This is a genomic window from Sphingomonas ginsenosidivorax (genome assembly GCF_007995065.1).
Classification (GTDB): Bacteria; Pseudomonadota; Alphaproteobacteria; order Sphingomonadales; family Sphingomonadaceae; genus Sphingomonas; species Sphingomonas ginsenosidivorax.
The window spans coordinates 2,061,154-2,176,496 of sequence record NZ_VOQR01000001.1 but is presented as its reverse complement, the minus strand read 5'-3'; the positions used below and the strand labels follow the sequence as shown (position 1 = coordinate 2,176,496).

The window sequence follows — 115,343 nt, the reverse complement described above, 5'->3', positions numbered from 1 at the left end:
CAGTGCCGTCGGTCGAATAGCGCGTCTTCAGTGTATCGGCCCCGCGCACCGGCCCCGAGAAGCTCATCGGCGTCAGCGGCGTGATGCGACGGTTGAAGCTCGACGTCGGCGCATAGCTCCAGTCGGTCGCGCGGTTGACCTCGACCACCGACACGCCGTGGCACTCCATTTCCTTCAAGGCTTCGGCCTCGGGCCGGACGCCCGCGACCGTGGTCGGGCCGTTCGGGTGGAGATAGGCCTGCGTGATGTTCTCGTGGTTGAGCACGAGCAGCCCACGGGTGTTGCCGTTCGCATCGGGCGCGCCGGCGGCGGACAGGCCGAAATAGCTCATGCCGTCATGGTGATCGCCCGCACGGCGCGCGAAGTTCGTGTCGGTGCCATTGTTGGCATAGGCCGAGACGCCGCTCGCGATCGGATCGCCCAGCCGGTACAGCACGGTGACATTATAGCCGGCCGGCACCGCCACCACGTCGGCGAGGCTCTTGGGCACGGCGGTGAAGCCGAGCGAGGCGCCGCCGATCGTGACCGTCGTCTCTGCGGTGGTTGTGCCGCTCGCCGCGGTCGCGGTGAAGCGGAACACCAGGGCGGTGCCGTTCGCGACGCCGGGCGCGATGAAGCTCGCGGTCGCGGTATTGGCGTTGGTCAGCGCGACGGTCGGGCCGCTCACCTGGGTCCAGGCGACGCTGTCGACCTGGCCGATCGCGTTGCCGGTCAGCGTGACCGGGCGACCGGCGGCCGCATTGGCGCTCGACCCTGCGGTCACGGTGACCGGGCTCGACCCGTTGCCACCGTCGTCGTCGCAACCGGCGAGCAGCATGCCGCCGAACACCGCGGCGGTCGCGGCGCTGAGGCCGCCCATCAGCGTCTGGCGGCGCGAATAGCGGACCTCGATCAGGTCGTTCAGATGCGGGTTGGCGCTGCGATTGGTATCGATGTTGCCGTCGGTATAGTCGGTCATGATGGGTCCCCCCGGGGCGTGGTCAAAAGAATGTCGGTGAAGGGTGTCGCGCGTCAGAACTTCGCGCCGAGTTCGACGCCGTAGAAGCGCGGCTCGCCGGCGATGTAGGTCGGGATGCCGAAGCCGCCGCCGGTATTGCCGGCGTCGATCAGATACTTCTTGTTGGTCAGGTTCCGCGCGAACCCGCCGATGCTGTAGCGACCCTGCGCCAGCTCGATCCCTGCACGCAGATTGACGAGCGTGTAGCCGGGCGTGCTGATCGCCGGGTTGTTCGGCAGCTCGAAGAACACTTTGGTGCGATAGGTGACGCTCGGCGTGGCGTAGAGCGTGGCGCCGCCGACCGGCAGGCGGAGGATCGCGCCGCCCGATGCCGTGGTCTTGGGCTGCAGGCGGAACTGGTCGCCCGCGAACACGCCGTTCGAGGCTTCGTCGCCGATCCCGCCGTCGATGTACGCGAACGCGCCGAACAGCGAGAGATAGGGCGCGAGGCGGAGGTTGCCCTCGAGCTCGACGCCCAGATTGTTCGCCGACCCTGCGCTGCGCGTCGTCGTGACGCCGTTCTCGGTGACCGAGACCTGGAAGCCGTCATAGGTCTGGTAGAACACCGATGCGGCGCCGCTCAGCGGCCCGACTTGACCCTTGATGCCGCCCTCGTAGTTCCAGACCTTCTCCTGCGGCACGATCGCCAGGTTCGGACCGACGCCGAACGCGGTGGCGCGGGCGGCGAGCTGGACGACCGGCGAGCGGCGGCCCTTGCTGATCGTCGCGTACAGGTTGATCTGGTCGTTCAGCTTCAGCAACGCGTTGAAGCGCGGCAGCAGCGCATAGAAGCTCTTCTCCGCGACGAACTTGTTGCCGTTGGTGTTGGCGGTGCCGAGCAGGCTGGTGCGCACGCCGAGTGCGGCGAGCAGCTGCGAATTGGGCTGCACCGACGAATAGCCCGACTGGCGATCCTCGATCAGGACGCGCGCGCCGGCGGTCAGTTCGAGCGCGGGGGTCGGGATCCAGGTCGCGTCGGCGAACATCGAATAGGTGTCGTTGTTGCCGTAGTTGGTGAACTCGGAACGATACGGCACTGCGGTCAGGCGACCGCCGCTCAGCACCGCGGTGGCGCGCGTCGCGGGGATCGTGCCGTTGGCGGCGACGCAGTTCGTGCCGGTCGGGATGCCCGCGGCATTCAGTCCGGCGCGGACCTGCGCATAGGCGGCGGCGACCGAACAGGCGATATAGGTGCCTTCCTCCGTCGCGAACGGCACGCGCTGGAAACCGTTCTCGAAGAACGCGTTCCAGCCGACCGAGGCGCGGTATTTCGGTCCCTCGAACGCGAAGCGGCTTTCATGGCTCCACTGGTCGCCCTTGGCGTCCTCGGCGAATTCCAGATAGGCCGCGGGTCCGCCGTCCGCGTCGAAGATCTCGAGCGCGTCGAACCGGCGATAGCCGTTGACGGTGGTGAACGTGATCCCCGGCGACAGGTCGACCGCGACGGTCAGGTTGGCGTCGTAGACGTTGCGGTCGAGGCCCAGCTTGCGCGCACCGAGTGCGCCCAGGCTGTCAGGCGATCCCGACAGCTCGGCATAGCCATAATCGCCGGTCTGGCCGCCGGTCGGCGCATGCGCGCGGCTCTTGAACGCGGTGCCGGGGTTGCGCTGGCCGTCATAGGTGAGGACGAGGTCGGCGGTGACGCTGTCGCTCGGGCGGAACCGCAGCGACCCGCGCAGCCCGCGCTGGTCCTGGCCGTTCAGATCGTCCTGGTCGACGCCGCCTTGGTTCTGGTTGGGGACGTTGGCGTCGCCCGCGATGTTGCGGACATAGCCGTCGCGGTATTTGTACGCGAAGGCGAGACGCCCGGCGATGACGTCGTTGCCGGCATTCAGGAAGCCCGACACCTGGGTGCGGTCGTAATTGCCGTACGACCCGTTGATCGCGCCCGAGACGCCCGCTTCGGGGCGGGCCGAGATCACGCTGATCGCGCCGACCGCAGCCGCCGTGCCGAACAGCGTCGCCTGCGGGCCCTTCACGACCTCGATCCGCTCGAGGTCGTACAGGTCCTGGTACGCACCGCGCGAACGGCTGATGTCGATGCCGTTGTAGTAAAGCGTGACGCGCGCGCCCTGCTGCGCCGAGCCGTTGTCCGAGGTGATGCCGCGGATCACGAAACCCGGGTTGTTCGCGCTCTGCTCCTGGATCTGCAGCCCGGGAATGAACTGCGCGACTTCGGTCAGCGAGTTGACGCCGATCGCCGCCATCCGCTGACCGGTCAGCGCGGTGACGGTGACCGGCACGTCCGCGATCCGCTGCTCGCGCTTCTGCGCGGTGACGACGATCTCCTCGCCGGTCTCCTGGATCGCCTGTTCGGACGTGTCCGGTGCGACGCTGGCCTGCGCCAGTGCGCTCGTCGAGCTAGTGGCTGCGAGCGTCGCCAGTGCGAGCCGCGTGATCGATCGTGTCATGAAATCCCCCGTTCCGTTGCGGGGTCCCTAGGCACCACGCGTGACGATACGGTGTCGAAACGATGAACGATGAATGACGCGTATGTGACTCGCATGTCACATCGCTGCCACGCGGCTGTAGCGATTGCGGATTAGCGGACGGGTTCATTCCAAGGGGCCCTTCATGACCATCAATCGCCGCGACGCGCTCACCCTCATCGGGTCGGGGGCGGCCATTACCCTGCCGGCACTGCCGCTCGCGGCCGCGACGACCGCGGTCCGGTTCGACCACGGCGTTGCCAGTGGCGATCCAGCCGCCGACGGCGCGATCCTGTGGACCCGCGCGACTCCTGCGACCGGCACCGCGGACGTCGCGCTCGACTGGCACGTGGCGGAGACCGCGGACGGCAAGCCCGTCCGATCGGGCCGCGTGAAGGCGCGCGCCGCGCGCGACTTCACCGCGAAGGTCGAGGCGACCGGGCTGCAACCGGGACGCGACTATCATTACTGGTTCACCAGCGGCACCGACCGCTCGCCCACCGGTCGGTTCCGCACGCTGCCAAAGGGCGGGGTCGCCGACGTCGTGATGGCGGTGGTGTCGTGCCAGCTCTACGGCGGCGGCTTCTTCAACGCTTACGACTCGATCGCCAGGCTCGACCGCCTCGACGCCGTCCTCCACCTCGGAGACTATATCTACGAATACGGCCCCGACGGTTTCGGCGCCGACGTCGCCAGGAAGATCGGGCGCATCGTCGAGCCCGCGCACGAGATCCTGACGCTCGCCGACTATCGCGCGCGCCACGCGCAGGTGAAGCGCGACGCCGACATGCAGGCGGCACACGCGCGCGCCGCGTTCATCTGCGTCTGGGACGATCACGAGGTCGCCAATGACGACTGGATGGGCGGCGCCGAGAACCACGATCCCAGGACCGAGGGCGACTGGAAGGCGCGCAAGGCGGCGTCGATGCAGGCCTATTTCGAATGGATGCCGATCCGCGATCCGAAACCCGGCCAGCCCTGGGAGGCGATCAACCGCAGCTTCGACTTTGGCGATCTGGCGACGATCGTGATGGTCGAGACGCGGCTGCTCGCGCGCAGCAAGCAGGTCGCGAGCAAGGGCGAGGGCATCGCGCCTGCCGATTATGCGCCGATGATGGCGGAGCGCGCGCAGCCCGAGCGCGAACTGCTCGGGCCCGCGCAGCTCGGCTGGGTCGAACGCACGCTTGCAGCCTCGGTCGCGGCGGGCAAGCCGTGGCAGGTGCTCGGCAACCAGGTCGTGATGGCCAGGGTCGCCGGTCCCGATCTCGAAAAACAGATGGGGGCGGAAAAGTTCGGTGCGATGATGGCGAAGCTGCCGGCGATGTGGCGCGACCGGCTCGCCGCCGGAATCGCCTCGTACCGGGCGGGCCTGCCGTTCAACTTCGATAGCTGGGACGGGTATCCGCCCGCCCGCGAGCGGCTCTACGCCGCGTTCCGGCGTGCGAAATCGCGGCCGATCGTGCTGTCGGGCGACAGCCATGCGGCGTGGGCGAACGACCTCCACGACGCCGCGGGCACGCTGGTCGCCGCGGAGTTCGGCGCGACCGCGGTGACCAGTCCGTCCTACGGATCGCTGCTTCCCGGCATCGGCGCGCACATCGCCGACGCCAATCCGGAAGTCCGGTTCTGCGACCAGGACCACAAGGGCTATCTGCTGCTGACGCTGACCCCCGACCATGCGACCGGCGAGTTCCGCACTGTGTCGACGGTGCTTGCCAAGCCGTTCCAGACGGCCACCGCCCGGCGCTTCCGCGCGATCGCGGCGCGGCCCGACCAGCCGCTGGAGGATCTCGGCTGATCGATCGGCTTTCGATGTGACCCGCACGCGAGGGGCGATAGTCGTTGACGCGGACGTGGCGATCCGTTCCAACCGCCGCCAAGCCTGCGCGTGACGGGTCACAGGGAGAGCAAGATGCGGATAACCATTTCGGTCGCGACGGTGTTGGCGATGCTGGGCACGCTCGCCAGCGCACAGGACGCGCCGCTCTCGCCGGTCGCGCATCCCGAACTCTGGCCCAAGGTCCAGAGCCGCCCCGCGCTCGACCCCGGCGTCGAGGCCAAGGTGACCGCAATGCTGCGCGCGATGTCGATCGAGGACAAGGTCGGCCAGATCATCCAGGCCGACATCGCGACCGTGAAGCCCGCCGACCTGCTGACCTACAAGCTCGGCTCGGTGCTGAACGGCGGCAATTCCGCCCCCAATAGCGACGAGCTCGCGCCGCCCGCCGAATGGCTGAAACTCGCCGATGCGTTCTACGATGCGTCGATGACGCGCAGCGACGGGCGGCCGAAGATCCCGGTGATCTGGGGTACGGACGCGGTCCACGGCAACAACAACATCGTCGGTGCCACGCTGTTTCCGCACAATATCGGGCTCGGCGCCGCGCGCGATCCGGCGCTGATGGAATCGATCGGCCGGATCACCGCGAAGGAGACCGCGGCGGCCGGCCTCGACTGGAGCTTCGCACCGACGCTCGCGGTGGTGCAGGACGATCGCTGGGGCCGCACCTACGAAAGCTATTCGGAAGATCCCGCTCTGGTCGCGAGCTATGCCGGCCCGGTGGTCAGCGGTATCCAGGGCAAGGTCGGCACCGCCGACTTCCTGGGGCCGGCGCATGTCATCGCGACGACCAAGCATTTCCTCGGCGACGGCGGTACCGGCGGGCGCGACCAGGGCGACACGAAAGTGCCCGAGACGGTGCTCCGCGACGTCCACGGCGCCGGCTATCCGCCCGCGATCGCGGCGGGGACGCTCAGCGTGATGGCCAGCTTCTCGAGCTGGAACGGCGCCAAGATGCACGGCAATGCCAGCCTGCTGACCGATGTGCTCAAGGGGCGGATGGGGTTCAACGGCTTCGTCGTCGGCGACTGGAATGCCCACGGCCAGATCCCCGGCTGCACCAACGAGAGCTGCGCTGCGGCGATCAACGCCGGGCTCGACATGTTCATGATGTCGGGCGACTGGAAGAAACTCTACGCCAACACGCTGGCGCAGGCGAAGTCGGGCGAAATCAAGCCGGCGCGCCTCGACGACGCGGTCCGCCGCATCCTCCGCGCGAAGATGCTCGCGCACAGCTTCGACATGGGGCGCCCGTCGACGCGTCCGTTCGCCGGCAAGTTCGACCTGATCGGATCGGCCGAAGGGCACGCCGTCGGGCGCCAGGCGGTGCGTGAATCGCTCGTCCTGCTCAAGAACGACGGCAATGTGCTTCCGCTGAAACCCGCCGCCAACATCCTCGTCGTCGGCAAGGCGGCGGACACGATCGCGCAGCAGGCCGGCGGTTGGTCGATCACCTGGCAGGGCACCGACGTACCGAACTCGGGCTTCCCCAACGCGACCTCGATCTGGAAGGGTATCGACCAGGCGGTCCGCGCGGCCGGCGGCACGGCGACCTACGCCGCCGACGGCGCCTATGCGACCAAGCCCGATGCCGCGATCATGGTGTTCGGCGAGACGCCCTATGCCGAGTTCATGGGCGACCGCCCGACGCTCGAATACTCGCCCGGCGACAAGAGCGATCTCGCGCTGCTCCGCAAACTGAAGGCGGTGGGAATCCCCGTGGTCGCGGTGTTCCTGTCGGGCCGGCCGATGTGGGTGAATGCCGAACTCAACGCCGCCGACGCGTTCGTCGCCGCGTTCCTGCCGGGCAGCGAGGGCGCCGGCGTCGCAGACCTGCTGTTCGCCGACAAGGCGGGCAAGCCGGCCCACGACTTCCGCGGCAAGCTGTCCTTCTCCTGGCCCAGGCGCCCCGACCAATATGTCCTCAACCGCCGCGATGCCGGCTACGACCCGCTGTTCCCGTTCGGCTATGGCCTGACCTATGCCGACCATGTCGTGCTGCCGCGGTTCGACGAGACGCGTCCGGCGGGGATGGCGGTCGATTCTGGCGGCGTGTTCTTTGCCAAGGGCCGCGTGCCCGACGCCTGGAGCCTGTCGCTCGCCGAGGGGAGCGGATCGACCCGGATCGTCGGCAACACCGGTCGCAGCCCGGCGGGTGCGCTGACCGTCGCCGGTGTCGACCGCAACGCGCAGGAGGATGCACGTCGGTTCACTTGGTCCGGCGCACGCGAGGCCGATCTGCACATCGACCCCAACGCCCCGCTGGACCTGTCGCGCGAGGCGAATGGCGAACTGAGCCTCGTCGTCCAGTACCGCGTGGATGCTGCGCCAACGGCGGCGGTTGCGGTAACGATGGCTGGCGGGAAGGGTGCAACGGACACACCGGCAGCGGTGGCGGTCGGCGGCGTGCTTCGCGCAGCACCGGTCGGGCAGTGGCAGACTTTGGCGATTCCCCTCAAATGTTTCGTGACCGCAGGCCTCGACCCCGCGCGCGTGACGCAGCCTTTCGCCATGACGACGAGCGGCAGGCTGACGGTTTCGATTGCCGATGTTCGCGTGACGCGCGCCGATGTGCCGATGGACAAGTGCGGGGTGCGCTGAGGTACTGGCATCCGCATAACGGATACAGTAACTGCCGAAACGGCTACTCTGCTGCCTGACGCATTATACTAATCTAGATCTATCTATGTAGAATATCCGACCGACTCGATCATGGCCGTTTGACAAGCCTACAGTTTATGTTAGCCCTACCATCGCACAGTTCATCAGGGTGTGCGTAATCGTACAGACGGGCCGGAGAGCCTGTTTGCGAGGAGGGGTGTTATGAAGGGGTTCACGGGGACGCTCGCGCGTTCGGTCTCGGCCATCGCCATCGTCACGTGTCTGTCCGCGCCAGCGATGGCAGCGGCGCAGGCCGGGCAGGGTGCCGACGCAACACAAGTTCAGCCGACCGCGACGCCGGCATCGGGGACGACGAACGTCGCCGCCGTGCAGGCGACCGCCGCGCAGCCCGGCAGTCAGGATCCGCAGGCCGCGACGCCGGGCGACGGGGACGAGATCGTCGTTACCGGCATCCGCGCCAGCCTTGATCGCGCGATCGACATCAAGCGCAACTCGGCCGGCGTCGTCGACGCGATCTCCGCCGAGGATATCGGCAAGTTCCCCGACACTAACCTCGCTGAATCGCTGCAGCGGATCACCGGCGTGTCGATCAGCCGCGCCAACGGCGAAGGGTCGCAGGTCGCAGTCCGCGGTTTCAGCGGCGGCTTCAACCTCGTCACGCTCAACGGCCGCCAGCTGGCCTCGACCAGCATCGACACCAGCACCGGCAACGCCTTCGCGACCGGCACGGGCCGCTCGTTCGACTTCCAGAACCTGGCGTCCGAAGGCGTCGCCACGCTCGAAGTCTACAAGACCGGCCGCGCCAACATCCCGTCGGGCGGCATCGGTGCGGCGATCAACGTCGTCACCCGCAAGCCGCTCGACGCACGCGAGGACGGCCTGTCGGGCTCGATCGGCGCCAAGGCACTGTACGACAGCTCGGTCGAGAAGGCGGAGGCCGACCTCAAGAAGATCACGCCCGAACTGTCCGGCCTGATCAACTGGAAGAACCCGGACGAGACCTTCGGCGTCAACGTCTTCGGCAGCTATCAGCTGCGCGAATCGGCATCGGCCCAGTCCAATCCGAACTATTGGAACATCGTTCCGGTCGCCGACTTCCTGAACACCGCCGGCGCGTACATCACGCCGGCGACGAGGATCACGAACCGTCCCACGACGCCCTATGTGCAGATCCCGAACGACAGCCGCTACCAGTTCTCGGAGAACCGTCGCGAGCGCATCAACGGCCAGGCCAACATCCAGTTCAAGCCGACCGACCGGCTCGAGATCACGATCGACGGCCTGTATGCGCGCAACAAGCTGAGCGACGAGCGCAGCGAGCAGACAAACTGGTTCCAGCGTCCGTTCAGCGACGTCACGTTCGACGACAACAAGCAGATGCAGACCGCGATCGTCCTCGCCGAAGCGAAGCAGGCGGACAAGGGCTACGAGCAGCAGCGGTTCGCGACCAAGACCGAGCTCTACTCGTTCGGCGGCAACGTGAAGTGGAACTTTACGGATGTTCTGTCGCTGAAACTCGACGCAAACCATTCGAAGTCCACCACCAACCCGGACAATGCGAACGGGACGTCGGCGACCACGATGGCGATCGGTGCGCCGGTGCGCGCGACGCATGCGGTCGATTTCTCGAACGGCTTCCCGCAGCAGTCGGAGACGCTGAACGACTGCAACGCGACCAACGGCGGTCGCGGCGGCAATTGCAACAACATCCTCGACATCGGCGACCTGGGTACGCAGATCGCCCGGCGCATCACCTCCAGGCAGGAATCGAAGGTCAACCAGTTCAATGGCGAACTGGGCTGGGATCTGGGCGACAACAGCCGTTTCGTCGTCGGCACCAACTATGTCGATGCCAAGACGCGCTCGGCGAGTTCCAACACGCAGCAGCTTCTGGGCGACTGGAGCATCACCGACACCGGACTGGTCCAGCAACTCGCGGCCGATCTCGTGAAGACCTATTGCCTGACCTGTAAGTTCGACAAGTACAACCCGAACTCGGCCGGATCTGCGCTCGTCGCGTTCCGCGGGGACGCCGTCGACCTGCTCGACGTGTTCTCGCCATATTACGCGAACGTGCCGGGGCGTGCGGACGTCCTGCAGGGATCGTCGGACGACACGGTCGGTGAGAAGACCGCAGCGGTTTACGGTCAGCTGGCCTGGGGCGGCGAACTCGGCGGACGCCGCGCCAACGCGCTGATCGGGGTTCGCTACGAGAAGACCTGGGTCAAGTCGCTCAGTCTCCAGTCGATCCCGACCGCGCTGGCCTGGCAGTCGGACAACGACTTCACCGTTCTCGGCGGCCCCGCCGGCGGCGCGGTCGTGGTGCGGTCGAAATACGACAATCTGTTGCCGTCGCTCGACTTCAACATCGAAGTGCTCGACAACGTGGTCGCGCGTACGTCGTTCAGCCGGACCCTGGCTCGTGCGGACTATGGCAATCTGTTCGCGTCGGTCACGGCCAACGCGCCGAACCGTCCGACCGCGCTCGGTGCGGCGCCTGCGCCCGCGACTCGGCAGGATCCGGGGCTGTTGCCGCTGGTATCGGACAATTTCGACGTGTCGGTGGAATGGTACTACAAGCCGACGAGCTTCGTCTCGGCGGGCTTCTTCTACAAGAACGTGCGCAACTTCGTCGGTAACCAGGTCACCAACGGCAACCTGTTCGGGCTCCGCGATCCGGGGTCGGGCGCAGCGGGGTCGCGGTCGGGTATCGCGCAGGCCTATCTGCGGAACAACGGGATCACCCAGACCGACCGCAACCTGTTCGCCTATACCGCGCTGCTGCAGCAGAACGGCGGAAACCAGGCGGCGACGACCGCGGCGTTCCGCGCGGCGCTCGATCCCCGGACGGGCGAGGTCAACGATGCGGTCTACAATCCGCTCGCGCTCGCGGTCGATCTCACGGGCGATGCCAACGATCCGCTCGTCAACTTCGCGATCAGTGGTCCGGTCAACAACAAGGAAGGCAAGATCCACGGCTTCGAAGTCGCCTGGACCAACTTCTTCGGTCAGTCCGGCTTCGGCTTCGCGGTGTCGTACACGAAGGTCAACGGCGATGTGAACGTGGATCCCTATGCCGATCCGAACGTCAACATCTTCGCGCTGACCGGGCTTGGCGACAGTGCCAACCTGACCGCGATCTACGACAAGGGCGGCATTTCGGCCCGCGTCTCGTACAACTGGCGCGACAAGTATCTCGCCGCCACGAACCAGGGCGGCAACCGCAACCCGTTGTTCACCGCCGCCTTCGGGACGCTCGATGGCAGCATCAGCTACGACATCACGCAGAACTTCTCGGTATCGCTCGAAGCGGTCAACCTGACGAGCGAACCGTTCCGTCAGTACGCCCGCACCGAGACGAACCTGGTCTATGTTCAGGAGCTCAAGCCGCGCTTCTATCTCGGCGCGCGCTACCGCTTCTGATGCAGGCGGGCGTGGACTTCGGTCCACGCCCGGCAGTCCCCGAACCTGGCCGCCGCGCATCGTGCGGCGGCCTTTTTCTTGGCCGGTCGCTACCGCGCTGATAAACCTGACGCACCAACAGGACCCGAGCGGATGACCCCCGTACAGATCAACAACATCGACCACGCCGGCCTGCGGGTCAGCGCGCGGGCAGGCGCCGCGTTCGGCGACGCCGCCAACCAGGCACTGGTATTCCCGGCCGAGTTCGAGGCCGTGCAACGCGAGTTCCCGATCGTCTTCCGCCGCCGCGACGAGGGGCTGCAGGCCTATGCGTTGCTGGGGCTGGACCGCGACGAGAACCTGTTCCTGTCCGGCGCGTACTGGACGAGCCGCTATGTGCCCGCCAGTCACCAGCGCGGGCCCTTCTCGATCGGTATGGTGCGCTCCGCCGCCGACGACGATGGCGAGCCTATGCTGCACGTCGATTTCGACGACCCGCGCGTCGACGACGAGTCCGGGCTGCCGCTGTTCCTCGAACATGGCGGCAACACGCCGTATCTCGACCATGTCACCGGCGTCCTGCGCCTGTTGTACGAAGGGATGCAGACGGCGCCCGCGGTCTATGCCGCGCTCGACGACGCCGGATTGCTCACCACGGTGACGCTCACCGTCGATGTCAGCGAGGAGAGCCGGTACACCATCCCCGACGTGCTGGTCGTCGATACCGAGCGGCTGGCCGCCCTGACCGGCGACACGCTCGAACGGTTGCATCGCTCCGGCGTGCTGCCGCTCGCGATCCTCGCTGCCGCCTCGCTCGGCAACATCCAGGAACTGATTGCCCGCAAGCAGATGCTCGCGGACGCCGGCTGACCGCGATGGTGGCCATCGCCCGGCGGACGCGCGTGATCGAGGGGGCGGACGCGCGCACCTTGCCGATCGCGGCGCTGATCGCGGAAGGACGCCCGGCGATCCTCCGCGGCATCGCGCGCGACGTGCCGCTGGTCGCGGCCGGCCGTGACGGCGCGGACGCGGCGGTCGCCTGGCTCAAGCAGTTCGACGGCGGCCGGCCCGTCACCGCCTATCGCGGCGACCCTGCGATCGGAGGCCGGTTCGGCTACACCGAGGATTGCACCGCGCTCAACTTCACGCGCGAGCGCGGGTCGCTGTCGGCCTATCTCGACCAGATCCTCGCCACGCGGGACGATCCCGCCGCGCCCGCCATCTATATCGGCTCGACCGACATCGACCAGTATCTGCCGGGGCTCCGCGCGCAGGCAGTGCTGCCGTTCGGCGATCCCGACCTGGTCGACCATCCGCCGCTCGTCAGCATCTGGATCGGCAACCGGACCACCGCGTCGGCGCATTACGACATGTCGAACAACATCGCGGTCACGCTGGTCGGGCGGCGGCGCTTCACGCTGTTTCCGCCCGACCAGGTCGCCAATCTCTACCCCGGGCCGCTCGATCCCACGCCCGCCGGACAGGTCGTGTCGATGGTGAACTTCGACGCGCCCGATTTCGACCGCCATCCGCGCTTCGCCGATGCACTGGCGTCGGCCGAGGTCGCGGAGATGGAGCCGGGCGACGCACTCATCTACCCCGCTTTGTGGTGGCATCAGGTCGAGGCGCTCGATCCGTTCAACGCGATGATCAACTATTGGTGGAACACGTCGCCGTCCTTCATGGACACGCCGCAGAACACGATGCTCCACGCGCTGCTCAGCCTGCGCGACCGGCCGGATCACGAGAAGCAGGCTTGGCGCGCGCTGTTCGACTATTACGTGTTCGGCGCGCCCGACCAGGCCGCGGCGCATCTGCCCGAAGCCGCGCGCGGCGACCTCGCGCCGATGGACCCGCAGCGCGCGCGCATGCTGCGCGCCAATCTGCTGCGTCGATTCAATCGCTGATCCCTGGGGGACACATGGCCGAGACTTTGGTGAAACGCGTGGTGATCGCCGGCGGCGGGACGGCGGGCTGGCTCGCCGCCGCGGTATTGTCGCGGCAACTGGGCATGATCCTCGACATCACCCTGGTGGAGTCCGAGGAGATCGGCACGATCGGCGTCGGCGAGGCGACGATCCCGACGATGCGCGCGTTCCAGGGGCTGCTGGGCATCGACGAGCGCGAGTTCATGCGCGCGACCAAGGCGAGCTTCAAGCTGGGCATCGCGTTCGAGGGCTGGACGCGGCCCGGCGATCGCTACGTCCATTCGTTCGGGACCGTCGGCAAGTCGACCTGGATGGGCGATTTCCAGCATTTCTGGCTGGCGGCGAAAGCGCGCGGCGATGCCGGCGACATCGGCGACTATTGCTACGAACTGCAGGCCGCGGAAGCAGGCCGGTTCGCGATCGACGAACGGTCGCAGCTCAATTATGCCTATCATCTCGATGCCGGCCTTTACGCCCGGTTCCTCAGAGCGCGCGCCGAAGCCGACGGGCTCAAGCGGGTCGAGGGCAGGATCGCCCAGGTCGATCAGGATCCCGACAACGGACATATTCGCGCGCTGGTGCTGGAGTCGGGCGAACGGATCGAGGGCGACCTGTTCATCGACTGCACCGGCTTCGCCGCGCTGCTGATCGGCAAGACGCTCGACGTCAGCTATGAGGATTGGGGCCATTGGCTGCCGACCGACAGCGCGTTCGCGGTGCAGACCGCGGCGGTCGAGCCGGCGCGTCCCTATACGCGCGCGATCGCGCATGGGGCGGGGTGGCGGTGGCAGATTCCGCTGCAGCACCGCGTCGGCAACGGCCTGATCTATGCGAGCGCGCATCTGTCGGACGACGCGGCACGCGCGCGGTTGCTGGACGCGGTCGAGGGCGAGGTGCTGATCGAACCCCGGAAAATCCGCTATCGCACCGGGCGGCGGCTGCGCGTCTGGGACAAGAACTGCATCGCGCTCAGCCTGGCCAGCGGGTTCGTCGAGCCGCTCGAATCCACCACGTTGCACCTGATCATGACCGGGCTGACGCGGCTGATGCAGCAATTCCCGTCCGAGGGGATCAGCCCGGCGGTGGTGAATCGCTACAACGACCAGTCGCGCCGCGAACTGGAGGCGGTGCGCGACTTCATCGTGCTGCATTACCACCTCAACCACCGCGACGAGCCGTTCTGGCGCGAGCGCCGCGCGATGGCGATTCCCGACACGCTTCGTGCGCGGATCGCGTTGTTCGAGGACGCCGCGCAGACCTATCAGGGTGCGGACGACCTGTTCCGGACCGACTCCTGGCTGCAGGTCCTGTTGGGGCAGGGGGTACAGCCCCGCGCGCACCATCCGATGGCGTGGATCATGCCGCGCGATCAACTCGCCACCGCGCTGCGCGACATCAAACGCAACATCGCCGCAGCCGTCTCGCAGCTACCGCAGCACCAGGCGTTTCTCGACCGTTATTGCGCGCCAGCCTGATCGGTGGCCTGATCGGGCTCCCACAGTTCGATCGGGTTACCCTCGGGATCGTGGATGCGCGCAAAACGGCCGACGCCGGGCATGTTCCACTCGGGGTCGGTGGCGACGTCGATACCGGCCGAACGAAGCGCGGCGCACAGGCCGTCCAGGTCATCGACCCGCAGGTTGAGCATCCAGCGCCGGTCGGCGGGGAAATAGTCGGTGTCGGCCGCGAACGGCGCGAACACGCTGGGACCGGCCTGCGTGTCCCAGGATCCATAGGGGTCGGACCCGACGCCGAGATGCGCGACATACCAGGCGCGCAGCGCGTCCGGATCGGTTGCGCGAAAGAAGAAGCCCCCTATTCCCGTGACGCCCATGCGCGTTTCCTCCTGGTCTGGCGGGATCGATCGTCCGTATTCAGCGAAAGCACACCGCGCGTGCGCGTCTGCACGCAGGCGAGCATGTGGTGTGAGGTCATGAACAATGTTGCGCCGTGCGGACCACCAAAGCAACAATTGGCGATCGTCTGCCCGGTCGCGATGATCCCGAGCAGGCGACCTTCGGGGGTCAGCACGTGAACGCCCCCGGGGCCTGCCACGAATAGGCGGCCGGCACGATCGATCGCCATGCCGTCCGGCAGGCCGGATCCGCCGGCTGCCTGCTGTGCGCGCATATCGCTGAACAGGCGGGGCTTGCCGACCGCACCGCGCGCGTCGAGCGGATAAGCGAGCAGTTCGGGGCGCGTCTCGTCCGACAGCGCGAGGTACAAGGTGCGTTCGTCCGGCGACAACGCGACTCCATTAGGGCGGCGATGCGTGCCGTCCAGCAGCGCCAGCGTGCCGTCGGGATCGAGCCGGTAGAGCCCCTGGAAATCGAGTTCGCGTAAGGGCGAATGGTCCTGGTCCTTCAGGCCGTAAGGCGGGTCCGTGAAATAGATCGTGCCGTTGCGCGCGACGGTTACGGTGTTGGGGCTGTTGAACCGCTTGCCCTGGTAGCGATCGACTAGGATCGCTTTCCGCCGCGTATCGAGGTCGACGCGCGCGATCGCCCGGTTGCCGCTGTCGGCCATGACCAGCCGCCCCGCCGGATCGATCGCGAGTGCGTTCGCGCCGGCTTCGTTGAACGCGGCGGGGATCGGACCTTCCAGTCCGGAAGGGCGCATGAAGACGTCCAACCCCTCCTTCGCGCGCCACCGCCAGATCGTGTTGCCGGGCACGTCGCTGAACAACAGCCAGGCCTTGCGACGCACCCAGACCGGACCCTCGGCCCAACGATAGCCTTCGCCGAGCACCTCGACCGGCGCGGAGGGATCGATGATCGCGTCGAGCGCGGGATCGAGCCGCTGGATGCTTCCGACCCGACGCCGCGCGGGCAGCGCGCCGTGTGCGGCGGCGGCGAGGGGCAGCGCGGCGGCGGCGGTGAGGATCTGTCGGCGCGAGAGGGGGGCGGTCATGCAGCGTCCAGCGTCACGGTGCGACCTTCGCGCGCGGCGCGGTAGATCGCCTCGATCACCCGCATGTCGGCCAGCCCCTCCTCGCCGGGTACGATCGGCGTGCGGCCAGTCTTCACGCATTCGGACAGGTGGTCGAGCTGCCCGACAAACTGGTTCGGCCCCGTCGATGCCAGCACGCGTGGGGTCGTCTGGCCGTCCTTGCGGATCATCATCCGCTGGCCTTCATAGGGGGTCGCCGGCTCCATGTCGATGTAGCCCTTGGTGCCGATCACGCGGTAGCCATTGTGGTTCGAGCTGTAGCTCGACACGCAGTTCGCGATGACCCCCGACGGGAAGCGCAGCATGAAGTCGATGCGGTCCTCGACCGTGCGAAACCGCGGATCGGTGCGGTCGGTCGACTCGATCGCGCTGACCTGTACCGGTTCCTCGCCCGCCAGGTAGCGCGCGGCGTTGAGGCTGTAGATGCCGATATCCATCAGCGATCCGCCACCCGAAAGCGGCCGGTCGAGTCGCCACTGGCCGGGCTTCGCGTCGAAGCCGTGTTCGGCGGTGATGATCCGCGTCGGCCCGACATGGCCGCTGCGCGCCAGTTCGATCGCGAGCCGGTTGTACGGCTCGAACCGCGAACGATAGCCGATCATCAGCAGCCGCTTCGCCTTGCGGCACGCGCCGATCATCGTCCGCGCCTCGGCGACGCTGGTCGCCATCGGCTTCTCGCACATCACGTGCTTGCCGGCCTGTGCGGCGCGAACGACATATTCGGCGTGGAGGCTGTTGGGCAGCACGACATAGACGATGTCGATCTCGGGATTGTCGCGGATCGTGTCGAAACTGGCGTAGCTGTAGCGGTTGCGCGCCGGGATGCCGTATTCCGCGCCGTAGCGTGCAAGCTTCTCGGGCGTGCCGCTGACGAGCGCGACGAGGCGCGAATGCTTGCAGTTCGCGAATTGCGGCATGATCTGGCGGGTCGCGTAGCTGCCGAGGCCAACGATCGCATAGCCCAGTTTTCGCGCGGGATCCGCCTGCGCCGAGGCGGTGCCGGTTTTGAGCGCTACCAGCCCGGCGCCCATGCCGATCAGCATCTCGCGGCGGTTCGTGTCCTCGATACCCATGCGTATCCCCTCCCTGTATCGCCGGCTTCGACCGGTCGGTGCGAACGATAGCGCTATCGCGGCTCGACGGAACCCCTTTATTGCGAGTGGCGCGACGCGGCGGAATCGGCCCGGATCGGTACGATGACCCGGGCTACGCATTCTCCGGGACTTGCCGACGGGATCGGTTGCGCTAACGTCTGCCGATATGAATGCATCTACGACTTCTGCCATGAAGACATCGCGCCGCGCCGGCAGCGCGCCGACCATCAGCGACGTCGCACGGCTCGCCGGCGTCTCGCCAATGACCGTCTCGCGCGTGATCAACGGCGAGAGCAACGTCCGCCCCGCGACCCGCGAACTGGTCAACACCGCGATCTCGACGCTCAGCTACGCGCCGAACTCCGCCGCGCGCAGCCTGGCGGGGGCCGGCCAGATCCGGATCGGCCTGCTCTACAGCAATCCCAGCGCCGGCTTCCTCAGCGAGTTCCTGCTCGGCAGCCTCGACCAGGCGGCGCGCAGCGACGTGCAGATCGTCGTCGAGAAATGCGAACTCGGCGAGCACGAGATCGAGGTCACGAAGCATCTGATTGCCGGCGGGATCGACGGCATCGTCCTGCCGCCGCCGCTCTGCGAGGCCAAGGCGGTGCTCGACCTGCTGGAGGCGGCCGACATTCCCACCGTCTCCGTGGCAAGCGCGCTGCCGTCCGAGGACATTCTGGCCATCCGCATCGACGACCGCGAGGCAGCGCTGACGATGACGCGGCACATCATGGCGCTGGGGCATCGCCGGATCGGGTTCATCACCGGCAACCCCAATCTGTCTGCCAGCGCGCGACGCCTGGAAGGCTATGCCGCGGCGTTGCAGGAGGCGGGGATGGCGGTCGACGACGCCCTGATCGCGCACGGTCTGTACACCTATCGGTCGGGCCTTGATGCTGCCGAGCAGTTGCTGGCGTTGTCCGATCCGCCATCGGCGATCTTCTCGTCGAACGATGACATGGCGGCCGCGACCGTCGCGGTGGCGCACCGGCACGGGCTCGACGTGCCCGGCGACCTGACCGTGTGCGGGTTCGACGACACCACGCTGTCGACCGCGATCTGGCCCGAACTGACGACGATCCACCAGCCGATCGCCGACATGTCACGCGCGGCCGTCGAGATGCTGGTGCTGGCGATCCGCCGGTCCAAGGGCAGCGAACTCGCCGAACGGCATCGCCTGCTCGATTTCACGCTGATCCGCCGCCAGTCCGACGCGGCCCCGAGGCGTCGCCCCGCCGCCTGACGCGCTTGACGCGGCCAATTATGATGGTAGCGATAACACATAAAGCGCGGGCCGTTCGTCGCCATGAGCCCGCCAGGAGAGTTTCGCGTGCAGCGTCAACCGGTCCGTCCCTTCCGCTCCCGCGACTGGTTCGCCGACCCGGCGCGGTCGGACATGACCGCGCTCTATCTCGAACGCTTCATGAACTATGGACTGACGCCCGCCGAGCTGCGTTCGGGGCGACCGATCATCGGCATCGCGCAGACCGGCAGCGACCTGTCCCCGTGCAACCGCATCCATCTCGACCTCGCGCGGCGCGTCCGTGACGGTATCCGCGATGCGGGCGGGATCGCGATGGAGTTTCCGGTCCACCCGATCTTCGAGAATTGCCGCCGCCCGACCGCCGCGCTCGACCGCAACCTGGCCTATCTGGGACTGGTCGAGACGCTGTACGGCTATCCGATCGACGCCGTCGTTTTGACCACGGGGTGCGACAAGACGACGCCGTCGGGGATCATGGCGGCCTCGACGGTCGACATCCCCGCGATCGTGCTGTCGGGCGGGCCGATGCTCGACGGCTGGCACGACGGCGAGCTGGTCGGGTCGGGTACGGTGATCTGGCGCTCGCGGCGCAAGCTGGCGGCAGGCGAGATCGACGAGGAGGAATTCCTGCAACGCGCGACCGACAGCGCGCCGTCGGCGGGGCATTGCAACACGATGGGTACCGCGTCGACGATGAACGCGGTGGCCGAGACGCTCGGTCTGTCGCTGCCGGGCTGTGCCGCGATTCCCGCCCCGTACCGCGAGCGCGGCCAGTTCGCGTACGAGACCGGCCGCCGTATCGTCGACATGGCGTATGAGGACCTGCGCCCGTCGAGGATCCTCAGCCGCGAAAGCTTCCTCAACGCGATCCGCGTCGTCACCGCGATCGGCGGGTCGTCGAACGCACAGCCGCATATCCACGCGATGGCGAAGCATGCGGGGATCGAGATCACCGCGGCGGACTGGTCCGATGTGGGCTATGACCTGCCGCTGCTGGTCGACGTGCAGCCCGCCGGCCGCTTCCTCGGCGAACGCTTCCACCGTGCCGGCGGCGTGCCCGCGGTGCTGAGCGAGCTGCTCGGCGCGGGCAAGCTCGATGGCGACTGCCTGACGGTGACCGGACGGACGCTTGCCGAGAACATCACCGGTCGCGTTGCCACCGACCGCGAGGTGATCCGCGCGTTCGACACGCCGCTGAAGGAGCAGGCCGGGTTCCTGGTGCTGTCGGGCAACCTGTTCGATGTCGCGATCATGAAGACCAGCGTGATCTCGCCCGCCTTCCGCGACCGCTATCTCCAGCATCCCGGCGCCGAGAACGTGTTCGAGGCACGCGCGATCGTGTTCGAGGGATCGGACGATTACCACCACCGCATCAACGACCCCGCGCTCGATATCGACGAGGGCTGCATCCTGGTCATCCGCGGCGCGGGCCCGATCGGCTGGCCGGGTTCGGCCGAGGTCGTCAACATGCAGCCGCCCGATCACCTGATCCAGCGCGGCATCATGACCCTGCCGACGCTCGGCGACGGGCGGCAGTCGGGGACGTCGGACAGCCCGTCGATCCTCAACGCCAGTCCCGAGAGCGCGGTCGGCGGCGGCCTGTCTTGGCTGCGCACCGGCGACGTCATCCGCATCGACCTGACCGCGGGCCGCTGCGACGCGCTGGTCGATGCGGACGAGATCGCGCGGCGGCGCGACGGCCCGCCGCCGCCGGTCCCGGCGAGCAATACGCCGTGGGAAGAGCTGTACCGGGAGAAGACCGGGCAGCTTGCCGACGGCGCGGTGCTCGATTTCGCGGTGAAGTATCGTGGAATCGCGGCTAAGACGCCGCGGCACAATCACTAATTCTACCGTGGCAATACGCCGGAACACCGGCAGGGGAGAGGGACAATGACGGACACACGGGCTATGGAGGGCGGGGCGGTAAACCACGGCTTCATCGCGGCGATCGTCGTGGTGGCGACGATCGGCGGATTCATGTTCGGCTATGATTCGGGCGTGATCAACGGCACGCAGAAGGGGCTGGAGGCCGCGTTCGGCCTCGGCCGGCTCGGTATCGGCGTCAATGTCGGCGCGATCCTGGTCGGATCGGCAGTGGGCGCGTTCACCGCGGGACGGCTGGCCGACGCGATCGGCCGCCGCAACGTGATGATGATCGCGGCAGGGCTGTTCCTGTTCAGCGCCTTGCTGGCCGGCGCGGCGACGGGCTCGGCGATCTTCATCTTCGCGCGCATCATCGGCGGCCTGGGCGTCGGCGCGGCGAGCGTGATCTCGCCGGTCTACATCTCGGAAGTCACCCCGGCGTCGATCCGCGGGCGACTGTCGAGCGTGCAGCAGGTGATGATCATCTCCGGCCTGACCGGTGCGTTCGTCGCGAACTTCGCGCTGGCACGCTACGCGGGCGGCTCGACTGCCGATTTCTGGCTGGGCTATCCGGCCTGGCGCTGGATGTTCTGGCTGCAGGCGATCCCGGCGGCGATCTATTTCCTTGCGCTGCTGACGATCCCGGAAAGCCCGCGCTTCCTGGTCGCCAAGGGCCGCGACGAAGACGCCCGCACGGTGCTCGCGCGGCTGTTCGGGTCGGCCGAGGCGGACCGGAAGGTCGTCGAGATTCGCAATTCGCTCGACGCCGATCACCACAAGCCGAAGCTCAGCGACCTGGTCGACAAGACCACCGGCAAGATCCGTCCGATCCTGTGGGCGGGCATCGGCCTGGCGATCTTCCAGCAGCTCGTCGGCATCAACGTCGTGTTCTATTACGGCGCGGTGCTGTGGGAAGCGGTCGGCTTCACCGAGGACAACGCGCTGCAGATCAACATCCTGTCGGGCGTGCTGTCGATCGCGGCGTGCCTGTTCACGATCGCGACCGTCGACAAGATCGGCCGCAAGCCGCTGCTGCTCGTCGGGTCGGCGGGCATGGCGGTGACGCTGGCGGTGGTCGCCTATGCCTTCTCGACCGCGGTGACGGGTGCAGGCGACGCGGTGTCGCTGCCGGGCCATAACGGCCTGATCGCGCTGGTCGCGGCCAATCTGTACGTCATCTTCTTCAACGCCAGCTGGGGCCCGGTGATGTGGGTGATGCTGGGCGAGATGTTCCCGAACCAGATCCGCGGGTCGGGCCTCGCGGTCGCGGGCTTCGCGCAGTGGATCGCCAACGCGGCGATCTCGGTCAGCTTCCCCGCGCTGGCGGTGTCGCCGGGTCTGGCGGTCACCTATGCGGGCTATGCGTTCTTCGCGCTGCTATCGTTCTTCTTCGTGAAGGCGCTGGTCAACGAGACCGCGGGCCGCGAGCTGGAGGACATGGCGGGCTGATCGTCGATCACCTGTCGCCGACGAAAGGGGCGCCGCGGAACCTCCGCGGCGCCCCTTTCTCGTTCAGGCGCAGGATGTGGGGAGGGGGCCGGCCGCCGGCGGGAGCGTCGGCGGGCCGCTCAACGACGGCGTCGGGCCGGGCAGGGAAAGATCCACCGCTGCAGTATAATAGGGATCGGCCTCCGCCTCCTGCAGCGTCACGAACCGGAACCCCATCGTCCGGTACAGGTCGAGCAGGCGCGGCATCATGCGCGCGTCGAACGACCCGACATGCATGAGCAGCACATAGGGCACGTCGCGGCCGAGTTGCGCCTTGGCACGCGCCTGCGACGCGAGCGCTGCGGAGCGGGCGTCCGCGAGGAAGCGCGTCTCGAGCTGCGTGATCGCTGCGGTATCGCGCTTTGCGGCACAGGCGGCGTAGGGCGCGTTCCACTTGAAGTCGTCGAAGCTCATCGTGACCGCGGCGACGCGGTATCCGCCCGCCTTCAACGAGGCGCGCGCCGCGTCGCGTACCAGCGGCGTGCCGCCCTCCGACAGGAAGGGATAGCGGAACCAGTGCCAGTCGGTGCCCTTCGCCACGGTTGCGAGCGGGGCTTCGTTGCGCGCGACGTCGGCGGCGAACGCGGCGGCCCCTACAGTGGCGAGGTTGCCGTGCGAATAGCTGTGGTTGCCGAGCGGCAGTCCCGCGGCACGCCAGGCCGCGATCGCCTTCGCGGAGTCTGCGGGCGTGTCGAGGCCGAAGCCGGCGTTCAGGAACCCGAAGGCGGGGGCCCTGGCGGCGGCGAGGGCGGTGGTGATGCTTCGGATCACGTCCGTCCGCGACTGACCGGGCGCGAGCGGCCCGTGTGCCGGGATGTCGTCGAAGGTCAGCGCGATCGCCGGCCGCGGATCCGCCGCGGGCAGGACCGGCACCGGCGCGAGTGCACCGATCACGGGGCGCGTCGCTCCGCCGAACAGCGATAGCGGCACCGCGCTGCCCATCACGCGATAGCCCGCTTCGGACGGATGGAGATGATCGCCCGAATCATAGGCGGGCGACAATCGGTCGGGGTGCGCCGGGTCGCGCATCACGCGGTCGAAATCGACCACCGCGTCGAACGTGCCGGAGGTGCGGATGAACGCGTTGATCGCCTGGCGGTCGGCTTCGGTCTCGGCGCCGGGATGGTAATAGGTGTTGCCGCCGAAGGGCATCACCGTGCCGCCGATCACCTTGATGCCGTGTGCGTGCGCCCGCGCGACGACCTGCGTGTAGCCCGCCTTGATCTGCGCGACGATCGCGGCGTGCTGTGCGGGCGTGGCGGGCGCCTCGCGCGTGAGGACGCCCAGGTCGTTGACGCCTTCGAGCAGGATCGCCCAGCGCACGCCGCTGCGCGCGATCACGTCGCGGTCGAACCGTGCGAGCAGGTTGGGGCCGAGCCCGTCGAGCAGCATGCGGTTGCCGCCGATCCCGGCGTTGACGACGCCGATCGCGCGCGTCGCCGTGGAGGCGCGCAGGCGGGCGGCGAGGACGTCGGGCCAGCGCGTGTTGCGCTCAGGCTTCACGCCATAGCCGTCGGTGATCGAATCGCCGATCGCGACGACGGTCCCGGCGTTGGCGCTACCGGCGACCTCGATATCGGCGAGCGCGTACCAATGGGTCGTCGGCGTGGCGCCGGCGAGGTCGGGGTCGGCGACGTGCTCGCCCGCCAGCGTGAAGCTGGTCGCGCGTGATCCGGGATGGCCGGTCTGCGGCGCGGCGGCGTCGGGCAGGTACAGGCTGACCGCGAGGTCGGCGCCGGCTTCGGCGCCGAACGCGACCGGATCCGAATAGATCTCCGCCCCGGCCGGGATCACCGCGTCGGCGCGCCCCGCAAAGGTCAGCCGCACGCCGCGATCGATCCGCGGTGTGCCGAGCGCCGCGGCATGCGCGACATGGCCGGCGCCGATCGCCAGCGGCCGCGTACCGAACGCGTTCGACAGGCGGATGCGCATGCGCGTGCCGCCCGCCGACAGCCGCACGACCTGCCGCAGCGTGATCGCAGCGGCGCGGTCGGCGGGCAGCGCGTTGTCCCCCTCGACGACCATCTGCGACGATCCCCAGCTGCCGATCCAGTGCGGCGCACGTCCTGCGTCGCGCGCATCGGCGCTCGCAACCGTCAGTACGGTCAGCGCCAGAGCGCCGGACAGCCATTTGGTCATCGGTCTGCCCTTCGTCATTGCGGGTTGCCCGGCGCGTGCGGGAAGCGTTGCGCCTCGTACCAGGCGAGATCATGGGCGGGCGCAGCGGCCCCCGCCGGCAGAGTCAGCCCGTTGACCGACATCCAATAGGCCAGGCTCGCATCGCGCCACCAACGCGCCTCGCGCTCCTGCACCGCGAGGTAGGTCGCGGTCTTCTGCCAGCGTTCGTCGTCGACTTGGCTGCGCAGCGCGTCCCAGTCGCGGCGCATCCCCGCAACATAGCCGATCCCGGCGTCGTAGTGATGGACGAGCTCGGCCCACAAGGTTCGGCCCGACGCCATCGGTCGCGTCCAGGGGACGTGGTGGAACCACAGCAGGTCGCGCTCGGGCGTGGTCGCCGGGTCCGCCAGCATGCGTGCGACCGGCGGCGCATATTGCGCGACGGCGTTGCTGCCGCTCGCGGTACGATCGAAGCCGATCCCGGCCTTGTCGGCCTTGTGGTAATAGACCGGGTTCCATTCGGGGCGCTTGAGGTCGGCGACCCACGGGCCGGGGCCGTAGTGATGGCCGGTGGCCATGACGTGCGCGAGGCCGAGCGGGGTCATGTAGTCGACCACCGCCTCGCGCGAGCCCATCATCATCTTTACGACCGGCTCGACCAGCGCGGGCGAGAAGGTCATCGCCGCCCACTCACGCGCGACCGCGTCCGATCCTAGCGTCGGATCCCAGGCCATGCGGCCGAACGCGAACCAGTTCGCCTGGTTGAAGGTGGAGCCCGCCCAGTCGCGGTCGCGGCCGATATTCGCGACGCCGGCGATTCCCGCCACCTGCCTGGCGACCGTCGATCCCGGCCCCTTCGCCATCGTGTCGGCCTCGAGCGTCTCGGCAAACAGGGGTCCGAGATAGGCGAGGTGCGTCGCGAAGCCGAGATATTCCTTGGTGATCTGGAATTCGATCATCAGCGGGGTCTTCGGCATCGCGCCGAACAGCGGGTGGAACGGCTCGCGCGGCTGGAAGTCGATCGCGCCGTTCTTGACCTGGACGATGACGTTGTCGGCGAACTTACCGTCGAGCGGCTTGAACTCGGTATAAGCCTGTTTCGCGCGGTCCTCGGGGTCGGTCTCGGCATAGACGAAGGCGCGCCACATCACGATACCGCCATGCGGGCGGACCGCGGCGGCGAGCATGTTGGCGCCGTCGGCATGGCTGCGGTGATAGTCTCGCGGTCCCGGCTGGCCCTCGCTGTTCGCCTTGACCAGGAAGCCGCCGAAATCGGGGATCGCGCGGTAGATCTCGTCCGACTTGGCCTTCCACCATGCCGCGACCGCGGGGTCGAGCGGATCGGCGGTCTTGAGGCCGCCGATCTCGATCGGGGCGGAGAAGCGCGCCGACAGATAGACCTTGATCCCGTAGGGCCGGAACACGTCCGCGAGCGCCGCCGCCTTGGCGATGTACGGCGCGGTCAGGCTGTCGGCCTTCGCGTTGACGTTGTTGAGGACGGTCCCGTTGATCCCGATCGACGCGTTGGCGCGCGCATAATCGACGTAGCGCGGGTCGCGGAAGTCGGGGAGCGTCCACCAGTCCCACAGCGACTGCCCGGCATAGCCGCGCTCGACCACGCCATCGAGATTGTCCCAGTGGTTGAGCACGCGCAGTTTCACGAGGGGGGTGGAAGTCAGGTCGATGCGATCGGGGCGGCCGCCGGTCTGCAGATGGCGCAGCAGCGCGAAGCTGCCGTACAGCACGCCGCGATCGGTGTTCGCGGTGACCAGCGTGACCGCGCGACCCCTCAGCGTGACGCTGCGGATCAGGTAGCCCTCGTCGCCGAGCGATGCGACCGGCAGGCGGAGTGCGGCGACGCCGGGATCGGCAGCCTTGGCGAGCATGATCGCGGACGTGTGCATGCCGGTCAGCCCCCGTCGCAGCTCGGCGGCCGCGATGCGTAGCGTCGGCGACTTGCCACGGGTCTCGATCCCGGTCACGGCCGGGCCGGCTGCCGGGTAGCGCATCCACAGGTCGTAGCCGTCTTCGGCATGCGCCGGGGCGCCTCCGAGGATTGTCGCGAGCATCGCGAGTCCCAGGCCGAGTGTCCGTCTCATCATCGTCTCCTGCGGCGGGTTCGCATTGACACTGCGGCCCTTTGTCCAACATGGTATCGCTATCACGACGACGGCATCGACAGCAATGCCGCGCTTACGCTGGAGATACGGATGCCGGGCAAGTCACATGATCGTAGCGCAGCGACGCGGCGCGACCTGCTTCGCTGGCTGGGGACGGCATCCGTCGCGGCGCTGACGCCGGGCGTGGTGCACGCCGCGACCCCCCGCGCGATCTACCGCGACCCGAGCGCGCCGGTCGACCTGCGGGTCCGCGACCTGATGGCGCGGATGACGCTGGAGGAAAAGGTCGCGCAGACCATCGCGCTTTGGGCGACCAAGGCCGAGGTGATGGTCACCGGCGGGATCGCGTTCGACCCCATCAAGGCGAGCGCGGCCTATCCTGCCGGGTTCGGGCAGGTGACGCGGCCGTCGGACATGCGCGGCGGACCCTCGGTCGACGCGGTCGCGGGCGGCACCGGCGCGCGGTTCCGCGGCTCGGCGGGGACGATCGCGTTCGTCAACGCGGTACAGCGCTGGGCGCGCGACGAGACCCGGCTCGGCATCCCGGTGATCTTCCACGAGGAATCGCTGCACGGCTACATGGCGCCCGACGCGACGATGTTCCCGCAGGCGATCGGGATGGCGGGCAGCTTCGACCGCGACCTGATGCGGCGCGCACAGAGCGTGATCGGCCGCGAGGTCCGCGCGCATGGCAGCCATCTCGCGCTCTCCCCAGTCGTCGACATCGCGCGCGATCCGCGCTGGGGCCGGATCGAGGAGACGTTCGGCGAGGACCCCTATCTGTGCGGCGAGATGGGCGTCGCGGCGGTCGAGGGGCTGCAGGGCGACAGCGGCACGCTGCAGCCGGGGAAAGTGTTCGCGACGCTGAAGCACATGACCGGCCACGGCCAGCCCCAGGCGGGCAACAATATCGGACCGGCACCGATCGGCGAGCGCGAACTGCGCGAGAGCTTCTTCCCGCCGTTCCGCGCCGTCGTCACGCGGACCGGGATCGGCGCGGTGATGCCGTCGTACAACGAGATCGACGGCGTGCCGAGCCACGCCAACCACTGGCTGCTCGGCGAGGTGCTGCGCGGCGAATGGGGGTTCAAGGGCGCGGTCGTCAGCGATTATGGCGCGGTCGAGGAACTCGACACGATCCATCACGTCGCGCGCGACCTGAACGACGCTGCGCGGATGGCGCTGAAGGCGGGCGTCGACAGCGTGCTGCCTGACGGCATCGCCTATCGCACGCTGCCCGCGCAGGTTCGCGCCGGAACGGTGCCGCTCGCCGCGGTCGACACTGCATGCGCACGGATCCTCGCGCTCAAGTTCCGCGCCGGCCTGTTCGAACAGCCGATGGTCGATGCCCGCGCCGCCGAGCGGCTGACCGGCAATGCCGAGGCGCGCGCACTCGCGCTCGACGCGGCGCGCAAGTCCCTGTGCCTGCTGACCAACGACGGCACGCTGCCGCTGACCGCGAAGGGCCGGATCGCCGTGATCGGGCCCAATGCCGCGATCGCGCGGCTGGGCGGCTATTCGGCACCGCCGCGCCAGACCGTGTCGCTGCTCGACGGCGTGCGCGCGCTGGTCGGCAACGCGGCGCAGATCGTCCATGCGCAGGGCGTCTTCATCACCCAGAGCGAGGACCGCTCGGCCGATGCGGTGCTGCTCGCGGATCCGGCGCGCAACCGCGCGCTGATCGCCGAGGCGGTCGAGGTCGCGCGCAGCGCCGACACCATTATCCTGGCGATCGGCGACACCGAGCAGACCAGCCGCGAGGGTTTTGCCAAGGCGCATCTCGGCGACCGCACCACGCTCGACCTGCTCGGCGAGCAGAACGCGCTGTTCGACGCCTTGAAGGCGCTGGGCAAGCCGGTCGTCGTCGCGGCGATCAACGGCCGCCCGCCGAGCTGGCCGAACGTCGTCGCGCACGCCAACGCGATCCTCGAATGCTGGTATCCGGGGCAGGAAGGCGGCACCGCCATGGCGGAGGCGCTGTTCGGGCGGATCAACCCCGGCGCGAAGCTGCCCCTCACGGTGGTGCGCGAGGTCGGGCAGGTGCCGTTCTACTATAACCGCAAGCCATCGACGCAGCGCGGTTACCTGTTCTCCGAGGTCACGCCGTTGTTCCCGTTCGGGCACGGACTCAGCTACACGAAGTTCGAGATCGGGACGCCGCGCCTGTCCGCGCCCAGCATCGGTCGGGCGGGATCGGTCACGGTCGAGGTCGACGTCGCCAATGTCGGCACGCGCGCCGGCGACGAGGTCGTCCAGCTCTACGTCCACGACCTGGTCGCGTCGGTGGCGCGGCCGGTGATGGAATTGAAGGGGTTCGAGCGCGTCACGCTGGCGCCCGGCGAACGGCGGACGGTGCGGTTCACGCTCGGCCCCGACGCCTTCGCGCTGTGGGACATCGACATGCGCGAGGTCGTCGAGCCCGGCCGCTTCCACATCGAGGCCGGGCCCGATTCCGCCACCCTCAAGACCGCGATCCTCGACATCGTCTGACGGGTCGCGGTGTGAGTGGCAGGCGGGCAGGGTGCGGGGTCAGTCCCGCACCACCAGCCGCGTGTAGAGATGCCAGGTCGCATAGCCGAGCCAGGGCAGAACGACCGCAAGCCCGATCGCAAGCGGGATCAGCCCGAGCAGCAGCAGCGCCGCGACGCGCAGACCCCAGCCGAACACCTCGCGCGGATTCTTCTGCGCGGCGGCGAGCGAGGTGCGGATCGCGAGCCCGGCATCGACCGGCTGGTCGACCACCATCGGGAACGACGCGAGCGCGAACACTAGGGTCGCGATCGCGAACGGCAGCCCGGCCAGGTTGCCGAGCAGGATCAACGCCCAGCCCTGCTCCGTGGTGAACAGCCGACCGAACACGTCGCCGAGGCGCAACGGCGCGTCTGCCCCGAACGTCACGTCATAGACCGCATAGGCGGCGACCAGCCAGCCGATCATCAGCACCGCGAGCCCGGCGGTCAGCAAGGCGAGCGGCAGGCGGCTGCGACCGTTGAGCGGATCGAGGAAATGCCACCAGCTCGAATCGCGACCCTCCTCGCGCCGGCGTGCGAGCTCGTAGAACCCCGATGCGGCGGCGGGGCCGAGGATCGAGAGCCCGGCGACGAGCGGAAAGAACAACGGCAGCAACGGATCGTTGAACGTGACGACGGCGGCGACCAGGCAGATGATCGGATAGAGCAGGCCGATGACGATCAAGTCGCCGCGCTTCTCGAGGAAATCCTTCCACCCCTCCGCCAGCGCCCAGCTCAGGTCGCTGGTGCCGATCCGCCGTATTTCGGGGATCGCGCGGATTTGGGTCGCGGATAGGGATGCGTGTTCCGGAAGCGTTGCCATGATCTGCTCTCCTATGGGGTCGTGCTCGGTTCCTTGCTGAGTCGTTTCAGTCTGTGGTCTGTACCATATACGCCTTGCGCGCGGGCGTGGCTAATCGTTCAGGCGAACGGGCGATTGAGCCGGACGATTGCCCAGTTGAGCCATGCGGCGAAACTGACCCACGCCAGATAGGGCAGGATCAGCAGGCTCGCCTTCTGCGAGATCGGCCACAGGCCGACGACCAGCGCGACCAGCGATCCCCACAGGAACACCACCTCGACCAGCGCCCAGTCGGGCCGGCGCGCGCGAAAGAACAGCGGGCTCCACGCCGCGTGAAAGACCGCGTTGACCGCGAACAGGATGACGACCTGCGTCCGCGCGACGTCGTCGACCGCGGCGGTCCAGGCCGTCACCGCCGACCAGGCGGCAAGGCCGAGGATCAGCGTCCAGGCCGGGCCGAACAGCCAGTTGGGCGGTTGCAGCGATGGTTTGCGCAACGTCCGGTACCAGTCCCCGATCGGGGTCATAAGACCGCCGAACGCGCCCAGGAACACCGCCACCCCTGCGGCCACGGCAATCGGCATCCACATCACATTGTCCATCTTGTCGCGTGTCCAGCGCGTGTTACACATTGTGGGTGCGCATGTCCTTCCCCTTTTCCGCGATCGTCGGTCAGGACGAGATGAAGCGCGCGTTGCTGATCGCCGCGGTCGATGCGCGGATCGGCGGAGTGATGGTGTTCGGCGACCGCGGCACGGGCAAATCGACCGCGGTGCGCGCTCTGGCCGCGTTGCTGCCGCCGATCGACGCCGGTGCCGCAGGTTATCAGGACGGGACGCCGCGAAAGGGCAAGGTCGCGGTGCCGTTCGTCGACCTGCCGCTGGGCGCGACCGAGGACCGCGTCGTCGGTGCACTCGATCTCGAACGCGCGCTGGGCGCCGGGGTGAAGGCGTTCGAACCCGGGCTGCTCGCGCGCGCCAATGGCGGATTCCTGTACATCGACGAGGTCAACCTGCTCGAGGACCATATCGTCGACCTGCTGCTCGATGTCGCGGCCTCGGGCGAGAATGTCGTCGAGCGCGAGGGGCTGAGCGTGCGGCATCCGGCGCGGTTCGTGCTGGTCGGCAGCGGCAACCCGGAGGAGGGGGAGCTGCGGCCGCAACTGCTCGACCGGTTCGGGCTGTCGGTCGAGGTCCGGACGCCGCAGGACTTGCCGCAGCGCGTCGAGATCCTGAAGCGGTGCGACGCGTTCGAGCGCACGCCCGAGGCGTTTGCCGAGAGCTGGGCGAAGGCAGAGCGGCGCACGGTGAAGCGGATCGCGGCGGGGCGCGCGGCGCTGCCGAACGTCGTCGTCCCCGACGCGGTGCTCGCATTCGCGTCGCGGCTCTGCATGGCGGTGGGGGCGGATGGCCTGCGCGGCGAACTGACGCTGATGCGGTCGGCGCGTGCGCTGGCCGCGTTCGACGGCGTCGCGGTGGTCAGCGAGGCGCAGATCGCCAGCGTGGCGCCGATGGCACTCCGGCACCGGCTGCGGCGCAACGTGCTCGACGAGACCGGGTCGACCGCCAGGATCGAGCGCGCGCTGGAGGATCTGGCGGCGTGACCGGCGCGGGCGAATCTACGCCCGATCCTCATGCCGATGCGCTGCTGGCGGCGCGCCTGTGCGCGATCGATCCGGGGCTGGGGGGTATGGTCCTGCGCGGTGGTGCGGACCTGCGCGACGCGGTCGTCGCGGAACTGCGCGCCGGTCTGCCGGAGGACGCGCCAGTGCGGCGGGTGCCCTCACATATCGACGACGAGCGACTGCTCGGCGGGATCGACCTGACCGCGACGCTCGCCCGCGGGGTGGCGGTGCCGCGCACCGGGCTGCTGGCGGAGGCGGATGGCGGCGTGGTGGTGATACCGATGGCGGAACGGCTGTCCGATGCGACCGCGGGGCGGCTGGCGGCGGTGATCGATACCGGCGAAGTCGTGATCGAGCGCGACGGTGTCGCGCTGCGGGCGGACGCGCGGTTCGCGACGGTAGCGCTCGACGACGGGGTAGACCCGGACGAACGCACGCCCGCGGCACTGGCCGAGCGGCTCGCGTTCTGGGTGGATCTGTCAGGGGTTCGCCGGGCGGCGTCCCGCCCCTCGTTCCCCCGCGAAGGCGGGGGTCCAGGAGTCCCGAGCGGAGCGTTGCTTGGCTCTGGCCCCCCCCTTCGCAAGGGAACGGGGAGGGTGCGGCGACCGGCGCACCGCTCGGCATCACCCCGGCGGGGGCCGGGGCCCAGTTGGGGGCCGTCGATGGCGACGCGCGGTCCTTCGTTACCGCTGCCTTCCTAACTGGGCCCCGGCCTCCGCCGGGGAGGGAGGGTGCGGACGAGTCGGGGGCTCAACCGCTTCAAGCCGAAGACGTCCGGAGCGACGCGGAGGCCGTCGCGACGCTTGTGACCATAGCGCATGCGCTCGGTATCGACACGGCGCGCGCCCCGCTGTTCGCGTTGCGCGCGGCGCGGGCGGCGGCGCGGCTGGACGGGCGAGCGGATATTGTCGACGCGGATATCGTCCTTGCCGCGCGGCTCGTGCTGGCGCCGCGCGCGACCCGGATGCCGGCGGGGCAGGACAGTGGCGAGGCGCAACCACCGCCGCCACCGCCGGACGGCGACGCCGGTGAGGACGAGCAGCATGATCCCGGCGCGATCGGCGATGTCGTCCTCGCCGCCGCGCTGGCCGCGCTGCCCAAGGACGTGCTCGCGCGCATCGCCGCGGGCGCAAAGCGCGCGCGCGCAACTACTGCGCAAGGGGCGGGCGAGCGACGCAATTCGGGCGCGCGCGGGCGGCCGATGGGGGCACGGTCAGGCATCCCGGGAGGCGGTCGGCGGTTGAGCCTGATCGACACCCTGCGCGCCGCCGCGCCGTGGCAGGCGCTGCGTGGCGGCGGGGCCGGCCATATCGCGATCCGCCGCGACGACCTGCGCATCCGCCGGTTCGAGACGCGCGCCGAGGCGATGACGATCTTCGCGGTCGATGCATCGGGATCGGCGGCGCTGGCGCGGCTCGCGGAGGCGAAAGGGGCGGTCGAGCTGTTGCTCGCCGAGGCCTATGTGAAGCGCGCGCAGGTCGCGCTGATCGCGTTCCGCGGCACGGCGGCGGAATTGCTGTTGCCGCCGACCCGGTCGCTGGCGCGCGCGCGGCGGTCGCTCGCCGAGCTGCCCGGCGGCGGGGGCACGCCGCTGGCAGCAGGCCTGCGCGCGGCGCACGACCTGGCGGAGGCGGCGCGGGGACGCGGGCGGACGCCGTTCATCGTCGTGCTGACCGACGGCCGCGCCAACATCGCCGCCGACGGCCGCGCGGTGCGGCAGGCCGCGGCCGCGGATGCCGGGCTCGCGGCCAAGGCGATCGGGGGGGCGGGGATCGCCTCGGCCTTCGTCGACATCTCGGCGCGCCCGGGGCCGGAGGGCGCGGCGCTCGCGGCGGCGATGCACGCGCGCTATCTGCCGCTGCCGCGCGCCGACGCCGCGACCATGCACGCCGCGGTCCGCGCGGCGCAGGCCGCATGAGCACGCCGCGCTGGTCGCTCGAGGGGCGCGACTGGCCCAACCGCGCGCACAGCCGGTTCGTCGATACCGGCCGGATGCGCTGGCACGTCCAGAGCTTCGGCGCCGAGGATGCGCCGGTGATCGTGCTGCTCCACGGCACCGGCGCGGCGACGCACAGCTGGCGCACGCTGGCGCCGCTGCTCGGCGATCGGTTCCGCGTCGTCGCGCCAGACCTGCCCGGGCATGGCTTCACCAGCGGTCGGCCGGCCGGCGGCTTGTCGATGCGGGGGGTGGCGGGGGCAGTCGGCGACCTGCTGCGGACGATGAAACTCGTGCCGCACGCGATCGTCGGGCATTCGGCGGGCGCCGCGGTCGCGATCCGCATGACGCTGGACGGCGTGGCGGCGCCGAGCGCGATCGTCGGCCTGAGTTCCGCGCTGCTTCCGTTCCCCGGCCTGGCGGCGAAGCTGTTCCCCGGCCTGGCGCGCGCGCTGTTCGTCAACCCGTTCGCGCCGCGCCTGTTCGCGCAGATGGCGCGCCTACCGGGCGAGACCGGCCGCTTCCTCCGCCGCAGCACAGGCTCGCACATCGATGCGACCGGCGAGCGCTGCTACGAGACGCTGTTCGCGACGTCGAGCCACTGCGCCGGCGCAATCACGATGATGGCGGACTGGGACCTGGAGTCGCTCGCGCGCGACCTGCCGCACTTGAAGGCGCGGCTGCTGCTCGTTCACGGCGACCGCGACACCGCTATCCCCCTCGCGAGCGCTCGCCAGGCCGCCGGAAAGGCCGGCGCGCGGCTCGAGGTTCTGGAAGGGCTCGGACACCTGGCGCACGAGGAACGCCCCGATCTCGTCGCCACGGCAATCCGCGCTTTCGTGGAAGAACCCTGATGCTGGCACTGCTCGACATGGCGATCGCAGGCATCCCCGTGCTGATCTTCTGCGTGTGGCAACTCGTCTCGGTCAACCGCGCGATCGCGCGCGATAAGTCCGACTCACCAGATCGCGCGGGGCATGCGGTAGGGGAGCATCGACTGGACGATCGGTGAACGGAAGCGGCCGAGCGCTAGGCTTTCGTGCACCGCCTGCACATCCTCGCCGAACAGCCGCGTCGACAGCGCCGAGCGTGCGTAGAAGGGCGCGTCGATCCAGGTCTTGATCACGCGGGCCGCATGGCCGGCATCGGCACGGGTGGCGCGCTTGATCAGCCACCCGGTGCGCGGCAGCGCGGCGGGGGCGGGCTGCATCACGTCGTGCCAGCGGCCCTGCGCATCGAACTTCAGCGCCAGGTCGAACGGCGTGCCGTCGCGCCGCACGCCTTCGTATAGCACTGCGACGTCGCTCTTCAGATGCGCGCGCGACCAGTGCCAGTCGTCGAACCCGTCTTCGAGCGGCTCGTCGCCGAAGTTCGAATCGAAATAGCCGGGCCCCGACCAGCGCATGCCGGGATGCGTCATTGCGACCTCCACCTGCGCGTGGGGCGCGACCGGGTGCCAGCGATGCCGGCCGGCGGGGTCGAGCGCGAATGCGGTGGTGCCGATCATCTCCGGGCGGACGCGTACGGTACCGCGCACCTTGTAGGGCAGCGGCGCGGAGATTTCGGCGATCTCGATCACCAAAGTGTCGCCGTCCCAGCGCAGGCCGCTGGGCCCGACGACGAAGTGATCCGCGTCGCGGTGGAGTCGGCGCGCGGGGCGCTCGGTCATCGCCCAGGCGCTGCCGCGCGGCCCGGTCAGCGACACGTTGATCGCGCAGTGGTTCTCCGGATTCCGCCGGCCGCGGATCCTGTAATAGGGCGAGAAGACGCTGCCGATAAAGGCGATGATCGTCAGCCCGTGAGCGCCGTCTTCGCTGGTCGCGTCGACATACCACCAGGCATAGCCGCCGGCATCGACACGGACGTCGAAGCGCGGTCCCTGAGCAGGCAGTCGACGGCTAGCCGGGCGGAAAGCGCCGCCATCGGGACGCCCGCGCCGGGGTGGGTGCTCCCGCCCGCGCAATAGAGCCCAGCGATCCGCGTCCGGCTGCCCTGGCGGCGGAAGGACGCCGCCCACCCGTGCGAGGCCGGTCCATAAAGGGCTCCACCCGTCGACGGAAACAGGCGCTCGAACGCGCTCGGCGTCGTCAGCACCGTCGAGGGCGCCAGCGCGAGCGAAAGCCCCGCCCGCGAAACGCCGTCCAGCATCCGGTTCGTACATGCCGCGATCTCCCCTTCGGTTAGGCCGGCGCCGTCGCCACGGGGCGGCGCGTTGATGATGATCTGGACGCGCTCGGCACCGCTTGGCGCCGGCGTGGTGTCGTCGCGGTCCTGCGCGCAGACATAGACGCTGGGGGCGTCGGCGAGCCGGCCCGCAGCGAGCGCGGCGAACTCCGCGCGATAGTCGGGCGAGAAGATCACATTGTGCCGCGCGAGTGGGAAGCCGGATGCCCGGGCGTGGCCGGTCCACACCATCGCACTGAGCGAGCGTCGGTTCGGGGCGACCGGCGACACGGCACGGCGCGCGGCGGTGCCGAAGCAGCCCGATGCGACCGCCGCGGGATCGGCATTGCAGATGACGGACGCGGCGGCGATCCGTTCACCGGTCGCGAGCACGACGCCGGCGGCGCGGCCACGCTCGACGCATATCTCGCGCACCGGCGTGCCGTAGCGAAACCGCACGCCACTGCGCCGCCCCAGCGCCTCGAGCGCCAACGCCAGCCGGTGCAGGCCGCCCTGGATCAGCCACACGCCGCTCGCCTCGACATGCGCGATCAGCATCAGCGTCGCGGGACAGGCGAACGGCGACGACCCGCAATAGGTCGCATAGCGCCCGAACAGCTGGCGCAGCCGCGGATCGCGGAAATAGCCGCCGAGTGCGTTCCACAGCGAGGTGTAGGGCCTGAGCGTGCAATAGTCCGCAAAGCCCCGTGCGCCCATCCGCCAGCCGAGCGTGAGCGGGTTGGGCCTGGTCGCGTGCAGGAACGGCCGGTCGACCGCGTCGAACACGCGCTTCGCCTCCTGGCGGAAGGCGCGGTAACCGCGCGCCTCGGCCGCGCCGGCGAAATCGCCGATCGCCGCTTCGCTCGCTGCTGGATCCGCGAACAGGTCGAGTCGCGCGTCGTCCCAGGCGTGGCGGGCCAGCGTGGTGGCTGGCTGCATCGTCACATGTCGGTCGAGCCTGTCCCCGCAGGCGGCGAAGACATCCTCGAACACGTCGCGCATCGTGAAGACGGTCGGACCCGCATCGATCGCCGCGCCGTCGATCTCGAGCGCGCGCAACTTCCCGCCCGGACCGCCGTGAGCCTCGACGACGGTGACCGCATGGCCTTGCGCGGCGAGCAACGCGGCGCTGACCAGCCCCCCGACGCCTGCACCGATCACTACCACCTCGTCCGTCACCGGCATTCCTCCGATTGACGTCAGGCTATCACGTGTCCACAAAACTAGACACATGATTCTGGCAGTTCACACTGACGACATAAAGAGGCGCTGGATTGGCTGGCGCAACCGGCTGCTCGCGTCGCCTCGATTCCAGCGCTTCGCCGCGCGGTTTCCGCTGACCCGGCCAATCGCGCATCGCCGTGCACGCACGCTGTTCGACTTGGTCGCGGGGTTCACCTATTCGCAGATCCTCGCCGCCTGCATCGAGACCGGGTTGCTCGACCTGCTGGCACAGGGCCCGCGCGACGCCGGCGCGGTCGCGGAGCGGCTCGACCTGCCGCTGGCCGGTGCCGAGCGATTGCTCCGCGGCGCTGCGGCGTTGCGGCTGGTCGAACCGCTTGGGACCGGCTGGGTGCTCGGCAGCAACGGTGCCGCACTGCTCGGCAATCGCGGGATCGGCGAGATGATCGCGCACCACCATCTTCTCTATGCCGATCTCGCGGATCCGGTCGCATTGCTACGACGTGGCGGGGGCGGGGGCGCGCTGTCGGCGCATTGGCGCTATGCCGAGGCCGCCGGGCAGGGCAGCGCGGCGGATGTCGCGAGCTATTCGGCGTTGATGGCGGCGTCGCAGCCGCTGATCGCGGCGCAGGCGATCGATGCCTATCCGTTCGCCCGGCATCGCCGCGTCCTCGATGTCGGCGGCGGCGAGGGGGCGTTCCTGCGTGCAGTCGCCGCACGGGTGCCGGACGTGGCGCTGGGGCTGTTCGACCTTCCCGCCGTGGTCGCCCGCGCGCGCGCGCGGTTCGAGGAGGCCGGCCTCAGCGCCCGGACGACGCTGGTCGGCGGCGACTTCCTGTCCGATCCACTGCCGGAGGGCTATGACCTCGTCACGCTGATCCGCGTACTCCACGATCATGACGATGCGTCCGCCATACTGCTGCTGCAGCGCATTCACGGCGCCTTGGCCGCAGGTGGGCGGCTGCTGATCGTCGAGCCGATGGCGGAGACGCCGGGTTCGGAGCCGGCGGGTGACGGGTATTTCGGACTCTACCTGCTGGCGATGGGATCGGGTCGCCCGCGCAGCGCGGCGGTCATCAGGCAGATGCTGGACACCGCCGGCTTCCGACGATCACGCATCGTGCGCACCGCAATGCCGTTGACCGCGCGAGCCATCGTCGCCGACCGGTGAGTGTCCAATGCAGTGGACAATATAAAACGTCAGGCGCAGCTTACGAGTCAAGAGGGTCGCCAAGACCCATGGCGCAGGGGACGAGCGTATGGACGCAGTGGCGGTCATACTTGAAGCACCGGAAAGGTTGTCGCTCCGCACGCTTGCGCTGACTCCGATGGCGGACGGCCACGTCTGCGTCGAGATCGACTGGAGCGGGATCAGCTCGGGCACCGAGAAGCTGCTCTGGACCGGGCGGATGCCCGACTTTCCCGGCATGGGCTATCCGCTGGTACCGGGATACGAGTCGGTCGGCCGGATCGTCGACGCTGGACGGGATGCCCGCAGCCGGATCGGGGAATGGGTCTTCGTGCCGGGCGCGAATTGCTACCGCGATGCGCACGGGCTGTTCGGCGGATCGGCGCGCCGCGTGATCCTGGCCGGTGCGCGCGTCGTCCCGATCGATGCAGGGCTGGGGCGTGATGGCGTGCTGCTCGCGCTCGCGGCGACCGCGCACCACGCGATCGCGATCGGCGGCGTACCCGACCTGATCGTCGGCCACGGCGTGGTGGGGCGGTTGATCGCACGGATCGCGATCGCGCTCGGTGGTAGCGCACCGACGGTGTGGGAATGCAATCCCGCTCGCCGCGACGGCGCCGGCTATGCGGTGATCGATCCCGCGGACGACGACCGTCGCGACTATGCCGCGATCTGCGACGCCAGCGGGTCCGGCGACATTCTCGACACCGCGTTCGCGCGGCTCGCCAAGGGCGGGCAGGTCGTGCTCGCGGGGTTCTACGACCGCCTGTCCTTCGCGTTTCCCACCGCGTTCATGCGCGAGGCGCGGTTGCGGATCGCCGCCGAGTTTACGCCCGCCGACATCGCCGCCACGCTGGGGTTGATCGACACCGGGCTGCTCGAACTCGACGGGCTGATCAGCCACGCCCGCCCGGCGGCGCAGGCCGCGGACGCCTATCCGCAGGCCTTCACCGATCCCGCCTGCCTCAAGATGGTCCTCGATTGGAGCGCAGTATGAGCATGTTCGATCCCGGACCCCTGCGCGACGAAGCGCACGCCGAGCCCGATCCGGTGCACACCGGCCCGATCACCAAGGAGACGCAGATCATCGCGATCTACGGCAAGGGCGGCAGCGGCAAGTCGTTTGCGCTGGCGAACCTCAGCTACATGATGGCGCAACAGGGCAAGCGCGTGCTGCTGATCGGCTGCGATCCCAAGAGCGACACGACGTCGCTGCTGTTCGGCGGCAAGTCGACCCCGACGATCATCGAGACGTCATCGCGCAAGAAGCTCGCGGGCGAGGAGATCGGGATCGAGGATGTCTGCTTCCAGCGCGACGGCGTGTTCGCGATGGAGCTGGGTGGTCCGGAAGTCGGGCGCGGCTGTGGCGGGCGCGGCATCATTCACGGCTTCGAGACGCTGGAGAAACTCGGCTTCCACGAATGGGGGTTCGATTACGTCCTGCTCGATTTCCTCGGCGACGTGGTCTGCGGCGGGTTCGGCCTGCCGATCGCGCGCGACATGTGCCAGAAGGTGATCGTCGTCGCGTCGAACGACCTGCAGTCGCTCTACGTTGCCAACAACGTCTGCAAGGCGGTCGAGTATTTCCGCAAGATGGGCGGCAATGTCGGCGTCGCGGGGATGATCCTCAACAAGGACGACGGCACCGGCGAGGCCAATGCCTTCGCCGCCGCTGTCGGCATTCCGGTGCTCACCGCGATCCCCGCGAACGAGGATATCCGCAAGAAGAGCGCGAACTACCAGATCATCGGCAAGCCGGGCGGGCAATGGGCATCGCTGTTCGAGCAGCTCGCCGAGAATGTCGCGACCGCGCCGCCGCTGCGCCCGACGCCGCTCGACCAGGACGGGCTGCTCGGACTGTTCTCGGCGGACGTGACGGGCGCGGACTATACGCTGAAGCCCGCGAGCCAGGCGGACATGCGCGGCGTGGCCTATGTGCCCAAGCCGACGCTCGAAGTCGTGTACGACGCGGTCTGATCGTGGACCCGCACGCCCCCCTCCGCGATCGCGACCGGATCGACCTCAAGGCCGACACCGGCGGATGTTCGAGCGGCGCGACGCTGCGCGAGGCCGCCGAACTCGCCGGCAAGTCCGACGTGCTCGCGCGCTACGACGCGGATTATCCGAAGGGCCCGCACGACCAGCCGCAATCGATGTGCCCCGCCTTCGGGTCGCTGCGCGTCGGCCTCAGGATGCGGCGCACCGCAACGATCCTGTCGGGGTCAGCGTGCTGTGTGTACGGCCTCACCTTCACGTCGCATTTCTACGGCGCCAAGCGCAGCGTCGGCTATGTGCCGTTCTCGTCCGAAACGCTCGTCACCGGCAAGCTGTTCGAGGATGTCCGCGACGCGGCCCACCAGATCGCCGACCCCGCTTTGTACGACACGATCATCGTCACCAATCTGTGCGTGCCGACCGCGTCGGGCGTGCCGCTGCAATTGCTGCCCGACCAAATCAACGGCGTCCGCGTGATCGGCATCGACGTGCCGGGGTTCGGCGTGCCGACGCATGCCGAGGCCAAGGACGTGCTCGCCGGCGCGATGCTCGCCTATGCGCGCAAGGAAGCCGAGTCCGGCCCGGTCGCCGCGCCGAAGCAGCGTCCCGACCGCCCGACCGTCACGCTGCTGGGCGAGATGTTCCCCGCCGACCCGCCGGGTATCGGGCTGCTGCTCGAACCGCTCGGCCTCGCTGCCGGCCCGGTCGTGCCGACCCGCGAATGGCGCGAGCTGTACAGCGCGCTCGACTGCGCGGTCGTCGCGGCGATCCATCCCTTCTACACCGCCAGCGTCCGCGAGTTCGAGGCGGCGGGGCGGACGGTAGTGGGCTCGGCGCCCGTCGGCGCGGAGGGCACTGCAGCGTGGCTGGACGCGATCGGTACGGCGTGCGGCATAGCCCAAAGCAAGGTCGACGCGGCCAAGAACCGCTTCCTGCCCGCGATCCGCGGCGCACTCGCCGCCAAGCCGATCCGCGGGCGGATCACCGTGTCGGGCTATGAGGGTTCCGAACTGCTGGTCGCGCGGCTGCTGATCGAGAGCGGCGCCGACGTGCCCTATGTCGGCACCGCCTGCCCGCGGACGATCTGGTCGGACCCGGATCGCGTCTGGCTGGAGGCGCACGGCGTCCGGGTCCAGTATCGCGCCAGTCTGGAACAGGATCTCGCGGCGGTCGACGCGTTCGGGCCCGACCTGGCGATCGGCACCACGCCGGTAGTCCAGCATGCCAAGCAGCGCGCGATCCCGGCGCTCTACTTCACCAACCTGATCTCTGCGCGGCCGCTGATGGGGCCGGCGGGGGCAGGGAGCCTCGCGCTTGTGGTCAACGCTGCGCTCGCCAACCAGTCGCGGTTCGACCGGATGAGCGCGTTCTTCGATGGGGTCGGGTCGGGGGCTACCGCAGGGGTGTGGGATCACACGCCAGTCGACCGCCCCGAGTTTAAGGCGAAGTACGCCGCCAAGCGCATCGCCGCCGCGAAGGCGGAAGAGAGTGTCGGGGTATGAGCGGCCTCCTCCCCACCCGTCACCCTGAACGCGTTTCAGGGTCCACCGCGCAACAGGCGCAGACCGCCTTTGTTTCACCGTGGATGCTGAACCGAGTTCAGCATGACGAGGCGTGCGGACGGGAGGGCAGGCCATGACCCTCATCCTCGATCACGACCGCGCGGGCGGCTATTGGGGCGCGGTCTACGCCTTCACCGCGATCAAGGGCCTGCAGGTGATCATCGACGGCCCGGTAGGGTGCGAGAACCTGCCGGTCACCTCCGTCCTGCACTACACCGACGCGCTGCCACCGCACGAACTGCCGATCGTCGTCACCGGGCTCGGCGAGCAGGAGCTCGGCCGCGACGGCACGGAGGGTGCGATGAAGCGCGCCTGGGCGACGCTCGATCCCGATCTGCCCGCCGTGGTCGTGACGGGCTCGATCGCCGAGATGATCGGCGGCGGGGTGACGCCCGAGGGCACCGCCATCCAGCGTTTCCTGCCGCGCACGATCGACGAGGATCAATGGCAGTCGGGCGACCGCGCGCTGACCTGGCTGTGGACACAGTTCGGCCCGAAAAAGGTATCCGCACTGCGTCCGCTCAAGGAGGGCGAACGCCCCAGGGTCAACATCATCGGTCCGATGTACGGCAGCTTCAACATGCCGTCCGACCTCGCCGAGATCCGGCGCCTGGTCGAGGGGATCGGCGCGGACGTCGGGATGGTCTTCCCGCTCGGCAGCCATCTCGCCGACGTCCGCAAACTTGCCGACGCGCGCGTCAACGTCTGTATGTACCGCGAGTTCGGCCGCGGGCTGTGCGAGGCGCTCGAACGCCCCTATCTGCAGGCGCCGATCGGGCTGGAAAGCACCACGCTGTTCCTGCGCAAGCTTGGCGCGCTGCTCGGGCTCGACCCCGAACCGTTCATCGAACGCGAGAAGCACACCACGATCAAGCCGATCTGGGACCTGTGGCGGTCAGTCACGCAGGATTTCTTCGGCACAGCGAGCTTCGGCATCGTCGCCACCGACACCTACGCGCGCGGCATCCGCAATTTCCTCGAAACCGACATGGGGCTGCCCTGTCATTTCGCGTTCAGTCGCGCGGCCGGGATCAAGCCGGACAACCAGGCGGTGATCGCCGCGATCCGGACCAACCCGCCGCTGATCGTGTTCGGGAGCTTCAACGAGCGGATGTACATGGCCGAGGCCGGCGCGCGCGGCGTCTACATCCCCGCAAGCTTCCCCGGCGCGATCATCCGCCGCCACACCGGCACGCCGTTCATGGGCTATGCCGGTGCGACCTACCTTATCCAGGAAGTGTGCAACGCGCTGTTCGACGCGCTCTTCCATATCCTGCCGCTCGCCGGGCAACTCGACCAGGCCGAGGCGACGCCGGCGCGGATCGAGCGCGAGGTCGCGTGGGACGATACCGCCAAGACCCAGTTCGATGCCGAGGTCGAGCGCGCGCCGGTGCTGGTGCGGATCTCGATGGCCAAGCGCATCCGCGACGCCGCCGAGCGCGCCGCGCGTCGTGCCGGCGAACACCGCGTCACGCCCGAGCGCCTCGCGCTCGCCATCCTCGAAAGTCGCGCATCATGACCGCGGCCCTCCTTTCCCGCGCGGTCGGTCGCCGATCGTCGCGGTTCACCGGATCCAGGCGGGCATCCGGCCCGCAGGGATGCAGGGAGCGCATCACGCTCCTGTCCTCGCCAGGAAACACGGAGACGTAGACATGAGCGACCCGAGAGACAGAGACGAGAGGATGGGGCCGGGCACCTATCTGACGCCCGAAGAGGCCAAGGAATTCCACAAGCTGTTCATCATGAGCTTCCTGATCTTCACGGTCGTCGCGATCATCGCGCACTTCCTGGTCTGGAGCTGGCGGCCCTGGCTTTGATCCGACCCGTCTGATCCCTTCATCGTAGAGAGAGGAACCACGTCATGTGGAGAATCTGGCTGATCTTCGACCCGCGGCGTTCGCTCGTCGCACTGTTCATCTTCCTGATGGTGCTCGCACTGTTGATCCACTTCATCTTGCTCAGCACCGATCGGTTCAACTGGCTGGACGGCCCGCACAAGACCAATGCGGTCGGCGCACCCGCGGCGCCCGCGGCCCCGGCGGGAACCTGACCCGCGCCGTTCGTGGATACGGGCGGGCGGGGTCGGTCCGGCCTCGCCCCCCGATGACGACCTGACAGGGATTCTCCGGCATCCGCCGGGGGGCGGAGAGATGCGATGGCGCTGCTGAGCTTCGAGCGAAAATATCGGGTGCGAGGGGGCACGCTGATCGGCGGCGACCTGTTCGATTTCTGGGTCGGTCCCTTCTATGTCGGCTTCTTCGGGGTGATGACCGCGATCTGCGCGTCGCTGGGCACCGCGCTGATCTTCTACGACGCGTCGCTGGGGCCGACCTGGAACCCGTGGCTGATCAGCATCGCGCCGCCGGACATCTCCTACGGGCTAGGGCTGGCGCCGCTTCGCGAAGGCGGGTTCTGGCAGATCATCACGATGTGCGCGATCGGCGCGTTCGTGTCCTGGGCGCTGCGCCAGGTCGAGATCTGCCGAAAGCTCGGCATGGGGTATCACGTGCCCTTTGCGTACGGCTTCGCGATCTTCGCCTATGTCTCGCTCGTCGTGGTGCGGCCCTGGCTGCTCGGGGCGTGGGGCTTCGGCTTCCCCTACGGCATCTTCAGCCACCTCGATTGGGTGTCGAACACCGGCTACCAATATCTCCATTTCCACTACAACCCCGCGCACATGATCGCGGTGAGCTTCTTCTTCACCACCGGCGGCGCGCTCGCCTTCCACGGCGCCTTGGTGCTGTCGGCGGTCAATCCGGCGCCGGGCGAAGCGGTCAAGTCGCCCGAATATGAGGACGCGTTCTTCCGCGACACGATCGGCTATTCGATCGGTACGCTGGGCATCCACCGGCTCGGGCTGTTCCTCGCGCTCAGCGCCGGGTTCTGGAGCGCGATCTGCATCATCATCTCGGGGCCGCTCTGGACGCGCGGCTGGCCCGAATGGTGGACGTGGTGGCTCAACCTGCCGATCTGGTCCTGAAGGGGGGGTATGATGGCACGCTATCAGAACATGTTCACGCAGGTGCAGTTGCGCGGCCCCCTCGAATCGGGGCCGCCACTGCCGGCGGGCAGCTTCCGACGGATCGGCGAGGGCAGCTACAATTACTGGGCCGGCAAGCTGGGCGCCGCGCAGATCGGACCGATCTATCTCGGCAAGCTCGGCATCGCGTCGCTCGGCTGCGCCTTCCTTGCCTTCGAGATCATCGGGCTCAACATGTTCGCCAGCGTCGGCTGGGATCCCGTCCAGTTCGCTCGCCAGCTGCCCTGGCTCGCGCTCGAACCACCCGGCCCGCAATGGGGCTTCCAGATGTTCGTGCCGCTGGCGCAGGGCGGCTGGTGGCAGATGGCGGGCTTCTTCATGAGCACCGCGCTGATCCTGTGGTGGGTCCGCACCTTCGCACGCGCCCGGGCGCTCGGCATGGGAACGCATGTCGCCTGGGCATTCGGGGCGGGCATCTTCCTGATCCTGACGCTGGGGTTCATCCGGCCGATGCTGATGCGCAGCTGGGCGGAAGCGGTGCCGTTCGGCATCTTCCCGCACCTCGACTGGACCGCGGCGTTTTCGATCCGCTACGGCAATCTGTTCTACAATCCCTTCCACTGCCTCTCGATCGTCTTCCTCTATGGATCGACGATGTTGTTCGCGATGCACGGCGCGACCGTGCTCGCGACCGGGCGCTATGGTAGCGAGCGCGAGATCGAGCAGATCACCGATCGCGGCACCGCGTTCGAGCGCGGTGCGCTGTTCTGGCGCTGGACGATGGGGTTCAACGCGACCGCGGAATCGATCCATCGCTGGGCCTGGTGGTTCGCGGTGTTGACCCCGCTGACCGGTGCGATCGGCATCCTGCTGACGGGGACGGTGGTCGACAACTGGTATCTCTGGGCGATCCTCCACGGCTATGCGCCGCATTATCCGGGGACCGGCGTCATCGATCCCGCGACCCTGCCGGGAGCGCCGCAATGACCCGGGTCGTCACGATCGTCGCGCTGGGCGGCAGCGTGCTCCTGCTCGCGGGCTGCGAACTCGGTCCCAAGCGCTCGACGCAGACCGGCTATCGCGGCGCCGGGCTCAACCAGATCATCGACCCGGATACGATCGCCGAAGCGACCGCCATCCCGCCCGCGCCTTATCCCTTGCCGCCGGACGGTGGTCCGACCGCGGGGGAGAGCTATCAGAACGTCAAGGTGGTCGCAGGGCTGAGCAAGGAGCGTTTCGACCATCTCATGGCCGAGATGAACCAATGGGTCGCGCCGCCCGAACAGGGCTGCAATTACTGCCACAACCCCGAGAACATGGCCTCGGACGAGAAATACACCAAGGTCGTGGCGCGGCGGATGCTGCAGATGACGCAGACGATCAATTCGAAATGGGCGAGCCACGTCAAGCTGACCGGCGTGACCTGCTATACCTGTCACCGCGGCAACGCCGTTCCCGAGTATAAATGGGCGATGGCGGAAGGCACGACCGAGCCGACGACCATCCTGCGCAACAAGCATGGCCAGAACACCCCCAACCAGAATGTCGGCTATGCCTCGCTGCCCTATGACCCGTTCGCGCAATATCTGAGCGGCAAGGCGCAGATAAGGGTCGCGAGCAGCAGCCCGTTCCCGAGTTCCGACCATATCGTGTCGATCAAGGCCGCCGAGCAGAGCTATGGCCTGATGATGCACATCAGCGGCGCGCTGGGCGTGAACTGCACCTATTGCCACAACAGCCAGTCGTTCCGCGCCTGGAACCTCAGCCGGGCGCAACGCGGGACCGCCTATTACGGCATCCGCATGGTCCGCGACGTCAACGAGAACTACATCCAGTCGCTGCAAAGGGTGTTCCCGGCGTACCGCAAGGGGCCGCATGGCGATCCCTACAAGGTCAATTGCACCACCTGCCACCAGGGCGTGTCGAAGCCGCTCGGCGGGGTCTGCATGATCGCGCAGGCTCCGATCCTGTGGGGCGGCGCGGCGCCGGAGGCGGCGCCCGAGGGTGGCACGGATGGGAGCGGCGCGGCCGCGGTGCCCGGTGCCTTTGCCAAGCCGGCGGCGATGACGGCGAGGAAATGACCCCGGTCGCGGCGTCGCGGGGGCAGTTCGCAACCCCGGCGGGCCGCGACGCATGACGATGCCCAACCACCCGCTGCGTGCCGCACTGTCCGAGGAGATGCACCTGCGGCGTCTGCCGCGACTGGCCGCGCCGTGTCGGCTGGTGCAGATCGTCACCGTGCTCGACGAGGCCACCGCCGACGCCGCGCGCGATCATATCGACATGCTGGCAATCGATGGCCGTTCGATCGTGCCGCTGGCGAGCAAATACGGCGTGCTCGCGCTCGGTGGCATGACGCTGGTGTGGGAGCGCCATACCGAGTTCGCCACCTATACCCTTCTGCGCCCAGGTGCATTCGATGCGCCGTTCGATCCCCACTGGTTCGATCCCGTCCTGCCATTGGTGCTGTCGGACATGCCAGGCGCGATCATCCGCGCGACGCAGATTGCCGTCATGCGCGACGCCGACGCGGCCGCGATCGATGTCGAAAGCTGGTGTTCGCCCGAAGCGACGATCCTGTGCGACGTCGCCGACGGCAGCGCGCGGATCGTTTCGGACTTCCGGCTGAACGAGGACGGCTATGGCCGTTTGCTGGTTATCGACCGCGGGCTGGAACGCGACGAACCCGCACAGCTCGTGCTGCGGCTGCAGGAGCTCGGCAATTATCGCAACATGGCGCTGCTCGGCCTGCCGCTGGCGCAGCGCCTGTCCCCCAGCGTCACCATGCTGGAAGCGCGGCTGGCGCACCTGACGCAGGCGGTGTCCGAACGGACGTCGCAGGACGACCAGCTGCTCGACGAACTGACCTTCCTGTCGGCGCAACTCGCCCAACTCGTCGCCGAAACGCGGTACCGGGTGAGCGCGACACGGGCCTATGCGCAGCTCAGCGCCGAGCGGCTGGCGTCGCTGTGCATCGGTGCGGTGCGCGGATACCAGACGCTGGCCGACTTCACCGAGCGGCGGTTGGCACCCGCCGTGCGGACCTGCGATTCCTTCTCGGCGCGGCTCGAGGATCTGTCGCAGCGCGCGGCGCGGACCAGCGAACTGCTGCGGACCCGGATCGACATCGCGCTCAGCAAGCAGAACCGCGACCTGCTGCTGTCGATGGACGCGCGCGCGCGCGTGCAGCTACGCCTGCAGCAGACGGTCGAGGGGCTGTCGGTGGTCGCGATCAGCTATTATCTCGTCGCGCTGGTCGGCTATCTGCTCTCGGCGGTGCCGGGCGTCGAGCACCAGATCGCGGTCGCCGCGACGGTCCCGCTGGTGGTTGCGGTCGTCGCTTTCGGGCGGTGGCGCCTGCATCGCCATATCGGGCGTTAGCTACCGCACCAAATGTTCGTGCCGCGCGAGGGCGACGCGTCCATCGTCGCGGAGAACCCTATGGTGTCCGCGTGGCGATCCAGTTGAACAGGAAGTTTCGGTGCTCGGCCCAGGTCTGGCCTTCGGCGCGATCGCCTCTCAGGCAGACCGAGCTGTGGTATGGACCCTTCCCATCCGAGGTCCGAAAGCTCGCACAGGTCCGTCCGCGATCTGTCTTCCATCGACCGTTCTCAATGGTGCTCTGGTAGAATGATCCGCTTACCGTCCCATCCGGGTGCAGGGTCAATTGCATGGGTTGGGTGTAGGTCTGTCCGGATTGCGCAGACAGATCAACGGTCCAGGTCCCGGCCAGACCCGGCGAGCTCGTGACCGTCGCCGCGGCCTGCAGCGCCAATCCCAATAGGGCACCCATCATAGCGGTATTCGCCTTTTCGCGGCTTCATGTCGACGCCAGTCTCGTGTCTGTTGCAGGCCGTCAGACGGCCCTTCGCCTTCGCTCAGGGCGAACGGGGGAGAGGGCGCACGAAGGGCGGGCCAGCAGTCCGAAGCCCCCCTTCGATGCGCGTCACGCGGCCATCGCCTGGCGGGCGAGCTCGCATTGCGACCAGATTTCGCTCAGCGCCGTGACCAGCTTGTCGATATCGTCGTCGGTGTGGACCGGCGAGGGCGTCAGCCGCAGGCGTTCGGTGCCGACGGGGACGGTGGGGTAGTTGATTGGCTGGACATAGATGCCGTGGTGCTCGAGCAACCAGTCGCTGATGCGTTTGCACTTGTGCGCGTCGCCGACCATGATCGGGATGATGTGGCTGGGATTGTCGAGCGTCGGGATGCCCATCGCGTCGAGCTGCCGGCGGACTTTCGCGACGCGGTCGCGGTGGCGGATGCGTTCGACCTGGCTGGTCTTGAGGTGGCGGATGCTCGCGGCGGCGCCGGCGGCGAGCGCGGGCGGCAAAGCGGTGGTGAAGATGAACCCGCTGGCGAAGCTGCGCACGAAATCGCACAACGCGGCCGACGCGGCGATATAGCCGCCCATCACCCCGAACGCCTTGCCCAGCGTTCCCTCGATCACCGTCACCCGGTCCATCAGCCCTTCGCGCTCGGCGATGCCGCCGCCGCGCGGGCCGTACAGCCCGACGCCGTGGACCTCGTCGAGATAGGACATCGCGCCATGCGCCTCGCACACGTCGAGGATCTCGGCGATCGGCGCGATGTCGCCGTCCATCGAATAGACGCTTTCGAACGCCACGAGCTTGGGCCGCGCCGGATCGAGCGTCGACAACCGGCGGTCGAGATCCTCGGGCGAATTGTGATCGAACTTCTGCACCTCGGCACGGCTGTGGCGGATGCCCTCGATCATCGAAGCATGGTTGAGCGCATCGGACAGGATCACGCAGCCCGGCAGCCGAGCGCCCAGCGTGCCGAGCGTGGCCCAGTTGGAGACATAGCCGCTGGTGAACAGCAACGCGGCCTCCTTGCCGTGCAGGTCGGCGAGCTCCGCCTCGAGCAGGACATGGCTGTGCGTCGTGCCCGAAATATTGCGCGTGCCGCCCGCGCCCGCGCCGCAGCGGTCGAGCGTGTCGTGCATCGCATCCAGGACCTTGGGGTGCTGGCCCATGCCGAGATAGTCGTTCGAGCACCAGACGGTGACCGGTCGGCGGCCCTGGTCGACGAACTGCTCGGCCGCCGGAAAGGCGCCCGCCTTGCGCTCGAGCTCGGCGAAGATGCGGTAGCGGCCGTCGTCCTTGAGCGCGGTCAGTTCGGTCTCGAAAAACGCCTCGTAGTTCATGCGATCCCCCCGTCGGTGGTGATGGCGGCTTCGGCCGCTCGGGTGTTCGAGGCCCAGCGCCACATCTTCGCATCGCGTAGCGGTAGGACCAGGAAAAGATGCTCGACGACGCCGAGCACGGCAAGTCCCGCGAGCAGCGTCGCGGTGGCGGACGTTCCGCTGCCCGCCGGTGCCGCCTCGGCCACGATCCACGCCCAGGCGGCGATGCCGCTGCCGAGCAGGATCGAGACGGGGAAGAGCGGGTTCATCCGGCGCGTGCGGAAATAGCTTTTGAGATAGGCCAGATGCGCCGGAAACACCTCGTCGCTGAGATTGGGCACGCCGAGGAAGAGGTTGAACTTGGCCGATATCCGCAACACGAACAGCAGCAGGAAGGTGAGGGGGGCGGCCTGGTTCGGCGCGCCCCAGGTGATCGCGAACAACAGGCACGCGGTCGCCGCGATCGCGAGTTCGTGATGGATCACCGTCGCGGTCGCCGCGCGGAACCGCGCCCAGCCGGTCGCGCCGGGCGGGCATATGGCGCGGTTGGGTCCGGCGACATGCCCCATCAGGAAGCTCATCTCGTGCCAGCCCCAGATCAGGATCGCGGCGGCGAATCCGACATAGGCGCCGTTCGCGCCGGCATCGTCCGCCTTCACCCAGACCAGCGCGGTCGCCGCGATCGCGACCAGTCCGGCGAGCGTCAGGCTGGTGCGGAACGTCCTGGCGGGCAGGCTGTCGAGCCAGACCACCGCGGCCGTGCCGATGAACCACATCAGCAGCGCGAAGATCAGCGGGGGTATGCTCACCACGCCGGGACCAGCCGAACCGTCGCGGGGGCGGTGTTGCGCTTGACCGGAGTCAGGTACAGCCGGGCAAAGGCGAGCGCCGCCGCGCCGACCAGTGCGATACGCTTGACCCCGCCGATGACGCCGCCCTGTGCCTTGGCGGCATCGATCGCGACGGCGATGCAACGCATCCGTTCGAGCCCGGCGCGGAAGCGCGGGGAGTCGGTATCGAGCACCACCGGGAAGACCTGGCGCGTGATCGCCGAGCAGACCGTGAACACGCGCGCGTCATAGTCGGTCGGGTCGATCCCGAGCGCCTTGTGGAACGCCGGGCGGTTGTGATCGCGCACGTACATCGTCGCATAGACCGCGACGAGGAAGAACCGGATCCACAGCCGGTTGACGCCGGTGAGCAGCTTCGGATCGGTGCGCATCAGGATCGCGAAGGCGTCGCCGTGGCGGAACTCGTCGTTGCACCAGAGCTCGAACCAGTCGAAGATCGGGTGGAAGCGAAGCTCCGGGTGCGCGGCAAGATGCCGGTAGATCGTGATGTAGCGCGCATAGCCGATCTTCTCGCTCAGATAGGTCGCGTAGAAGATGAATTTCGGGCGAAAATAGGTGTATTTCTTCGTCCGCGTCAGGAAGCCCAGGTCGACCCCGATCCCGGCATCCTTGAGCGTGTCGTTGATGAAGCCCGCATGGCGGCTCTCGTCGCGGCTCATCAGCCGGAACAGCTGTTTGACGTCGGGGTTGGTGACGCGTTTCGCGATCTCGGCGTAAAGGATGCAGCCCGAGAACTCGGCAGTCAGCGAACTCACGAGGAAGTCGGTGAACTCCGCGCGCAGATCCTCGGGCAGGCTTTCGATCACGCCGTCGAATGCTTTGGTCCGCTTGAAATGCAGCCGGTTCGGATCGGCCGCCATCTCGGCGATCAGCGCATCCCATTCGCCGCGTACCGCCGACACATCGATGCGGTCCATCGCCGCGAAATCGGTGGTGTAGAAACGCGGCGACAACATCGTGTCCTGGCGTGCGATGGCCAGCGTGTCGGGCACCGGTGTGTCGGGCGCCGACGTCTGAGCGGCGGGGGTGATGGCGGTGATCGCGTTCATGCTCTCGTCCGATCCGAAAAACTGACCTCGTACAATTCGGCCATCTCGAAATGGCCGGCGAGCTTGGTCCACAGCCGCTCGACCAGCCCGGCGCGCTCGACGGTTGCGATCCGATCGACCACGCGGCGTTCGCCGAAGCCGACGCTGATCGGCGCGCCGTGGACGCGGACGCGGTCGCCGGGGCCGATCGCGACATCGCCGGCGAGCTCGACATGCGCGCACAGGAACTCGTCGCTGTGCTCGATCTCGATCCGGCACGGCGTGTCGAAGCGGGTGCGGAGCAGCGCGCTCATGCGCCCGGTCCGGCGGCATCGAGCCCCGCCGCCGGTCCGGCGGCATCGAGCAATGCCGCGAAAGTCGCTCGGTTGGTGGTTCCGAACGCGGTCAGCTCGACTGCGCGGCCGGTCGCGGTATCGACCAGCGACAATTCGCCGTCGCGCCAGAGAGTAAGCGTAAAGGGCGGGCCGTCCCCGATGCCGTGCGCATGCCGCTCGCGCGCAAGTCCGCGCATCACGCCGCGAACGAAGCCGGTCTGCTGCCCCGGCGCGATCACCGCGGCTATGCCGCCGCGGACGTCGGCGATCACCACCGCACCATCGCCACGGTCGACGAAGCGAAGACTGCGCGACTTGACCGGCGCGATGTGGGCCTGTTCGCGCAACAGCACAGGGGAGGCGGCGGGCGGAATATCCGCGATCCGCACGAAGCTCGCCGCGGCCAGCGCAAACGCGACAAGCGCGCCAGCCCCGATCAGCGTGTTGCGCGGGATCAGATCTGCCTGGGGGGTCATGCCGCGCGCGCCTCGCCGAAGAGGGGGACGTCGGTCGCGCCTTGCGGCGCAGTGATGCGGCCGCCGGGACTGACCTCGAGACATTGGCGCGCGATCGATGCGGCGACCGTGGGGGCGTCGGGCAGCGCGCGCAGCATCGGCTGCGGCGTGACGATCTTCCAGGGGCGTACGTGTGGCCACAGCGCGAGGAAGCCGAGCTTTTGCCGCCCGGTGATCGTCAGCGGCACGTCCCCCGATCCGTCGGCGTGCGTCGCCAGATCGACCGCGCCGATCAGCGGCAGCGGCAGGTTGATGCACTTGGGTAGCGCCATGCCGATCCGCAGCACGACGCGGCGGTTGGTGAGCGTGTAGAGCGTGGTCCGCGCCGATCCCCAGGCAAGCAAGTGGAGCAGACCGACCCCGACGATCCCGGCAATGATCGTCATCGCGGTACCAACCAGATCGTCGGGGCCATCGATGCCCTCCACCGCCGCGCCGACGAACGCCCAGGCGCCGAGCACCGCGAAATATCCGCCGACCAGCCGCGTGTGAAACGCGGTGCGCGCCAGCACGCGGTGGTCCGGCGCGCCCTGCCACAGGATCCGCTCACCCGGGGGGAGGAGGCCCGGCAGGCCGGGGATCGGCTCGTCGTCATGCTCGGTCACAGCCATGGCTCCTGCCGGGCGGGGGTGGCGTAGAGATAGCCGCCGCCGAAATAGGCCTGCACGCGCTCTTCCTCGTACAGCGTGATGCGGTCGCTCGCCTCGATCCGGGGAGCATCGGCGAACTGGCTGGCGCGCAATGCGTCGATCACGACGCGGCGGCGGCGACGGTCGACCTTGGCCATCATCATCGGCGCCAGCACCACGCCACCGGCGGTCTCGACCTCGATATAGCGGATCAGCCGGTCGGACCGGTCGATCCACAGGTCGCGCACCGTGCCTGCGGTCGCACCGTCCGCGCCGATGACGGGCCAGTCGCGCAGCGTCGGATCCTGGTACGCCACCGCGAAGTCGGCTGCGGCGCTGAGTGGCACGATCCGCGGGTGCCCGTCCATGTCGACGTCGGGCCGCCTGGCGCGCTCGGCCCAAGCCGCCGGTCCGATGCCGTCGACCAGCGGGTTGCCGGTCGGTGCATAGGGCGCGCCGGCGAAGCGATCGGTGCGGCGTGCGGCGATGTCGACGGGCTCGCGCCGCCGGTCGGGCGCGTAGACGCGGCCATGGCCGAACGGCAGCAGGAACGACTTGGTCGAGGCGGTGTGCATCGGGCCGCCGACGGTATCGAGCCGGCCGCTCATCTCGTCCTCGAGCGGATAGCCCTCGCGGCGATCCTCGCGGCGCAGGTAGAAGACCAGGCCGATGAAGAAGAGCACGAAGGCCCAGAAGACCAGAAGGGCGACATCGATGCCGGGTGTGATGTGCGGGTTCATGGGGTGCCCTTTCAGATCGGAAAGTCGCTGAGGCCGAAGCGGGTTTGCGGCGCGGTGCTGCCGCGGACGAGTGGCCCGAGCGCGACCAGCGTGCCCAGCAGGAGCAGGATCTCGATCGCGTAGACACAGGCATAGCCGGTCGCCGGATCGGCGAGGGTCGACCCCAGGTCGCGCGCGACCGCCGCGGCCGATACCAGGTCGCGGACGAACGCACCGATCGCGATCGCCAGCCCCGCGCAGGTCGCTTGCACGGCCCCCCAGGCGCCGAGCGCGAGACCGGTGCGGCCGCCCAGCGTCTGTTCGTCGCTGATCGCCATCGCCGCGGTCAGCGTGCCGACCGAGAACAGCCCGCCGCCGAACCCGATCAGCGTGGCGCCGATGCGCAGCAGCGCAACCGCGTGGAGCGGTGCGGCGAACAGCACGCACAGGAACGCCGCGATTCCGATCACGCCGCCAAAGCCTGCCAGCCGGTGCGGATCGTCCCCGTCGCCAAGCCGGCTCGCCGCGAGCGCGAACCCGACGAGCATGCCGACCGCCCACAATGCCGTCAGCGACGTGGTCGCGCCGACCGACAGCTGCAGGATCTGCCCGCCGTAAGGTTCGAGCAGGACGTCCTGCATGCTGAACGCCGCCGCACCCAGGCCGACCGCGACCAGCAGCCGCATCGTCCGCGGCCGCGCGATGAAGATCGCCCATACCGCACCGAACGACGGGCTGTCCTCGCGACGCGCGGTGGCGACACGGCTGCGCGCCTCCTGCTTCCACAGCGCGACGAGGTTGAGGATCATCGTCAGCACGGCGGCGCCCTGGACGATCTGGACCAGTTTGGTCGGGGTGAAATCGGCGAGCAGCCGGCCGATGACGATCGCGCTGACCATCATGCCGGCGAGCAGCATGACGTAGAGCAAAGCCACGACCCGTGGCCGCGCCTCGTCGGGCGCGAGATCGGTGGCGAGCGCCAGTCCCGCGGTCTGCGTGGTATGCATCCCCGCGCCGACCATCAGGAAGCCGAGCGCCGCGGCGACCTGGCCTGCGACCGGCGACCCCGTTGCCGACATCACCAGCAGCGCGAACGGCAGGATCGCCAACCCGCCGAACTGCAACAGCGTGCCGAACCAGATATAGGGGACGCGCTTCCAGCCAAGCAGCGATGCGTGGTGGTCCGACTTGAAACCGATCAGTGCACGCAGCGGCGCGAACAGCAGCGGCAGCGAGACCATCGCCGCGACGACACTGGCCGACATGCCGAGCTCGACGATCATGACGCGGTTGAGCGTGCCGGTGAGCAGCACCGCCGCCATTCCGACGGACACCTGGAACAGCGAGAGGCGGAGAATACGGCCGAGCGGCAGGTCCTCGGTCGCGGCATCGGCGAACGGCAAAAAGCGAGTGCCCAGACGATTCCAGAACGCCCCGGTGCGCAGGCTTTCGAGCTGCCGACGGGGCTGCCTCGCCGGACGGGCCAGCGAGGCCTTGAGGGCGGTCAGATAACTCACCGCGTCAGCACCTCGAGCGCGTGGCTGGTATAGAAAGTGGCCGAAATCCGCTGGTCGCGGTGGAGGCGCGCCTGGGGCAGCGCGCCCCGTAGGAGCGTCCGCAACCGGACGTCGCGGACTGGCAGGATCGCGGGCGAGCGGTCGCTGCGCGGAAACAGCCGGCCGGCACCGAGCATCGCCATCAGCAGCGGGGTCTGCGGCGCGAAAGTGAAGGCGATCGACCCGTCGGTCCGCTGGGCCAGGGTCCGCACGACATCGACGATGTCGGACGCGGGGTAATGGATGAGTGAATCCATCGCGACGACATGGTCGAACCGGCCGAGCGCGGTGTCGCGCATGTCGCCGACCCGCCAGTCGATCGCGAGCCCCGCCGGCGCCCGCCGGCGCGCGATATCAACAAGGCTACCCGCAACATCGATCGCGACGACGGACGCGCCGCGCCTTGCCGCCTCGACCGCCAGCGCACCGGTGCCGCAACCTGCGTCGAGCAGGCGGCGGCCGCTCAGGTCCGCGGGGAGCCACGACAACAGGGTGTCGCGCATCCGATCGCGGCCCGCGCGGACGGTGGCGCGGATGCCACTCACCGGCGCGTCCGAGGTGAGCTGCTCCCACGCCTTCGACGCGGTGCGGTCGAAATAGGTTTCCAGGTCGGACCGGAACCGGGTGTAGGTCGCCGTCGACATCTCACTCGAACCCCAGGAATTCGAAGATGTCGCGGTCCTTCATCGGCTCGGCATCGAGTGCGGGGCAGCCGGTCCACATCGTCGCGGCGAGGCGTTTGTATTCGTCGCAGGCGGCGGCGACCTCGGGGGTCTGCTCCATCTCGAACAAGGTGCATTTCTTGAGCCGGCTGCGGCGGATCGCATCGAGGTCGGGGAAATGCGCGAGCGTCTTCAGCCCCGTGGCGGCATTGAAACGGTCGATCTCGTCCGTCGCGGCGGAGCGGTTGGCGATCACCCCGGCCATGCGCACGTCGTAGTTCTTCGCCTTAGCCTTGATCGCCGCGACGATGCGGTTCATTGCGAAGATGCTGTCGAAGTCGTTCGACGCCACCACGACCGCGCGCTCGGCATGCTGCAGCGGCGCGGCGAACCCGCCGCACACCACGTCGCCGAGCACGTCGAACAGCACGACGTCGGTTTCCTCGAGCAGATGATGCTGTTTCAGCAGCTTCACCGTCTGCCCGACGACATAGCCGCCGCACCCGGTGCCCGCCGGCGGACCACCCGCCTCGACACACATCACGCCGTTATAGCCTTCGAACATGTAATCCTCGGGGCGCAGTTCCTCGGCGTGGAACTCGACCGTCTCGAGCACGTCGATCACCGTCGGCATTAGCTTCTTGGTGAGCGTGAAGGTGCTGTCGTGCTTGGGGTCGCAACCGATCTGAAGGACGCGCTTGCCGAGCAGCGAGAAGGCGGCTGACAGGTTGGACGAGGTCGTCGACTTGCCGATCCCGCCCTTGCCATAGACCGCGAACACCTTCGCGCTGCCGATCCGGTCGGCGGGGTTGAGCGTCACCTGCACGCTCCCGTCGCCGTCGAGGCCAATCCTGTCGCGCGTGCGGGCCGGGGGATCGAGCAGGGCCATTGTCTGTTCCTTATGCCGCCACCGCGGTGATGCCTTCGAGGCGGTCTTCGAGTTCGTTGCTGGCGGCGTGGAGGGCTGCGAGTGTTTCGGCGTCGGGCGCCCAGAAATTGCGGTCGCTGGCCTCGATCAGCCGGTAGGCGACGCGCGCCGACGCCTTCGGGTTGAGCGTTGCCAGGCGTTCGCGCATCTCGGCGTCGAGCACGAAGGTCTCGGTGATCCGCTGATAGACCCAGGGGCTGACCTCGCCGGTCGTCGCAGACCAGCCGACCGTGTTGGTGACGTGCGCCTCGATATTGCGGACGCCTTCGAAGCCGTGCCTGAGCATGCCCTCGTACCACAGCGGGTTGAGCATCCGCGTGCGCGTTTCGAGATCGACCTGTTCGGACAGCGTCCGGACCTTCGAGGCGCCTTGCGTCGCGTCGACGATGTAGATCGGCGCGGCCTTGCCCTTCGCCCGGGTGATCGAGCGGCTGATGCCGCCGAGCGCATCGACATAGTGATCGATGTCGGTGACGCCGAGTTCGACCGAGTCGAGATTCTGATAGGCGAGCTCGACCCCCTCGAGCGCGCTCTTGAACAGCTCGGCCTGGCGCGCCGGATTGCCGCTGCGGCCATAGGCATAGCCCTTCTGCCGCTCGAACACCTCGGCGATCTCGTCGGGATCGGTCCACGCGCCGTCGTCGATCAGCAGGTTGACGTTCGCGCCATACGCCCCCTCTGCGTTGGAGAAGACACGCAACGCCGCAGTCTCGAGGTCGCAGCCGTGGCGTTCGGCATGGGCAAGGCTGTGTTTGCGCACGAAGTTGCGGTCGAGTGGTTCGTCGGCGTTCGCGGCGAGCCACGCGGCTTCGGCGATCATCCGGGTCTGGAGCGGCAGCAGGTCGCGGAAGATCCCCGACAGCGTCACGACCACGTCGACCCGCGGCCGCCCCAGTTCGACGAGCGGGATCAGTTCCGCACCCGACAGCCGACCATAGCCGTCGAACCGCGGGCGCGCGCCGATCAGCGCGAGCACCTGCGCGATCTGCCTGCCTTCGGATTTGAGATTGTCGGTGCCCCACAACACCATCGCCAGCGTCTCGGGGAAGGCGGCGCCGCTGGCGGTGTGGCGCGCGATCACCTGTTCGGCCTGCGCGATGCCCTGCGTCATCGCGAAGCTGCCGGGAATCCGGAAGGGGTCGAAGCCATGGATGTTGCGCCCGGTCGGCAGCACCTTCGGGTTGCGCGACACGTCGCCGCCCGGCGCGGGGCGGACATAGCGCGCGTCGAGCGCGTGGACGACCGCGGCGAGTTCGCCATTCAAGGGCGACAGGTCGGCGTCCGCCCCGGCGGCAATCATCTGCGCGCGCGTCTGCTCGGACAGCGGCGTGCCGAGGACGTGCAGTCCGTGGGGAATGAGTTCGCGCTCGACCTCGTACAGCCGCGCGGACAGCGTGTTCAGGTCCCAGACGTCGTCGCCCGGGGTCGGCACGGCTTGTACCAGCGACACCGGCCCCGACGGGGCGTCGCGGATCGGCGCAGGTGTCAGGTCCAGCGCGGTGGCTTGCGCGCGGATCATCGGATCGAGCGTCGCGCGCTCGTCGTCCGACGGCGACGACCGCCACCGCTCGAGCAACGCCTTGAGGTCGTTCAACCCCTTGTACAGCCCGGCCTCGGCGAGCGGCGGCGTGAGGTAGCTGACCAAGGTTGCGCCCGACCGCCGCTTGGCGATCAGCCCCTCGGACGGGTTGTTCGCGGCGTAGAGATAGACGTTCGGCAGGTCACCGATCAGTCGTTCGGGCCAGCAATCGCCGGACATTCCGGTCTGTTTGCCCGGCATGAATTCCAGCGCGCCGTGCGTGCCGAAATGCAGCACTGCGTCAGCCCCGAAGTCCTCGCGCAACCAGCGGTAGAAGGCGCTGAACGCATGCGTCGGGGTGAAACGCCCTTCGAAGAGCAGCCGCATCGGATCGCCCTCATAGCCAAAGGCAGGCTGGATCCCGACGAAAACCTGGCCGAACTGCGCGCCCAGCACATGGATCGATCCGCCGTCGCTCTGCTGCTTGCCAGGCGCCGGGCCCCATTGCGCCTCGATCGCGGCGAGATGCGGTTCGCGGCGGACATGATCGTCGGCGGGGATGCGCACATGGACGTTGGCGTCGGCGCCGTAGCGCGCGGCGTTGCCGTGCAGCACCGCGTCGCGCATCGCATCGACATCGGCGGGGACCTCGACCGCATAGCCTTCCGCCGCCAGGGTGCCGAGCGTCGCGTGCAGCGATTCCCACACCGCCAGATGCGCCGCGGTGCCGGTCGCGCCGGCATTGGGGGGGAAGTTGAACAGCACGATCGCCAGTTTCCGTGTCGCGCGGTCGGAGCGGCGGAGATCGATGAGCTTGGCGAGCTTGCCGGCCAGCGCCTCGGCGCGTTCGGGGCAGGTGCGCATCTCGCGCGTCAGGCCCGAGGCGGGGAAGGTGCAGCGGCGGCCGCATCCGGTGCATGCGCCGGATCCGTCGGCGCGGCCGCCGAACACGCTGGGCAGCACTGCGCCATCGAGTTCCGGGATCGCCACCATCATCGTCGCCTCGATCGGCAACAGGCCCTGGCGGCTCGCGCCCCATTGCTGCAGCGACTGGAACTCGAGCGGGTGCGCCGCGACATAGGGCACGTCGAGCGTCGCCAGCATCGCCTCGGCGGCTTCGGCATCGTTATAGGCGGGACCACCGACCAGGCTGAACCCTGTGAGCGATACCAGTGCGTCGACGATCGGCACCCCGTCCGCCACGAAGAAGCGCTCGATCGCGGGGCGCGAGTCGAGGCCGCTCGCGAACGCCGGGATCACGCGCAGGCCCTGCGCCTCGAGCGCGGCGATCACGCCGTCATAATGGCCCGTGTCACGCCCGAGCAGATAGGATCGCAGCAGCAGCACGCCGACGGTGCCGCGCGTGCCCCTCGCGCGGGGCAGGGCGTCGACATGCTCGCCCATGCGGTGGCTGAGCGCGGGATGATAGACGCCGACCTCGGGATAGTCGTGCGGTGCCTCGGCGCGTGCGACGTGTCCGGCATAGCGGTTGGCCAACGCCTGGATCATGCCCACGACATTGTCGTCGCTGCCTGCCAGCCAATATTGCAGCGTCAGGAAATACGCGCGGACGTCCTGCGCGGTGCCGGGGATGAAGCGCAACATCTTAGGCAACCGTCGAAGCATCTTCATCTGCCCCGCGCCAGACGACGCGCCGGGCTTGCTCGATCCGCGAAGCCGCTTGAGCAGCGCGAGCGGCCCCCGCGCGGGCTTGTCCATCCGGTAGTCGCCGAGCCGGGTCAGCCGGACGACTTCGCTGCCCGACATCAGCCCGATCATCGCTGCGCAGGCCTCGCGCCGTGCGGTCAGCGCGGGCAGGACTGCGCGGATATGATCGTCGAGGAACAGCATCGTCGCGATGATGATGTCGCCGCGACCGATATCGGCGATGCAGCGACCCAGCGCGCCGCCATCGCGGTCCCAGTCGGCGGCGGCGTGGAACCCGATCGTGATGCCCGACCCGTTGCCGGCGAAGCGCGCGGCGGCGCGTTCCGCGGCCCCCGACAGGTGATTGTCGAGCGTGACGATCACGACGCGGAGCGGCCTGGAGAGCGGCGAAGCGGAGGATGCGCTAGCGGGCATAATGCGCCTTTGCGTCGTAGAGGGTGTCCAGGGTGATCGTCGTGAGGTTGTGCTCGCTGGCGAAGCGTTCGGTGTTGCGGCGCGCCTTGCCGCGGACGAAGAACGGGATTTTGAGGAGTTCGCGCTCGGCCTCGGGCGACCATGTCCCCCTCCCGCCTGCGGGAGGGGCTAGGGGAGGGCCTGTTACTTCAGTCGCGGCGGCGAGTTCGACAGGCCCTCCCCCGACCCCTCCCGCAGGCGGGAGGGGAGAAGAACCGCCCAGATGGCTCGCGCCGCTGGCGTCGGAGAACTCGAAATCGTCGCGGAACATCGTCAGCAGATGTTCTTCCAGCCCCATCACGAGCGGATGGACCCAGGTGTCGAACAGGACGTTCGCGCCCTCGAACCCCATTTGCGGCGAGTAGCGCGCGGGGAAGTCCTGGACATGGACCGGTGCGGAGATCACCGCGCAGGGGATGCGCAGCCGCTTGGCGATGTGTCGCTCCATTTGCGTGCCGAGCACCAGTTCGGGCTGCAGCGCCTGGATCGCCTCTTCGACCACGAGATAGTCGTCGGTGACCAGCGGTTCGACGCCGTAGAGCGCGGCGGCGGTGCGCAGGTCGCGCGCGAATTCGCGGTTGTAGCAGCCGAGCCCGACGACCTCGAACCCGAGTTCGTCGCGCGCGACGCGCGCCGCGGCGATCGCGTGGGTGGCGTCGCCGAAGATGAAGACGCGCTTGCCGGTGAGATAGGTCGAGTCGACCGACCGGCTCCACCAGGGCAGGTTCGACGTGCCGGGCGTGGTACCGATTCCGGCTCCGTCCGTTCCGGCGACCGCCGCAACCTCGGCGACGAAGGCGCGTGTGGCGGCATAGCCGATCGGCACGGTACGCACGGTTGCCTGACCAAACGTCCTTTCGAGCCAGCGCACCGCGGTGTCGCCGATCTCCGGGTAGAGCAGGATGTTGAAGTCCGCCGCGCCGATCGTCGCGAGGTCGGCGGGCGAAGCGCCGAGCGGGGCGACCAGATGGACGTCGACGCCGAGCGTATCCAGCAGCCGCGTGATCTCGATCACGTCGTCGCGGTGGCGGAAGCCGAGTGCGGTCGGCCCAAGCAGATTGGCGCGCGGGCGGCGGCCGTCGCGCGGCGCGGGGCGGGCGGTCTTGTCGGCCAGCGTGCGGACGAGCTGGTAGAAGGTTTCGGCCGCGCCCCAATTCTCCTTGCGCTGATAGCTCGGCAGTTCGAGCGCGACGACCGGGCAGGGCAGTCCCATCGCCTGTGCCATGCCGGCGGGATCGTCCTGGATCAGCTCGGCGGTGCACGAGGCGCCGACCAGCATCGCCTGCGGCTCGAAACGCGCATAGGCGTCGCGCGTCGCGGTCTGGAACAACGCGGCGGTGTCCTTGCCGAGATCGCGTGCCTGGAAGGTCGTGAAAGTCACGGGCGGGCGCTTGCTGCGACGCTCGATCATCGTGAACAGCAGGTCGGCATAGGTGTCGCCCTGCGGCGCGTGGAGCACGTAATGCACGCCCTCCATCGCGGTCGCGATCCGCATCGCGCCGACATGGGGCGGGCCTTCATAGGTCCATACGGTCAGTTGCATGGCGGTGTCCCGGCCCATGCATCCCTCGTCACCCCAGCGAAGGCTGGGGTCTCGTGAGGCATGCGCGCCGCGCCGCCGCGAGAGATCCCAGCCTTCGCTGGGATGACGGGAAGGGAGCGGTTCATACCCGCAACACGTCGCGCCGCCGCAGCGGACGCGCGAAGAGTTCGGCGAGATCCCCCGCCTGGTCGAAACCGTGGATCGGCGAAAACACCAGCTCGATCGCCCATTTGGTCGTCAGCCCCTCGGCCTCGAGCGGGTTGGCAAGGCCGAGCCCGCAGACCGTCAGGTCAGGGCGAGTGGCGCGGACGCGGTCGAGCTGGCGGTCGACGTCCTGGCCCTCGCTGATCAGCGTGTCGGCGGGGAGCAGCGCGAGTTCGTGCGCGAGATGGCGGCGATGCAGATAGGGCGTACCGACCTCGACCGGCTGCATGCCGAGCTCGGTGGCGAGGAAGCGCGCGAGCGGGATCTCCAGCTGCGAGTCGGGCAGGAAGGTGATGCGCTTGCCGGCCAGTCGTTCGCGCGAGTGGGCGATCGCGCGCTTGGCGCGCTCGCGGGCCGGCGCAATCGTGCCGCGGAAGTGCAGTTCGTCGATCCCGAACGCCTGCGCCGCGGCGTGCAGCCAGTGCGTCGTGCCCTCCGCCCCGAACGGGAACAGCGCGTCTAGCCGGGTCGCACCGCGATCCTCGAGCGCGCGCGCGGTCTCGCCGAGGAACGGCTGCGCGAGCAGGAAGCGCGTGTTCGGCCCGACCGGCGGCATGTCGCCGGCATGCCGCGCGGGCAGGCAGTGCACCGGGCCGACGCCGAGCTCGGCGAACAGCCGCAGGAACTGGTCCTCGACGACGTCGGGGAGCGCACCGACGATCATCAGGCTGGGCGCGGCGCGCGTATCGCTGTCGAGATCCGCGACCAGCGCGGCGAGGCACGCATCCTCGCCTTCGGTGAACGTCGTCTCGATCCCGCTGCCCGAGTAATTGAGGATCTTGGTGATGCCGGCATGCTTGACCGACAACCGCGCTGCTGCGCGCGACAGTTCGAGCTTGATGACCTCCGACGGGCACGAGCCGACGAGGAACAGCAATTTGATCTCGGGCCGCCGTGCGAGCAGCCGGTCGACGACGCGATCGAGCTCCTCGTTGCAGTCGGCCATGCCGGCGAGATCGCGCTCCTCGATGATCGCGGTGGCAAAGCGGGGTTCGGCGAACACCATCACGCCCGCCGCCGACTGGAGCAGATGCGCGCAGGTCCGCGACCCGACGACGAGGAAGAACGCGTCCTGGATCTTGCGGTGCAACCAAATGATGCCGGTCAGCCCGCAGAACACCTCGCGCTGCCCGCGTTCGCGCAGCACCGGTGCGGATTCGCAGCCGGGCAGCGGGAGGGGCAGCAGCGCGGGCACGGCCGGGGTCACCCTGCCACCGCCAGCGTCGCCGTGGATCCCCGCAACCGCGCCGCGCGCAGCTTGAGCAGGAATTGCGCGGCGTTGATCGCGTAGCTCGCATAGGCGGCCAGCGCGAGCAGCATGCGCCCGCGCTCGGTGCCCAGGTCCGCGATCAGCGCGACCAGATAGGCCGTGTGCAGCGCCAGCACGAGCATGCTGAACACATCCTCCCAGAAGAAGGCGGGAACGAACAGCCAGCGGTCGAACACGATTTTTTCCCAGATCGAACCGGTGATCATGATCGCGTACAGCGCGCCGGTCTTGACCACGATCGACGTGGTCGCCGCGCTAGCGCCGGTACCGGTCGCGAGATAGCGCAGCACTAGCGTGAGGCTTATCAGGAAGACCAGGAACTGCACGGGGGCGAGGATACCCTGCACCAGCGTCCAGCGAGTCGAGTCGCGGCGGCGGCGCTGCTCGGGCGTGTAGAGCGGCGCTGCCGCCCGTTGCTCCGTTAGGGAAGATCCGCCCGATCGCATGCCCGATGCCCACCTGCCTGATGAGCGAAAGGTACGCGTAATCCCAACGAAGTGTCAAATAAATTGGACGTTCAGAAAATATGACACGTGTTGCGGTGCGGCGTAGCGAATTTGTTGTACAGTTATCGCTTCCGGGATATGTTTCGAGTCGCTGGTCGGCACAAGACACGAATGCACGGCCAGTAGAGCTAGCGTGTCAACCAGGCTGGGGAGAGCCGGTGATGCCGTCGATGACCCACTATGCGACCGGCGATCGTGGTACGACCGGCGATATACGACAGCATCACTTAACAATCGCGCGCGAAGAACTTGAAAGCTTCCGCATTCATGTCGATCGCGACTATGCGCGCTCACTCTCGGCGCTGATCGAAGGCGAGATCATCCCCCGCCTGATGGCCGCGCACGCGGTCGACGCCGAGCGTCTGGCGGTATCCGACAGTGAATGGTCGTTCGACGATGCCGATATCGAGGCGCTGGCACCGCTGGTGATGCGCGTTGATGCCGATGCGCTGCTCGCGCATGTCGAGGATATCCTCGACCGCGGCGTGACCGTGGAGACGGTGATGGTCGACCTGCTCGCCCCGACTGCGCGGTTGCTCGGCGAATATTGGGAAGACGACCGCTGCGACTTCGTCGACGTCACGATGGGGCTCTGGCGCCTGCAGGAAGTGGTGCATGAGATCGCCAGCCGCGCGCCGGCGGATCGCGTCGGGACGCAGCATCGTTACCGCGCGCTGTTCGCGTCGATGCCGGGCGACCAGCATAGTTTTGGGACGGTGGTGATCGACGAAGTATTCCGTCGCGCCGGCTGGTCGACCGATCGGATCTGCGAGGCGCACAGGAGCGATTTGCTCGACCGTGCCGGGCATGGCTGGTTCGACATGATCGGATTGACGATCAGTTGCGACTGCCATATCGCCGACCTTGCCTCAAACATCGCTGCGCTGCGGAAAATTTCTTCGAATTCGCGGGTTTGCATCATGGTCGGTGGCAGGATTTTCAGCGCGAACCCGGGCCTAGCCGCACAAGTCGGAGCGGATGGAACGGCCAGCGATGCGAAACTGGCGCTCGAGGTCGCCGCAAAACTCGTCCGCCAACGCGAACGGGAGGCCGCGGCGTGTAGTTAACCGGTGCTTACGGGAGCGTGACGCTCGTCGATGACCAAGCTTATCGCCTCGTCGTCCGTAGCGGCGTCCGCCGTAACGGCCTTTACCAAGCCTGACGTCGTTCCCGGCGTGCTCTCGGCGGGGACGGCTGCATCCCTGCTCGCCGCGGTCGGTGACTTGGCGTTCATCCTGTCGGCCGACGGGACCGTGCTCGACGTCGCAGTGTCGCATGGCGATCTCGCGCATCACGGCTTTGCCGACATGGTCGGCGGGCCTTGGGCGGATACGATGACGGTCGAAAGCCGGGCGAAGGTCGCCGAGATGCTGGAGGCTGCGACGACCGGTGCCGCGCCGCGCTGGCGACAGATCAACCACGCGGTGGCCGGCGGCGATGTGCCCATCCGGTATATCGTGATGACGCTGGGCCAGGACGACCGGCTGATCGCGATCGGACGTGACTTGCGCGCCGCGGCGGCGATGCAGCAACGGCTGTTGCAGACGCAGCAGTCGCTCGAGCGGGACTATATCCGGCTGCGCCAGGCCGAGACCCGCTATCGTCTGTTGTTCGACACGGCGACCGATGCGGTGCTGATCGTCGATGCCGAGACGCGGCGCATCCGCGAGGCGAACCCCGCTGCACACGCGCTGCTTGACGCCGCCGACGGTGCGCTCGTTGGCAACACCGTTAACACAATCGTCGACCCTGCCAGCCGCGACGACCTGATCGCGCATTTGGGCGCTGCAGAGGCTGCCGACGATGTCGCGCCGATCTTGGTGCCGCTCGGCGCGCGCCGTGCCGAGGCCCGGCTGTCCGCGCGTCTGTTCCGCCAAGCGCGCCAGCCGCTGCTGATCGTGCGGATCGAGTTCGTGGAGTCAACCGAGCCGACGAACCGGTACGAGGCGACGCTGAGCGAGGTGGTCGAGCGGATGCCCGATGCGTTCGTGCTCGTCGATCGCGAGTTGCAGATACTCACCGCCAACGCGGCCTTTATCGAGCTGGCCGAGATGCCGTCGATCGAACGTGTGATCGGTGTCCGGCTGGGCTCGTGGCTGGGGCGTCCGGGTATCGATCTGGAGCTGATCGTCGCACAGCTGCGCGAACACGGGGCGGTGCGCAACGTCGCGACGATCCTGCGCGGCACGGCCGGTGCGCAGGCAGAGATCGAGGTGTCGGGAGTGGTCGCGCCGATGGCGGGCAACGACTGCTATGGCTTCACGATCCGCCATGTCGGCCGGCGGCTGCGCCAGCCGCCGATCGTTTCCAACGATACGCCGCGCTCGGTCGAGCAACTGACCGAGCTGGTCGGCCGGATGTCGCTGAAGGAGATCGTGCGCGAGAGTACGGACTTGATCGAGCGGCTCTGCATCGAGGCGGCCCTGGCCTACACGTCCGACAATCGCGCGTCGGCCGCCGAGGTGCTCGGTGTCAGTCGGCAGAGCCTTTATTCGAAACTGCACCGGCATGGGCTGGGGAACCTGGTGTCCGGCGACAGCTGACTTCGGACTTGCCGTTTTAGCGACGGATAAGTGTCAATTTAATTTGACGTTTGAGCTTGTCATAACATAGCCTCGCGCGATGGACAGGTCGACCGCCCCCGGTATCGCCACGTCGCTTCCGGCAGCGCGCGACGTCCTCGAACTTCTCAAGCCGGTGACATGGTTTCCGCCGATCTGGGCGTTCATGTGCGGGGTGGTGTCGTCGGGCGTGCCGGTCGCAGAGCGCTGGCCGTTCCTGGTCGCGGGCGTGTTGCTGACCGGTCCACTGGTGTGCGGGACGAGTCAGGCGGTCAACGACTGGTTCGACCGGCACGTTGATGCGATCAACGAACCCGGGCGTCCGATCCCGTCGGGCCGCATCGCGGGGCAGTGGGGATTGTGGATCGCGATCGCGGGAACGCTGCTGTCGCTGCTCGTCGCCCGGGCGATGGGGCCGCTGGTGTTCGGCGCGACCTGCCTCGCGCTGGTCTGCGCCTGGGGGTACAGCGCGCCCCCGTTCCGGTTCAAGGCCAGCGGGGTATGGGGTCCGGCGGTAGTGGCGCTGACCTATGAGGGGCTGACCTGGTTCACCGGCGCCGCAGCGATGATGGGGGCCTGGCCTGGCGGCGCTGTCCTGGTCGTGCTCGCGCTTTACAGTTTCGGCGCGCACGGGATCATGACGCTCAACGATTTCAAGGCGGTGGACGGCGATCGGGCGATGGGCCTGCGCTCGCTGCCGGTGGTGTTGGGCGTCGACGGCGCGGCGCGACTCGCCTGCGTCGTGATGGCCGTGCCGCAGGTGCTGGTGATTGCGCTGCAACTCGCCTGGGGACACCGGCTGATCGGCGGAATCGTGGCGGTTTTGCTGGTGGGGCAGGTGGTGTTGATGCGGAGGCTGTTGCGTGATCCGCTGGGGAACACGCCGTGGTACAACGCGACGGGGACGAGTTTGTACGTGTTGGGGATGCTGGCGTCGGCGTTCGGGCTCGGCGGGGTGGCGGGGTTATGAGCCGCGGGCTCGGCTGGGGCGGGATCGTCCGGCTCGGGCTGGTGCAGAGCGCGATCGGGGCGATCGTGATGCTCGCGACGTCGCTCATCAACCGCGTGATGGTGGTCGAATATGCGCTTCCCGCCGCGCTGCCCGCCGGGCTGGTCGCCTGGCATTATGCGGTACAGCTGTCGCGACCGGCCTGGGGCCATGGGTCGGATCGCGGGCGGCGGCGGACGCCGTTGATCCTGGTCGGGATGGCGACGCTGGCGCTCGGCGCGATGCTCGCGGTGGCGGCGGTGTCGCTGCTCGCGCGCGGCTCGGGCGCCGGACTGCCGGTCGCGATCCTCGCCTTCGCGATGATCGGCGCGGGAGTCGGGGCGGCGGGAACGTCGCTGCTGGCGCTGCTCGCGACGCGAGTCACGCCCGAACGGCGCGCCGCGGCGGCGGCGATCACCTGGATCATGATGGTCGCCGGCATCGCGGTGACGGCAGGCGTCGCGGGGGCGTTGATCGACCCGTTCTCGCTGCAGCGCCTGGCGATCGTCGCCGGGGTCGTCGCGGGCGGCGCGGTGCTGCTCGCCGCACTGGCGGTGTGGGGCGTCGAAGGGCAGCCGCCGGAACGGCCCGCGCCGGACGTAGCGCCGGGGACATCGTTCGGCGCGGCGCTGCGCGCGATGCTGGCGGATCCCGAGGCGCGCCGGTTCACCGCGTTCGTGTTCCTGTCGATGCTCGCCTATTCGATGCAGGACCTGATCCTCGAGCCGTTCGCCGGGCTGATGTTCGGGTTCACGCCGGGGCAGTCGACGCAATTGTCGGGCGTGCAGCATGGCGGCGTGCTGTGCGGCATGATCCTGGCGGGCGTGGGAGGCAGCGCGTTCACCGGGCGCACGTCCGGCGGAGGGGGGGCGGCGCGGCTCCGGCTCTGGACTGCGGCAGGGTGTATCGGATCGGCCTGCGCATTGGTCGGGCTCGCGCTCGCCGCGCGCGCCGGGCCGGGCTGGCCGCTCGCCGGCACGATCGCGTTGCTCGGGTTCGCCAATGGCGTGTTCGCGGTGTCGGCGATCGGCACGATGATGGCGCTAGCCGGAGGTAGCGGGGGAGAAGGGCGCGAAGGCCTTCGCATGGGCGTGTGGGGCGCGGCGCAGGCGATCGCCTTCGGCCTGGGCGGCTTGATCGGCGCGGTCGGCGTCGATGTCGGGCGCGCCTGGACCGGATCGACGGGCGGCACGTTCGCGATCGTCTTCCTGACAGAGGCGCTGCTGTTCCTCGTCGCCGCGACACTTGCGATCCGCGCGCCCGGCCGCAGCCGCGACGCGCGCGTGGCGGTGCGGACGCTGGCGACATGACCTATGACTGCGTCGTGGTCGGCGGAGGGCCGGCGGGCGCGACCGCGGCGACCGATCTGGCGCGCGCCGGGCGATCGGTGCTGCTGCTCGACCGCGCGGGACGGATCAAGCCGTGCGGCGGCGCGATCCCGCCACGGCTGATCCGCGACTTTGCGATCCCCGATCATCTGATCGTCGGGCGCGCGGTGTCGGCACGGATGATCGCGCCGTCCAACCGTGCAGTCGACATGCCGGTCGATCCGAGCGGGGCGGGGGGCTATGTCGGGATGGTCGATCGGGCCAGCTTCGACGAATGGTTGCGCGCCCGCGCGATGCTGGCAGGCGCCGAGCGCCGGACCGGGGTGTTCGATCGCATCGTGCGCGACGCGGATGGTGGCGCGCTGGTCTGCTATACCGAGGTGCGCGGCGGTGCGGAGGTGCGCGTACGGGCTCGGTGCGTCCTCGGCGCGGATGGCGCGCGATCGCGCGTCGCGAGCGATGCGCTGGAGGATGCCGAGCGCGTGCCGTGCGTCTACGCCTATCACGAGATCGTCCGGTCGCCGCCCGGCGCCGCGTTCGACAGGAGCCGGTGCGACGTGTTCTACCAGGCCGCGCTGTCGCCCGATTTCTACGCCTGGATCTTTCCGCATGGGGACACGGTCAGCGTCGGCGTCGGGAGTGCCAACAAGGGCTTCGGGTTGCGCGAGGCGACGGCCCGACTGCGCGCGCGCACGGGCCTCGACGCGTGCGAGACGCTGCGCTGCGAAGGTGCGCCGATCCCGCTGCGGCCGCTGCGCCGCTGGGACAATGGCCGCGACGTGCTGGTCACGGGCGACGCGGCGGGGGTCGTCGCGCCGGCCTCTGGCGAGGGGATCTATTATGCGATGGTGGCGGGGCGCGATGCCGCGGCGGCGGTCGGCGCGTTCCTGGCGAGCGGCAATCCGAAGGCGCTGCGCCAGGCGCGGCGGTCGTTCATGCGCAGCCACGGCCTGGTGTTCCGGATTCTCGGGATGATGCAGTATTTCTGGTACGGCAACGACCGGCGCCGCGAGCGGTTCGTCGCGATGTGCGCGGACCGCGACGTGCAGCAGCTGACCTGGCACGCGTACATGAACAAGCGGCTGATCTATGCGCGGCCGCTCGCCTATTGCCGCATCTTCCTGAAGGACATGCGCCACCTGATGCAGACCGCGACATGAGCCGGATGTGGGTCTTCCCGGTCGTCATCGCCGCGATGCTGGCGGGCATCGTCGCGCTGGTCGGCGCGACGATCACGGATACCGGGCCCTGGTATCAGGCGCTGGCCAAGCCGGACTGGGCGCCGCCGGACGTGGCGTATGGTGTTGCGTGGACGGCGATCTATGCATGTACCGCGTTGGCGGGGGTGACGGGGTGGCTGGCGGCGCCGACCTGGCGCGCGCGAGAATGGCTGCTCGGGTTGTTCGCACTCAACGGCTTCCTCAACATCCTGTGGAGCCTGCTGTTCTTCCGGCTGCACCGGCCCGACTGGGCGGTCGTCGAGGTCGTCGCGCTGTGGCTGTCGGTCGCGCTGTTGATGGTGGTCGGCGGTCGGCATTCGCGCGTGTCGGCGGCGTTGCTGCTGCCCTATCTGCTCTGGGTCGGGTTCGCCGGATATCTGAACTGGACGATCGTGCAGCTGAACGCGCCGTTTTGACCTGGCTGTTCGCCACGGGTCACGCGGTCGATATCGTCCTGGCCGTGATCGGCGTCGAGCTGATCTGGCTGATTGCAAAGCGCGCAGCCGCCGTCGACGTCGTGCTGCGGCTGGGTCCCGGCGTGCTGATGCTGTTGGCGTTGCGCGCGGCGCTGACCGGGCTCGACTGGCGCTGGATCGCGGTGCCGCTGCTGCTGTCGTTTCCGGTCCATCTCGCCGATCTGGCGCGGACTCGGTGGTGACCCGGCGATCGTCCTCGCCGGGTCGACCGATCGGGGTCAGCCGTTCGCCTTGAGATAGGCGATCACGTCGGCGCGCTTCTGCGGGTCGGGAATGCCCGGGAACGCCATCTTGGTGCCCGGCACGACGCGCTGCGGCTTTTCGAGATACTGGAACAGCTTCTCGGGCGTCCAGGTGATCCCGCTGTTCTTGTTCGCGGTGGAATAGGTGAAGCCCGCGATCGACCCCGCCGCGCGGCCGACGATGGCGTGCAGCGACGGACCGATCTTGTTCACGCCCGCGTCGATCGAATGGCAGGTCTGGCAGGTGATGAATGCGACCTTGCCCTTGGCGGCATCGCCGGTGAAGGACGCGAATTTGACACCGCTGATCGTGTCGACATTGTCGGCGGCGGGCGCGGCGGCAGCCGGGGCGGCGGCAGGCGTAGCCGCCGTTTCGGACGCGGCGACAGCAGGTGTCGCTGCAGGCGTTTCGCTCGCCGCGGTATCCTCGGGCGCCTTCTTCGAACAGCCGGCAAGCGCCAGCGCCGATGCTGCCACGCCTAGCGCGATACGGCCGTACCGAGTCGTCGATGCTGATGTCATGGTGTCGCTCCTCTCCGATCAACCTTCGTTCCGCGGCATGGTTTGCCACGCACGGGACATAACTGTCCAATGATCTTTACGTTGCGAACCATCCAATTGTTTGGCGGAGGTTTTCTCGGGAGGGGCTAGCGAGCGTCCCGCAGCAACCGCTCCGCGGCGCGGCCGAAGACCAGGGCCAGCACGGCCCAGAGCACGGCCTGAGTCGCGAGCGCCCCGGTCCGGAAGGTCCATAACAGGGTGGCCGGGAAGTCGGCCGGCACTTCGTCGATCGTCGGCAGTGCGAGGGCAACGATCGTCATCGCGGCGCCATAGGCGACCACCGCGGCGAGGCCGGCGTCGAACGATCCGAGGCGACCGCGGAGGCGCTGCGCGAGGCGGACGGCGGCCGCCGCCAGGACCAGCGACACGGCGATGCAGCCGAAGAACGCCGCGGTGCGCAGCTGGATCGTCTCGTGAAAACCCACCGCGGGCGGGTTGGGCGGATATTTGAGCGCCGGGATCAGCGCGATCGTCACGAACCCGGCCAGCGCCAGCCAGGCACTGGCAACCCGTGCGCCGCCATGCAGCACGCGCGCATGGAGCGCCGCAAAGACCAGCGCGAAGATGCCGCCGAGTGCCGCGCCGTAGCAGGTCGCCGCGACGAGCAGGCCGGTCCCCTTCTGCACCGCGCGGCTGACGAGTTCGGGTTCGTCGGCATGGACCATGCCCGGCATCGCGTCGCGCGCAGCTTCGAACGCGATCGCGAGATCGACCGACGGCTCGATCGCGAGGCGAGCGAACAGCGCGGCGGCCAGGCCGGCGAGGACCCCGGCGACCATCCCCAGGATCAACAGTCGGCGGACGATCATCGACCGGTGGCGATCAGTGGCAGGGGAAGCCGAGCAGGTGGCGCCCGTCATGGACGAATTCGTGAACGTACATGCCCTTGAACAGCGAGAAGGCGCCCTGTTCGGTGCTGACGAAATACAGCAGGATCAGCGCGATCAGCCCGCCGAACACGGCCCAGGGGACGATGTCGCCGAGCGGGATCGCTGGGGCTGCGACGCGACCGGGCGCGGAATGGATCGATTGCGTAGCCATGGTTCGTCCCCGTCGTTATCGGACGCTGTCCTATGGCATGGGGCGAGCGGCAACAAGGGGAGCCGGTATGAAGGTCGTGCTGCTGTGTCACGGCGTGACGGCATCGATGCGCACGGGCGGCTTTCCTGCTGTGGACGAGCCGGTCGAGGGGGCCGCGCGACCGTTCGGCAGGTTCGACCGGGTGGCCGTAAGCCCGGCGCGTGTCGCGCAAGACACCGCTGCGTTGCTGTGTGCCGCACCCGTGGTAGTCGCGGCGTTGCGCGATATCGATCATGGTCGCTGGACGGGGCGGAGTTTCGCCGACGTCCATGCGGACGCGCCCGACGCTCTGACGGACTGGCTGGCGCGGCCATGGCTGGGGACGCCCGAGGGGGAGGATTTCGCGGCGGTCTGCGCGCGCGTCGACGGCTGGATCGGGGGCCTGGCCGATGCCGAACTCCCCGAAGCCGTCGTCACGCATCCGATGGTGATCCGCGCGATCCTGGCAGTGACGATCGGGATCGCGGTGGAGCCGGTGATGCGGATCAATGTCGCGCCGCTGTCGAGCGTGGTCCTGTCGCGGCACCGCGGGTGGCGGTTGCAGCAGATCGGCGGGCGGCTGGAGGGCTAGGCGATCCGGTCGAACGGGACGAGCAGCGGCTGGCCGTTCACCTCGCCGCGCCATGCGGTGATGGCGTAGGTTTCGGCGAGCGCCGCGTCGGTTAGCACCGACTGCGGCGGGCCATCGGCCTTCAGCCGGCCGCGATCGATCAGCAGCAGCCGGTCGCAGAACCGCGCGGCGATGCCGAGGTCGTGCAGAACCACGACGACGAGCGCGCCGGCGCGCGCGCGGTCCTTGAGCAGCGCCATGATCTCGAGCTGGTGGCCCGGATCGAGCGAGGTCAGAGGCTCGTCGGCGATCAGTGCGGGCGCGCCGGTCGCGAGCGCGCGTGCGAGCATGACGCGTGCGCGCTCGCCGCCCGAGAGCTCGGTCGCGGTACGGTCTGCGAGATGCGCGGTCCCGGTGTCGTGCATCGCGGCGTCGATCGCCGCCTGGTCGGCCTGCGTGATCCGCGAGAAGGGGCCGAGATGCGGCAGGCGGCCGAGCCCGACGAGGCGCTCGACCGAGAGTGGCCAGTGCACCGCATAGGCTTGCGGCAGATAGGCGGTGCGCCTGGCGATCGTGGCGCTGGGAAGAGTCGCGACGTCGTCGCCGTCGATCGTCACGCGCCCCGCATCGGGGACGAGCAGGCCGAGCAGCGCGCGCGCGAGCGTCGACTTGCCGGCGCCGTTGGGACCGACGACGCCGATCAGCGCGCCGCTGCCCAGCGACACCGACAGGTCGTCGATCACGCGGGTGCCGGACAGGCTTACCGACAGTCCCTCCGCCGCGATGCTCACCACAGGCGGCGCTCCTTGAGCAGGTAATGAGTGAAGACGGGGACGCCGAGGAACGCGGTCAGTACGCCGAGTTTCAGCGGCGAGGTGGTCGGGATCAGCCGGGTGCCGACATCGGCGAAGGTCAGCAGCACCGCGCCGGCGAGCGCGGAGGGCAGCAGCACCGCCGACGGGCTGCGATCGGTCAGCGGGCGGACGAGGTGCGGCACGATCAGCCCGATAAAGCCGATGCTGCCCGCGACCGCGACCGCGCCGCCGACGCCGATCGCGATGCCCAGCATCAGCCGCAGGCGGACGCGCGCCAGATCGACGCCGAGCGTGCGCGCCGCATCCTCGCCGAGCGACAGCGCGTCGAGCGCGCGCGCATCCCACAGCAGCAGCCCCGCCCCGATCGCGACGCAGGGCAGCGCGATCCACAGGTCCGCGAAGGCGCGGTCCTCGAGGCTGCCGAGGAGCCAGGTGGTGATCTCCATCGCGGCGAACGGATTGGGCGCGAGGTTGAGCGCGAGGCTGATGCCGGCGCCTGCCAGCGTCGCGATCGCGATGCCGGCGAGGATGAGGCTGAGGCTGCTCTCGCCGCGGCGCGACAGCCAGACCAGCGGCACCAGCGACACCAGCGCGCCGGCGATCGCGAGCAGCGGCAACACGACCGGATGCGACGTCGCCAGCTGCCAGTAGATCGCGACGACCGCGCCGAGCGCCGCGGCGCTCGACACGCCGAGCACGCCCGGGTCCGACAGCGGGTTGCGCAGATACCCCTGCATCGACGCGCCGCCCAGGCCCAGCATCGCGCCGATCAGCAACCCGAGCAGCGCCCGCGGCACGCGCAGCTGGAACAGGATCGCGCGGACCATCGGGTCGCCCTGTCCGGTCATCGCGTCCCACAGCGCGACCGGGGACAGCCGGGCGGGGCCGAACAGCAGCGAGGCGCACCCGGCCAGGATCGCAAGGACGATCAGCAGGGGAAACAGCCACGCGGCATTGCGCGCGGGGACAGCTTTGGGCACGGCGGACCTCGTCACGATCGGTCAGACCCGTCACGAGCGTGTCCCGGGTGTCGCACGATCGATAGCCGCCCTGTCGGAGGAAACCTAGTGCGCGCTCTGCCCATCATCGCGATTGCCGCCCTTGCGTTGCTGGGGGCCGCGCCGCCGCCGGTCGCGCCGGCGGCGCCCAAGCGCGTCGTGTCACTCAACATGTGTGCGGACCAGTTGCTGGTGGCGCTGGCGGATCCGGGGCAGATCACCGCGCTGACCGAATGGGCGCGCGACCCCGAACTGTCCGCGGTCGCGGTGCAGGCGCGTGCGTTCGCGTTCACGCATCGCACCGCAGAGGAGGTGATGGCACTGCACCCCGACCTCGTCATCGGCGCGCCGTTCCGGACCAAGGCGGTGCTCGCGCCGCTCAAGGCGAACGGCGTCCGGATGGTCGAGCTGCCCAGGGGCGAGGGGGTGGAAGGGATCGCGGCGTCGATCACGACGATCGCGGATGCGGTCGGCCATCCCGAGCGCGGACGCGCGATGATCGCGGGGATGCACCGCGACCTCGCGCGGATCGGGCCGCCGCCGGGGCGCGGACGGATCGCCGCCTATTACCAGCGCAACGGGTTCCTGACCGGTACGGGGACGCGGGTCGACGACATGATGCGGCGCGTCGGGCTGGTGAACCTGGCAGGGAAGCTCGGCCGGCCGGCGCTGTCGCGACTGTCGCTCGAGGAAATGGCGCTGGCGCGGCCGGACTTCCTGGTGATGGAAGACGGCACGCGCGCGGTGGCCGACCGGGGCACCGCGGCGCTGCACCATCCGATCCTCGACGCCGCGGTGCCGCCGTCGCACCGGTTCTACATCCCGCAGTCGCTGACGGTGTGCGGGACGCCGGGCTTTGCGAAGGCGGTCGCGATGCTGGCCGCGCAGGTGCGCGCAGCGGATCGCGCGCGCTAACGCCGCTGCGCACGCGCCGACCATTCGAGGCGTCACCCCGCTTCCCCGGACCCAGGCGCGATCAATATTCGATGCCCGCCTGCGCCTTCACGCCCTGTTCGCGGAACGGGTGCTTCACCAGCGTCATCTCGGTGACGAGGTCGGCGATGTCGATCAGGCCTTGCGGTGCGTTGCGCCCGGTGACGATGACGTGCTTGTCGGCGGGCTTGTTCGCCAGCACCTCGAGCACCTCGTCGAGCGGCAGATAGTCGTAGCGCAGCACGATGTTGAGTTCGTCGGCGAGCACCATCTTGTAGGCGGGATCGGCGATCATCCGCTTGACCTCGTCCCAGGCTTCGCGCGCGACCGCGATGTCGCGGGCGCGGTCCTGCGTGTCCCAGGTGAAGCCTTCGCCCATCGGCTTGAATTCGACGAACTCGGGGAAGCGGTCGAACACCGGCTTCTCGCCGGTCTCCCACGCGCCCTTGACGAACTGGACGACGCCGACGCGCATGCCGTGGCCGATCGCGCGCACCACCATGCCGAGCGCGGCGGAGGTCTTGCCCTTGCCCTTGCCGGTGTGGACGATCAGCAGGCCCTTTTCGAGCGTCTTGCCCTCGACGATCCGGTCGTGCGCGACCTTCAGCTTCGCCATCTTGGCGTTGTGGTCTTCGTCGGTGCGTGCGGCCATCATGATGCTCCTGAAAGGTCGGCGAGCACGACGCCCGCGCTGTTCGATTTGGGTTTCCACAGACCGCGCTCCAGCGCTTCTTCGAGCCGTGCCGCAGTCTCGCGCAGTGCCGCAGGGTTCGCCTCGGCCATGAAGTCGCGGACTGCGTCGTCCTCGATGAACGCCGAGTAGACCGCGTCGAAATGATGGTCCTTCACCGCGTCGGTGGTGGCGGCGAAGGCGAAGAGATAGTCGACCGAGGCGGCGATCTCGAACGCGCCCTTGTAGCCGTGGCGCATCACGCCCGCGATCCATTTGGGATTGGTGACGCGCGCGCGGACGACGCGGCCGATCTCGTCGGCGAGCGTGCGGATCACGGGGCGTTCGGGGCGGCTATGGTCGTTGTGGTAGGAGACCGGCGCAGTGCCGCGGAGGTGCTCGACCGCGGCGGCGATGCCGCCCTCGAACTGGTAATAGTCGTCGCTGTCGAGCAGGTCGTGTTCGCGATTGTCCTGGTTCTGCACCACCGCGTCGACGTTCGACAGGCGGGTGGCGAACAGGTCGCGTTCGCGGTCGCCCTCGACGCCAGCGCCGTACGCATAGCCGCCCCATTCGAGATAGACGTCGGCGAGGTCGGCGCGGTCGTGCCAGAGTTTCTCGTCGATCATCGCCTGCAGGCCGGCGCCGTACGCGCCGGGCTTCGAGCCGAAGATGCGCGCGCCGGCGCGGCGCGCGGCGGTTTTGGGGTCGGTGCCGGCGTCGATCATCGCGGCGGTCTCGCGGCGGACGCGCGCGGCGGCGGGGTTGTCCGCTTCGGATTCGTCGCGGTCCTGCACCGCACGCGCGGCGGAATCGACCAGGTCGATCTGTTCGGGGAAGGCGTCGCGGAAGAAGCCCGAGATGCGCAGCGTCACGTCGACGCGGGGGCGGCCGAGTTCGGTGACGCTGATCACCTCGAACCCGATCACGCGGCCCGAGGTCCAGTCCCAGCGGGGCCGCGCGCCCATCAGCGCGAGCGCCTGCGCGATGTCGTCGCCGCCGGTGCGCATGTTCGCGGTGCCCCAGGCGCTGAGCGCCATCGCCTTGGGATATTCCCCCTCGCGCTGGAAATAATCCTCGACGAGGAGCGCGGCGGAGCGTTGGCCGAGGTCCCAGGCGACGGCTGTGGGTACGGCGCGGGTGTCGACGGAATAGAAGTTGCGGCCGGTGGGGAGGACTTCGGGACGGCCGCGGGTGGGCGCGCCGGAGGGGCCGGGGGCGACGAAGCGGCCGTTCAGGCCGGCGAGGAGGGCGGCTTTCTCGGCGGGGCCGCAGGCGTCGACGCGGGGGGCGAGGTCGTTTCGGATGCTCGCGAGGACGGTGGTCGTCCGTTCTCCAACCCCGTCATCCTGAACTTGGTTCAGGATCCACCTGTCCGCCGGCGCTAGCCTTTCGGTGGATCCTGAAACGAGTTCAGGATGACGGAGGGGGGAGACGAGGGCGGTTGCCAGCAGGTCGAGGCGTTCTACGGTGTCGCCTTTGGTTCGCCACGGATCGTCGCTCACCTCCGCCAGTACGGTTGGCCGCGCGCCATTCCAAGGGTCGCCCATCACGCAGTCGAGCGGATCGAACGCGAGCTCCAGATCGTCGGCCATCGCGCGCAGCAGCGAGGCTTGGCCGGGCGTGTCGTACCCCCGCGGGGTGCGGGCGAGCGCGACGAGCAGGTCGCGGCGCAGCCGGCCTTCGGGCGAGCGGGTGAAGACGTGCAGCCCGTCGCGGATCTGCATTTCCTTCAGCTCGCACAGATAGGTATCGAGCGCGGCGAGCGCGTCGTCGCCGTCGCCGACCATGCCGGCGTCGACGTCGAGCCCGGCGCCTTGCGCGAGCTGCAGGATGTCGCGGCGCAGGCGGTCGATCCGCCGCGGGTCCATCCCGGCGGCGAGGTAATATTCGTCGACCAGCGCCTCGAGCTGTTTCAGCGGACCATAGCTTTCGGCGCGGGTCAGCGGTGGCGTCAGGTGGTCGACGATCACTGCGCCGATGCGGCGCTTGGCCTGCGTGCCTTCGCCGGGGTCGTTGACGATGAAGGGGTAGAGTTGCGGCACGGGGCCGGCGCAGATCTCGGGGAAGCACGTGTCCGAGAGCGCGAGCGCCTTGCCGGGCAGCCATTCGAGATTGCCGTGCTTGCCGACATGGACGATCGCCTGCGCGCGGAAGCTGCGGTCGAGCCAGACGTGGAAGGCGAGATAGGCGTGCGGCGGCGGCAGCGCGGGGTCGTGATAGGTCGCCTTGGCATCGATATTGTAGCCGCGCGCGGGCTGCACTGCGACCGCGACATGGCCGAAGCGGTGGACCGCGAGCTGGAACGCGCCATCCTGCACGAACGGGTCGGCTTCGGGGGCGCCCCAGCGATCGGTCATCGCCGCGCGCGCCGCGGCGGGGAGCGCGGCGAAGGCTTCGGCGTAGTCTTCGAGCGATAGCGTTTCGCGCGCGCGACCGACGGAGCCGAGGTCGTTGGTGCGGCCGGCGAGCATCGCGTCCATCAGTGTGGCACCGTCACCGGGTGGGCCGTCGGTGGCATACCCGGCCTCGCCCAGCGCCGTCAGGATCGCGACGGCGCTCTCCGGCGTGTCGAGCCCGACGCCGTTGCCGATCCGCCCGTCGCGATTGGGATAGTTGGCGAGCACCAGTCCGACGCGGCGCTCCGCCACCGGGGTCTGCCGCAGCGTCGCCCAGTTCGCTGCGAGCCGGGCAACGAAGTCGACCCGGTCGGCGACGACGCGCGGCACGACGATGCCGCATTCGGTGCACGCGTCGAACCGCTCGGCGGCCTTGAACGCGACCGCGCGCGTGAAGATGCGGCCGTCGACCTCGGGCAGTGCGATATTCATCGCCAGGTCGCGCGGCCCTAGACCCCGCGCCGACCCCGCCCAGTTCGCCTCCTCCACGCCCGCGAATGCGACCTGGAGGATCGGGCAGTCGGCGCGTTCGAGCACGCCGGGGACGCGATTGTCGCCCGGCGAGGTCGCGGCGAACGCGGTCGCGTTGACGATCACGTCGGGGCCCTGCGCGTCGATGAGGCCGCCGAGCCAGTCGACCGCATAGGGTTCGCGCAGCGAGCGGACATGCGCGGCGAGCACGTTGAGCCCGCGTGCGCGAAACGCCGCGGTCATCGCGTCGACCGCGTCGAGCGTCCCCGCCGCGACAAGCGCGCGGTAGAAGACGAGCAGCGCGACCGGGCGTCCCGCGACCCAGTTCGCGCGGGCATCGTCGAGCGTCGGCCGCTCGATCCCACGCACATACAGCCCGGCGTCGGGCAACGGCACGGGATCGTCGGGCAGCCCGATGTCGCGGCCGATCAGCCTCGCGGCGGTCTTGAGGAACCCGGTCGCGTTGGCGACGCCGCCCTGGCGGAGATAGTCGCGCAGGCGGTGGAGGACGTCGGACGATACCGTCGAGGCGGCGTCGAGCGCGGGGTCGACCTCGTGTCCCTCGGCGACGGCGGCGAAGGCGATGCCGCGCGCGCGCGCGACGGCGGCGATCTCGTCCACGCCGTACGGCCAGTAGCTCTTGCCGCCGAGCAGCACGACGCAGACGAAGCGCGCGTGCGCGACGACCTTCTCGACATAGAGGTCGACCGAATAGGGGTGCTTGAGCTGGAGCAGGTTGGCGAGCCGCACACTCGGGCGCCCGTCCTCGCCGGTGCCGATCGTCTCGGCCGCGCGCGCGAAACAGGCGAGGTCGCTGTCCGCCACCGTCAGGATCACGATATCGCCCGGCGACTGGTCGAGGTCGATCGCCTCGTCGCCGTTCGATACCGTGCCCGGGGTGGCAGCCAGCAGATGCATCAGCGGATGCCAGCCCCCAGCGCGGCGCGCAGCTCGACCGAGATCGCGGCCTCGTCGAGGCCCTTCTGCCCGATCACCACCAGGTGCGACCGCCGCGGCTCGTCACCCTTGAACGGGCGGTCGAAATAATGCTGCACGCGCGGGCCGACCGCCTGGATCACCATCCGCGCGGGCTTGCCGTGGATCGCCACCATGCCCTTCACGCGGAGGATGTCGTGCCGCTCGATCAGCCGCGACAGCACGTGCAGCAACGGCTCGACGCTCTCGAGCTCGGTGCCGTCGACGACGAAGCTGTCGAAATCGTCATGGTCGTGCTCGGCCTCGCCGTCATGGACCGAGGGGCGCGAGTCGAGGTCGTCCTCCGCCGCCGCGGTGATGCCGAGCAGCACGCCGACATCGACCGCGCCGTGGTCCGCGCGGACGATCTTCACGCCCTCGCGCATCTGTTCGCGGATCTGGTGCTCGACGCGCGCGAGCACGACCTGGCTGACGAGGTCGGCCTTGTTGAGCACGACGATGTCGGCGCAGGCGAGCTGGTCGTCGAACAGTTCCTCGAGCGGGCTGTCATGGTCGAGCGACGGATCCGCCGCGCGCGCCGCCGCCAGCGCTGCCTCGTCGGTCGCGAACCGTCCGGCCGCGACCGCGTCGGCGTCGATCAGCGTGACGACGCCGTCGATCGTCGCGCGCGTGCGGATGTCTGGCCACTGGAATGCCTTGATCAGCGGTTTCGGCAGCGCGAGGCCCGAGGTCTCGATGATGATGTGCTCGGGCGGGTTGGGGCGGTCGAGCAGCGTCATCATCGTCGGCAGGAAATCGTCGGCGACGGTGCAGCAGATGCAGCCGTTTGCGAGCTCGACGATATCGTCCTCGGGGCAGGCGGCGTCGTTGCAGCCCTTCAGCAGCTCGCCATCGACGCCGACGTCACCGAATTCGTTGACGATCAGCGCGAGCCGGCGGCCCTTGGCGTTCTGCAGCAGGTGGCGGATCAGCGTGGTCTTGCCGGCGCCTAGGAAGCCGGTGACGACGGTGGTCGGAATTTTCACGAACCTTCTCCTTTGTTGTCGAGGGACGGTGATCAGAAGTTGGCGCGGATCCCGCCATAGGCGGCGCGCCCCGGCGTCGCGAAGCTGAACACCTCCTCGTAATCCTCGTTCGCCAGGTTCTCGATCCGGCCGAACACCGACAGGCGATCGGTCAGCTTGTAGTCGGCGGCGAGGTTGACCAGGACATATTCCTGCAGCGACACGCGGACCGGGACGTAGCTCGGATCCGTGTACGCGACGTCGGCCTGCCGCCCGTTGTACCGCACCGTCAGCGTGGTCGAGAAGCGCTTGTCCCGGCTGAATACCGTCGTGTTGACGCTGGCGACGTGCTTCGGGCGGCGCACCTCGATCGCGCCGTCCTCGCGTGCGTGCAGCCAGGTATAGGCGAGGTCGAAGCGGAGCTGGTCGATCGGCCGCGCGGAGGCGAACACCTCGACGCCGTGCTGGCGCGAGAGCGTATCGCGATTGTCGGGCGTCGCGACGAAGTCGGGCGCGGGGTAGGTGGTGTAGATCTCGTTCTCGAGCTTGCTGTCGAAATAGGTCGCGCCGATCGTCGCGCGGGTGCCGATCTCCTGGTCGACGCCGGCCTCCCAGCCCTTGGACTTTTCGGGTTTGAGGTTCGGGTTGCCGATGTAGCGGCCGTCGGAATAGCCGAAGAGCTCGAAATAGCCCGGGTTCTTGACGCCCGTGCCGTACGCGCCGCGTGCGCGCAGGCCGAAGGGCAGGCGGTAGCCGGCCTGAAGGCGGTAGGTGGTGGTGTCGGCGAAGCGGTTATTGTCGTCGCGGCGCAGCGATGCGCCCACGGTCAGCGCGTCGATCGTGCCTTCATACTGGCCGACGAACCCCCAGTTCTCGGTCGAGCGGCGGCCCTGGAAGGCGAACTCGGACGGCGTGGTGTTGCGGAACTGTTCGCGTTCGAAATCGGCCGCGCCGGTGATGCGGCTGACGAGCTTGCCCGTGTCGAGCCGGTAGCTGCTCTCGAACGAACCCTTGTAGCGCTGTCCCTTGTCGCCGAAGTCGAGCCCGGCCGCGGTGTAGCTCTTGCGCGTGGTGTCGGCGAACTGGCCGGTCAGCGCGGTGGTCCAGCGGCCGTCGGCGAGCGTGAGCTCGGCACGGGCGAGGCCGTAAAAGGCGTCGTTGCGGAAATGCACGCCGGGGCTGTCGACGATGTAGCCGAACAGCGGGCCGTCGAGCGCCGAATTGTTGGTCTGCGCATCGGTGTAGCTGTAGCGGCCGACACCGGTCAGCTTGAAGATGGGCGAGGGGGTCCAGCTCGCCTTGGCGCTGGCGCCGATGCTGGTCGAGCCGATGTCGCGGGTGCCGCCGCGTGCGGTGGGCGTGCCGTCGGTGCGGTAGAGCGAGCTCGACAGCGCATAGTCGACCGTGTCGCTGGCGCCGGCGATGCGCGCGGCGCCCGACGCGGTGCCGAACGACCCGCCCTCGGCGCGGAGCGAAAGGCCCGGCGCCTCGCGGCCGGTCAGCGTGATGTACTGGATGACGCCGCCGATCGCGTCCGATCCGTAGAGCGCGGATTGCTGGCCGCGCAGCACCTCGACCCTGGCGGCTTCGTCGGCGATCAGCGTGCCGAAGTCGAACTCGCCATTATACGGGTCGGATGCCTCGATGCCGTCGATCAGGACGAGGACGTGGTTGCTCTCGCTGCCGCGGATGCGGACCTGAGTCATGCCGCCGATCGCGCCCGCGCGGTTGACCGCGACGCCGGGAACGTCGCGCAGCACGTCGGACAGGACCCGCGTCTGGCGTTGCTGCAGCGCGTCGGTGTCGATCAGCGTTACCGAGGCAGGCAGGTCGCGGACCTGCGTCGCGCCGCCCGAGCGCGACGCGGTGACGACGATCGCGTTGCCCTCGCTATCGAGCGTCGGCAGGGTCGGGTCGCTCTGCGCGAAAGCAGGGGTGGCGGCGGCAGAAGCGGCGGCAAGCGCCAGCAGCGATGTCAAAACAGTCTTCACGAACAAGTCCCCCCGCGTCGTCCGACGACGCGACTGGGGCCGTTCTCGCATGCGCGAACGTCGGGGACCGGCCAGTCGAACGGACGCGTTCGCCCGACTGTCTCGCCCCGCCTGCGGCCCCTGCCGCACGTTCGTCGCTCGAACGGAACGATGTCCGTGCCCTGGCCATCCCCTGGACCACAGCATGAGCGACAGCGCCGGCAGGTCTCCTGGCTCGCGGGTCGATGCTCGATACGCGCCTTCCCAGGCCGTGGGGCCCAGTGGCTGTCCGACGCGACCGTCGAACATGCATATCTCGCTATCCGCTTACAGTTGCAGGGACAGCCGCGGCGTTGGACAGGCAAGCCGTCCGCACCGCATTCCGCAATTAAGCCTCTTTCGAGGCACCGGCGCAATCATCCGGACCACGGGGCTCACCGCGATCCGAGGCCGGGCCGTAGCGCAAAGCGGTGCGGCGGCCAATCGGATTTAAAGAGGGTCGGATTTCAAGAGGGGGATCGCGACGGGGATATCCGCCGGGATCAGCTGCGTGGTAGGGGCCCGACACGATCGGGGACCGCGAGCGTGCCGCGGTATCCCCGGGCAGACGGAGAATGATCATCTTCCATCTCGTTTTTGCGGTGCCGAGCCTGCTCCTGATCGCGCGCTGGCTATGGCCGCTGTCGTTGCCGCTATGGAGCAAGGGGGCGATCGCGCTGCTGTTGCTCGCGGTGTCGCAATATCATTTCTGGAGCCGGCTCTCGTCGGGTTCGGTGTTCGCCCCCGAATTCCCGCGCGCGATCGTGATCGCGTTCAACTGGGCCTTCGGTGCGATCGTCATCCTGTTCGTGCTGCAGATCCTGGTCGATCTGGGCACGCTCGCGGCGATGCTGGCGCGGCGGGGGTCTGTCGGTGTGCCCGACAGCGTCCGCTATGCGATCGCAGGCGTCGCCGCGCTGCTCTCCGCGATCGGGGTCGCCAATGCGATGCGCGTGCCACCGGTCAAGGACATCGCGGTCGAGATCCAGGGACTGCCGCCGGCGTTCGAGGGCTATCGGCTGCTGCAACTGACCGACCTGCACATCAGCCGGCTGTTCCCGGCGCCCTGGGCGCGGGCGGTGGTCGATCGCGCCAATGCGTCGGACGTCGACTTGGTCGTTGTCACGGGCGACTTCATCGACGGCTCCGTCGCGATGCGCCGCCGGGATGTCGCGCCGCTGCAAGACCTGCGCGCGCCGGACGGGGTGTATGCCATTCCCGGCAACCACGAATATTTCTTCGATTACGCCGCATGGATGCGCCATCTCGCGGCGCTCGGGATGCGCATGCTGCCCAACACCCATGTCCTGCTGACGCGGGGTGACGCGCGGATCGTGCTGGCCGGTGTCACCGACCTCTCGGCGCCGGCGCACGGACAGGCCGGGCGGGACCTGACGGCGGCGCTGGCGGGCGCGCCGGCGGATGTGCCGATCGTCCTGATGGATCACCAGCCCCGCGCGGCGGGTCGTGCGGCCGCGCGGGGGGTGGCGCTGCAGCTGTCCGGCCACACGCATGGCGGCATGATCGTCGGGCTGGACCGGCTCGTCGCCCGCGGCAATGCGGGATACGTGTCGGGGCGGTATGCGGTGGGTGGGATGACGCTCTATGTCAGCAACGGCACCGGCCTGTGGCCCGGTTTCGCGCTTCGCCTGGGACGGCCATCCGAAATGACGCGCATCACGCTGCACGCGGCCCGCTGACGGCGCCGGTCGTATCAACCCGCGGCGAGCGCGATCATCCGGGCCGTGACGACGTGGCAGCCCGGCGCCCCGTTCAACGCCGCTTCGACCAAGAGTTCGGCAACCGTCGCCGCGGGGCTGATGCGCGCGGCGGGCGGCAGGACGGGGCCGGCGATCCGCAGCAGCGAACCCAGGACGCTTTCCAGCGGGCGGTGCTCGGCGCGGTCGCCACCGAGGAAGCCGGGGCGCACCAGCGTCAGCGACCGGAAACCGAGGCGTTCGACCGCCTGTTCGAGTTCGCCCTTGGTGCGCGGATAGAGGAAGCGGGACCGGGCATCCGCGCCCATCGACGAGGTCAGCGCGAAGCGGGTCGCGCCGCGCGCGCGAACCTGCCTCGCGACCGCGAGCGCGTAATCATGGTCGATCGCGCGAAAGGCGGCCGCCGACCCCGCCTTCGCGCGCGTCGTCCCCAGCGCGGAGATCGCGCCGTCGACCGTCCACCACGCCGCGTCGGGCTGCAGGTCATCGCTGGTCATGATCGGGTTGCGCAGCTTTGCGTGAGGCGGGATCGGCCGCCGCGTCGGCGCCACCACATGGTCGACGCGCTCGTCCGCGAGCAGCAGCGCGAGCGTCGCTGCGCCGACCATGCCGGTCGCGCCCGCGAGGAGGATCGTCGTCATCCGTCCGTATCTAGCGACGAACCGGCGACGAGGTAAGGCGGGGGGCAGACCCGATCGCGGGGCCATTCGATAAGCGTTTGCTTACGCGCCGTAACCGCCTAGACGGCGCCATCCCCGGGGGGCCGCTGTCGTGCGGCTGAGAGGTGGGCAGCAGCCCACGACCCGCTGAACCTGATCCGGGTGATACCGGCGTAGGGAGGGTTGGCGGCACCTCCGTCGTCCCTCCGTGTGGAGTGGACCCGAGACGATGCCGGTTGTGATCTTGCGGAATGGTGTTCTTATCGGGTGCGGCGCCCTGGCGGCGTGCCTGGCGTTTTCGGGCGCCGCATCGGCGCAACAGGCAGACGACCGGACCGACATCCGCGTGATCGGTCACCGCGATCCCGAAGGACTGCTGCCCGACCAGACCGAACCGAAGGCGGTGAGCGCGATCTCGTCCGATTTCATCGTCAAGCAGGCGCCGACGCTCAACGCGTTCCAGCTCGTCAACCTGCTGCCCGGCGCGACCGTCGCTTCCAGTGACCCATACGGTCTGTCGACGAGTTCGAGCCTGACGCTGCGTGGCCTAGGTCAGGACGAGATCGGCGTGCTGCTCGAGGGCGCGCCGCAGAACGATATCGGCTATTATTACGCCTATCCGTCGCAGTTCGCCGACCCCGGGAACGTGCGGCAGATCGCGCTTGCGCAAGGGTCGGTGGACATCGACTCGCCAACGGTCGGCGGGGCGGGTGGTCTGTTGTCGCTGACGCTCGACGATCCCAAGGCGACGCGGCAGGCGCTCGTCGACCTGTCGCTCGGATCCTATGCGTTGCGCCGCGTCTTCGGCCGGGTCGATACGGGCACGATCGGCAGCACCGGGCTCAAGGCGTTCCTGTCCTATTCGAACACCCGTGCGGACAATTGGCGCGGTGCTGGGTACGACACGCGCCAGCATGTCGATGCCAAGCTGCTGCGCGAATGGGGCGACGGCAACCGTGCCAGCCTGGCGCTGTCGTACAACGATGCCAATTCGGCGAGCTATCCCAGCCCGACGCTCGCCGACTGGCAGGCCCGGGGCCGCGGGTTCAACTACGATGCGCGCTACACCGCGGGGAACACCAATTACTGGCGGCTGTACCGGGCGCCGTTCCGCAACCTCTACGCCTCGGCGCCGGTGCATCTGCGGCTGAACGACCGGCTGACGCTCGACAGCACGACCTATCTCCAGTTCGGCTATGGCAATTCGCCCTATGGCACCGAGCTCTCTACCACCGGCAATTTCCTCGGCAACGAGGCGCTCGCGGCACCGATCGCGCTGCCCGGCGCGGTCGACGGCGTCGCGACGGTGCTCGGCAATTACACGGGCGACCAGATGCGCAGCGGCAACGTCAGCAAGCTGACGCTGCAGGCCGGCATCCACCGGGTCACCGCGGGGCTGTGGTTCGATTACGGCACGGACCGCGTCGCCCAATCCTACACCGCGGTCGATGCCGAGGGGCGTCCGGCCGACCGATGGGGATACCGGAGCAAGGCGATCCGGACCGCCGACGGCCGGCTGCTCGCCTATGAGAACCAGCGCACCGTCACGGTGACGAAGAGCGTTTTCCTCGCCGACAGCATCGCGCTCGATCCGCGCCTGACGGTGGATATCGGGTTCAAGGGCGTCAGCCTACTGCGCAACGGCCGCAACTATCTGCCGGGGCCGCAGGACCGCGTCCGCCGGAATTCCTATGTCGCCCTGCCGCGCGCCGCGGTCCGGTACGCGATCGACGACCGCCAGCAGGTCTTCGCCAACATCACGACCAATTTCCGGACGCCGAACGAGTTCACGCTCTACGACAGCTCTTATGGCGGCGTCGTGTCGACGCGCGGGACTGACGCGCTGAGGAACGAATATTCGATCTCGGAGGAACTGGGTTATCGCTACATCGGCCCCAATCTGTCGGCCTCCGTCACCGGCTTCCACTACAAGTTCCGCAACCGCCAGCTCGCGACCGTCGTCGATGTCGGGGGTGCGCAGGTCAATTCGACGCTGAACGCCGGGGGGCAGACGTCCTACGGCGTCGATGCGGAGATCGACTATCGTCCCGCCAAGGGCGTCAGCGTCTATATCTCGGGCGAATATCTCCGCGCGCGGATCGACGACGACCTGCCGGTGGGCGGGGACTATCTGCCGACGCGGGGCAAGCGCGCGGTGTCGAGCCCGACGGTGCAGATCGGCGGTGGCGGTACCTATGACGACGGCCGCCTGTTCGGCAGCATCGCGGGCAAATATGTCGGTCGCCAATATGCGACCTTCGTGAACGACGAGAGCATCAAGGGCTATGCGACGCTCGACGTGTCGCTCGGCGTCCACCTCGCCGACTGGTTCGACGGCAAGCGGACCGACCTGCGCGTCAACGCGATCAACGTGACCGATCCGCACGTGCTCGCAGGCGTGCAGGCCGTCACCACCAACGCGCGTGACGTCGTCGGGCGGGGCGGCACGGTCGTGTCGGGCGCGGCGCCGGCCTATTATATCGGCAGTGGCGCGGCCGTCGTCGCGACCGTGTCCCGCGGCTTCTGACGATGGCCGACGCCGGAGAGACGACGCACCGGGTGCACGGCATGGGGATCGCGCTGGAAGCACCGACCTGGCCTGCCATCACGGATGGCGAGGCTGCGGCGGTGCTGCAGTGGTTTCCGGCGGCGGCGCGGGTCGAGGCGTTGCGCTGGCATTCGCCGCGTCCGTTTTCCGCCGCGACGCTGATCGATACGGCGCGCGGTGCGCTGATCCTGAAGCGGCATGATCGCCGCGTGCGCAGCGTCGCGGGGCTGGCGGAGGAACATGCGTTCATCGCGCATCTCGCAGCCGCGGGGACGCCGGTGCCCGAGGTGCTGCGGACCGCGGACGGGGCCAGCGCAGTCGCGGTGGGGGACTGGACCTACGAGCTCCATCGCCGGGGAGCGGGGGACGATCTGTACCGGGACCGACCGTCATGGACGGCGTTCGAGTCTCACGACCATGCCCATGCCGCCGGGGTGGCGCTCGCGCGGCTGCATGAGGCGTCGTGCGGGTTCGACGCGCCGGCGCGCAGCGTGCAGCCGCTGGTCGCGAGCTTCGGGATCCTGTCCGCTGCGGATCCGGTGGCGGCCGCGGAGGACTATGTCGAGGCGCGTCCGGCGCTGGCCGCGTTCCTGGCGGGGCGGCCGTGGCGGCGCGCGCTGGCGGCGCTGTTCGCGGGGGCGGGTGAGGGGCTGGCGCAGGGCATCGCGGGGCAGGTGCTGCTGTGGACGCATAACGACTGGCATCCGTCCAACCTGCTCTGGGCGGACGATGGCAGCGTCGAGACCGTGTTCGATTTCGGGCTGGCCGACCGGACCTGCGCGGCGCACGACCTCGCGATCGCGATCGAGCGGACCGCGTTCGCCTGGCTCGAGCTGGGGCAGGGGCGAGACGACGGCATCGGCGATCCCGGCGCAGCGCTCGCGCTGATCGCAGGGTATGCGGCGATCCGTCCGCAGAGCCACGCCGATATCGCGGCGGCGCTCCGGCTGCTGCCGCTCGTGCACGTCGAATTCGCGCTGTCCGAGATCGCGTATTTCGCCGGGGTGGTGGGGGACGTCGAGGCGGCGTCGCTCGCGTGGGACGGCTATCTGCTCGGCCATGCGGACTGGTTCCGTTCGGCGGCGGGACTCGACTTCCTCGCGCGCGTCGACGCACGCGGGCGTGTCCGATGACGCCGCTCGAGATCGCCGCGGTCGCGGTGAGCTTCCTCGCCATCTGGCTGACGGCGCGGCGCAACATGCTGTGCTGGCCGCTGAACCTCGTCGCGTGCGCGCTGTATTTCACGCTGTTCCTCGACGTGCGGCTCTATGCCGACATGGTGCTGCAGGCGCTGTTCGGCGTCGGTATCCTCTATGGCTGGTTCGTCTGGAGCCGGGGGCGGCGCGATACGGGTGCGGTGGTCGTGATGCCGTTGTCGCGAGGGCAGGCGGCGGCGGGGCTCGCGGCCGGCGCGATCGGGGCGTGCGCGGTGGGGTGGTTCACCAGCCATCATACCGACGCGGCGCTGCCATGGATCGACGCGACGCTCAGCTGCTTCAGCCTCGTCGCGCAATATTGGACGGCGCGGCGGCACCGCGAGAGCTGGCTGCTGTGGATCGCGGTGGACGTCGCCTATGTCGGGATGTTCGTGGTCAAGGGACTGATGCTGACCGCGGGTCTCTACGCGGTGATGATCGGCCTCGCGGTGATGGGCTACCGCGACTGGCGGCAGGGCCGACCCGCCGTCGCGACCGACTGACGGGGCGGGCGACGGCGGTCGCTCAGAAGAAGCGGAGCCAGGCGATGTCGCGCCGCCGCTGCTTCAACCGCGAGAACCAGGCGGTCGGCAGGTACAGCGGCAGGATCAATGCGCCGTACCAGGCGAGCACCCAGCCATAATCGCCCACCATGAAGACCGTGCCGTGGGTCGGCCCCCACCAGGCGAGCGCGCCGTGATAGAGCAGGCGCAGCACGGTGAGGTGGAGGAGGTAGAAGAACATCGGCGCCCCGCCGAACACGGCCAGCGCCCGTATCGCGCGCGACTGGCCGCGGCGCTCGAACAGCGCGAGCAGCAGTGCGCCGCCGCCGAGCGTCGGCAGCAGGAACAGCAGCGAGGGGGGATATTTGGTCATCGACACGAAGCCGATCACGGTCCGCAACGCGCTGCCGTCGACGACGCTCCAGGGCGCGTCGCCGTAGAGGTTGAAGGCGCGGAGCACGAGGAACGCCGCGATCATCCCGACACCCAGGCCGACCAGCCGGCGGCGGCGCACCACGGGGTCGACATCGCGTCCGAACCACGGGCCGATCGCATGGCCGAGCAGCATCACGCCCATCCAGGGCAGGATCGGGTAGGTCGTCTTGGCCACGAACCCGAACGGCAGCGCGATCACGTCGCGTTGGTGCAGCAGCGCCCAGGCCGGGAACAGCGCGTCGCCCGGCTGCAAGCGTATCGGGTCGAGCAGGTTGTGGCCGCAGACCAGCACCAGCCCCAGCGCGATCCGCGCCCCCCGCGGCAGCCGTATCGCCCCGGCGAGCAGGATCATGCACAGGCCCAGGCACCAGATGACCTGAAGCCAGAAGGTCGGCTGCGGCGCCACGCCCCAGTAGAGCGGCGACAGATAGAGCAGATCGATCGCCATCAGGAGCAGCCCGCGCCTGACGAGGAACGAAGCGGTTTCGCGCGGGGTGTGGCCGACGCCGAAGAGACAGGCCGCGACCCCGGTCAGCGCGACGAAGACCGGCGCGCAGAAGCTGGCGACAAAGCGCGCGACCGCCATTGCGGGGAGGACGGTGCGCGGATCGACCGGATCGGGCATCGGGACGAGCACCAGCCAGGTCTCGCGCAGATGGTCGAGCAGCATCAGGACCATCGCCAGCCCACGCAGCGCGTCGATGCTCTGCAGTCGCGTGTGCGGGGTGGTGGCGCCCGCCATCAGAAGTGCGCCCGCAGCGCGGCCCGCACCGTCCGCGGCGCGCCCGGATAGATCCAGAGCGCGTTGTAGGAGCTCTGCGCGTACCGCGCGTTCAGCAGGTTGTCGGCTTCCGCGCGGACCGACAGCGTCGCGGACAGCGGAATCTCGGCCGCGGCCTTGAGCTTCACATAGTCGGGCAGGATGAGCCCGCTGGCGTCGGTCGCGCCGGACCGCTTGCCGACATAGGCGATGCCGCCGCTCAGCTGCCAGTCCTGCCCCGTCCCCATGTCGACGCTGTGCACGACGAAGACCGTGCCCGAATGATCGGGTACGTTGAGCGCCAGCGGGGTCGCGAATGCCGCGTCGTCGTTGCGCGCGCGGGTCCACGCATAGTTCACGACCGCCTGCCACCGCGCGGCGAGGCGCAACGACGCATCGAACTCGATTCCGCGGCTGGTCAGCGACCCGACCGGCGCGAGGAAATTGACGTCGGTCGGGTCGGTGGTCAGGACGTTGCGCTTGCGGATGTCGAACCAGGTGACGCCGATGTCGAGGCCATGCCAGCGTCCGGCCGCGCCGAGTTCGAACCCGTGGCCCTGTTCGGGCGCGAAGGCGACGCCGCCGGCGCCGCTGCCCGAATTGAGCTGGAAGGATTCGCCCCAATTGGCGTGGACCGCGATCGCGTCTGTCACCGCATAGCGCCCGCCCAGCCGGAAATTGACGGGATTCCGCTTGGAAACCGTGGTCGCGCCGACGAGATTGCGCTCGAGTTGCTGGCGATAGGTATCGAACCGTACGCCGCCGACCAGGTCGAGCCGATCGGTCACTGCCAAGGAATCCTGCGCATACAGGGACAGTACGCGCCGCGTTTCCCGCTGGTCGATGTTGGCGAGCAGCGGCAGGGGCTGGGTCGAGCCATAGACGGGGTTCAGCGGATTGGTGGCATAGGGGTTGGCCGCGGTCGGGTTCCGGCGGTTGAGCAGTTCGAGATAGTCGAGCGTATAGCCCTTGATGCCGATGCTCGGGCGATGCGTGCCCAGCGCATCGATCTCGCCGCGCAGTTCCAGCCGCGCCGACAGGTCCTCGACCTCATAGCCGCGTTCGCGGCGCTGCCGCCACAGCGTCTGGCGGTCGACGAGGCGCGACTGATCCGCCGAGAAGCCGCGCAGCGATCCGGTGCGATAGGCGACGCCGCCGACGAGCGACCACGAGCCCCAGAGCTTCGCCTCGCCGGTCAGCTGGTGCCGGGTGTCCCGGGCGCGCGTCGCCCCGTTCGCCGGCTCGCCGAGGAAACGGGACGCGGGCAGTGCGAGCGGATCGCCGCCGATCGCCGCCACGCCGCGATCGAACGGTGCGTCATAGGCGATATGCTGCGCCAGATAGGTCAGCTGCACCGCATCGGACGGGCGGAAGGTCAGCGAGGGCGAGACCACGCGCCGCTTGAGCGTCACGAAGTCGCGATAGCCGTCGCTGTCCTCGGTCGCGACCACGATCCGGGCGGCGAGCGTGTCGGTCAGCGGACCCGTCGCATCGAGTTCGATACGCCGGGTGTCGAACGAGCCATATTGCAGCGACGCGGTGGCGTGCGGTGCGAAGCGCGGAGTCTTGCTGACCATGTTGACGCGGCCGGCCGGATCGATGTCGCCGAACACCGCCCCCGCGGGTCCCTTGAGGATCTCGATGCGCTCGATCGTGGCGGGGTCGCGTGCAGGCGCGCTGCCGCGGTTGGCGATGAAGCCGTCGGTGTAATATTCTCCGCCGCCATCGGCGGTGCTGAGGAAGCCGCGGATCGCGAAATTGTCGGCGAACCCGCCGCGGTTGTTCTGCTGGCTACTGCCGCTGACCAGTTCGAGCGCATCGCTGAGCCGGTACGTTCCCGCTGCGCGCAGGATGTCCTGTTCGAGCGAACGGCTCGACTGCGACATCAACTCGGTCGCGCGGTCGGAGGACAGCGTCGCGTCGCGCGAGGTGCGCGTGCCGAGCACGACGATGTCGTCACGCTCCGCGGGCTCGCTAGCCTCCTGCGCGCCGGCCGGGCTGCCCGCCATCAGGCCGAAAGCGCCGATGGCGCCCGTGAGGCGGGCCGGCACCGGGCCGAACGATAGTCTGATTCTCCGGCGCAACGACCAACTCAGCAACGAACATCCCCCAGATTTGTGATGATATCTTGTCGCATAGAGGCGTTTGCGTGGTTGGGCAACGGGGCAGCGTCGCAGTCGGGAGGGGGGGCGCCAGAGTTGCGCCGCCAGGCGAAGCGCCGACGTCATCGGCCGTGGCAGCGGCGCCAGGAACGCGCGCGGGGGGATTGGCGCGCCCGGAGGGAGTCGAACCCCCGACCGAGGAGGTAGAAGCTCCTTGCTCTATCCATCTGAGCTACGGGCGCGCACCGGGACCGATTAGCGCGGATTGCGCAGCCTTGGAACCGTGATCATAACCGCGCGCATGAACGACGATCACACGCTGCTGGCGACGGATGCAAAGGCGCGCGCGGTACCGGCCGCGATGCCCGGCGAACGCTTTCGCTATTACGACTTCGTGATGGCGGCGTTCGTCACGATCCTGCTGCTGTCGAACGTGATCGGCGCGGGCAAGGTCGCGACGGTCGACCTGCCGCTGATCGGCGACTGGCCGTTCGGCGCGGGGATCCTGTTCTTTCCGGTCAGCTACGTGATCGGCGACGTGCTGACCGAGGTCTACGGCTATGCCCGCGCGCGGCGCGTGATCTGGGCGGGGTTCGCGGCGGTGGTGTTCATGGCGTTCATGGCATGGATCGTCGTCGCGCTGCCGCCTGCGCCGACCTGGACCAACCAGGCGGCCTACGAGACGATCTTCGGGCAGGTGCCGCGGATCGTGGCGGCGAGCGTCTGCGCGTTCTGGGCGGGCGAGTTCGTCAATTCGTACGTGCTCGCGCGGATGAAAGTGTGGACCGCGGGCAAGCATCTCTGGTCGCGGACGATCGGGTCGACCGTGCTGGGCGAGGGGGTCGACAGCCTGATCTTCTATCCGCTCGCCTTCTGGGGTGCCGAAGGGTGGACGCCGTCGCTGGTGGTGACGGTGCTGTTCACGCAATGGGCGCTGAAGGTCGGGTGGGAGGTGCTGCTGACGCCGGTAACCTATGTGGCGGTTGGGTGGCTCAAGGCGCGCGAAGGAGTCGAAATCTTCGACCGCGATACGGACTTTTCGCCGTTCAGGACGCGGGTTTGAATATCGTCGATTAGGAGTGCCTATCGACCCGCACGTTCCGTCACCCCGGACTTGGTCCGGGGTCCATGGCACCGCAATTCCCGAACGTTCGAGTATGCGGCACGATGGATGCCGGACCAAGTCCGGCATGACGGAGGGTAGGCGACCCTCAGCCAGTCGCGATCACGCGACTGCGGGCAGCTTGGCCAAATGCTTGTCGAGCGTGATCGGATAGTCGCGGACGCGGACGCCGGTGGCGTTGTAGATCGCGTTGGCGATCGCCGCGCCGACGCCGCACAGGCCCAGTTCGCCGACGCCCTTGGCCTTCATGGGCGAGGAATATTCGTCGACCTCGTCGAGGAACACGACCTCCTGGTGCGGAATGTCCGCGTGGACCGGCACTTCGTAGCCGGCGAGGTCGTGGTTGACGAAGAAGCCGAACCGCTTGTCGACCGCGAGTTCCTCCATCAGCGCCGCGCCTGCACCCATGGTCATCGCGCCGATCACCTGGCTGCGCGCTGATTTCGGGTTGAGGATACGACCCGCGGCGCAGACCGCGAGCATCCGGCGGATGCGGACCACGCCGGTATAGGCATCCACGCCGACCTCGACGAAGTGCCCGGCAAAGGTCGACTGCTGGAACTTCTTGTCGAGGTCGCCATATTCGATCGCGTCCTCGGCCGAGAGACCGGCGTCACCCGCGGCTTCGGCGAGCGAGATCGACCGGTTGCCCGAGCGGACCTTGCCATCGGCGAACTGCACGTCGGCCGAGTTGAACCCCGCCTTCAGCGCGATCGCCTCACGCAGCTTCATGCACGCGGCATAGACGCCCGCGGTCGAGTTGTTCGCGCCCCACTGGCCGCCCGAGCCGGCCGACGCCGGGAAGCTCGAATCGCCGAGCAGGACGATGACCTTGTCCATGTCGACGCCCATCGTCTCCGCGGCAGTCTGCGCGATGATCGTGTAGGTGCCAGTGCCGATGTCGGTCATGTCGGTGGCGACGGTGACCATGCCCTTCTTGTCGATGCCGACGCGAGCGGCCGACTTCATCAGCATGTTGTTGCGGAACCCCGCCGCCATGCCGACGCCGACCAGCCAGCGGCCGTCGCGGACCTGCGCGGGCTTCGCCGTGCGCTTGTCCCAGCCGAACTTCGCTGCCCCCTGTTCGAGGCACTGGACGAACTGGCGGTGCGAATAGCGTCGCTCGGGCTTTTCGGGATCGACCTGCGTGTCGTTGACGATGCGGAACTGGACCGGGTCCATGTTCAGCTTCTCGGCCATCTCGTCCATCGCGATCTCGAGCGCCATCAGGCCCGGTGCCTCGCCGGGCGCGCGCATCGCATTGCCCTCGGGCAGGTCGAGTACCGCGAGGCGCATCGACGTCAGGCGATTGGCACCCGCGTACATCAGCCGGGTCTGCGACACTGCGGTCTCGGGACCGCCGCCGGGCAGATCGCCCGAGCCGCTCTCGTGCGCGATCGCGGTGATCTTGCCCGACTTGTCGGCACCGATCCGGATGCGCTGCATCGTCGCGGGACGGTGGGTGGTGTTGTTGAACATCATCGGCCGGGTCAGCGCGACCTTGACCGGACGGCCTGCCGCCTTCGCACCGAGCGCCGCGAGGATCGCGTCGGCGCGGACGAACAGCTTCCCGCCGAAACCACCGCCGATATAGGGCGCGATCAGGCGGACATTCTCCTTGGGGATGCCGAGCGTCTTGGCGACGTCGCCCTTGCCCCAGGCGATCATCTGGTTCGACGTCCATAAGGTAACCTTGTCGCCGTCCCACGCCGCCATCGTGGCGTGCGGCTCCATCATCGCGTGACTGTGATCGGGCGTGGTGTACCGCTGGTCGATCGTCACCGCCGCCTTGGCGAATGCGCCCTCGAAGTCGCCGACGCGGTCGACCGGCGGCTTGTCCTTGCCATCGGCCTTGAGCGGGGCGGTCTTGAGCTCGGTGGCGAGGTCGAAACGACCCTTGCCGCGCGCATAGTCGATACGGACCAGCGAGGCCGCGGCCCGCGCCTGTTCGAACGTCTCTGCGACGACGAGGGCGACCGCCTGGTGGTAATGCTGGATCTCGGGACCACCCAGCAGTTTGGCGGTGTTGAAATCACCCTTGGTCAGCGTGCCGGCATTGTCCGCGGTGACGATCGTCAGCACGCCCGGTGCTGCCTTGGCGGCGCTCAGGTCGATACGCGAGATGCGACCCGAGGCGATCGCCGACCCGACGACATAGCCATAGGCTTGGTTGGGCACGGCTTCGTGATGCTCATAGGCATAGTCCGCGGTACCGGTGGTCTTGTACTTGCCGTCGATGCGATCGTGCGGTTTGCCGACGACCTTCAGCTGGTCGATCGGGTTGGTCGTCGCGGGTGTGTCGAACTTCATGGGATCAGGCCCCCTTTACCGTCTGCGCTTCGGCCATCACCGCGGCGAGCGTGCGCTCGACCAGCGGGAGCTTGAAGGCGTTGTCATTCGTGGGCTTGGCACCGGCGAGCAGCGTCGCGCTGACCGCCTTGGCGCCGCGCGGCAGCTGCGCTTCCGCCGCCGCCATGCGCCAAGGCTTGGGCGCGATGCCGCCGACCGCGACGCGACCGCTGCCGTCACGCTGGATCACGGCCGCGACCGAGACGAGCGCATAGGCATAGGACGCGCGGTCGCGGACCTTGTGGTAGATGTGCGTGCCACCGATCGGCTTGGGCAGCGTGACCGCGGTGATCAGCTCGCCCGGCGCCAGCGCGGTCTCGATATGCGGGGTGTTGCCCCAGAGACGGTGGAAGTCGGCGACCGGGATCGTGCGGGTCTGGCCACGCGGATCGATCGTCTCGACGCTCGCGTCGAGCACGCGCATCGCGACGGCCATGTCGCCGGGATAGGTGGCGATGCAGGCATCGCTGGTCCCGACGATGCCGAGCTGGCGGCTATAGCCACCGATCGCGGCACAGCCCGACCCGGGCTTGCGCTTGTTGCACGCCTGGTTGGTGTCGTAGAAATAAGGGCAGCGCGTACGCTGCAGCAGGTTGCCTGCGGTCGTCGCCTTGTTGCGCAGCTGGCCGCTGGCACCCGCGACGATCGCGCGGCTGAGCACGCCGTAATCGCGGCGGACGCGCTCGTCGGCCGCGAGCGTCGTGTTCGTCACGAACGCGCCGACGCGCAGGCCGCCGTCCTGGGTGGGCTCGATGCGGTCGAGCTTCAGGTCCTGGACGTCGACCAGATGCGCCGGGGCCTCGATCTCCAGCTTCATCAGGTCGAGAAGGTTGGTGCCGCCCGCGATGAACTTCGCGTTCGGTCGCGCGGCCACGGCCTTGGCGGCATCCGCCGGGGTCTTGGCGCGCTCGTAGGTAAAGGGCTTCATGCCTTGGCTCCCGCGACGTCCGCCATCGCTTCGAGAATGTTGGAATAGGCGCCGCAGCGGCAGATGTTGCCGCTCATCCGCTCGCGCATCTCGGCGTTGCTCGCCTCGAACCCACCGGTCAGGCTCGCGCTCGCATGGCTGGGGACACCGGCCTTGATCTCGGCAAGCACCGCGACCGCCGAGCAGATCTGGCCCGGCGTGCAATAGCCGCACTGATAGCCGTCATGCTTGACGAACGCCGCCTGCATCGGATGCAGCTTCTCCGGTGTGCCGAGGCCCTCGATCGTCGTGACCGCATCGCCTTCGTGCATCACCGCGAGGCTGAGGCAGGAATTGATCCGCTTGCCGTCGACCATCACGGTGCAGGCGCCGCACTGGCCGTGGTCGCAGCCCTTCTTGGTGCCGGTCAGGTGCAGGTTCTCGCGCAGCGCGTCGAGCAGGGTCGTGCGCGTGTCGACGTCGAGCGTGCGGTTCGTGCCGTTGATCTTCAGCGAGACCTTCATCGTCACCGGCTTGTCCTCGGCGCGCGGGGTGCCTTGTGCCTCGGCCTCCGCGAACGGCACGGTGGTCAGCGCGGCGGTTACGGCACCGCCCGCCAAGATGCCGCGCCTGGAAATCGCCGTGTCGCCCGGAGTTTGCATATCTATCGTCCTCATGTGCTGGCGCTGGCGCGCGTATTCGCGTTGCCTGCATGCCGATCGCCGCCTCCCGGAGGGAGAACGGCTGGATGGTCGGGAGTGTAACGCGCGAACCGCCAATTCGATACAGGGACTGGCGGGTGTGCGAGAAGGTTTTTTGCGGGGCCTAGCTGCCGGTCGAAACTGCCGCTGCGGGCGCTGCGCCGGGCGTGGCCTGGGGCGGTTTGCGCCGGACCCCTTCGAGCTCGGCGACGGGCGGGGCGGGGGCCTCGTCCGCGTCCGGCAGCGACGGCGGCAACGGTTGCGCGGCGGTCGCGCGCATCAGCTGTCGCTTCATGCACTGGCGCCCGGCGACGGGCTTGAACTCGGTGCAGTTCCACAGCGTTCGCTCATAGCCGGCGGCGCGGTCGCGCAGATAGCTGAACGAGAGCGCGGCGATCTGCTCGTCGGTGAGCGGGAGGCGGAAGCCCATGTCGCCGGGATCGGTCCAGCCCATGACCTTGCAACGCGGACGGTCGCCGCACGCCCTCAGCGCCAGCGCGGCAAACCCGTCGGCCTGCCGCGGATCGAGCGAGGTCAGGAAGCTGTTCGGGTCCGACGGCAGCGGTGCGAGGCCGCGGGCGTTGAGCGTGAGCCCGGCGATCATCGCTTCGCCGTCCGCGCTGACGGCGAGCGCGGTGCCCATGCCGTGCGCGTCGGACAGCCCGGCGAGCTTGGCGATCGCGGGCTCGCCGCTCAGCACATGGCGATTGAACGCGGCAGGCGTGCCCCACCATCCCGTCCAGCGGAAGAACAGGTGCGTGTGGACCGCCGCGACCTTGTCGAGGCTCGACTGCCAATAGGGCACGACCCAGTCGGTATGGTAATGCGTCGCGTAGCCGACCGGCTTGTAGACCGATCCGGCCAGCGCCGCCGTTGCGATCTCGCGCGCGCGCTTCCAGCCGGGTTCGGAGGGCCGGCGGACCAGCGCGCCGTCGCAGGCGAAGGTGAACTGGCAGCCGGTGGTGCGGTCGGAGCCTTCGAACACGACGCCGCACACCGTCTTGGGGAAGGCGGGGTGGCGCAGCCGGTTGAGGACGACCTGCGCGACCGCCTGTTCGCCGACCGCGTCGTCGCCGGCCTCGTACAGGACGGCCGCCGCGAGGCAGTCGGTCGCGCGAGCGAGGTCGTCGGGCGCGCCGGCAAAGGTGAAAGGCCGCGCGGCGGGATTGGGATCGGTCGAGAACGGCACGGTCGCGTTGAACGCACGGGCGTCCTGCGGGGCCAGCGCGACGAAGCGCACGGGTTCGACCGGCGGCAGCTCGGCTTTCGGCACGACGCGCGCGCGCGGCACCACCACCTTTGGCGGCGGCGCGATGCTGGGGGGATTGGCGATGACGAGAAGCGGGCCGGCAATCGCGAGTGCTGCGATGCCGGCCAGGCCTGCGCGCAGGATCGTCATCCCGCGCGCCGATAGGGAGTCTGTCACTGTTCGGGCAGGAAGTCCGGAACCGACAGATAGCGCTCGCCGGTGTCGTAGTTAAAGCCCAGCACACGGACGTCGTCGGGCAGGTCGGGCAGCTTCTGCAGAATCGCGGCGAGCGTCGCGCCTGAGCTGATGCCGACCAGCATGCCTTCCTCGGTCGCCGAGCGGCGCGCCATGTCCTTGGCGACCGCGGCGTCGACCTCGATCACGCCGTCGAGGCACTGGGTGTGGAGGTTGCCCGGGATGAAGCCCGCGCCGATGCCCTGGATCGGGTGCGGCCCCGGCTGGCCGCCGGCGATAACCGGCGAGGCGGCGGGTTCGACCGCGAAGACCTTGAGGTTCGGCCAGACCTTCTTCAGCGTCTCGGCGACGCCGGTGATGTGGCCGCCGGTGCCGACGCCGGTGATCAGCACGTCGATCGGTGCGTCGGCGAAGTCGGCGAGGATCTCCTGCGCGGTGGTGCGGACATGGACGTCGATGTTCGCGCCGTTCTCGAACTGCTGCGGCATCCACGCGCCGGGGGTCTGTTCGACGAGTTCCAGCGCGCGCTCGATCGCGCCCTTCATGCCCTTCTCGCGCGGGGTCAGGTCGAAGCTCGCACCATAAGCGAGCATCAGGCGGCGGCGCTCCACGCTCATGCTCTCGGGCATGACGAGGATCAGCTTGTAGCCCTTGACCGCGGCAACCATCGCCAGGCCGACGCCGGTGTTGCCGCTGGTCGGCTCGATGATCGTGCCGCCGGGCTGGAGGCGGCCGTCCTTCTCCGCCGCCTCGATCATCGCGACCGCAATACGGTCCTTGATCGAGCCGCCGGGGTTCGAGCGTTCTGATTTCACCCAGACCTCGGAATCGGGGAACAGGCGGTTCAACCGGACATGCGGCGTATTGCCGATCGTCTCCAGGATCGAATTGGCCTTCATGACACGGTCTCCGGTTTATTGACGGGGTCGATTAACGTCGTGGGCGGATCGAAGGTCCGCGCATTGCGGATACTGGGGAACAGCCACGTCCATAACAAGGTCACGACGATCGCGCCGCCCCCGCCGACCAGCACCGCGCCGACCGGCCCGAGGCCTGCGGCGAGGAAGCCGGATTCGGCTTCGCCCAGCTCGTTCGACGCCGATATCGTCAGCTGCGACACCGCGCCGACGCGGCCGCGCTTGTCGTCGGGGGTGTAGAGCTGGATCAGCGACGAGCGGATATAGACCGAGAACATGTCGGCCGCACCCGCGACCGTCAACGCGACAAGGCTGAGCGGCATCGAGGTCGACAACCCGAACGCGATCGTGGCCGCGCCGTAAATCAGCACCGATATCAGCATGCGCGGACCGACATTGTGCTTCAGCGGGCGGATCGAGAAGATCACCGCGATCACCGCCGCGCCGACCGCAGGGGCGGCGGCGAGCTCGCTGAGGCCGCGAGGCCCGACCTTGAGGATGTCGTGCGCGTAGATCGGCAGCAGCGCGCTGGTGCCCGCGAGGAACACCGCGAACAGGTCGAGCGTGATCGCGCCCAGCACCAGCTTGTTCTGGAAGACATAGGTCAGGCCATCGGCGATCTGGCGCAGCGGGTGCGCCTTGCCGACGGGGACGCTGCGCGGGACGGGGCCGATGAGCAACAGGCAGACCAGGGCCAGCCCGAACAACGCCGTCGCCAGCGCATAGGCGGCGTAAGGGGCGATCGCATAGGCATAGCCGCCGATCGCGGGGCCGGCGATGGCACCGGCCTGCCACGAGATCGAGCTGAGCGCGATCGCGGTCGGAAGGACTTCGCGCGGCACGAGATTGGGCGCGAGCGCACCGAAGGCGGGGCCCGAGAATGCCCGGCCGAGCCCCAGCGCGACCGCGACGCCGAACAGCACCGGCAGCGTCATGCTGCCCTCGTAGGTGACCAGCGCCAGCGTCAGCGCGCACGCGATCTGCAGCGATACGGTGATTCGCGCGATCCAGCGACGGTCGAACCGGTCGGCGACCCAGCCGGTGATCGGCGTCGTCACGAACAGGGGGATGAACTGGAGCAGGCCGATCAACCCGAGCTGCGCGGCGGCGGCGCTGGGCGTCATGGTCGTCCGCGCGATGGTATAGGTCTGCCAGCCGATCACGATGATCATGCCGTTCTGCGCCAGCGTCATCATCAGGCGGGCCGCCCAATAGGCGCGGAAGTTGGCGATCCGGAACGGATGCGGCGGGGTGTCCATCGCCGGCGGCTTTAGGCGGCCGAGGGAGCGCAGGGCAACCGGGATGTGCTTGATACGGGTAAGACAGGGCTATCCCGAACGAAATCGTGCGGGGGTAGGCCGTCGGTCCGGCATCATTGCGGCAACGGGAATTGATGTTCGGGTCCGACCGCGCCTATAGGCGCTGCAACTCCCCTACGGAAAACGAGGTTTCCCACATCGTGGCCAAAGCCCCCCCCGCTGCCCAGCAGGTTCGCGCAATCGCCGAGCCCCCGATCTCCAACCGCGAACGTCCCGCGGAACCGACGCCGTACGAAGCGACCAAGGAAGAGCTGCTCGACTTCTACAAGCAGATGCTGCTGATCCGCCGGTTCGAGGAAAAGGCGGGCCAGCTCTACGGGCTCGGGCTGATCGGCGGTTTCTGCCACCTCTACATCGGCCAGGAAGCGGTCGCGGTCGGGCTGCAGTCGGGGCTCGACGGCGAGAAGGACTCGGTGATCACGGGCTACCGCGATCACGGCCACATGCTCGCCTACGGGATCGACCCCAAGGTGATCATGGCCGAGCTGACCGGGCGCGGCGAAGGCATCAGCCGCGGCAAGGGCGGCTCGATGCACATGTTCTCGACCGAGAAGAAGTTCTACGGCGGCCACGGCATCGTCGGCGCGCAGGTGTCGCTCGGCACCGGTCTCGCCTTCGCGCACAAGTATAACGAGGATGGCGGCGTCGCCATGGCCTATTTCGGCGACGGCGCCGCGAACCAGGGCCAGGTGTACGAGAGCTTCAACATGGCCGAGCTTTGGAAGCTGCCGATCATCTACGTGATCGAGAACAACGGCTATGCGATGGGCACCAGCGTCAACCGCTCGTCGTCGGAGGACCAGCTGTTCCGCCGCGGCGAATCGTTCCGCATTCCCGGCATCCAGGTCGACGGCATGGACGTGCTGGCGTGCCGCGGTGCCGCCGAGGAGGCGCTCGCCTGGGTCCGCGCGGGCAAGGGTCCGATCATCCTCGAGATGAAGACCTATCGCTATCGCGGCCATTCGATGTCCGACCCCGCCAAGTATCGCAGCCGTGACGAGGTCCAGGCGGTGCGCGACAAGTCCGACCCGATCGACCACGTCAAGAAGCTGCTCGACGCGCAGGGCGTGTCCGAGGCGGACCTGAAAACCATCGAGCAAGAGATCAGGAAGACCGTGAACGAAGCCGCCGATTTCGCCGAACAGACGCCCGAGCCGGATCCGTCCGAACTCTATACCGACGTCCTGGTGGAGAAGTACTGATGGCGATCGAGATCAAGATGCCCGCGCTCTCCCCGACGATGGAAGAGGGCACGCTCGCCAAGTGGCTCGTCAAGGAAGGCGACAGCGTCAAGTCGGGCGACATCCTCGCCGAGATCGAGACCGACAAGGCGACGATGGAGTTCGAGGCGATCGACGAGGGCACGATCGGCTCGATCGCGGTTGCCGAGGGTACCGACAACGTGAAGGTCGGCACCGTCATCGCGACGATCCTCGAGGACGGCGAGAGCGCGAGCGACGCCAAGCCGAAGGACGCCGTCGCGGGCGAGGCCGCCAACGCCGCGCCCAAGGAAACCCCGAGCGACGGCAACGCGCCGCCGGTGCCCGAGGGCGCGTCGCCCGCCAAGGCCGAGAGCGGCACGCAGCAGCTCGTCGCCTCCGCCGAGAAGACCGGCAAGACCGATCCCGCGATCCCCGAGGGCACCGAGATGGTCAAGACGACCGTCCGCGAGGCGCTGCGCGACGCGATGGCGGAAGAAATGCGCGCCGATCCGCGCGTCTTCGTGATGGGCGAGGAAGTCGCGCAGTACCAGGGCGCGTACAAGGTCACGCAAGGGCTGCTCGAGGAGTTCGGCGACAAGCGCGTCATCGACACGCCGATCACCGAATATGGCTTTGCCGGTATCGGTACGGGCGCGGCGATGGGCGGGCTGCGTCCGATCGTCGAGTTCATGACGTTCAACTTCGCGATGCAGGCGATCGATCACATCATCAACTCGGCCGCCAAGACCAACTACATGTCGGGCGGCCAGATGCGCTGCCCGATGGTGTTCCGCGGCCCCAACGGTGCGGCGAGCCGCGTCGGTGCGCAGCATTCGCAGAACTATGCGCCGTGGTACGCCAGCGTCCCCGGCCTGATCGTGATCGCGCCGTATGACGCGGCCGATGCGAAGGGCCTGCTCAAGGCGGCGATCCGCACCGAGGATCCGGTCGTGTTCCTCGAGAACGAGCTGATGTACGGCCGCAGCTTCGACGTGCCCAAGCTCGACGACCATGTCCTGCCGATCGGCAAGGCGCGGATCATGCGCGAGGGCAAGGACGTCACGCTGGTCAGCTATTCGATCGGCGTCGGCATCAGCCTCGAAGCCGCCGAGCAGCTGGCGAAGGACGGCATCGAGGCGGAGGTCATCGACCTGCGCACGCTGCGTCCGCTCGACACCGAGACGGTGCTGAAAAGCCTCAAGAAGACCAACCGCATGGTCGTCGTCGAAGAGGGCTGGGCGACCTGCTCGATCGCGTCGGAGATCGTTTCGGTGGTGATGGAGCACGGCTTCGACGACCTCGACGCACCGGTGCTGCGCGTCGCCAACGAGGACGTGCCGTTGCCGTATGCGGCGAACCTCGAGAAGCTCGCGCTGGTCGACGTGGCGAAGGTCGTGAAGGCCGTGAAGAAGGTGACGTACAAGGGGTAAGGGTTTCAGCAGGCCGCGGGGGACCGCGGCCTGCTATACCTTGTAGAGGTTGCAGGTGGATCTGGTCGCTGAGTTCAGCGGGTTGTAGATCTGCTTGAAGTCCCGGTTGTTCCGGACGATCAGCGACGCGGTATAGTGCATGCGGATGGGTGAGATCACCCAGTTCATGACCAGTGGCTGGTACAGATAGTTGATCTCGACGAACATGAGGCCGGAGGCGACCGGGGCGCTTACCTGCGCGCCCGCGTCGCCCATACCACTGGTAGTCAGCGTGCCGGCATCGGCGACGTTGTCACTCGTTCCGTCGGTTGAACGCGTCGTCCCGTAGCTCGACTCATAGCCCGTCCCGCTCTTCTTCCCGATGCAGCGTTGCCAGTGAATGCGCTGGACCGCCGCCGTGTCGTAGCTTTGCCTGACGTTCTCCAGGCTGGAGACGATCACGCGGCCGTTGGTCGTGAGGTTGATCGCGGCGCCCTGCAGCCGTGCTGCCTGCAACACGTCGTTGATGTCGCCTTCCCGCATCGTCTCGATGTTCGTCGAGCTGAGCGAGCCGACGCGCGAGGCGTTGTCGGCGAGGTTCAGCGCGATCTGGCTGAGCTTCATGTGGACGAGCGCTTCGTTGCCGACTTCGATTCCGCAGAGGCCGAGCGTGAGCACGATCGGCGCGCTGAGCGCGAATTCGAGCAAGGCGAGCCCGCTGCGGTCGCCGCGCAGCCGCGTGAGGATCGAAAGACGGCTCATGTGCATCGCGTGGTGACCGCCGGTTCTGTTCGAGACGCGTAGGGCTGGTTCTTCAGCAGCGTTTGCGCGCTGATCGTCGCATTGGAACTCCACCCGAGGAGTCCGGTCATCGGGAACAGTCGCGCGTACGTGACGGTGATCGTGTACAGCGTCACGTCGCTGGCCCCGCCCTGGCCGCTGGTGCCGGTACCGGCCACAGCATCCCAGCTGCCGTTGTTGTTCATGTCCTGATAGCATTCGGTCGCGTCGCGCTGGTTGTTGCCGTTGTCGTCGTTGAACGGTTCCGGGCCGGCGGATGCGAACATCGCATAGCTTGCGCGCGTTGCGCAGTAGGTGCCGGCCGCCGGGGTCGCAGCGCAGGACGCGGTCGGCGTGGTCATGATGTCGCTCATCGTGGTCGCGACCCGGGCATCGATCTGCGCCGTCTGCTGCGCTCCGCCCTGGATGGCAGCGTCGCGTGCCGCCTTCTGGATCGATCCGGACAGGATCTCGCGGGCGTACACTTGGTACGCGAGGTCGCTCAGGCCCATCATCATCATGCACATGACGGGCGCGATGATCGCGAACTCCAGGATCGTCGTCCCGCGGACGTCGCTCAGGAGCGCAGGCACCGCGCGGACCCGCGATGTCACTTCGACACCCGCAACAGGGCGACCTGCTGGGCAATCCGCTGGAACTGGCTGTTGAGTTCGGTGCCGGACGTGGTGAACAGCGCTTGCGACGAACTGCTGGCACAGCTTGTCAGCTGATCGTTCGCCGCAGGCGCGATCGCGATCGTCCAGACCTGCATTCCCAGCGATTTCGCCTTGGTACATTCGGCCAGGAAGCGCGCGTTGTGATAGGTCTCGCGGTTCGCCAAATCGCCACCCGTGACGCGCTTGTCCATCTGTTCGACGCCGTAGAAGCCATAGGCGTCGACGGACGGCGACATCTCGCCATCGGTCAGGAACACGATCACGCGGGTAGGTGCCGGACGTCCCGGCCAGGCGCCCGTATCTCCGCCAAAGATTCCCGACGGGGACAGCAGCCGTACGCCCCAGATCATTCCGACATCGTGGTAGGTGCCGCCCAGCGGCTTGAAATCGCCGGCGTTGACATAGGCACTGACGTCCGACGCTGTCATTACCTTCAATCGCTGTATCGGTTTCGCGCAGCTGTTCTTGCCGAGCGTCATCCGATTGGGGTTTACGTAGTTCGGGGTGCCGTCGGAGTCGCCATTCGTCACCGAGTAGACGGCGGGATCCGGGCGATCATACTCGACATCGGGCCAGTAGGGACGCCAGCGCGTATCGGCGTTGTACGGGATCAGGCTCGGATCGAGATCGGGCGGCAGCGAGTTGGTGTCGAAGCTGCTGGCGCCGGCCGTGGTCGCGCGTTCCTCGATACATCCCCACCACCGGGTCATGGCGCCATCGACCTGGCTCGGATCGGTGACGCTCGCGCCCGACACGTAGCCGCTGACGTCATAGGACACCGGCTGATACCGCCACTGCGGCCCCACGTTGGTCACGCGTTGCTGACACCTGCTGGGGTTGACCGCGTTGTTCCAGCGATAGTCGGTGATGGTGGCCCGGTTGTTGCCGTCGTATCGACCGGACGGCAACGAACGCGTGCTCGTCAGCGCGTCGCATTCCGATCTGGTCCTGGAGATGTCGGTCCAGCCGCCGACCGAGACGGCGTAGTCACCGATCAGAGACCGCGACTGATACGTCCAGTTCGCGCTGCCCGATCCGCCGATCATGTAGCTCGGCGATACGTCCATGATCGCCTTGCCGGCGTTCACCATCGAACTGTAGGTCACGAAGCCGTACCGCACATGGGTCGCGGTATCGACGTTGGCCTCGACCGTGTTGAAGAAGTTGACGACCGCGGTGCGGACCGCCTGGATCCGCGACACGTTCGCGCCGCCTGCGGTTTCCTCGGAGACGGCATAGCCTGTGGTTCCGGCATAACCCGGTACCGCGCCCGGCGAGGCGGGACGCGTATAGGTATAGCTTCGGCCGTTCGTGTAGTTACCGCAATCGGTCTCGCCGCGTTCCGGCTTGCAGGCCATCGAGCCTGTCGTGTCGAGCACGAACACGATGTCGGTATCGGCGATATCGTAGCGCGCCTCGCACGTCACGGTGAGCGTCCTCGACCCGTTGCCGAACATGCTCATGATCGTCATCGGCACGACGGCGGATGCCGTTGCCGCGACCTGCTTGTCGGCGGTCTTCACGGGAACGAAGGGATAGGGGTTGGTCGTCGCGGAATAGGGTTCGGTGCCGACGACGCCGCTCGGGAAGTTCTGCGCGAAGAAGATCTTGGCCTGGCTGACCGCATTGGAGTCGAGCGTCGCCACGTCGTTATCGACCATGAACTTGCGGCCGGCCAGGGCGCCGGCATCGCAGGCCTGCTGCAGTCGGACCTTGACGAGATACAGCCGACCGGTATCGACCGCCGACCCCACCAGGGCGGTGAGCGGGATCAAAAACGCAGCCATCATCGCCAGCGTGTTACCGCTCTGACTGCGCACCAGCCGTCTCATGAGAGAAGACGCTTGAGTGTTATCGCAAACCCGTATCATGCCCGATCCCGCCATATGCGGAGCGGCATGCTCCACGGCGCGATAAGGTCCGTTGAAGTAACATGGTTAATAGCGATGCTCCCTTTCCGGCCGATGCGCGCGGCGCGCAGCGCGCGCTGGCTATCGGTTATGCGCCTGCCGCGGCACGCGAAGCGGTGGCGGCGCTGCTCGCGCTCGACGATACGCTCGGCGCGATCCTGCGCACCACGCGCGAGCCGATCGTCGGGCAGATGCGGCTGACGTGGTGGCATGAGGCGCTGACCCTGCTCGACGGCGCGCCGCCGCCGGCTGAGCCGGTCCTGCAGGGCTTGGCGGCGGCGGTCGTGCCGGGCGTGCGCGGTGCGGCGCTGGCGGGGATGATCGACGGATGGGAGGTCCTGCTGGAGCCCGAGCTCGACAAGGCGGCGGTCGACCTGTTCGCGGCCAAGCGCGGCGGGGGGCTGTTCGCGGCGATGGCGACGATGTGCGGCGCGGATGATCCCCGGATCGGCCGGGCGGGGCAGGGGTGGGCGCTGGCCGACCTTGCGCAGCGGATCAGCGACCCGGTGCTGGCCGATGCGATCCGGCAGCAGGCGCTCGCGCGGCTCGACGCGGCGCTGGTCGGGGCGTGGCCACGCCGGCTGCGCGCGCTGGGTGCGCTGGCGCTGCTGGCACGCGCCGACCTGCGGGGCGGGGCGACAGCAAGCCCCAAAAGGATTGGCCGGATCCTGATCCATCGGCTGACGGGGCGCTAGTCGCCGGCTGGTGCGGTGATAGCCTGCCGACATAGCGGGGGATCGGTCATGTGGCGGTATCTGGCGGGCGGCACGGCGACGTTGGCAATTGTCGCAGCGGGGTGGTTGCTCGCGGGGAGCAGCGCGAGGCCCGACGCGGTGCTGCTGCCCCAGCCGAAGGCGCTGCGGGGCGCCGCCGCGTCGGCCGATCCGCTACCCGCCATGGCGCCCGAGGCGACCGAGCGATCGCGCGAGCAGAAGCGGTTCGATCGCTTTGACAAGGATCGCGACGGCAAGGTGACGCGCGAGGAATATCTCGCGGCGCGGCGGAAGGCCTATGCGAAGCTCGACGTCGACCAGGACGGGCAGCTGTCGTTCGACGAATGGGCGGTGAAGGCGACCACCAAGTTCGCGGGTGCCGACACGGACTCGACCGGCGCGATGACGCCGGCCGAATTCGCGACGACCGCGGTTACGCGAAAGCCGCAGGTTCGGGCGAAGTGTCCGCCGGCTCAGGCGCCCGAGGAGAGTTGAGCCATTCGGCGAGCGCCGTGCGGCCGCGGTCGGTGTACATCCGCTTGCGGTCGGTCTTCTTGGTCCGGCCGGGGATCGGCGGGAACAGGCCGAAATTGACGTTCATCGGCTGGTAGGTCTCGGACTCCGCCGCGCCCGTTATGTGGGCGAGCAGCGCGCCCAAAGCAGTCGCGTAGGGGAGCGGGGCGAGCGTCTCGCCCTTCAGCTCGGCGGCGGCGAACTTGCCCGCCATCAGGCCGATCGAGGCGCTTTCGATATACCCCTCGCAGCCGGTGATCTGGCCGGCGAAGCGGATGTTCGGGCGCGACTTCAGCCGCAGCGTCTCGTCGAGCAGGTCGGGCGAGCGGATGAAGGTGTTGCGGTGAAGACCGCCCAGCCGCGCGAACTCGGCGTTCTGCAGCCCGGGGATGGTGCGGAACAGGCGGACCTGTTCGGCGTGCTTCAGCTTGGTCTGGAAGCCGACGATGTTCCACAGCGACCCTTGCGCGTTGTCCTGGCGGAGCTGGACGACGGCATGCGGCCAGCGACCGGTCTTGGGGTCGTCGAGGCCGACGGGCTTCATCGGCCCGAAGCGCAACGTGTCGAGCCCGCGTTCGGCCATCACCTCGATCGGCATACAGCCGTCGAAATAGGGCGTGTCCTTCTCCCAGTCCTTGAACGGGGTCTTCTCGCCCTCGACCAGCCCGGTGTGGAAGGCGAGATACTCGTCCTTCGTCATCGGGCAGTTGATGTAGTCCTTGGTCTCGCCCTTGTCCCAGCGGCTGGCGAACCAGGCGATGTCCATGTCGATCGAGTCGCGGTGGACGATCGGCGCGAGCGCATCGAAGAAGGCGAGCGCCTCCTTGCCGGTCGCCGCGCCGATACCCTCGGCAAGCGCGGGCGCGGTGAGGGGGCCGGTGGCGATGATCGCGGGGCCGTCGGGCAGCGCATCGACGCGTTCGCGGACCAGCGTGATGTTGGGGTGGTCGGCGATCGCCTGCGTCACGCTCGCCGAGAAATTGTCGCGGTCGACCGCGAGTGCGGAGCCTGCGGGGACGCGGTGGAGATCGGCCTGGCGCATGATCAGCGAGCCGAGCGTCCGCATCTCCTGGTGGAGCAGCCCGACCGCGTTGCTCTCGGCGTCGTCGGAGCGAAAACTGTTCGAGCAGACGAGTTCGGCGAGGCCGTCGGTCTGGTGCGCCGCGGTGCCTTCGCCCGAGCCGCGCATTTCGGAGAGGCGGACTTTGACGCCGGCCTCGGCCAGCTGCCAGGCGGCTTCGGATCCGGCGAGCCCGCCGCCGATGATGTGGATGTCGTGGGTCATGCGCCCCAGATAGGCGTGCGCGCTTGTCCTGTCAGCGGTGCAATCCCACTTCGCGGGCATGAAGATTTATACGATCGGCTATGAAGCCACGACGATGACCGACTTCCTCGCGGCGCTGACGCGGGCGGGGGTGAAGCGGGTGATCGACGTGCGTGCGCTGCCGCTGTCGCGGCGGCCGGGGTTCTCGAAGACGTCGCTGGCGGCGTCGCTGGGCGAGGCGGGGATCGGCTATGTGCATCTGAAGGCGCTGGGGACCCCCAAGCGCGGGCGCAATGCGGCGAAGAAGGGCGACGTGGCGACGCTGACCGCGGTGTATGACGAGCAGCTTGAGCTGCCCGAGGCGCAAGGACAGGCGGCGATCATGCTGGGGCTGGCGGCGGAGATGCCGAGTGCGCTGCTGTGTTACGAGCGGGACCCGTGCCATTGCCACCGGACGTTGTTGCTGCGCGCGGTGGGGGCGGGGGCTGAGGTGGTGGACCTGTATGCGTGACGGGTTCGCGGGCGTTGATCCGGCTTTCTGACGGGTGAGGCGGGCCCGGGCGCTCGCGCTTAATCCACCGTCACCCTGAACTCGTTTCAGGGTCCATCTCGCCTCAGGTGCTGACGCTTGTGGACGGGTGGATGCTGAAACGAGTTCAGCATGACGGGGGGTGATGGGGCCAGGTGGTGCCATTCGCCGCCCCCGTCATCCCGGGCTTGACCCGGGATCCAGGGTTTCGGGCGATATCGTTTGGGGCTCTGGATCCTAACGTTCGTCAGGATGACGGAAGGGGGGAGTGACGGCCAGGGATGCAAAAACGGCCGCGGAGTGATCCGCGGCCGTTTGGCTTACTGGTCGAGGAAACTGCGCATTTTGCGCGAGCGGCTCGGATGCTTGAGCTTCCGGAGCGCCTTCGCCTCGATCTGGCGGATGCGTTCGCGCGTCACCGAGAATTGCTGGCCGACCTCCTCCAGCGTGTGATCGGTGTTCATCCCAATCCCGAAGCGCATGCGCAGCACGCGCTCCTCGCGCGGCGTGAGGCTCGCGAGAACCCGCGTCACGGTTTCCTTGAGGTTCGCCTGGATCGCGGCATCCACCGGGATGATCGCGTTCTTGTCCTCGATGAAGTCGCCGAGATGCGAATCCTCCTCGTCACCGATCGGCGTTTCGAGGGAGATCGGCTCCTTGGCGATCTTCATCACCTTCCGGACCTTCTCGAGCGGCATGCTCAAGCGTTCCGCCATCTCCTCGGGCGTGGGCTCGCGGCCCTGCTCGTGGAGGAACTGGCGGCTGGTGCGGACCAGCTTGTTGATCGTCTCGATCATGTGGACCGGGATACGGATGGTCCGCGCCTGGTCGGCGATCGAGCGCGTGATCGCCTGGCGGATCCACCAGGTCGCATAGGTGCTGAACTTGTAGCCGCGGCGGTATTCGAACTTATCGACCGCCTTCATCAGGCCGATATTGCCCTCCTGGATGAGATCCAGGAACTGCAGCCCGCGGTTGGTGTATTTCTTCGCGATCGAGATCACGAGACGCAGGTTCGCCTCGACCATTTCCTTCTTGGCGATGCGCGCCTCGCGCTCGCCCTTCTGGACCATGTTGACGATGCGGCGGAACTCGGTGAGCGCCATGCCGGTCTGCTGCGCGATGTCGGCGATCTCGGCGCGGATGCGCTCGACGGCCTCGCCCTCGTTGGTGACGAACGCGGTCCATTTCTTGTCGAGCTTGCCGAGCGACGCGATCCAGTTCTCGTCGATCTCGTGGCCGATATAGCGGTCGAGGAAGTCCTTGCGCGGCACCTTGTGGCGCTCGGCGAGACGCAGCATTTGGCCGCCCAGCGCGGTCAGGCGCCGGTTATAGGCATAGAGCTGATCGACCAGATATTCGATCTTGGCGTTGTGGAACTGGACGCTCTCGACTTCCGCCGTGAGTTCCTCGCGCAGCTTCTGGTACTTGCGTTCCTCCGCCGCGGGAAATTCGCCGCCGGCGCCCATCGCGTCGACACGCGCCTGCTGCAGCTTGCTGAACTTCTTGTAGAGCGCGGTGATGCTGGCGAAGCGCTCGAGCGCGATCGGCTTGAGCTGCTCTTCCATCTGCGCGAGGCTGAGGGTGTTGTCCTCCTCCTCGTCGTCGGAGGGGCGCGGCGCGCGGCGCTCGCCGCCATCCTCGTCCTCTTCGTCGGCGGACGCCTCTTCGGGCTCGGCCTCTTCCTTGAACGAGGGGCCGGCGTTCTTCTCGGAGATCTCGCCGTCGCCTTCTTCCTCGCCCTCGGCGAGGTTCTCAGGTGACGGGTCCTTCGACAGCATTGCGTCGAGATCCATGATCTCGCGCAGTTGCATCGTGCCCTCGTTGAGCGCGGTCGACCAGTCGATGATGGCGTTGAAGGTGATCGGCGATTCGCACAGGCCGAGGATCATCGTGTCGCGACCCGCCTCGATGCGCTTGGCGATCGCGATCTCGCCCTCGCGGCTGAGCAGCTCGACCGCGCCCATCTCGCGCAGGTACATGCGGACCGGATCGTCGGTACGATCGACAGTCTCCTTCTTCTTCTCGATCGCAGGCCCTGTGTCGGCTTCCGCGTCGGCGGCCTCCGGCTCGTCGTCGTCTTCCTTGGCGGGCTCGGCCTCGCCGTCCTCGCCCGCTTCCTCGTTGTCGACGATGTTGATGCCCATTTCGGACAAAGCGGCGCTCATGTCCTCGATCTGGTCGGAGGACATCTCGCCCTGCGGCAAGGCTTCGTTGAGCTGATCATAGGTGATGTAGCCGCGCTTCTTCGCGCGGGCGATCACCTTCTTGATCGACGCATCGTTCATGTCGATCAGCGGCGCATCGCCGGTTTCAACAGTTTCGGCGGGTTCCGCCATGTTCGACTTAGCCATCAATCGCCCTCGGTACCCAACGCTCGGGCGTCTTCGTTCGACTGTACGAGATTTGCAAGTCGGACTTCCAACGCCTGTTTTTCTCTCACCAGTGCCACTTGCCGTTCGAACGCGCTTTCGGTGAAGTGCGTCTGCATCGCGACGGTCGCCTGTTTGAGCGCCGCATCGACCTCGGGGCGCGCCACCATGATGGCGATCGCTTCGTCGAGGTCGGCGCGGACGCGAACCGGATCGGCCGTGGTCTGCGTGAACGAATAGGGCATCGTATCGGCTCTCAACAGGTCACTCGCGACTGAATTGAAACCGGACCTCGCCAATATGGTGAGAAGACGCCCGCTATCAAGCTTTTGATCTTCGAGCGCGAGATCGACCACGGCTTCGAACAGCCGCCCTAGCGCGCCGTCGATGAGTTGCAGCGGCCCCAGCACCTCCATGTGCCGCGCGATCTCGACCGGGTGGCGGATCAAGCCGGCGAGCACGGCTTTCGCCAGCACGCGGTCGATCCCGGTGGCGCGAAAAGCTTTTGCGTCCTCGGTGACGGGCAAAGCGGCGGGCTTCCAGCCGCCCTTGGGGCGCTCGCCGCGCGGGACGAAGGGCGCGCGGACGGGTTTGAAATGCTCGAAGAAGCGGTTCTTGAAGTCGGACTGGTATTCCTGCTTCACCGAGGCGTCGGCGATGCCGTCGGCGAGTTCGAACAGGCGGCGCTTGAGCCCGGCGCGCTGTTCGGGGGTGTCGAGTGCCTCGGCGGCGAGTTCGGAGGCCCAGAGGCGGTCTACGAGCGGTTCGGGGGTTTTGAGAAGCGCCTCGAACGCCTGCGGGCCCTGCGTGCGGACCAGATCGTCGGGGTCCTGGCCTTGCGGCAGCGTTACGAACGACAGGCTACGGCCCGGCGCGAGCATCGGCAACGCGCGGTGCGCGGCGCGGAGCGCGGCCTTCTGCCCGGCGCCGTCACCGTCGAAGCAGAGGATCGGGACGTCGACCATCCGCCACAGGCGTTCGAGCTGCGCTTCGGTGAGCGCGGTGCCGAGCGGTGCGACTGCCTCGCCGAACCCGGCCTGCGCGAGCGCGATGACGTCCATATAGCCCTCGACCACCAGCACGCGGCCGCTTTTCCGCGCAGCGGGGGCGGCGCGGTCGAGATTGTAGAGCGTGCGGCCCTTGTCGAAGAGCGGGGTGTCGGGCGAGTTCAGGTATTTGGGCTCGCCACCGTCGAGCACGCGGCCGCCGAACGCGATCGTGCGGCCGCGGGGGTCGCGGATCGGGATCATCAGCCGGCCGCGGAAGCGGTCGTACGGGTCCTTGCCCTCGACGCTGATCAGCATGCCCGTCTCGACGAGTATTGGGTCGCCATACTCCTTCAGCGCGGCCTTGAGCTTGCCGCGACTGTCGGGCGCGAACCCCATGCCGAACGCGCGCGCGGTGTCGGCGGTGATGCCGCGCTTGTCGAGCAGCGCGCGCGCCTCGGCGCCCGGCAGGCCGTGGAGCTGTTCGGTGAACCAGCTCGCGGCGTCGGCCATGACCTCGTGCAGGCCCTTGGCGCGCTCGGCGCGTTCGGTCGAGGCGCGGTCCTGCTCGGGCATGTCGAGCCCGGCGGCGGCGGCGAGTTCCTTGACCGCATCGATGAAAGGCAGGCCGCGCTGGTCGGTCATCCAGCGGATCGCGTCGCCGTGCGCCGAGCAGCCGAAGCAATGGTAGAAGCCCTTGTCGTCGTTGACGTAGAAGGACGGCGTCTTCTCGTTGTGGAACGGGCAGCACCCCTTGGACTCGCGACCGGCCTTGGTGAGCTTGACGGTCTTCGCGATCAGCGACGTCAGCGAGGTGCGCGCGCGGAGTTCGTCGAGGAATTGCGGCGTGAGACTCATTCACTCCCCTCCCGCTTCGCGGGAGGGGCTGGGGGAGGGGCTGTCCCCCAACACCCGTTCGATTTCGCCGACCACGCCTTCCAGCCGCTCCATGACGTCGTTGTTCCAGAAGCGAATCACGCGGTATCCCATATCTTCGATGTAGCGCGTCCGGGCGGCATCGGCACGTTCGCTATGGCCGTGGCTGTCGCCGTCCACCTCGATCACGAGCTTCGCGCCGCGCGATACGAAGTCGCAGACGAACGGCCCGATAGGGAACTGTCGGTTGAACCGTACGCCGCCAACCTTCCGCGCGCTGAGGCACCCCCATAGGCGCTGCTCGGGTAACGTTATGTTCGCGCGCAATTCGCGAGAGCGGGCTGTGGGGCGGTTATAGACTTTGTCCGACATGCCCTCCCCCAACCCCTCCCGCAGGCGGGAGGGGAGTGTGTTGCGCCCGCCTACGATGGTAGCATGCCCTTCCTAAAGGCGGGAGGGGAGCCATCATATTCCCCTCCGGCCTGCGGGAGGGGAGTCGTCATCTTCCCCTCCCGCTTGCGGGAGGGGTTAGGGGAGGGCCTGTCCGCTTAAGACAACGCCGCCTTCACCAGCCCGCTGGCCTTGCTCATGTCGAGCTCGC

At 68.5% G+C, this 115,343-nt stretch carries 95 protein-coding genes, 1 tRNA gene and 2 riboswitches (2 of these 98 only partly in view); of the genes, 44 read left to right on the top strand and 52 right to left on the bottom strand.

The genetic code is table 11. The annotated features are described in order from the left end of the window. Together FSB78_RS09790 and FSB78_RS09785 are read right to left on the bottom strand one after the other, a co-directional pair. Positions 1 to 958, bottom strand: partial view of a PhoX family protein gene (locus tag FSB78_RS09790; RefSeq protein WP_147082268.1) — the 5' end (the start) only. It extends 1,508 nt beyond the left edge of the window; the window shows 958 of its 2,466 coding nt (coding positions 1–958); the start codon lies at positions 956 to 958; the stop codon falls past the left edge of the window. Positions 959 to 1,011: 53 nt separating this feature from the next. Then, the gene (locus FSB78_RS09785) at positions 1,012 to 3,408 is read right to left on the bottom strand and encodes a TonB-dependent receptor (RefSeq protein ID WP_147082266.1); all 2,397 of its coding nucleotides are present in this window, start codon (positions 3,406 to 3,408) and stop codon (positions 1,012 to 1,014) included. 163 nt (positions 3,409 to 3,571) lie between these two features. On the opposite strand from FSB78_RS09785, the gene FSB78_RS09780 reads away from it, so the two are divergent. The 6 genes from FSB78_RS09780 (at position 3,572) to FSB78_RS09755 (ending at position 14,693) form a co-directional block, all read left to right on the top strand. Next, positions 3,572 to 5,224, top strand: coding sequence for an alkaline phosphatase D family protein (locus FSB78_RS09780; RefSeq protein WP_147082264.1), 1,653 nt, complete (start codon positions 3,572 to 3,574; stop codon positions 5,222 to 5,224). Positions 5,225 to 5,338: 114 nt separating this feature from the next. Continuing rightward, positions 5,339 to 7,867, top strand: coding sequence for a glycoside hydrolase family 3 protein (locus FSB78_RS09775; RefSeq protein WP_147082262.1), 2,529 nt, complete (start codon positions 5,339 to 5,341; stop codon positions 7,865 to 7,867). A gap of 222 nt (positions 7,868 to 8,089) precedes the next feature. Further along, positions 8,090 to 11,311 (top strand): TonB-dependent receptor, encoded by a 3,222-nt coding sequence (locus tag FSB78_RS09770; protein WP_242008166.1) that lies wholly within the window; start codon positions 8,090 to 8,092, stop codon positions 11,309 to 11,311. A 132-nt stretch (positions 11,312 to 11,443) separates the two neighbouring features. Then, positions 11,444 to 12,160 carry a SapC family protein gene (locus tag FSB78_RS09765; protein WP_147082260.1) on the top strand — a complete coding sequence of 239 codons (717 nt, stop codon included), beginning with the start codon at positions 11,444 to 11,446 and terminating at the stop codon, positions 12,158 to 12,160. Positions 12,161 to 12,165: 5 nt separating this feature from the next. Further along, positions 12,166 to 13,197 carry a cupin-like domain-containing protein gene (locus tag FSB78_RS09760; protein WP_147082258.1) on the top strand — a complete coding sequence of 344 codons (1,032 nt, stop codon included), beginning with the start codon at positions 12,166 to 12,168 and terminating at the stop codon, positions 13,195 to 13,197. Positions 13,198 to 13,211: 14 nt separating this feature from the next. After that, a complete protein-coding gene (locus FSB78_RS09755) occupies positions 13,212 to 14,693 on the top strand; it encodes a tryptophan halogenase family protein (protein ID WP_147082256.1) in 1,482 nt (493 codons plus the stop codon). Here FSB78_RS09755 and FSB78_RS09750 read toward each other — a convergent pair. The 3 genes from FSB78_RS09750 to FSB78_RS09740 are packed head-to-tail and all read right to left on the bottom strand — an operon-like array spanning position 14,675 to position 17,240. Then, complete coding sequence (locus FSB78_RS09750) at positions 14,675 to 15,052, bottom strand: VOC family protein (protein WP_147082254.1); 378 nt, start codon at positions 15,050 to 15,052, stop codon at positions 14,675 to 14,677. The two genes, FSB78_RS09755 and FSB78_RS09750, sit on opposite strands and share 19 nt — an antisense overlap. Then, on the bottom strand, positions 15,034 to 16,128 hold the full coding sequence (locus FSB78_RS09745) for an SMP-30/gluconolactonase/LRE family protein (protein ID WP_147082252.1): 1,095 nt from the start codon (positions 16,126 to 16,128) through the stop codon (positions 15,034 to 15,036). The genes FSB78_RS09750 and FSB78_RS09745 overlap by 19 nt, the downstream gene beginning before the upstream one ends. Then, positions 16,125 to 17,240 (bottom strand): Gfo/Idh/MocA family protein, encoded by a 1,116-nt coding sequence (locus FSB78_RS09740; RefSeq protein WP_147082250.1) that lies wholly within the window; start codon positions 17,238 to 17,240, stop codon positions 16,125 to 16,127. Before FSB78_RS09740 ends, FSB78_RS09745 begins: the two co-directional genes overlap by 4 nt. Positions 17,241 to 17,451: 211 nt before the next feature. On the opposite strand from FSB78_RS09740, the gene FSB78_RS09735 reads away from it, so the two are divergent. From FSB78_RS09735 to FSB78_RS09725, 3 genes are all read left to right on the top strand, one after another. Further along, on the top strand, positions 17,452 to 18,504 hold the full coding sequence (locus FSB78_RS09735) for a LacI family DNA-binding transcriptional regulator (protein WP_199743156.1): 1,053 nt from the start codon (positions 17,452 to 17,454) through the stop codon (positions 18,502 to 18,504). An 87-nt stretch (positions 18,505 to 18,591) separates the two neighbouring features. Next, positions 18,592 to 20,370: an IlvD/Edd family dehydratase gene (locus FSB78_RS09730; RefSeq protein WP_147082246.1), complete on the top strand. Its 1,779-nt coding sequence runs from the start codon at positions 18,592 to 18,594 to the stop codon at positions 20,368 to 20,370. A gap of 45 nt (positions 20,371 to 20,415) precedes the next feature. Beyond that, on the top strand, positions 20,416 to 21,837 hold the full coding sequence (locus tag FSB78_RS09725) for a sugar porter family MFS transporter (protein WP_199743155.1): 1,422 nt from the start codon (positions 20,416 to 20,418) through the stop codon (positions 21,835 to 21,837). 63 nt (positions 21,838 to 21,900) lie between these two features. On the opposite strand, the gene FSB78_RS09720 is transcribed toward FSB78_RS09725, so the two are convergent. Both FSB78_RS09720 and FSB78_RS09715 read right to left on the bottom strand, forming a co-directional pair. Then, positions 21,901 to 24,015, bottom strand: coding sequence for a GDSL-type esterase/lipase family protein (locus FSB78_RS09720; RefSeq protein WP_147082244.1), 2,115 nt, complete (start codon positions 24,013 to 24,015; stop codon positions 21,901 to 21,903). 14 nt (positions 24,016 to 24,029) lie between these two features. Continuing rightward, positions 24,030 to 26,093: an alpha-glucuronidase family glycosyl hydrolase gene (locus FSB78_RS09715; protein WP_147082242.1), complete on the bottom strand. Its 2,064-nt coding sequence runs from the start codon at positions 26,091 to 26,093 to the stop codon at positions 24,030 to 24,032. Between the two features lie 111 nt (positions 26,094 to 26,204). Between FSB78_RS09715 and FSB78_RS09710 the strand changes: the two genes are divergently transcribed. Then, positions 26,205 to 28,604 carry a glycoside hydrolase family 3 N-terminal domain-containing protein gene (locus FSB78_RS09710; protein WP_147082240.1) on the top strand — a complete coding sequence of 800 codons (2,400 nt, stop codon included), beginning with the start codon at positions 26,205 to 26,207 and terminating at the stop codon, positions 28,602 to 28,604. 39 nt (positions 28,605 to 28,643) lie between these two features. Here FSB78_RS09710 and FSB78_RS09705 read toward each other — a convergent pair whose 3' ends face one another. Further along, positions 28,644 to 29,447, bottom strand: coding sequence for a DUF2189 domain-containing protein (locus FSB78_RS09705; protein WP_147082238.1), 804 nt, complete (start codon positions 29,445 to 29,447; stop codon positions 28,644 to 28,646). A 98-nt stretch (positions 29,448 to 29,545) separates the two neighbouring features. Further along, entirely contained in the window at positions 29,546 to 30,016 is a 471-nt protein-coding gene (locus tag FSB78_RS09700) for a TspO/MBR family protein (protein ID WP_147084117.1), read from the bottom strand. A gap of 47 nt (positions 30,017 to 30,063) precedes the next feature. On the opposite strand from FSB78_RS09700, the gene FSB78_RS09695 reads away from it, so the two are divergent. From FSB78_RS09695 to bchO, 4 genes are all read left to right on the top strand, one after another. Beyond that, on the top strand, positions 30,064 to 31,029 hold the full coding sequence (locus FSB78_RS09695) for a magnesium chelatase ATPase subunit I (RefSeq protein ID WP_147082236.1): 966 nt from the start codon (positions 30,064 to 30,066) through the stop codon (positions 31,027 to 31,029). Next, complete coding sequence (locus FSB78_RS19495; protein ID WP_242008164.1) at positions 31,026 to 31,751, top strand: hypothetical protein; 726 nt, start codon at positions 31,026 to 31,028, stop codon at positions 31,749 to 31,751. The genes FSB78_RS09695 and FSB78_RS19495 overlap by 4 nt, the downstream gene beginning before the upstream one ends. Positions 31,752 to 31,855: 104 nt before the next feature. Continuing rightward, positions 31,856 to 32,968: a VWA domain-containing protein gene (locus FSB78_RS09690; protein WP_338419965.1), complete on the top strand. Its 1,113-nt coding sequence runs from the start codon at positions 31,856 to 31,858 to the stop codon at positions 32,966 to 32,968. Continuing rightward, on the top strand, positions 32,965 to 33,840 hold the full coding sequence (bchO, locus tag FSB78_RS09685; protein ID WP_147082234.1) for an alpha/beta fold hydrolase BchO: 876 nt from the start codon (positions 32,965 to 32,967) through the stop codon (positions 33,838 to 33,840). Before FSB78_RS09690 ends, bchO begins: the two co-directional genes overlap by 4 nt. Positions 33,841 to 33,944: 104 nt before the next feature. Here bchO and FSB78_RS09680 read toward each other — a convergent pair whose 3' ends face one another. Together FSB78_RS09680 and crtD are read right to left on the bottom strand one after the other, a co-directional pair. Beyond that, positions 33,945 to 34,655, bottom strand: a complete 711-nt coding sequence (locus FSB78_RS09680) for a hydratase (protein ID WP_242008162.1) — start codon at positions 34,653 to 34,655, stop codon at positions 33,945 to 33,947. A gap of 122 nt (positions 34,656 to 34,777) precedes the next feature. Beyond that, the gene (crtD, locus tag FSB78_RS09675; protein ID WP_147082230.1) at positions 34,778 to 36,334 is read right to left on the bottom strand and encodes a 1-hydroxycarotenoid 3,4-desaturase CrtD; all 1,557 of its coding nucleotides are present in this window, start codon (positions 36,332 to 36,334) and stop codon (positions 34,778 to 34,780) included. A 46-nt stretch (positions 36,335 to 36,380) separates the two neighbouring features. On the opposite strand from crtD, the gene FSB78_RS09670 reads away from it, so the two are divergent. The 11 genes from FSB78_RS09670 (at position 36,381) to FSB78_RS09620 (ending at position 47,438) form a co-directional block, all read left to right on the top strand. Continuing rightward, complete coding sequence (locus tag FSB78_RS09670; protein ID WP_147082228.1) at positions 36,381 to 37,502, top strand: methyltransferase; 1,122 nt, start codon at positions 36,381 to 36,383, stop codon at positions 37,500 to 37,502. Positions 37,503 to 37,590: 88 nt separating this feature from the next. Continuing rightward, positions 37,591 to 38,517 (top strand): chlorophyll synthesis pathway protein BchC, encoded by a 927-nt coding sequence (gene bchC / locus FSB78_RS09665; protein ID WP_147082226.1) that lies wholly within the window; start codon positions 37,591 to 37,593, stop codon positions 38,515 to 38,517. Beyond that, entirely contained in the window at positions 38,514 to 39,497 is a 984-nt protein-coding gene (locus FSB78_RS09660) for a chlorophyllide a reductase iron protein subunit X (protein WP_147082224.1), read from the top strand. Before bchC ends, FSB78_RS09660 begins: the two co-directional genes overlap by 4 nt. A 2-nt stretch (positions 39,498 to 39,499) precedes the next feature. Then, positions 39,500 to 41,017 carry a chlorophyllide a reductase subunit Y gene (bchY, locus tag FSB78_RS09655; RefSeq protein WP_277872705.1) on the top strand — a complete coding sequence of 506 codons (1,518 nt, stop codon included), beginning with the start codon at positions 39,500 to 39,502 and terminating at the stop codon, positions 41,015 to 41,017. Between the two features lie 133 nt (positions 41,018 to 41,150). Further along, positions 41,151 to 42,596 (top strand): chlorophyllide a reductase subunit Z, encoded by a 1,446-nt coding sequence (gene bchZ / locus FSB78_RS09650; protein ID WP_147082222.1) that lies wholly within the window; start codon positions 41,151 to 41,153, stop codon positions 42,594 to 42,596. A 133-nt stretch (positions 42,597 to 42,729) separates the two neighbouring features. Continuing rightward, positions 42,730 to 42,894 carry a light-harvesting antenna LH1, beta subunit gene (pufB, locus tag FSB78_RS09645; RefSeq protein WP_147082220.1) on the top strand — a complete coding sequence of 55 codons (165 nt, stop codon included), beginning with the start codon at positions 42,730 to 42,732 and terminating at the stop codon, positions 42,892 to 42,894. A gap of 44 nt (positions 42,895 to 42,938) precedes the next feature. Then, positions 42,939 to 43,127 (top strand): light-harvesting antenna LH1, alpha subunit, encoded by a 189-nt coding sequence (gene pufA, locus FSB78_RS09640; protein ID WP_147082218.1) that lies wholly within the window; start codon positions 42,939 to 42,941, stop codon positions 43,125 to 43,127. Positions 43,128 to 43,232: 105 nt separating this feature from the next. Beyond that, on the top strand, positions 43,233 to 44,057 hold the full coding sequence (gene pufL, locus FSB78_RS09635; protein ID WP_147082216.1) for a photosynthetic reaction center subunit L: 825 nt from the start codon (positions 43,233 to 43,235) through the stop codon (positions 44,055 to 44,057). A 12-nt stretch (positions 44,058 to 44,069) separates the two neighbouring features. After that, positions 44,070 to 45,044: a photosynthetic reaction center subunit M gene (gene pufM / locus FSB78_RS09630; protein WP_147082214.1), complete on the top strand. Its 975-nt coding sequence runs from the start codon at positions 44,070 to 44,072 to the stop codon at positions 45,042 to 45,044. Then, the gene (gene pufC / locus FSB78_RS09625) at positions 45,041 to 46,138 is read left to right on the top strand and encodes a photosynthetic reaction center cytochrome PufC (protein WP_147082212.1); all 1,098 of its coding nucleotides are present in this window, start codon (positions 45,041 to 45,043) and stop codon (positions 46,136 to 46,138) included. The genes pufM and pufC overlap by 4 nt, the downstream gene beginning before the upstream one ends. Before the next feature lie 52 nt (positions 46,139 to 46,190). Then, entirely contained in the window at positions 46,191 to 47,438 is a 1,248-nt protein-coding gene (locus tag FSB78_RS09620) for a DUF3422 domain-containing protein (protein WP_147082210.1), read from the top strand. A gap of 565 nt (positions 47,439 to 48,003) precedes the next feature. Here FSB78_RS09620 and hemA read toward each other — a convergent pair. The 14 genes from hemA to bchF form a co-directional block, all read right to left on the bottom strand. Beyond that, positions 48,004 to 49,224 carry a 5-aminolevulinate synthase gene (gene hemA / locus FSB78_RS09610; RefSeq protein ID WP_147082206.1) on the bottom strand — a complete coding sequence of 407 codons (1,221 nt, stop codon included), beginning with the start codon at positions 49,222 to 49,224 and terminating at the stop codon, positions 48,004 to 48,006. Further along, positions 49,221 to 50,012: a putative photosynthetic complex assembly protein PuhE gene (puhE, locus tag FSB78_RS09605; RefSeq protein ID WP_147082204.1), complete on the bottom strand. Its 792-nt coding sequence runs from the start codon at positions 50,010 to 50,012 to the stop codon at positions 49,221 to 49,223. Before puhE ends, hemA begins: the two co-directional genes overlap by 4 nt. After that, positions 50,009 to 51,103 (bottom strand): magnesium-protoporphyrin IX monomethyl ester (oxidative) cyclase, encoded by a 1,095-nt coding sequence (acsF, locus tag FSB78_RS09600; protein WP_147082202.1) that lies wholly within the window; start codon positions 51,101 to 51,103, stop codon positions 50,009 to 50,011. Before acsF ends, puhE begins: the two co-directional genes overlap by 4 nt. After that, on the bottom strand, positions 51,100 to 51,396 hold the full coding sequence (locus FSB78_RS09595; protein WP_147082200.1) for a hypothetical protein: 297 nt from the start codon (positions 51,394 to 51,396) through the stop codon (positions 51,100 to 51,102). Before FSB78_RS09595 ends, acsF begins: the two co-directional genes overlap by 4 nt. Next, a complete protein-coding gene (gene puhC / locus FSB78_RS09590) occupies positions 51,393 to 51,893 on the bottom strand; it encodes a photosynthetic complex assembly protein PuhC (protein WP_147082198.1) in 501 nt (166 codons plus the stop codon). The genes FSB78_RS09595 and puhC overlap by 4 nt, the downstream gene beginning before the upstream one ends. After that, positions 51,890 to 52,537 carry a photosynthetic complex putative assembly protein PuhB gene (puhB, locus tag FSB78_RS09585; RefSeq protein ID WP_147082196.1) on the bottom strand — a complete coding sequence of 216 codons (648 nt, stop codon included), beginning with the start codon at positions 52,535 to 52,537 and terminating at the stop codon, positions 51,890 to 51,892. The genes puhC and puhB overlap by 4 nt, the downstream gene beginning before the upstream one ends. Then, the gene (puhA, locus tag FSB78_RS09580; protein ID WP_147082194.1) at positions 52,534 to 53,301 is read right to left on the bottom strand and encodes a photosynthetic reaction center subunit H; all 768 of its coding nucleotides are present in this window, start codon (positions 53,299 to 53,301) and stop codon (positions 52,534 to 52,536) included. The genes puhB and puhA overlap by 4 nt, the downstream gene beginning before the upstream one ends. A gap of 11 nt (positions 53,302 to 53,312) precedes the next feature. Continuing rightward, positions 53,313 to 54,797 (bottom strand): BCD family MFS transporter, encoded by a 1,485-nt coding sequence (locus FSB78_RS09575; protein WP_147082192.1) that lies wholly within the window; start codon positions 54,795 to 54,797, stop codon positions 53,313 to 53,315. Beyond that, positions 54,794 to 55,480, bottom strand: a complete 687-nt coding sequence (bchM, locus tag FSB78_RS09570; protein ID WP_147082190.1) for a magnesium protoporphyrin IX methyltransferase — start codon at positions 55,478 to 55,480, stop codon at positions 54,794 to 54,796. Before bchM ends, FSB78_RS09575 begins: the two co-directional genes overlap by 4 nt. 1 nt (position 55,481) lies before the next feature. Continuing rightward, entirely contained in the window at positions 55,482 to 56,387 is a 906-nt protein-coding gene (gene bchL / locus FSB78_RS09565; RefSeq protein ID WP_147082188.1) for a ferredoxin:protochlorophyllide reductase (ATP-dependent) iron-sulfur ATP-binding protein, read from the bottom strand. A 10-nt stretch (positions 56,388 to 56,397) separates the two neighbouring features. Further along, a complete protein-coding gene (locus tag FSB78_RS09560) occupies positions 56,398 to 60,027 on the bottom strand; it encodes a magnesium chelatase subunit H (RefSeq protein ID WP_147082186.1) in 3,630 nt (1,209 codons plus the stop codon). Continuing rightward, complete coding sequence (gene bchB, locus FSB78_RS09555; protein WP_147082184.1) at positions 60,017 to 61,609, bottom strand: ferredoxin:protochlorophyllide reductase (ATP-dependent) subunit B; 1,593 nt, start codon at positions 61,607 to 61,609, stop codon at positions 60,017 to 60,019. The genes FSB78_RS09560 and bchB overlap by 11 nt, the downstream gene beginning before the upstream one ends. A 121-nt stretch (positions 61,610 to 61,730) precedes the next feature. Continuing rightward, entirely contained in the window at positions 61,731 to 63,020 is a 1,290-nt protein-coding gene (locus FSB78_RS09550; RefSeq protein ID WP_242008160.1) for a ferredoxin:protochlorophyllide reductase (ATP-dependent) subunit N, read from the bottom strand. After that, on the bottom strand, positions 63,017 to 63,529 hold the full coding sequence (gene bchF / locus FSB78_RS09545) for a 2-vinyl bacteriochlorophyllide hydratase (protein WP_147082182.1): 513 nt from the start codon (positions 63,527 to 63,529) through the stop codon (positions 63,017 to 63,019). Before bchF ends, FSB78_RS09550 begins: the two co-directional genes overlap by 4 nt. A 221-nt stretch (positions 63,530 to 63,750) precedes the next feature. Between bchF and FSB78_RS09540 the strand changes: the two genes are divergently transcribed. From FSB78_RS09540 to FSB78_RS09510, 7 genes are all read left to right on the top strand, one after another. Continuing rightward, positions 63,751 to 64,656 carry a cobalamin B12-binding domain-containing protein gene (locus FSB78_RS09540; RefSeq protein ID WP_158637990.1) on the top strand — a complete coding sequence of 302 codons (906 nt, stop codon included), beginning with the start codon at positions 63,751 to 63,753 and terminating at the stop codon, positions 64,654 to 64,656. Positions 64,657 to 64,686: 30 nt separating this feature from the next. Next, positions 64,687 to 66,132 carry a transcriptional regulator PpsR gene (gene ppsR, locus FSB78_RS09535; RefSeq protein WP_147082178.1) on the top strand — a complete coding sequence of 482 codons (1,446 nt, stop codon included), beginning with the start codon at positions 64,687 to 64,689 and terminating at the stop codon, positions 66,130 to 66,132. Positions 66,133 to 66,211: 79 nt separating this feature from the next. Continuing rightward, the gene (gene chlG, locus FSB78_RS09530) at positions 66,212 to 67,120 is read left to right on the top strand and encodes a chlorophyll synthase ChlG (protein ID WP_147082176.1); all 909 of its coding nucleotides are present in this window, start codon (positions 66,212 to 66,214) and stop codon (positions 67,118 to 67,120) included. Beyond that, positions 67,117 to 68,448, top strand: a complete 1,332-nt coding sequence (locus FSB78_RS09525; RefSeq protein ID WP_147082173.1) for a BCD family MFS transporter — start codon at positions 67,117 to 67,119, stop codon at positions 68,446 to 68,448. The genes chlG and FSB78_RS09525 overlap by 4 nt, the downstream gene beginning before the upstream one ends. Beyond that, positions 68,445 to 69,626 (top strand): geranylgeranyl diphosphate reductase, encoded by a 1,182-nt coding sequence (locus tag FSB78_RS09520; protein ID WP_147082171.1) that lies wholly within the window; start codon positions 68,445 to 68,447, stop codon positions 69,624 to 69,626. The genes FSB78_RS09525 and FSB78_RS09520 overlap by 4 nt, the downstream gene beginning before the upstream one ends. Beyond that, positions 69,623 to 70,102, top strand: coding sequence for a TspO/MBR family protein (locus FSB78_RS09515; protein ID WP_147082169.1), 480 nt, complete (start codon positions 69,623 to 69,625; stop codon positions 70,100 to 70,102). Before FSB78_RS09520 ends, FSB78_RS09515 begins: the two co-directional genes overlap by 4 nt. Beyond that, positions 70,099 to 70,344, top strand: coding sequence for a hypothetical protein (locus tag FSB78_RS09510; RefSeq protein WP_147082168.1), 246 nt, complete (start codon positions 70,099 to 70,101; stop codon positions 70,342 to 70,344). The genes FSB78_RS09515 and FSB78_RS09510 overlap by 4 nt, the downstream gene beginning before the upstream one ends. Positions 70,345 to 70,380: 36 nt before the next feature. On the opposite strand, the gene FSB78_RS09505 is transcribed toward FSB78_RS09510, so the two are convergent. From FSB78_RS09505 to FSB78_RS09495, 3 genes are all read right to left on the bottom strand, one after another. Further along, positions 70,381 to 70,926, bottom strand: a complete 546-nt coding sequence (locus FSB78_RS09505; protein WP_147082166.1) for a c-type cytochrome — start codon at positions 70,924 to 70,926, stop codon at positions 70,381 to 70,383. 125 nt (positions 70,927 to 71,051) lie between these two features. After that, on the bottom strand, positions 71,052 to 71,774 hold the full coding sequence (locus FSB78_RS09500; RefSeq protein ID WP_199743154.1) for a CbtA family protein: 723 nt from the start codon (positions 71,772 to 71,774) through the stop codon (positions 71,052 to 71,054). Positions 71,775 to 71,787: 13 nt separating this feature from the next. Continuing rightward, the gene (locus FSB78_RS09495; protein ID WP_147082164.1) at positions 71,788 to 72,006 is read right to left on the bottom strand and encodes a CbtB domain-containing protein; all 219 of its coding nucleotides are present in this window, start codon (positions 72,004 to 72,006) and stop codon (positions 71,788 to 71,790) included. Positions 72,007 to 72,073: 67 nt separating this feature from the next. Between FSB78_RS09495 and FSB78_RS09490 the strand changes: the two genes are divergently transcribed. Beyond that, positions 72,074 to 72,616 carry a histidine phosphatase family protein gene (locus tag FSB78_RS09490; protein WP_158637989.1) on the top strand — a complete coding sequence of 181 codons (543 nt, stop codon included), beginning with the start codon at positions 72,074 to 72,076 and terminating at the stop codon, positions 72,614 to 72,616. On the opposite strand, the gene FSB78_RS09485 is transcribed toward FSB78_RS09490, so the two are convergent. Together FSB78_RS09485 and FSB78_RS09480 are read right to left on the bottom strand one after the other, a co-directional pair. Beyond that, positions 72,613 to 73,389, bottom strand: coding sequence for an ABC transporter ATP-binding protein (locus tag FSB78_RS09485; RefSeq protein WP_147082159.1), 777 nt, complete (start codon positions 73,387 to 73,389; stop codon positions 72,613 to 72,615). The two genes, FSB78_RS09490 and FSB78_RS09485, sit on opposite strands and share 4 nt — an antisense overlap. Beyond that, entirely contained in the window at positions 73,383 to 74,390 is a 1,008-nt protein-coding gene (locus tag FSB78_RS09480; protein WP_199743153.1) for a FecCD family ABC transporter permease, read from the bottom strand. The genes FSB78_RS09485 and FSB78_RS09480 overlap by 7 nt, the downstream gene beginning before the upstream one ends. Before the next feature lie 87 nt (positions 74,391 to 74,477). Between FSB78_RS09480 and FSB78_RS09475 the strand changes: the two genes are divergently transcribed. Then, positions 74,478 to 75,323, top strand: coding sequence for an ABC transporter substrate-binding protein (locus FSB78_RS09475; RefSeq protein ID WP_147082157.1), 846 nt, complete (start codon positions 74,478 to 74,480; stop codon positions 75,321 to 75,323). A gap of 61 nt (positions 75,324 to 75,384) precedes the next feature. Here the strand turns inward: FSB78_RS09475 and cobO are convergent, their stop codons facing one another. Genes cobO through FSB78_RS09455 form a run of 4 tightly spaced genes read right to left on the bottom strand, consistent with a single transcriptional unit; the run spans position 75,385 to position 82,812 of the window. Beyond that, entirely contained in the window at positions 75,385 to 75,993 is a 609-nt protein-coding gene (cobO, locus tag FSB78_RS09470; protein ID WP_147082155.1) for a cob(I)yrinic acid a,c-diamide adenosyltransferase, read from the bottom strand. Next, positions 75,993 to 79,799, bottom strand: coding sequence for a cobaltochelatase subunit CobN (cobN, locus tag FSB78_RS09465; protein ID WP_147082153.1), 3,807 nt, complete (start codon positions 79,797 to 79,799; stop codon positions 75,993 to 75,995). Before cobN ends, cobO begins: the two co-directional genes overlap by 1 nt. Beyond that, on the bottom strand, positions 79,799 to 80,842 hold the full coding sequence (gene cobW, locus FSB78_RS09460) for a cobalamin biosynthesis protein CobW (protein ID WP_147082151.1): 1,044 nt from the start codon (positions 80,840 to 80,842) through the stop codon (positions 79,799 to 79,801). The genes cobN and cobW overlap by 1 nt, the downstream gene beginning before the upstream one ends. Positions 80,843 to 80,874: 32 nt before the next feature. Continuing rightward, positions 80,875 to 82,812 carry a TonB-dependent receptor plug domain-containing protein gene (locus tag FSB78_RS09455; RefSeq protein WP_147082149.1) on the bottom strand — a complete coding sequence of 646 codons (1,938 nt, stop codon included), beginning with the start codon at positions 82,810 to 82,812 and terminating at the stop codon, positions 80,875 to 80,877. A gap of 182 nt (positions 82,813 to 82,994) precedes the next feature. Then, a riboswitch (cobalamin riboswitch) is annotated at positions 82,995 to 83,218 on the bottom strand. Positions 83,219 to 83,405: 187 nt separating this feature from the next. Between FSB78_RS09455 and FSB78_RS09450 the strand changes: the two genes are divergently transcribed. Next, positions 83,406 to 84,530, top strand: a complete 1,125-nt coding sequence (locus FSB78_RS09450) for a metallophosphoesterase (RefSeq protein WP_199743152.1) — start codon at positions 83,406 to 83,408, stop codon at positions 84,528 to 84,530. A gap of 14 nt (positions 84,531 to 84,544) precedes the next feature. On the opposite strand, the gene FSB78_RS09445 is transcribed toward FSB78_RS09450, so the two are convergent. Beyond that, entirely contained in the window at positions 84,545 to 85,189 is a 645-nt protein-coding gene (locus tag FSB78_RS09445) for a Rossmann-fold NAD(P)-binding domain-containing protein (protein ID WP_147082147.1), read from the bottom strand. Positions 85,190 to 85,294: 105 nt separating this feature from the next. Beyond that, a riboswitch (TPP riboswitch) is annotated at positions 85,295 to 85,404 on the top strand. A gap of 32 nt (positions 85,405 to 85,436) precedes the next feature. Here FSB78_RS09445 and FSB78_RS09440 point away from each other — a divergent pair. The 3 genes from FSB78_RS09440 to pnuC are packed head-to-tail and all read left to right on the top strand — an operon-like array spanning position 85,437 to position 89,454. Further along, positions 85,437 to 87,734 (top strand): TonB-dependent receptor, encoded by a 2,298-nt coding sequence (locus FSB78_RS09440; protein ID WP_147082145.1) that lies wholly within the window; start codon positions 85,437 to 85,439, stop codon positions 87,732 to 87,734. 2 nt (positions 87,735 to 87,736) lie between these two features. Beyond that, positions 87,737 to 88,888 (top strand): phosphotransferase, encoded by a 1,152-nt coding sequence (locus FSB78_RS09435; protein WP_242008158.1) that lies wholly within the window; start codon positions 87,737 to 87,739, stop codon positions 88,886 to 88,888. Continuing rightward, a complete protein-coding gene (gene pnuC, locus FSB78_RS09430; protein WP_147082143.1) occupies positions 88,885 to 89,454 on the top strand; it encodes a nicotinamide riboside transporter PnuC in 570 nt (189 codons plus the stop codon). The genes FSB78_RS09435 and pnuC overlap by 4 nt, the downstream gene beginning before the upstream one ends. A 22-nt stretch (positions 89,455 to 89,476) precedes the next feature. Here the strand turns inward: pnuC and FSB78_RS09425 are convergent, their stop codons facing one another. From FSB78_RS09425 to FSB78_RS09415, 3 genes are all read right to left on the bottom strand, one after another. Beyond that, positions 89,477 to 90,631: an acetyltransferase domain-containing protein gene (locus FSB78_RS09425; protein WP_147082141.1), complete on the bottom strand. Its 1,155-nt coding sequence runs from the start codon at positions 90,629 to 90,631 to the stop codon at positions 89,477 to 89,479. Then, entirely contained in the window at positions 90,631 to 92,700 is a 2,070-nt protein-coding gene (locus FSB78_RS09420) for a TonB-dependent siderophore receptor (protein WP_242008155.1), read from the bottom strand. Before FSB78_RS09420 ends, FSB78_RS09425 begins: the two co-directional genes overlap by 1 nt. A 216-nt stretch (positions 92,701 to 92,916) precedes the next feature. Beyond that, positions 92,917 to 92,993 (bottom strand) — tRNA-Arg (locus FSB78_RS09415). Between the two features lie 59 nt (positions 92,994 to 93,052). On the opposite strand from FSB78_RS09415, the gene FSB78_RS09410 reads away from it, so the two are divergent. Next, positions 93,053 to 93,814 (top strand): queuosine precursor transporter, encoded by a 762-nt coding sequence (locus FSB78_RS09410; protein ID WP_147082139.1) that lies wholly within the window; start codon positions 93,053 to 93,055, stop codon positions 93,812 to 93,814. A gap of 162 nt (positions 93,815 to 93,976) precedes the next feature. Here FSB78_RS09410 and paoC read toward each other — a convergent pair whose 3' ends face one another. The 6 genes from paoC to FSB78_RS09380 form a co-directional block, all read right to left on the bottom strand. Beyond that, positions 93,977 to 96,184, bottom strand: coding sequence for an aldehyde oxidoreductase molybdenum-binding subunit PaoC (gene paoC, locus FSB78_RS09405; protein WP_147082137.1), 2,208 nt, complete (start codon positions 96,182 to 96,184; stop codon positions 93,977 to 93,979). 4 nt (positions 96,185 to 96,188) lie between these two features. Beyond that, positions 96,189 to 97,151, bottom strand: a complete 963-nt coding sequence (locus tag FSB78_RS09400; protein WP_147082135.1) for an FAD binding domain-containing protein — start codon at positions 97,149 to 97,151, stop codon at positions 96,189 to 96,191. Next, positions 97,148 to 97,807 (bottom strand): aldehyde dehydrogenase iron-sulfur subunit PaoA, encoded by a 660-nt coding sequence (paoA, locus tag FSB78_RS09395; protein WP_242008153.1) that lies wholly within the window; start codon positions 97,805 to 97,807, stop codon positions 97,148 to 97,150. The genes FSB78_RS09400 and paoA overlap by 4 nt, the downstream gene beginning before the upstream one ends. A 148-nt stretch (positions 97,808 to 97,955) precedes the next feature. Continuing rightward, positions 97,956 to 99,230: a cell wall hydrolase gene (locus FSB78_RS09390; protein WP_147082133.1), complete on the bottom strand. Its 1,275-nt coding sequence runs from the start codon at positions 99,228 to 99,230 to the stop codon at positions 97,956 to 97,958. A 23-nt stretch (positions 99,231 to 99,253) separates the two neighbouring features. After that, positions 99,254 to 100,174: a cysteine synthase A gene (cysK, locus tag FSB78_RS09385; protein WP_147082131.1), complete on the bottom strand. Its 921-nt coding sequence runs from the start codon at positions 100,172 to 100,174 to the stop codon at positions 99,254 to 99,256. Beyond that, complete coding sequence (locus FSB78_RS09380) at positions 100,171 to 101,451, bottom strand: MFS transporter (protein WP_147082129.1); 1,281 nt, start codon at positions 101,449 to 101,451, stop codon at positions 100,171 to 100,173. Before FSB78_RS09380 ends, cysK begins: the two co-directional genes overlap by 4 nt. Positions 101,452 to 101,651: 200 nt before the next feature. Between FSB78_RS09380 and pdhA the strand changes: the two genes are divergently transcribed. Continuing rightward, the gene (gene pdhA / locus FSB78_RS09375; protein ID WP_199743151.1) at positions 101,652 to 102,713 is read left to right on the top strand and encodes a pyruvate dehydrogenase (acetyl-transferring) E1 component subunit alpha; all 1,062 of its coding nucleotides are present in this window, start codon (positions 101,652 to 101,654) and stop codon (positions 102,711 to 102,713) included. Continuing rightward, positions 102,713 to 104,143 carry a pyruvate dehydrogenase complex E1 component subunit beta gene (locus tag FSB78_RS09370; RefSeq protein WP_147082127.1) on the top strand — a complete coding sequence of 477 codons (1,431 nt, stop codon included), beginning with the start codon at positions 102,713 to 102,715 and terminating at the stop codon, positions 104,141 to 104,143. Before pdhA ends, FSB78_RS09370 begins: the two co-directional genes overlap by 1 nt. Positions 104,144 to 104,176: 33 nt before the next feature. Here the strand turns inward: FSB78_RS09370 and FSB78_RS09365 are convergent, their stop codons facing one another. The 3 genes from FSB78_RS09365 to FSB78_RS09355 are packed head-to-tail and all read right to left on the bottom strand — an operon-like array spanning position 104,177 to position 107,399. After that, on the bottom strand, positions 104,177 to 104,884 hold the full coding sequence (locus FSB78_RS09365; RefSeq protein WP_242008152.1) for a TadE/TadG family type IV pilus assembly protein: 708 nt from the start codon (positions 104,882 to 104,884) through the stop codon (positions 104,177 to 104,179). Then, the gene (locus tag FSB78_RS09360) at positions 104,881 to 105,495 is read right to left on the bottom strand and encodes a TadE/TadG family type IV pilus assembly protein (protein WP_242008151.1); all 615 of its coding nucleotides are present in this window, start codon (positions 105,493 to 105,495) and stop codon (positions 104,881 to 104,883) included. Before FSB78_RS09360 ends, FSB78_RS09365 begins: the two co-directional genes overlap by 4 nt. A gap of 17 nt (positions 105,496 to 105,512) precedes the next feature. Beyond that, complete coding sequence (locus FSB78_RS09355) at positions 105,513 to 107,399, bottom strand: pilus assembly protein TadG-related protein (RefSeq protein WP_242008150.1); 1,887 nt, start codon at positions 107,397 to 107,399, stop codon at positions 105,513 to 105,515. 113 nt (positions 107,400 to 107,512) lie between these two features. On the opposite strand from FSB78_RS09355, the gene FSB78_RS09350 reads away from it, so the two are divergent. Together FSB78_RS09350 and FSB78_RS09345 are read left to right on the top strand one after the other, a co-directional pair. Then, positions 107,513 to 108,184: a squalene/phytoene synthase family protein gene (locus FSB78_RS09350; protein WP_147082121.1), complete on the top strand. Its 672-nt coding sequence runs from the start codon at positions 107,513 to 107,515 to the stop codon at positions 108,182 to 108,184. 48 nt (positions 108,185 to 108,232) lie between these two features. Next, the gene (locus tag FSB78_RS09345) at positions 108,233 to 108,697 is read left to right on the top strand and encodes an EF-hand domain-containing protein (RefSeq protein ID WP_147082119.1); all 465 of its coding nucleotides are present in this window, start codon (positions 108,233 to 108,235) and stop codon (positions 108,695 to 108,697) included. Here FSB78_RS09345 and trmFO read toward each other — a convergent pair. Continuing rightward, positions 108,636 to 110,000: a methylenetetrahydrofolate--tRNA-(uracil(54)-C(5))-methyltransferase (FADH(2)-oxidizing) TrmFO gene (gene trmFO, locus FSB78_RS09340; protein WP_147082117.1), complete on the bottom strand. Its 1,365-nt coding sequence runs from the start codon at positions 109,998 to 110,000 to the stop codon at positions 108,636 to 108,638. The genes FSB78_RS09345 and trmFO overlap by 62 nt on opposite strands. Before the next feature lie 58 nt (positions 110,001 to 110,058). Between trmFO and FSB78_RS09335 the strand changes: the two genes are divergently transcribed. Then, positions 110,059 to 110,490 carry a DUF488 domain-containing protein gene (locus FSB78_RS09335; protein ID WP_147082115.1) on the top strand — a complete coding sequence of 144 codons (432 nt, stop codon included), beginning with the start codon at positions 110,059 to 110,061 and terminating at the stop codon, positions 110,488 to 110,490. A gap of 338 nt (positions 110,491 to 110,828) precedes the next feature. Here the strand turns inward: FSB78_RS09335 and rpoD are convergent, their stop codons facing one another. From rpoD to FSB78_RS09315, 4 genes are all read right to left on the bottom strand, one after another. Continuing rightward, positions 110,829 to 112,862 (bottom strand): RNA polymerase sigma factor RpoD, encoded by a 2,034-nt coding sequence (gene rpoD, locus FSB78_RS09330; protein ID WP_147082113.1) that lies wholly within the window; start codon positions 112,860 to 112,862, stop codon positions 110,829 to 110,831. Further along, positions 112,862 to 114,724 carry a DNA primase gene (dnaG, locus tag FSB78_RS09325; protein ID WP_147082111.1) on the bottom strand — a complete coding sequence of 621 codons (1,863 nt, stop codon included), beginning with the start codon at positions 114,722 to 114,724 and terminating at the stop codon, positions 112,862 to 112,864. Before dnaG ends, rpoD begins: the two co-directional genes overlap by 1 nt. After that, positions 114,725 to 115,114 carry an endonuclease domain-containing protein gene (locus tag FSB78_RS09320; protein ID WP_147082109.1) on the bottom strand — a complete coding sequence of 130 codons (390 nt, stop codon included), beginning with the start codon at positions 115,112 to 115,114 and terminating at the stop codon, positions 114,725 to 114,727. Between the two features lie 176 nt (positions 115,115 to 115,290). After that, positions 115,291 to 115,343: the 3' end of a GatB/YqeY domain-containing protein gene (locus FSB78_RS09315; RefSeq protein WP_147082107.1), read on the bottom strand. 400 nt of this gene lie beyond the right edge of the window; 53 of the gene's 453 nt are visible here — the last part of the coding sequence; its start codon lies off the right edge, out of view; it ends in the stop codon at positions 115,291 to 115,293.

Bases quoted from the DNA above. Each gene is read 5' to 3' on its own strand.
- FSB78_RS09785 (WP_147082266.1), bottom strand. From the start codon at position 3,408: ATGACACGATCGATCACGCGGCTCGCACTGGCGACGCTCGCAGCCACT.
- FSB78_RS09780 (WP_147082264.1), top strand. From the start codon at position 3,572: ATGACCATCAATCGCCGCGACGCGCTCACCCTCATCGGGTCGGGGGCG.
- FSB78_RS09775 (WP_147082262.1), top strand. From the start codon at position 5,339: ATGCGGATAACCATTTCGGTCGCGACGGTGTTGGCGATGCTGGGCACG.
- FSB78_RS09770 (WP_242008166.1), top strand. From the start codon at position 8,090: ATGAAGGGGTTCACGGGGACGCTCGCGCGTTCGGTCTCGGCCATCGCC.
- FSB78_RS09765 (WP_147082260.1), top strand. From the start codon at position 11,444: ATGACCCCCGTACAGATCAACAACATCGACCACGCCGGCCTGCGGGTC.
- FSB78_RS09760 (WP_147082258.1), top strand. From the start codon at position 12,166: ATGGTGGCCATCGCCCGGCGGACGCGCGTGATCGAGGGGGCGGACGCG.
- FSB78_RS09755 (WP_147082256.1), top strand. From the start codon at position 13,212: ATGGCCGAGACTTTGGTGAAACGCGTGGTGATCGCCGGCGGCGGGACG.
- FSB78_RS09750 (WP_147082254.1), bottom strand. From the start codon at position 15,052: ATGGGCGTCACGGGAATAGGGGGCTTCTTCTTTCGCGCAACCGATCCG.
- FSB78_RS09745 (WP_147082252.1), bottom strand. From the start codon at position 16,128: ATGACCGCCCCCCTCTCGCGCCGACAGATCCTCACCGCCGCCGCCGCG.
- FSB78_RS09740 (WP_147082250.1), bottom strand. From the start codon at position 17,240: ATGGGTATCGAGGACACGAACCGCCGCGAGATGCTGATCGGCATGGGC.
- FSB78_RS09735 (WP_199743156.1), top strand. From the start codon at position 17,452: ATGAAGACATCGCGCCGCGCCGGCAGCGCGCCGACCATCAGCGACGTC.
- FSB78_RS09725 (WP_199743155.1), top strand. From the start codon at position 20,416: ATGACGGACACACGGGCTATGGAGGGCGGGGCGGTAAACCACGGCTTC.
- FSB78_RS09720 (WP_147082244.1), bottom strand. From the start codon at position 24,015: ATGACCAAATGGCTGTCCGGCGCTCTGGCGCTGACCGTACTGACGGTT.
- FSB78_RS09715 (WP_147082242.1), bottom strand. From the start codon at position 26,093: ATGAGACGGACACTCGGCCTGGGACTCGCGATGCTCGCGACAATCCTC.
- FSB78_RS09710 (WP_147082240.1), top strand. From the start codon at position 26,205: ATGCCGGGCAAGTCACATGATCGTAGCGCAGCGACGCGGCGCGACCTG.
- FSB78_RS09705 (WP_147082238.1), bottom strand. From the start codon at position 29,447: ATGGCAACGCTTCCGGAACACGCATCCCTATCCGCGACCCAAATCCGC.
- FSB78_RS09700 (WP_147084117.1), bottom strand. From the start codon at position 30,016: ATGTGGATGCCGATTGCCGTGGCCGCAGGGGTGGCGGTGTTCCTGGGC.
- bchO (WP_147082234.1), top strand. From the start codon at position 32,965: ATGAGCACGCCGCGCTGGTCGCTCGAGGGGCGCGACTGGCCCAACCGC.
- FSB78_RS09680 (WP_242008162.1), bottom strand. From the start codon at position 34,655: ATGACCGAGCGCCCCGCGCGCCGACTCCACCGCGACGCGGATCACTTC.
- crtD (WP_147082230.1), bottom strand. From the start codon at position 36,334: ATGCCGGTGACGGACGAGGTGGTAGTGATCGGTGCAGGCGTCGGGGGG.
- FSB78_RS09670 (WP_147082228.1), top strand. From the start codon at position 36,381: ATGATTCTGGCAGTTCACACTGACGACATAAAGAGGCGCTGGATTGGC.
- bchC (WP_147082226.1), top strand. From the start codon at position 37,591: ATGGACGCAGTGGCGGTCATACTTGAAGCACCGGAAAGGTTGTCGCTC.
- FSB78_RS09660 (WP_147082224.1), top strand. From the start codon at position 38,514: ATGAGCATGTTCGATCCCGGACCCCTGCGCGACGAAGCGCACGCCGAG.
- bchZ (WP_147082222.1), top strand. From the start codon at position 41,151: ATGACCCTCATCCTCGATCACGACCGCGCGGGCGGCTATTGGGGCGCG.
- pufB (WP_147082220.1), top strand. From the start codon at position 42,730: ATGAGCGACCCGAGAGACAGAGACGAGAGGATGGGGCCGGGCACCTAT.
- pufA (WP_147082218.1), top strand. From the start codon at position 42,939: ATGTGGAGAATCTGGCTGATCTTCGACCCGCGGCGTTCGCTCGTCGCA.
- pufL (WP_147082216.1), top strand. From the start codon at position 43,233: ATGGCGCTGCTGAGCTTCGAGCGAAAATATCGGGTGCGAGGGGGCACG.
- pufM (WP_147082214.1), top strand. From the start codon at position 44,070: ATGGCACGCTATCAGAACATGTTCACGCAGGTGCAGTTGCGCGGCCCC.
- pufC (WP_147082212.1), top strand. From the start codon at position 45,041: ATGACCCGGGTCGTCACGATCGTCGCGCTGGGCGGCAGCGTGCTCCTG.
- FSB78_RS09620 (WP_147082210.1), top strand. From the start codon at position 46,191: ATGACGATGCCCAACCACCCGCTGCGTGCCGCACTGTCCGAGGAGATG.
- hemA (WP_147082206.1), bottom strand. From the start codon at position 49,224: ATGAACTACGAGGCGTTTTTCGAGACCGAACTGACCGCGCTCAAGGAC.
- acsF (WP_147082202.1), bottom strand. From the start codon at position 51,103: ATGAACGCGATCACCGCCATCACCCCCGCCGCTCAGACGTCGGCGCCC.
- FSB78_RS09595 (WP_147082200.1), bottom strand. From the start codon at position 51,396: ATGAGCGCGCTGCTCCGCACCCGCTTCGACACGCCGTGCCGGATCGAG.
- puhC (WP_147082198.1), bottom strand. From the start codon at position 51,893: ATGACCCCCCAGGCAGATCTGATCCCGCGCAACACGCTGATCGGGGCT.
- puhA (WP_147082194.1), bottom strand. From the start codon at position 53,301: ATGAACCCGCACATCACACCCGGCATCGATGTCGCCCTTCTGGTCTTC.
- bchM (WP_147082190.1), bottom strand. From the start codon at position 55,480: ATGTCGACGGCGACCTACACCCGGTTCCGGTCCGACCTGGAAACCTAT.
- bchL (WP_147082188.1), bottom strand. From the start codon at position 56,387: ATGGCCCTGCTCGATCCCCCGGCCCGCACGCGCGACAGGATTGGCCTC.
- FSB78_RS09560 (WP_147082186.1), bottom strand. From the start codon at position 60,027: ATGCCCGCTAGCGCATCCTCCGCTTCGCCGCTCTCCAGGCCGCTCCGC.
- bchB (WP_147082184.1), bottom strand. From the start codon at position 61,609: ATGCAACTGACCGTATGGACCTATGAAGGCCCGCCCCATGTCGGCGCG.
- bchF (WP_147082182.1), bottom strand. From the start codon at position 63,529: ATGCGATCGGGCGGATCTTCCCTAACGGAGCAACGGGCGGCAGCGCCG.
- FSB78_RS09540 (WP_158637990.1), top strand. From the start codon at position 63,751: ATGCCGTCGATGACCCACTATGCGACCGGCGATCGTGGTACGACCGGC.
- ppsR (WP_147082178.1), top strand. From the start codon at position 64,687: ATGACCAAGCTTATCGCCTCGTCGTCCGTAGCGGCGTCCGCCGTAACG.
- chlG (WP_147082176.1), top strand. From the start codon at position 66,212: ATGGACAGGTCGACCGCCCCCGGTATCGCCACGTCGCTTCCGGCAGCG.
- FSB78_RS09525 (WP_147082173.1), top strand. From the start codon at position 67,117: ATGAGCCGCGGGCTCGGCTGGGGCGGGATCGTCCGGCTCGGGCTGGTG.
- FSB78_RS09520 (WP_147082171.1), top strand. From the start codon at position 68,445: ATGACCTATGACTGCGTCGTGGTCGGCGGAGGGCCGGCGGGCGCGACC.
- FSB78_RS09515 (WP_147082169.1), top strand. From the start codon at position 69,623: ATGAGCCGGATGTGGGTCTTCCCGGTCGTCATCGCCGCGATGCTGGCG.
- FSB78_RS09505 (WP_147082166.1), bottom strand. From the start codon at position 70,926: ATGACATCAGCATCGACGACTCGGTACGGCCGTATCGCGCTAGGCGTG.
- FSB78_RS09500 (WP_199743154.1), bottom strand. From the start codon at position 71,774: ATGATCGTCCGCCGACTGTTGATCCTGGGGATGGTCGCCGGGGTCCTC.
- FSB78_RS09495 (WP_147082164.1), bottom strand. From the start codon at position 72,006: ATGGCTACGCAATCGATCCATTCCGCGCCCGGTCGCGTCGCAGCCCCA.
- FSB78_RS09490 (WP_158637989.1), top strand. From the start codon at position 72,074: ATGAAGGTCGTGCTGCTGTGTCACGGCGTGACGGCATCGATGCGCACG.
- cobO (WP_147082155.1), bottom strand. From the start codon at position 75,993: ATGGCCGCACGCACCGACGAAGACCACAACGCCAAGATGGCGAAGCTG.
- cobN (WP_147082153.1), bottom strand. From the start codon at position 79,799: ATGCATCTGCTGGCTGCCACCCCGGGCACGGTATCGAACGGCGACGAG.
- FSB78_RS09450 (WP_199743152.1), top strand. From the start codon at position 83,406: ATGATCATCTTCCATCTCGTTTTTGCGGTGCCGAGCCTGCTCCTGATC.
- FSB78_RS09445 (WP_147082147.1), bottom strand. From the start codon at position 85,189: ATGACGACGATCCTCCTCGCGGGCGCGACCGGCATGGTCGGCGCAGCG.
- FSB78_RS09440 (WP_147082145.1), top strand. From the start codon at position 85,437: ATGCCGGTTGTGATCTTGCGGAATGGTGTTCTTATCGGGTGCGGCGCC.
- FSB78_RS09435 (WP_242008158.1), top strand. From the start codon at position 87,737: ATGGCCGACGCCGGAGAGACGACGCACCGGGTGCACGGCATGGGGATC.
- pnuC (WP_147082143.1), top strand. From the start codon at position 88,885: ATGACGCCGCTCGAGATCGCCGCGGTCGCGGTGAGCTTCCTCGCCATC.
- FSB78_RS09425 (WP_147082141.1), bottom strand. From the start codon at position 90,631: ATGGCGGGCGCCACCACCCCGCACACGCGACTGCAGAGCATCGACGCG.
- FSB78_RS09410 (WP_147082139.1), top strand. From the start codon at position 93,053: ATGAACGACGATCACACGCTGCTGGCGACGGATGCAAAGGCGCGCGCG.
- paoC (WP_147082137.1), bottom strand. From the start codon at position 96,184: ATGAAGTTCGACACACCCGCGACGACCAACCCGATCGACCAGCTGAAG.
- FSB78_RS09400 (WP_147082135.1), bottom strand. From the start codon at position 97,151: ATGAAGCCCTTTACCTACGAGCGCGCCAAGACCCCGGCGGATGCCGCC.
- paoA (WP_242008153.1), bottom strand. From the start codon at position 97,807: ATGAGGACGATAGATATGCAAACTCCGGGCGACACGGCGATTTCCAGG.
- FSB78_RS09390 (WP_147082133.1), bottom strand. From the start codon at position 99,230: ATGACGATCCTGCGCGCAGGCCTGGCCGGCATCGCAGCACTCGCGATT.
- cysK (WP_147082131.1), bottom strand. From the start codon at position 100,174: ATGAAGGCCAATTCGATCCTGGAGACGATCGGCAATACGCCGCATGTC.
- FSB78_RS09380 (WP_147082129.1), bottom strand. From the start codon at position 101,451: ATGGACACCCCGCCGCATCCGTTCCGGATCGCCAACTTCCGCGCCTAT.
- FSB78_RS09370 (WP_147082127.1), top strand. From the start codon at position 102,713: ATGGCGATCGAGATCAAGATGCCCGCGCTCTCCCCGACGATGGAAGAG.
- FSB78_RS09365 (WP_242008152.1), bottom strand. From the start codon at position 104,884: ATGAGCCGTCTTTCGATCCTCACGCGGCTGCGCGGCGACCGCAGCGGG.
- FSB78_RS09350 (WP_147082121.1), top strand. From the start codon at position 107,513: ATGGTTAATAGCGATGCTCCCTTTCCGGCCGATGCGCGCGGCGCGCAG.
- FSB78_RS09345 (WP_147082119.1), top strand. From the start codon at position 108,233: ATGTGGCGGTATCTGGCGGGCGGCACGGCGACGTTGGCAATTGTCGCA.
- trmFO (WP_147082117.1), bottom strand. From the start codon at position 110,000: ATGACCCACGACATCCACATCATCGGCGGCGGGCTCGCCGGATCCGAA.
- FSB78_RS09335 (WP_147082115.1), top strand. From the start codon at position 110,059: ATGAAGATTTATACGATCGGCTATGAAGCCACGACGATGACCGACTTC.
- rpoD (WP_147082113.1), bottom strand. From the start codon at position 112,862: ATGGCTAAGTCGAACATGGCGGAACCCGCCGAAACTGTTGAAACCGGC.
- dnaG (WP_147082111.1), bottom strand. From the start codon at position 114,724: ATGAGTCTCACGCCGCAATTCCTCGACGAACTCCGCGCGCGCACCTCG.
- FSB78_RS09320 (WP_147082109.1), bottom strand. From the start codon at position 115,114: ATGTCGGACAAAGTCTATAACCGCCCCACAGCCCGCTCTCGCGAATTG.